This window comes from Hirschia maritima DSM 19733, from assembly GCF_000378345.1.
Taxonomy (GTDB): domain Bacteria; phylum Pseudomonadota; class Alphaproteobacteria; order Caulobacterales; family Hyphomonadaceae; genus Hirschia; species Hirschia maritima.
This window is the reverse complement of sequence record NZ_KB899544.1, coordinates 115,344-230,686: the sequence shown is the minus strand read 5'-3', so window position 1 is coordinate 230,686 and position 115,343 is coordinate 115,344. Positions and strand designations below refer to the sequence as shown.

The window sequence follows — 115,343 nt, the reverse complement described above, 5'->3', positions numbered from 1 at the left end:
AGGAAAACAGAAACAACGTCTGCACCAGCCTCTTTATAAGCGGACAACTTTGAAACATCGAAACCTTTTGGTTTGAAATCTAGGTGATCAATATCACCTTGAAATTCAGCATAAGGGTCTTCGCCATACACCGCGATTACGACATCAGCTGCGATATCGGTATCACCTTCTGGAGAAAAAATAACCTTTCCGCCGGCAGCTTCAACAGCTTCTTTAATTCCATCAAGGATACTGTTTCCGTTTGGAAAATCAGAGTTCTCTGCATCTCCGCCTTGCCATGAAAGTGTCCAACCACCCGCAGCCTTGGAAATACTATCAGCGCCATCACCAACAACAAGCACAGTTTTCCCTGCATCTATTGGTAGAACGCTGTCATTGTTTTTCAGAAGAACAAGAGACTCTCGAACAGCCTGACGCGCAACTTCTCGGTGTTCTGCTTTTCCTAGCTCGTTATTGTCACCAGCATATTTACGTTGGCTAGGAAGAGGTTTTTCAAAAATACCAGAAGCAATCTTCACTCGCAAAATACGGCGAACAGCATCATCCAATCGTTCTTGTGAAACCACTCCCGATTTGACGTGTTCAAGCGTAGATTCATACAAACCTTTCCAACTGTCCGGAGCCATATACATGTCTAGTCCAGCATTCAGCGCTTGAGGACAATCTGTGTTCGTACACCCTTCCACCTGTCCATGACCGTTCCAGTCACCAACGATGAACCCTTGAAAATTCATTTGTTCTTTAAGGACGCCCGTTAACAAGGATTTGTTGCCGTGCATTTTCTTGCCATGCCAACCAGAAAAGGAAGCCATAATAGTCTGCACACCAGACTCCACGGCACCTATGTATCCAGCACCGTCAATATCTCGCAGCTCTTCTTCTGAGATGATGGCATCACCTTGGTCGCGACCTTTTTCCGTTGCACCATCACCCAGGAAGTGCTTGGCGCTAGAGATTACACGGCCATCTTTCATGAAATCTTCGTCACCAAATTTGCCCTGCAAACCTTCTACAATTCTCGCAGAATATGATGATTGAATGTCGCTTTTGCTCGAGAAGCCTTCATAGCTACGCCCCCAACGTACATCACGTGGAACAGCAAGCGTGGGAGCAAATGTCCAATCATGCCCCGAAACGACCAATTCATGTGCTGTAATTTGTGATATTTTCTCTATCAAATCTGGGTTATTTGCTGCACCCAGACCAATATTATGCGGAAACACAATTGCGCCAGTCAGATTGGCGTGACCATGAACAGCATCAATTCCCCAAATAACTGGAATAGCAACTTCAACACCATCCAAATCTAGAGATGCCTGGAAATACTTATCCGCATCCTCCAGCCACAATGATGCATCTGCGTAAGGCTTTTCACCTGGAGCAGAATTTCCACCACTAAGAACGGAACCTAATCGATACTTTTTCACTTCTTCAGGCGTAACAGATTCAGAATCTGCTTGAATAACCTGACCGACTTTTTGTTCCAACGTCATCTTGGACAGCAAGACGTCGATACGCTGTTCAATTTCTGGATCTAGCGGCAATGGCTCAAGGCTCGGCCAAATTTCAGGGTTAGCCTCAGCCGGATGCTTCTCAGCGGCAGCTTTTGACACTTCTACTTCTGCACCATTTTGGGTTTGCACAGAATTATTCCCCTGACACCCTAAAATCGTTGTCCCCATCAACATGGCTACAAATAAACGCTGATATGACATTCCGACTTCCTCTTGAAACACCTGTTTTGACTATAACTGCCCAATATTGATTACGTTGTCAACGACAATCAATGCACATTTGATTCCATCAATAACTCACGCTGCTCTCAATCAAGCAGATATGCTTTGATATAAAAATGCTCCATGCAAATTCACAGACTGACAACGTTGACATTTAGAGTATGTCAGTGAATAAATGCGGCAAAGAATAATGGCTAATAAAGAAGGAGCTTAAATCCCGCTGATCGTGTTCGATTGCTGGATTTAACATTTTTGGTATATGAAACAGACCTTGAAAACATTCGCGTCCATTGCGTTATGCAGCACTTTTCTGACAGGATGTCAGGCTCTTTCAACACAAGTGAACCCGGCTCCAACTGCATTAGTCGATGAGATTCAGAAAACCTCTGACACAACTTCCTCTTTCGAAAAATGCCTCTCCCCACGCGCTATTGAACTTCTTTCAAAAATGACATTGGAAGAGAAGATCGGGCAACTTCATCAAGCAGCAGGTGGGCGCAGTAAAAACTTAAATTCACGCCTGAACGAAGAAGAATTTGATAAAGTACGCCGCGGAGAAATTGGCTCCTATCTGCATGTTGCCGGCGCAGCTGAATTGAAAGAAATTCAACGTGTAGCTTTAGAAGAAAGTACACATGGAATTCCCCTCCTTTTTGCAATGGATGTTGTTCACGGATATCGGACAATTTATCCCGTTCCAATCGCCATGGCAGCATCATGGGACGATGAACTAATGGAAGAAGCTTCTCGCATGGCGGGTCGCGAGTCAGCTTCTTCAGGGCTTCATTGGACATTTGCACCAATGGTGGATATCGCGCGAGACCCTCGCTGGGGGCGCATTGTAGAAGGTGCTGGATCTGACCCTTATTTAGGCTCTAGAATGTCAGAGGCTCAGGTTAAGGGTTTTCAAAACGGGGATCTTTCAGCAGAAGATACTGTTCTCGCCACAACTAAGCACATTGGTGTCTATGGTGCCCCTACTGGCGGCCGAGATTACGGAACTAGCGATGTGTCAGAACGGACTGTAAATGAGGTCTACCTTCCTCCCTTCTATGCAGCCAACCAAGCTGGAAGCGGGTCATACATGACAGCTTTCAATGACATTGCTGGCATTCCAACAACCGCAAATGAAGAACTTGTTGATGGTGTGTTACGTTCTGATTGGGGCTTTTGCGGCATGATTGTTAGTGACTGGAATGCCATCCATGAACTTACCAATCACGGGATCGCCAAAGACCGCGCTGAAGCAGGCTCTCTAGCCCTTCAAGCGGGTGTCGACATGGATATGACAAGTGAAGTCTACAAAAAAGACCTCATAAACGCGATCAAAGAAAACCCTAACCTTGAAAATGACCTTAACCTAGCCGCAGGCCGGATCATCACTGTTAAAGAGCAACTCGGACTGTTTGACAAAGGATTGCAATACCATGACGTTGAACGCGAACGCGCTGAAATTCTCAAAGACGAGAACAGAGCCTTGGCGCGTAAAGCAGCACAAAAAACTGCCGTATTGCTGAAAAATGAAAACAACGCGCTCCCCATAACAGAACCACAAAAAATTGCGGTGATCGGCGGGCTAGCAAAAGACACTATGACTCAGCTTGGGTCTTGGCGTGCTCGGGGTGACAAAAATGAAGTTGTCTCACTTCTTGATGGTCTGACAAACAATGCTCCTGAAGGCATTGAGATCAGCTATGCCAAAGGTACTGAAGTTTATGAATCTTCATTCTCCTATGCTCCAGATAGACAAGTGTCCGTGGAAGACAACATCTACTCTGCTCCTCAAGCTGATCTTGCTAAAGCCATCGAAACAGCTGAAGCGGCTGATCGCGTTGTCTTAGTGATTGGTGAACACTATGACTGGTCAGGAGAAGCTCGTGCGCGAACAGATATTGAACTCCCAGAAAATCAAATGAAACTAGCAGAGGCTATTTTCAAAACAGGCAAGCCAGTAACAGTTGTACTCGTGACCGGCCGTGCAATGGCTATCCCAGAATTAGATGAAAAAGCAGACGCAATTCTTAACTTTTGGATGAGCGGTGTTGAAGCTGGAAACGCATTAGCCGATATCGTTTATGGAGAGGTGTCTCCTGCTGGTCGACTTCCAATCAATTTCCCAAGAAAGACCGGGCAAGTTCCATTTTCATACTCAGAAAACCCAAGTGGTCGCCCAGCCCACTCAAATCTGGCTAAAGACACCAATCGTTCCATAGATGTTGAGACCACTCCACTCTACCCTTTCGGGCATGGCCTGAGTTATTCCAGCTTTGAATACGGTGAGCTAACCGCAGACACCACATCCATATCGTCAGATGGTAGTGTCCAACTTACCACTGACGTAACCAATACTGGAGACATGGTTGCTGAAGAAGTGGTTCAACTTTACATGCGCGACCCATACGCATTCGTAGCTCGTCCTCGCATTGAATTGCGAGGCTATAAACGCATTTCCCTTGAACCTGGCGAAACAGCAAAAATCACATTCACTGTTCAAGCCGAACAATCTGGCATTTATGTCAAACGAAATGAATGGCTCACCCAAGCAGGAGAACTAAAGTTCTTTATTGGGCGCTCTTCATCAGATATAGAAAGTGAAACATCCATCAATGTAACTGATCAAAAAAGGGGTTCAATCCCCGCTGCCGCGATCAAAACAAAAGTTGAAGTTTCAAAATGATAAATCGACGTCAATACGTAACGGGCCTTGGAGCTGCAGCAGTTTTGGCTGCATGTTCCAAGGAAGCTGGAACTTCTCCAAACTCAAACCCTAATCCGGCCTTACATGCGTTTGACCCAAGGTTCTTTGATTACATCGCACCAAACGCAGAGTGGAGTGTATTATCCTCAGGGCATCAATGGCTGGAAGGTCCCGCTTGGGATTCCAAACGCCAAAAACTGTATTTTACTGATGTCCCCCAAAATGTAGCTTATACATGGTCCCAAAAGGATGGAGTATCTGTATTTCTGAAACCTTCCGGCGCAGACTTAAGCGAAAAAGATGGCTTCAGAGAACCTGGTGCAAATGGTCTTTGGTACGAAGCTGACACTGACAGTTTGATAATTTGCAATCATGGACGGCGCTCGGTTCAAAGAATGGATTTGCAAACAAATGAGGCTGTTGATCTAACTCATCAATTTGAAGGCAAGAAGTTCAATAGCCCAAACGATGTTGTCAAAGCCAAGGATGGAACGCTATTTTTTACTGACCCTCCATACGGCTTAAAAGATCTAGACGCCTCGCCTCTCAAAGAAATGGCGCATAATGGAGTGTATAAACTATCTCCCAATGGCGAAGTTACACGTTTGCTGGATGACATGACATTCCCAAATGGCGTAGTCCTCTCTCCAGATGAAGGTCATCTCTATATATCTCAATCAGATCCCGAGGCTGCAATCGTACGCCGCCTCACTTTGAGTAACGAATTTACGCCTACAAATGATGAAATCTGGTTTGATGCCTCGCAATATCAAAATGAAGACATGCCCGGCCTTCCCGACGGCATGACAGTATGTGCAGATGGGTCTGTTTTTGTAACGGGCCCGGGCGGTGTCTTTCTCATATCAGCAGATGGTACGGCTCTTGGACGCATCACGACAGGACGAGCAAATGCTAATTGTGTTTTTGGAGAAGACGGACAGTCACTATTCATAACTGCTGGTCATAGCCTGATAAAGCTACCAACACTATGTAGAGGATTAGCTACCTGACTTGTTAGTTCCAAATCCATCAATTAGCCTGCAAAGATTCGTTGCGCTACTAGCAACGACAAGAGTCCTTAGAGGTTAATCAGCATGCATTCTCGAAACACCTCACTTTCGTGGCGTACCCTTGTTGGCTACGGAATTGGTGATTTCGGGATAAACATATACTGGAATAGCTTATCGCTCATTCTCGTTTTTTGGTATGCGGATATTCTCGGCCTCCCACCCACCATAGCAGGGGGTATCTACTTCATTGGTTTGTTTTGGGATGCAATCTCAGATCCAATAGTTGCCTTTCTAGCCGAGCGTACGAGAACAAAGTTTGGAACTTATCGTCCATTTATATTATATGGGTGCGGCGTATTGGGGTTAGTATTCACTTTCTTGTTCTGGATCCCACCGTTTGAAGGCAATGGATTGATCATCCATCTTGCTGTGACACACATGATATTCCGCACTTGTTATACGTTTGTAGCAGTGCCCTACTCAGCGCTTTCTTCAAGATTATCATTCAATAGCCGAGACAGAACTGTTATCTCTGGCACAAGGATGTTCTTCGCCTTTTCTGGCTTGCTAACTGTTTCATTATTGTGGTTCCCACTTGTGAGGTTTTTCAACAACGGCTCGGAAACTGATGGCCACGGCTTCTTCATGACAGCATTTGTCGGAAGCAGTGTCGCAACGCTTGCTCTCCTCTCTTGTTTTTTCAATACTAGAGAACGCCCCCCTCCGGGTCGCCGTCAGGCACCTACCAATAATTTTCTACTTTTCCTAACAAGCGCTGTCAGCAATAAAGCCCTTACCCTGATGCTTTTAGCTGTTTTCTTTCAGGCCGCCGGAACTGCAAGTTACCTTATTCCTCTGGCGTTTTTTATTGAGATCAATCAATCCACCTTTGCTTCCAAAGAAACGATCTTCACAATTTCCGCAATTGCTTCTCTTATCGGAGCTCCAGTTTGGACATACGTGATTAGCAAACTGAATAAAAAAACGGCGTGGATCTCTGCGACCTTCATCGTATCTATATGTGGTATCAGTTTGGCATTTATGAACCTTCCTCTGATTTCAGGAATCCCACCTGAAACAGCGGGGCTGGGCTTTGGCTGCAGCGCATTTGGTGTGCTTGTTTGGTCCTTCATCCCTGATACTGTAGAATATGGACAATGGAAGACTGGTATTAGAAATGAAGCCGCTGTGTTTGGCTCGGTCACATTAGTTCAAAAAATATCAGGCGGATTAACTGGATTGGGCGTAGGAATAGTTCTGTCCTATTTAGGCTATGACGCCCAAATAGAAGCTCAATCAGACGCTGTAGTAGATGGAATCAGGTTATACATTTCTATAATGCCTGGAGTGCTATTAACTTTATCGGCAGTTGTGATTTATATCTTACCGTTAAGTCGCAGCAGACACGCCCAAATTATTGATGAATTATCTGAATCTGCGGATTCGGTTGAAAAATAGACTATTGAAAACAGGAAAACGCTTATGCCTCAAAGTGCTCCCAAAATGAAGGATGTTGCAAAGTTAGCAGGCGTTTCGATTAAGACTGTTTCGCGTGTTTTAAACAACGAGCCACATGTCAAAGAAGAACTGCGCGACAAAGTAAAATCTGCTGTCGAAGAATTAGGATATGTACCCAGTGCGAATGCACGCAGTCTGCGCAGTAATCGTGGTTACACAATCCACTTCATAATTCATAATAATCGAAGCAATTATGTGAACGCTATCCAGGCCGGAATTATCAAAGCCTGTCAGGACAATGGCTACCAATTGATAGTTTCCATGATTATGGACAGTCAAAATTTAAGCAAAAAACAAATTGAAGAGAAGTTATCTCGCCTCCCAACGCTGGGGGTTCCGGATGGTGCTATTTTGGTTTCCCCGTTGTCAAACGATGAGCGCATCAACACAACCCTCAAGGACATGGGCGTTCCTATCGCGCGTATCGGGCCAAATGACATCGATGACGACCAAATTGAAGTGAAAATCAATGAACGCGAAGCAGCACGTGAAATTACACAATATCTAATTGATTCAGGTCATACACGCATCGGCTTTATCCGAGGGAAAGAAGATCAAAACGCTACAATCGAACGTTATGCAGGATACAAGCAAGCCCTACTTGATTCTCGCATACTTCTGGATGAATCATTAGTCTATTCAGGGAATTTCGAATTTGAAGGCGGATTAAAAGCGGGTGAAAAACTCCTAGATATGGAAAAACCACCACAAGCTGTTTTCGCTGCAAATGATGATATGGCTGCTGGTGTTTTAAGCGCTGCTCACCGCAAAGGAATTAGCGTTCCATCCGAACTTTCAGTCGTTGGATTCGATGACTCAGAAATCGCCGACAAAATGTGGCCTACCCTGACTACAATCAGACAACCATTGCTGGAGCTTGGAGAAACAGCCACAAACCTCCTTATCGCTAGAAGTCAAAAACTGTCAGGCATCGAGCCCCAGAAATACTTGCCGCACAAACTTGTTGTCAGAGAATCTGTTAAACAACCTGCTCACATCGATTGAACTTTTTAGAATACAGTCACCGTGTTCCATTAAAATAAGATAGAACACGGCGACCAATCCAAATCTAACGTCGGCGGCGTTTGATATCCATTTGCAAACCCAACGCCGCAAGAAAACCAAGACATAACAGCACTATAATTGCGATAATTACGTTTTGCCCATCACGCCCCGCCATTCGCAAAAAATCGAACTTGTGAAGTTGAGAGAAACTCCATTGTTCAGGCTTTGCAGAATGGAGTGTTACATCAGCCAATACACCTGTTGTTGTATCTACGAATACTGTCGCATTCACAGGCGCTCCATAGTCAAAGCGCCATACAGGCAATCGCTTATTTCGAAAATCGTATCCCGAACCAAATCGTGTGACTATGCCAGCATCTTCTATCAATTCACGATCATTCTGCGTGAATTTTTCACTCAACTGCAATGCCAACTCTTTGTCACCCTGCTCTACAGGTAATCCTGTGGATGCATCTAAATAAATAGCTGGACCGGTACGCTCCACCCCATCATATCTTGCATTTCGAATTTCTGCGGCTGTGTTCGGACCACCACTGCGAGGTTTTGCAATACCCAAACGATATAAGAGGTTACCGTTTACATCCTCAATGATAGAAACCGTTGATACATTCAGCCCCGCGCTAATCTCTTCCCATTGTTCATGAATTGGAAAATGAGCTTTATTGAGATCGATAGGTTCAGATAATTGTAGATTGCTCACAGGCGGCACCGCAGCAAATGTAAGCAAGTGAAACAGACCACTGGCTGAATAAGACAAGATCGGTAAAGCCAATACATAACCAGCCAATCTATGCCATCCTCGCACACCCGGCGCACGAGCTTTTCTCTTGATCAACAGCAACATTCCAATACCTGTCACTGCAATTGAAAAAAGAGACAGCATAAAGAGTGAAATCAGAACAACACGAGCCCAATCGGCATCCCTTGGAAACCAGCTCCAAGTATGAAGCCAGCGAAATCCTGTTTGCACTGTGTGCTTGAAATTATTGGATAATCCCGCCGATGCATTGGTTTCGGTATACACAAAGATTGAAAGATTATCGGGTCTATCAAAACTGACTTTGTAAACCGGCAAGAGACGATTCACCCAAGGATATTCTGGAGTAAATTCATCTACCCACTCAACTGACCGAATATCTTCTTCTGCCTTTGTATAATAACGCGCCAAATACTCAGCATGCTTTACATCATAGTTGATAAGTTCTGTTCCATTTACCAGCTCAAAATACTGCCTTGGTTGATTGGCTTCAATCGTGACCTGAAGAACATTTTTACCATCAGATGGAACAACACGAACAGCACTTGCCTTTTCTATGCCTGCAGTTGCTAGCGTCTCTGACAAGGGATGAACTCCTTGCAAATTTATCGCCTGCTTAGGAGGAAAGAACACTGCTTGTTGCGGTCCCCACGTCGTCATAATCGGATGCAAAAGGCCTGAAATTCCCCAGATTAGCAAAGCTATTCCAGCAATCAGCCCTAGCATGCGATGATACTTTATCGAGAATACACGCATAACAGTGCTCCCTTCTCAACTTAAATTAAAATGAAGATTTCAAACCGACATACACTGCTCGGCCTGTGCCAGGTGTGAAGATATTCCCGCCTTGTTGAGAGAAGTCTCCAACAGTTGATACATTGGAAATATAGTTTTTATTGCCAATGTTCTCGATAGAACCAAATAGACTCACCGTTTCAGTCAAATCGAAACCAGCATTCAATCCAAAGAGAGTGTATCCCTCAACCATGAATGTGTTTGCATAGTCACCCCAAGGTCCCTCAGGCACATGCCGCATATTTACAGAAGTGTAAAAACCATCCGTTTCATAACGTAGCTCAGTCACATAAATTTGCTCAGGTATCCCAGCCAATTTGTTTCCACTCAAGGATAAATCATTGAGACGTCCAAATGGATCTAATGGCTCACTATCGAATGTGAAATCATTAAATGTATACGCATTTCTCCAAACAAAAGACGCGCCATTTTCATTCATTTCTTCAGATGATAAATCCACATCAAACCCAAGCTCCAATCCTTGGTGAATTGTATCTCCTGCGTTAAATGTTGCCGATACCGCTCCGCGGGATCCTGGGAATGGAAGTTCAACAAACTCATTCTCGATTTCACTGCGATATACAGCGACATCCCAAGAGTAACGCCCTTTCTGTCCACGAGACCCCAGTTCTACCGTCCATGCTTTTTGGGCCTGCAAAGGTGTAAAGTCCAAAGCACCGCCAGCCGTTAAGTCAGACATGTTGGCTGGTTCAAAGGACTTATTGGCATTCATGAATATTTGAACGTCGTCATTTACATCCCAAAGCAAACCAATTTTTGGACTAAACTGAGCTTTTGTAACCTTACCGTTTTCACCTGCCTCGCCATTCATGACATCTTCGGTTTCACGAATGACATTCACATACTGAACACCTGCAATTGCTGTCAGGTTGCTAGTGAGAGACAGGTCAAACTGCCCATATGAGACAATATTTTCAGCTGATTGATCACTTCTTGAACTTTGTTCCCCTCGGCGACCAAAGTCGTTTACATATCTCCGCGCATCATTCTCTGATGAGCTAATCTGGGCTCCAAAAATCCAACCAGCATCCAAGCCAAGTACACTTGTCTGACCATCCAATCGAATAGACGCTCCCACCTCATCCTCTTGCTGAACAATAATACCCGCAAATCGCGTAATCGCGTGATCAAGATCACGATATGCGTACCAAGCACCCACTTCCATATTGAAGCTTTCAAATGGCATCACCGTTTTATTAGCCAAACGATATACGTCGAGGTTTCGATCCCAATCATCCCCTTCAGGGCCTGCATCCAGAACAACAACCGGACCGCCCGGAAAAAATGGACCGATAGACACACCAGGTGGGTTGGCCCGCGGGTTATTCATTGCCTCATCAAAAGTTAGGCTACCAGATAATTCAAAGTTGTCGCTTAACGCTGTAAGATAAAAGCGCGTATCAATTCCGGAATCGAACTTGTATCCTAAATTTGAATGACTATAGACACTGTTCACATCGGAATGATCTCTAAAGCCGTCTGATTTCAATCCTGTCAGACCGGTATAAAAATCCCATTTTTCACCTGCATGGGAAAGGCTTGCGCTTCCTCTAAATGTATTGAAGCTTCCCGTCTCTAAGCGCAATGATGCGGTTTCGTCACGGGTTCGTCCTGTTGGAGTTACAATATTAACCGCCCCTCCTAAAGAAGAAGCACCGTAGCGCAATCCATTTGCACCTTTAAAAACCTCGATATAGTCGATTGTAAGTGGATCCACTTCTTGGAACTCAGTCGCTCCACTCGCACGAGAAATTGGCACACCATCACGCAAAACAGTCAAACCACGACGCTCAAAAGTGGAGTTCAATCCGGATCCTCGAATTGACAAACGACTTTCTCGCTGCGCTGAAACATCAGCAAAGACACCCGGCGTGTATGTCAAAGCATCCCCGATGCTTTGCGCAAAATCATCAAGGAAGACATCAGCTTCAACTAAACCAACGGCTCCAGGTACGCGCTCAAGAATTTCACGAGCTGCGGCTGAATCAATTGCCGTTCCACTCAATTGAGTGCCTGTTAGCACAACTGTATCCATCTGCATGCGCTCTGAACGTTGGCCCACCCCTTGGGCCGAAGCGGTGCCAGAAAAAAAGACAGATGACGCAGAAAGGACCGCAAGACTTGCAGCCGTTTTAAGATAAAAATTCACGAATTTATTCTCCAATAACCTGCGCACTTTTCTTTTAATGAAACGCAGGACAACCAACCAAAAAATCAAATAGATTTAGGCTGGGTATGGAGGCCCTCTGGCGGGTAATTGGTATTGGTTTTGACGCCCTATCGGTGGTCCAGTTGAAGGACGCGGGATCGTGAGGCTAGCCCACACGCTCGTTTGAACGAGATGGTCATATTCGACCGTTTTCTCCACATCCACTGATATTGAAAATGCACATTTATTATAGAGGTCAGCACTGTCTTGAGGATATTCATTTCCATCGAGATCACTCTCATCGGTCTGACCTGTAATTGGATTCCAATTTACCCAATGCCCATCACAAACTTGAATTTTAATGCTGTCCCCGTTTTCACTAGGTGCCAACATCCATCCGGCAGGAACTAAAGCGCGCACAAAGACAATCATTGCAGCAAATGCAATGAAGGATTGTTTCGTACTCATAGTTTGATAGCCGTTCCTCAACATATCGGGCACCTAAAAGGAACATCTCGAATTGTCAATGATACGAACCTAAAGTGGAACAAAACGCCCCACCCGCTTGCTGACCAATAAGCCAACAAAACACTCTGACGTCTACTAAAACCACTTAAAATATCAATTTTCCGCTAATTTTGAAATTGTTATTGACTTTTTTTCCAATAACCTCATCCTTAGAGGCAGCACTTATAGCAACCACGGCAGAATGAATTATGATGGACCTCACCAACCACGTTGCAGTTATCACGGGCGGAAACGGCGGACTCGGCCTCGCAATGGCGAAAGGTCTTGTCAAAGCAAATGCAAAGATTGCGATCTGGGGAAGAAACAGCGAAAAAAATCAATTAGCCCTAAGTGAACTCAAAGAACTTGGGGGCGATGTAGAAAGCTTCACTTGTGACGTTACAAATGAAAAGAATGTCAAAGAAGCAATGGCATCCACTATTTCAAGGTTTGGAAAAATAGACAGCTTTTTCGCAAACGCGGGAGGCGGCGGAGTAACTGGCCCCCTTCACGAATTATCTATGGATGATTGGCGGTTCAATGTTGACCTAAACCTCACCAGTGTAATCCTTACATTTCAGGCAGCTATACGCGAATTCCTAAAGCAACAATCTCCTGGAAAACTAATCGTTACGTCTTCAGCCGCAGCTATTGTAGGCACACCTAGAAATACAACCTATTCCGCAACCAAAGCAGCAGTAAACGGATTAATTCGAGCACTTGCAATTGAACTTGGACCAATGAACATCCAAGCAAATGCTATTCTACCTGGCTATATCGAGACTGAAATGTCCCTAAACGCACCAGCAATATTTCGAGAAACTTGCATGCGCAGAACGGCAAATGGAAAAGGCGGCCAACTAGAAGACATGGAAGGAATCGCTGTTTATCTGGCATCACAAAAAAGCAATTATATGACTGGTCAATCGATCGTTTTAGATGGCGGCCAGTCAGTCAACGTTTTCTAGCTTTATTCTTTTTAAATCTTCAACTTCCGTATGGAATTATCATTATTGACAGCTGACAATGATCCCAAAATCATTGTCACTGTCAGATCTTCTATTTTTTTTAGTTCCATTTCCGAATGCAAAAGATAATTTCCAGCGGCTGCAGGCAATCCAAACGAAATATCCGTTGCTGCGCGCGCAATATCTGGATCCAGTCCGAAATTGCGGACCACTATCTCGGTGAGGTATTCAACAGAAGTCTCTCTACTATAGTCAGTCGGATTGGATATATCAGATAGGCTTGGCTCTGACTGCAAACGCTCAATCAACAAACCACGCTTGGCAATATACGACAGATACTCATGCGTCACGCCCCTGACCAATTCTTCAAAAGTTTCAGCATTCTCCGCAGCTTTTGCTTGATGAAAGCGTTGCTCTTTCAGCTCACGCTCCAAAAGCTCCTTCAAAAGCTCAGTTAAGTTTTCAAAGTAATTATAAACAAGCGATTTACTGACTCCAGCCTCACGCCCAATCGCATCCATCGAAACTTGAGCAACCCCATCACGCGCGACAATAATCGCGGCACTGTCCAATATAAGTGACCTTCGCTTCTCGGGACTGAGCCGTGTTCTGGTTTTTGTCGCTTCTTCAGTCATGTTATATACTTTTACGCAAGAGAGGGCACACAATAAGCCGCTGCACCCTCCAGATTATTCTTGATTCTATAACACTATGCGTAATTTAAAATTGAAGAAAGCCTTTGACATGCCCCTCAATTGTTAAAGCTATTCATCAAGCGCATAGGCGATAACATATCCGCCCTTCCCATCAATAACACTTTGACTATCTGTGTAGTTCCCACTGACTGGATCTCTCGGATATCTCCATCCTGGATTTGGCACTGTTACAATGATGTATTGCTTGCCGGACTTCTCAGACACATAACTCATGGGCGTGGCCTGCCCGTTTCCAGGCAATTCTTGCGACCACTCCACCTTACCTGTTCTTACGTCAAATGCTCGCACCGTTCTGTCCATAGTAGAACTCATAAAAGTCAATCCGCCGCGCGTTGTCATCGTACCTGCTCGCACAGGAGTACCCACACTAAATGGCAATCCAGAACGCCAACCAAATGGACCGGATTCCTTCATGCTTCCCAGCGGGCGTTTCCACATAAGTTCGTTGGTATTCAAATCGATAACAGCAATCTGAGACCAAGGCGGCTCAAAACAAGGAACCTGCGTGCCACCGAGCAAAGGCAACGCAAATCGAGACATAAATGGCATGGTCACTGCATAAAATTTGATACGGCGATGGTCGTAAGGGTCGCTTGCATCAGCTTCCCCCATTTCAGGCATTGGTCCCTCCGGGTCCAAACGAACAGCTGGATGATTTTTACCCAACAACAAAGCAGCTCTAGGACCAGCATCAGCCACTTGCTCAGGTGTTACTTGAAGAATGCGGTTTGCGAGCAACATAGGTGCAGCTACCAATAATCCATTGTCAGCATCAACAGATACACTTCCCCAATTAAACCCTCCGAAATTGGCAGGAAATAGCAAACTGCCTTTCTCTGTAGGCGGTGTAAAATGCCCCTCATATCGCATCATTTTATATTCAACGCGGCACAGTAGCTGATCCAAAGGTGTTAGGCCCCACATATCCTTTTCATGCAAGAATGGACGAAAATGCGGCAACGAAGAGAAAGGTTGCGTCTCAGCAAGATAATCCCCTATCACTGGATCTTGCGGAACTGGGCGATCTTCAATTGGGTGCACCGGACTTCCATCACGGCGATCTAGCAAGAAAATTTCACCACGTTTTGTTGGCACTGCAACAGAAGGTACCTGCTCTCCATCTTTGCGCACATCCAACAATACAGGTTGAGCAGGAACATCATAATCCCACACATCGTGATACACTGTTTGAAACTTCCAAACAGTATTTCCCGTTTCAGCATCTATGGCTACGACTGCAGATGAATATTCATCATCAAATTGCCTGCGTTCCCCCCCATAGTAATCTGGTGATGCATTACCAGTAGGCGCATAAATGAGATCCAATTCGGCATCATAACTCATTATAGACCAAACATTTGGCGTTCCCGGCGTATAGGTCTCACCTTCTTTTGGTTCGCCTTTGTAGTCTGGGTTTCCAACATCCCACGCCCAGCGAAATTCACCAGTAATAGCATCATACGCGCGGACAACACCTGAAGGCAGACCTAAATCTTGAGAGTCCAGGACTAAACCACCAACAACAAACACATCGCCCGCAACAAGAGGTGGTGATGTCACGTAATAATCATCAGGCGCATGAGGACTCATACCCTTGCGCAGGTCGATTGCCCCCTCTTCCCCAAATTCCGTACACAGCTCACCTGTCATAGCATCGACAGTCATCATTCGGGCATCGACAGTACCAGTGACTATGCGCTTTTTACACTCACCCTGATAACTTTCAGGCGCTTCAAAATAGCTAATACCGCGGCATGTTTTTGCGTATTGATGTTGCGCAGTGGGTTCAGACTTTGTGTCATATCGCCAAACCTCTTTGCCTGTCGTATCATCGACAGCGATCAACACATTGTTTGCCCCGCAAAGATACAACAGACCATTCACTTGAAGAGGTGTCATTTTGAAGTCATCTGACACACCAGTACGAAAGCGCCATACTTCTTTTAATTTCGAAACATTCTCAGTGTTGATCTGATCAATTTGAGCAAATCGAGTCCCCCCATCATCATTACCATATTGACGCCAATCTTGAACCGTTTCCGGGCTTTGTGAATCAAATTCAGATCCGGTAGAATTTCGTTCATAGCCTTGAACCGCTGACAATAGCAGGGCAACTCCCCCTACTCCCATTCCGCATTTCAATAGAATTTGCGACGCCGGTAATTTTGGAAATTTTGCAACCGCAAGCCCCCTTACAAATTCACGCCTCCAAGGCAATAAGAAACAACCACCAACGACGATCCAAGCAGCAAGGCGTGGAAGTAAGGCCATAAAATCTAACCCTGCCTCGAAAAGTGACCAAACAATAGTCAATCCGAGCATCAAAGCATAAATACGAACAGCCCATTCATTTTTGCGAATGTAGAGAGTTCCAACTACCAACATTCCTATTCCGGCTACCACATAATATAGGCTGCCTCCCAGGTAGGTTAAAAATCCACCAAGCAAAGTCAGGTATATACCGACCAGCATAAGAAATATTATAAAAGCCCAGTTGAAAATTCTTGCTACCATTACATTTGCCTTAAATCTAAACTCGCTGGCTTAGTGAATTTGTTAAAAGCCTTCGGGAAGGAGTAGATCCTATTTACTCCTTCCCCACAGGCTCACCCGTGCATTCCACTTGGGAGAGGAAAAACACTACATTAGATTGCTCAAAAAATTGTCTGATGAAATTATGGATTCCGGCGACGCTTCTTGTAGCCCAAGTAGATTGCCATCTGGGTCACGAGCAAAAATCACCTCCCCACCATCAAGCATCTCTTTCTCAGAAACAATTGTACCACCGGCTGCAACAACCAAACTGCTAACAGCATCGGCGTCCGTCACATCAAGCATAATCATGTTGTATCCATGCGCCTGGATCGGACGGGTCCCACTCAACTCTTGAGGTGGATGACTATGATATTGGGCCAGCTCTAGTTCCAAATTTCCAATATGAAACCAAGCCATAGTGAGTTTAGAACCTTCCATACCAGCAACCCTATCAATCTTTTTAGAAGAGATATTGTCAAAACGTCTAGGAGCTTTTGCTTCAAGAAGCTTCTGATAAAATAAAGCCAACCTCTCAACATCACCAGTTGCTAGCGCAATATGGCGCATTCGATGGTTATGTTTGGGTGGCTCTTTCAACTTTGCCGCTTTGATGTCGACGTGTTCAATTTCAACAATCGTGTCATCGAGATCTTTTACATAAGCATATTTGACGGGTCGAAGAGGATTTAGCTGAACCATTTCTGGATCACCTATAGTCTTGGCACCATTGTTTAAAAACTTCTGGTAAGCTTGAATCTTTTCGTCCACCTGAAAGCAGACATGCATCATGCCTGGACCATTCACGGGAACAGCATCAACTTCTGTATGATCATTCTCCGCAAACTGCATTAGACGCAATTGAGCATTGCTGCTCCTCAACATAACTGAATCCACAACTAGCCCGTCTTCACCTGCGAGTGAATCCAGTACTGAAGTTTGCTCCAGCACCTTTCTCTCCACAACTTCCAAGCCTTCTATTGAATTTGAATAGAAAGCTTCAGCAGCCGCCAAGTCAGAAACAGATATTCCAATATAGTTGACACCTTTGATTAGTTCCGACTGAGAATAGTGATCGGTGCTTGGCGCTTTGTTACATGCAGATACAAATAACAAAGCCCCCATTCCGATTAGCAGAGCATTTAAGTGTTTAACTCGTTTCCGCATTTCTAAAACACCTTCCTAACAGTCACACCATACGTGGCAGGCTGATTGGTAAACCCAGAAATTGAGCCTGTTTGAAGCAATGTTGGGAATGCACCGGTGATATATTCTTCTTCAAATATATTTCTTCCCCAAACTGAAAATGAGAGATCATTATCAAGCGTGATCCCAGAAGAGGCATTCACAAGATCGTACTCTTGCTCAATGCCAATCAATTGCTGATTAGTTGGGTTATCAAAGTAAGGCGCTCCGCTTTGGTGCCTCCAATCCGCGCGTATATACCAATTAGCTGAACCAATATCACGGTCATAAGATATTGAAGTTGTTGTCGTCAGATCCGGTCTATTCGCAGGTTTAGTACCTGATAAATCCACAACAGTTCCACCCGGCCCTGGTGCGCCTTGGAAATCGTCATAGTTAGCATCCATCCAAGTACCATTTACACCTAGCCTCAGATTATCAGTGATCGCCCAATTTGTTTCAATTTCAACACCTTGCGTTGACTGCTCCCCAGCATTAGCAAAAGCAAATCCGCCTGTTTCACCACCCAAGAATAGAGTAGCTTGGAAGTTTTCAACTTTTTGATCAAACACAGCCAAGTTTACAGAAAAGCGATCCCATTGAGCTTTCATCCCAATTTCAATCACTTCAGTTGTTTCAGGGGCGGCATTTCGTGTTCCTGGAACCAAGTTGGGAACAGCTAATCCAGCGTCTGCAATTGGAGATGAAGGCAGAGGGAAACCTGCTGTAAACAGGTCTGCAGTTGGCTTGCTGTCTCGACCAAGATTCCAAGACGTGGCCTTGAAACCGGTCGCGTATGACCCATAAAGATTGACAGAATCCGTCATGTCATAAGCCAAACGCACCGTATAAGTCGTATCACTGTCATCAGAACGGCCATCTTCAACCGCATTTGGGAAATCAACAAAAGGACGAAGGAATTGGAAACTACGGAAACCCAACAATGGGTTTACTCCAGGGGTTTGAGCTTGAGCAGGCGTTAAACCAAATGCAACGACACCAAGCCCGACGAAATCTAGAGCAGCAAAACTATCTGTATTTACCTGATTCACATACACTTCTTTTTCATCTGCAGTGTAATTCATCCCTACAGTAGCTGTTAATTTATCAGTGATGCGCCAATCTAGAGTTCCAAAAATAGACCATGCTTCATTTTCCTGCCCTCTGTTTTCAAATGCGCCTTGACCATCCTGGAAAAACGCCCCTCCCGGTGGTAGACCCAAAGTAGCCTCAAGCCCATTGACCGCACCTCTGGATGCAATGTCAACAAAACGTCTAAGGTCCGCTCCGAAAGTAAACTGCCCTTCAACATCCAGGTTTTCTTTGAAATAATAACCACCCACCATCCAGTCGAATGAAGAATCACTGGAGTTAGATGTCAGACGGATTTCCTGAGAAAAAGTATCCAATTCAGAATCATTTACACTCAATGCGATGTCAGCAGAAGAACCTCCATCACCATCAGCGAATCGATAGTTTTCTGAAGTACGGTACGAAGTGATTGATGTTAAAGTGAACGGATCAAAATTCTGATCCAACTGCAATGAAACACCTGAATTTGATATCTCAGAGCGAGGCTGGATATCAGTATACGTATCATAGCTGAATGGATCTTCTAGAACTATGTCTCCAAACTGAGAAAAGACAAATCTGGTTGTAGTACCGGCAACTATGTTTGACGTTAAGCAACAACTTTCGTTGATTTCGTCGCGATCGACAATCAGACGAAAGGTGGTGTCTTCAGTTGGCTCATACTGCAATTGACCACGAATTGACCAACGATCCTTATCGTTTAAATCTTGTCCAGTTTGCAGGTTCTGACCATACCCATCCCGCATCTGAAAGTTGCCATCCAGACTAAACGCCAATTTATCTGTCAGAGGGCCTGTCATACCTGCTCGCGAACGCAACAATCCATAGTTTCCTGCCGTAGCCGAAGCATAACCTCCCCACTCAAATTCTGGAGCCTTCGTAACCAATGAAATCACACCGATCGAGGCATTTTTCCCAAATAGAGTTGATTGCGGTCCACGCAACACTTCAACACGTTCGAGGTTAGGCAAATCAGTAATGGATGATGATGCTCTAGAACGATAAACACCATCAACAAATACACCTACAGAAGGCTCAATACCTCCGCCACCGCTGCCGCTAGCAAATCCGCGGATACTGAAGGCTGTGCTGTCTATGGTCGATCCAGTTGTAACTCGCAATGATGGGACAAGAGACTGAATATCAGCGATATCTTGAATTTCAGCTTTCAATATCTCTTCATCAGATACAACTGACACAGCTATAGGTGTATCCTGAAGTGTCGTTGCTCTTTTTGTACTTGTAACTGTTATAGCGTCCAGCACTCTTCTTTCAGCTTCAGTATCAGCCTGCTGCTCTTGAGCATAAGCTGGCAAGCCCAGTATCGCGGCAACCCCAACACTTGCACTCAACCCAAGCTTTGTCCCCTTACCCCAAGCCTGATGAATTAACCCAGTAACCTTCTTTGACATTTGCTTCCTCCACTGCGTCGGACCCGCTTTTTTATCTGCCCGAACATTTTTATTATAATTTTAGTCAATAAAGATTGGCTACAATTAATTTATTGGCAAGAGGAGATTTTTCAAAAATTCGCTTTTTTTTGAAAATCTATGATAATCAACGCGCGAAATCATTTAAGAAAAAATTGAAGTGCTCTTTAGTGGAGCACAAGCAAAACTCTTTTTAAATTATTGTTTTTAACATGTTTTATGAAATTTTTCAAAACACATCAATATCAAGCACGTCAAATCGAGCACTGTTTAAATGTCACACTAACTGTAATAATAACTCCTACCTCGTTCACTCCAGATTTGAGGTTAGTTTTTGAACTAAATCTATCGAATTTGAAAATTGTTCAATAAAATAATACTAGCCACCACTCGCTCTAACATTGCATCTAAAGGCCATTACCGCCCCATGAACCTTACTTTTGTTATCTTGATTAAAAAGCAGCGAGCAAATTTCATTATTTGATTTGTGCTCAATCCATTCAGCACATGGAAATACCAAAAAAAATAAGCTAACTTTAGCAATTGAAGTATTTGGAAAACTTGAGATTTATTTTGAAGAAATCAGTTATAATAACAGGCGCGCAAGGCGGCATCGGAATGGCCCTGTGCCAAGCCTTCAAAGCCGAAGGATGGTTTGTAATTGCGACTGGTCGCTCAACCAACCAAACAACTTCCAGTGATTTTGATGCTTTTATCCCAGCAGATTTAAATGAGATTGCTTCCTCCCCCGAAAAAGCAACTGAATTTACCTCGAAAGTCAGCGAGTATACAGCTCAATCACCATTGAAAGCGCTGATCAATAACGCAGCCATACAAATTTTGGGTAGCACTGAAGATTTAAAACCTGAAGACCTCACTTTAAGCTTCAACGTAAATGTACTTGCACCATTCGTTCTCACTCAACAGTTTCTAGAACAACTCACTGCAAATAAAGGCTCAATCTTAAACATAGGCACTGTGCACGCCCAGGCGACAAAAGCTGAATTTCCCGCTTATGCCACAACAAAAACAGCGATGCACGGACTAACAAGATCGCTTGCAGTGGACCTAGGTAAGAAAATTCGTGTGAACACACTAGCGCCAGCAGCGACTGAAACTCCAATGCTCAAGGCTGGCTTCGAAGGCAAACCCGAAGCCTATCAAGAGCTAGCAGACGCACACCCGATTGGCCGTGTTGCTGATGTATCTGAGATTGCAAAAGCTGCACTCTTTCTTTGTTCAGACAATGCCAGTTTTATCACGGGAGCCACGCTTTATGCGGATGGCGGTGTCCTCTCCCGTTTACACGATCCCTGTTAGTTCCAATTGATCTCCCTGATCTGTGTTCCGTAAATTGGTACTATCTAAACTTGCCCATAATCCTTCTGGTTATGGGCATTTTTTTAGATCAAACTATTAGCTTTGGCGATTTCAATCTCCAATTTAGCAATCTTCACAAATCCCTCAGTTTCATTGTGTTTACGGATGAGGCCATTTAACTGAAAGATTGAAAAGAGCATCGCATACAATGGCCCTAAAAAACCCTTTTCATTGAGCATAGCCAATTGCTCGGAAGTTAGCGATTTGAGCTTATCTTCATTAACAATAGACAGGCCACCGATTTTATTTATTGGGCCATCTGCCAGATGCAGAGATATAACAATCGGTACATGCAGATTTAAACTATCAATCGTTTTGAAAAACTCATCGGTTAGGACTGCATTTTTAGCATTTTCGACCAACTGCGCTTGAATTTGGCTAACCCATAAAGCAGGTTGCCCCGCCCCATCGAACAGAGCCTCCCCCTCTTCGCCCGAAAAGCACGGAGAATTTAATTCGGCTCCTATGACAGGTGACTGGCTCTTATCTTCATTGGGCAATAACTGAAAAGGAAATGTGTGCATTTCCGCAGGCAAGAAACTCGAACCCCAAAGACCACCTGATAAATAGACATTTTTATTGGGTTCAAAACTGGTCAGAGCCGATAGAGAAAAACTACCTGTGCCTTGAATTCGACTAATCAAAACCGGAAAGTCCACAATAGCTCGACTCACTTCCGCGACGTTGAGCGCCATCATGTGTCGCCCCTCCGCATACAACATCGACCTTTGCGAACTGACTTTAATCGTTTTATCCGCAATGTTGCTCAATGGCGTTAAATTACTCATATCCGATCCCTATCAGGCGCTTAGCCAGTGGTTTATATAATTTCGATGCGGGGGTAAGTCCCTCAATAATTGCTGAGTTACCGTTCGATTCTTCTCAATAATGCGATTTGCTTGTTGTTGCTGATCATACAAATAGGATTGCTCAGAAAAGTTTGGCTTAAATCCCATCCCATACAAAACATATTGATAACTCGCTGCCGGAAAAAGCTCTGCAACGCCGTCAAAGTCGGATTTGATTGGACCTCTGTTCTGCCAAATAGCCAAATCTTCTTGGAGCGTTTCCGGAATTGTGTCAGGATTTGTATGCGCCTTCCAATAAGGCTCTTCTCGCTTAGTTAGCATGTAGTGTAATTTCAAAAAGTCTACGATACGCTGCCAACGATAATCCATTTGCTGATTGAAGCGCTTTGATACAACTTCCATTGCGGCCTCATCAGAGAATAAATTCTCTGCCACATAACGCGCAACGACTTCGACAAGCATTATAGCGGTAGCCTCTAATGGTTCCACAAATCCTGTTGCCAAACCAACCGCTACACAATTTTTCTTCCACCCGACTTCTCGATGCCCTGCGGAAAAGCTGATTTTGTTCACATCCAAATCTGCGATCGATCTACCAACATAATTCTGAAGATTATGCATGGCTTCATCTTCGGATAAATAATCGCTAGCGAAAACATGCCCTACACCCCGCCTATTCGTGAGGCCGATATCCCATATCCATCCAGCATTCTGACCCTCTGCGATCGTATGACAAGCAATGGGGTCATTCTCGTTTTCATAGGGAACGCGCAAAGCCAACGCTGTGTCATTAAAGAGAATATCATCTACAGATTTATACTTTACGCCAAGCGCCTTCCCCAACAGGAGTGATCTAAACCCTGTACAATCCACAAACAAATCGGCACACAATTCAAAAGCTTTACCATCATTCTCAAGAGATAAACCAGCAATGCCTCCATCTTCGCCCAGCTGCACATCTCGCACCGTGCCTATAATGTGCTCTACACCTAATTCATCTCGACAATAATTCTTAAGCAAATCACCCAGAGCCCCAGCATCCAGATGATAGGCGTAATTGCAAATACCTTGATATTCGCCTTCTGTTGGAGCTCGCGGAGCCAAACCCGCCTGACAAACAGCCTCTTGGTAATTGGATTCCTTTGCAAAGCTAGCAACATCATCAAGGTAAGGCGCTAAATCTATATTCCCATAACCAAGCGGCACGGTAAAAGGATGATAGTAGAAATCATCATTGCTTGCCCAGTTTACAAATTTTGCCCCCTGCTTGAAGCCTGCAAAACACGTTTTGAAGAGTGTTTTTTCGTCAATTCCGATTGATCGTATTGTATTACGAAGCGTTGGCCATGTTCCCTCACCTACACCAACTGTTGGGACATCAGCGGCTTCAACCAAACTGATTTTCAATTGACCATCAGGCCGATTTTTATGGTGCGCCGCAATGATAGCCGCACTTAACCAACCAGCTGTACCACCGCCAACAATCAAAATCGATTTCTGCATCTTCAGTCTCCCAATAAAAAGGGCCGATAGTCACAATGCTACCGGCCCAAATTGAGCGTTAAGTTAATTTGCTATCTGCAAATTACCAAGTAGCACGAACACCTACAGCGTAACGCGAACCATTGTCTTCAATGTTGTAGATCTGGTTCGGGAAACGACCATACTGTCTTAGCTCTTCTTCAGTAATGTTGATACCTTCAAAGAAGACTGTGTATTGGTCTGTGATGTCGAAGCTAGCACTTACATCCACCTGTCCAAAGGCTTCTGTATTCACTGGCTCACCGTTAAATCCGTTATCGATCTGACGCAGGAATTCATCACGGTAGTTATAAGCGATACGTGCTTGCAATCGATCATTCTCATAGAAACCAACCAGGTTGAATGAGTCACCAATACCCTCAAGCGAGAAGTTCGTTGAAGAAGTTGGGTCGATTGTTACGTCACTGCTTACTAGAGTTGCGTTAGCAGCAATACCAAAACCCATATCAAACACGTGAGTGATAGCGATTTCCACACCTTCTACAGATGCAGATTCACCGTTTCGAGGACGTGTAACAGTGTAAATTTCAGAAGCACCATTTAGCTCTTCTGTGTTTGCTACGATGTCGTTGTTTGGATCCAAAGCCCCATTCACACAAAGCGCATCAGCACAGCGGAAACCGTCTGCAGCAGTACGGTTGGTCAGCGTAAACTCTTCAGTACCCGTCAAGTTAACAATGATGTTGTCAATATCTTTGCGGAAAGCAGCAATCGAGAACACGCTGTCGTCTGAATAGTACCACTCATACGAAATTTCGAAATTCGTAGATAAGAATGGGTTTAGCGCTGGGTTACCACCAGAAGCAGTCAAGTTCTGACGACGCGGCTCACCAAAGTTTGTCGCAGGCGACAATTCAGAAAGAGTTGGACGCGTAAGAGACTCATAAGCTGCGAAACGAAGCTTCATGTCTTCTGTCACATCAAAAGTAACGTTCAAGTTTCCAAGGAAATTGTCGTACTCGCCGCTTTCTGAAAAGTCAGTTGCAGGACCAAACACGTTGGAGAACAATGTTAGGTCAGATGTTGGAATAACATCTGCGATGAAACTTTGAACTGCAGCAACATCTGTTTCAGTGTCTGAGTAACGCATTCCTGCATTGATTTCTACCGGAACAGAACCAGCATCAAATCCGAATGTGAAATCGGCGTATGCACTGATGATGTTCTCTTCAACTGTGTAACGGTTGTTTTGAAGAACAGGAACAATCGGAACACCTTGATCAGCAAGATACTGAACGTATGCATCACCATCGTAAGTGTAGAACGTATCAATCAACCCGCTGAAGAAGTTGTTTGCCGTGAATGGTCTGAAGTTCAAAACATCATTTGGTGCCGGTGTGCCGTATCCACAGAATGCACATTGGTTACCAAAGATTTGGAATTGTGATTTCTCACGAGATTGATTGTAGAAACCAAAACGAACCTCTTCTACACCTTCAACATCTGGTGTGTAAGTAAAGTCAGCTTTGAACTCAGTGATCTCGTCCTCATCCGTAGGACGGTTACCTTTTTCATTGTAGTGCAGGCGACTTAAGCTTGCGTCCGGAAGACTTCCATCCACAAAACCATCATGTGCAACAGTTGGTGTTCCACCCGTACCATCAAATGAGTAGTTGTTGATAATCCCGATCACGTTGAAACGGTCGCGCCCTGCACGGTCATTTTCAGCCGTTGAGTGAGACAGATCAATGTTAGCATTTAGGTTATCTGAAATATCCCAATCAACATTGAAACCGAAACCTAGCGTTTCTGAATCGCGAGAATTTCGTGTGTGAGACACAAAGTCAGTCGCAGGGTTACCAGAACCACCACTCAAACCAATCTCTTGAGTAAATGAAGTTAGAGTACCATTTTCATCAATTGTAGCACTTCCAACACGATCTGGCTCAAACCATGAAGCAAGGTCAGTTACCTCTGAATCCACTTCAAACTTTGAATAAAAACCGTCCAAAGTAAGAGTAATGCTGTCGGATGGTGCATATTGAAGCGCAAGACTGGCGTTTGTACGTGTACGCTCTTGATCATCAACAATTTGGTCCCAGTTCCGAGGAATATAAGCGTTCTCGAAAAGTGTTGTTGTTACGCTATTGTCAGTGGCTGGATCATTATCTGGGTCAACAGTGTTTGAAATTGTCTGACCAGGTCTCCAACCCGCTGTTTCAATGCGGTTGATCTGCACCTTACGCTCTTGGTGGCTCAATGCCGCGAGAACACCAAACTCATCATTTGCACCAAAAGTGTTGCTGATCAAGAAAGAAGCAGCCGGAGAAACTTCTTCTGAAAGGCTCTCATATACACCCTTAACAGAACCAGCCATTTGCAGACCTGGGTTATCAAATGGACGCGCTGTAGTTACGTTGATAGTACCACCGATACCGCCCTCTTGGAGGAAAGCCTGACCACTCTTATATACAGTCGCGCCCGTGATTTGTTCAGCAGCTAATGTGTCAAAATTAAACTCACGACCACCACTATCAGTTGCAACTTGGCGACCATTTAACAGAACTGTGTTGAACTGCGGACCAAGTCCACGCACCGTTACCGCTTGACCTTCACCACCTGAACGGTCGATCGCAATACCTGGTACACGTTGTAGCGACTCAGCAACATTCAGGTCAGGAAACTTACCTAGATCTTCAGAAGCGATAGAATCTGTCACACCTTTTGCAGCACGCTTTACATCCATTGCTTGCTGCAAACTCTTCCGAATTCCAGTTACAACAATAACGTCCTGATATGCTTTTTCTTCGGCTGCAGGTTCTTCAACACTCTCTTGAGCGATTGCGATTGGAGCCATTGCAAGCATCGCTGTACAACAACTTGCTCCAAGCAGGATATCTTTAAAACTCTTCATTCAGTCCTCCCGGTTTTTAGTATCTTATGCTTGCATATTATGACACTAAACCTGATGAACCATGGTTGATATGGAGTTCGCTTGTGCTTTTTGGTATTCTATATCGTGTTACCTTTAGCCCAAATCACACCAACAACGCCCATTTTACGGTGTAATACAGCATTCAAAGCGAGTATATCAAAAATAATGGTATATTTTGATACATTTTCACTCATACAAAAATGCAAGCGTCTCATGCATTTCTCCATGTGACAGTGACCAAAATGTAACGGTTTTGCGTAGTCTATCGAACCACTTCCCTAGCGGAATTTAATCAAAGCTCATCATAATGATCATTAGGAAATAACAATTTAAGCAAGATTCAGCTTGGCGGGAACGGAAGGACAACCGTCGAAGTCAGTCTCTAAAATAAATAGATTTCCCGCCTGTTTATCGAGTGATGCACCATTATCATCTTGAGGTAATCCATCAGAAGCTGATGTCACGAACAGTAAATTTAGTTTGGGCCCGCCCAAAGCCAGACAAGTGATCTGAGGCGTTGGCAATTCAATATCGAAAACACGTTTTCCTTGTTCGGAAATGACCGCTACACAGCTTCCATTCCACAAAGCAGACAGATAATTCCCAGCTCTATCTGTGATAGCGCCGTCTGGGTTCACACCATCAAATTTATAGACATCTTCAAAAACGCCAATCTGACAAGAATTCAAATCATAAGATGCTCGCTGAACCACTCCCGTTGGGCTGTCGGCAAAATACACATATTTTCCATCTGCTGACCAACACAACCCGTTTGAGATATGAATCCCACTACGTCCCACAATTGTTTTGTCTTTTCCTATCAGTCGATACAACTGACCAGAAGGAGCTTCACCGCTTTCCAATGGGCGCTCAACCATTGATCCGACCCAGAAATTGCCATTTGGGTCCGTACGCCCGTCATTCATGCGAACACCACACCCTTGCTCATAGGTTTTTGCAATCCAAATAACTTGCTCAGAGCTAGGAAGAAAGTATGCAAACCCCGTCTCAAAAGCGACGAGCAGTTTATCATCAGCCCCCTCAACAAAAGCAAATGCACAAACTCGTTCTGGAGTAGGATAAGAATTCAAGACTAAACTAGGCCAAGCAAGACAATAGAGTTTTGAAGATTGGATATCTGTCCACCAAACAGTGGAATCACTCTCTCGAAAAAGCACACCTTCACCGAGAGTATTCCCAACGTCTATAGTTTCAATGAGTTGTGCTTGCATAGATAGGCCTCGTGACTATTTCTTGGATCTAAAAGCGTTGATAACAGATACTAGCTCTTCAGCTTTCGCTTTCACTATTTCAGCCGTGTCCCCAGCTTTGTATATTCCTGAACCTATACCCACCCCATCAGCTTTATTTTCAAACCATACATGGGCGTTTTCAGCGTTAGCTCCTCCCACAGCACAAACACGGACTTCTTTTGGTAAAACTGATTTAAGGTCTTTGATAAATGTTGGACCATTGGCTCCAGCTGGGAATATTTTGATATTCTTGGCCCCCGCTCTAACAACTGCAAATGCTTCGGTTGGCGTTAGCACCCCTGGGAAAGACGCCATGTTATTGGCAACAGTTTCTTTCACCACATCAACATCTGCATTGGGGGATACAATCAATTGCCCACCTACTTCTTTGACTGCACGCACATCATCAGGTGACAAAACTGTTCCAGCACCGACCCAAGCTTGATCTCCCAGTTTCTCTACCAAGAGACGAATACTATCCAAAGGTTCTGGAGAATTAAGAGGAACTTCGATGACATGAACACCGGCCTCTACCAAAACTTGGCCAATCTCTAGCACTTCGCTAGGCTTTATTCCTCTAAGAATTGCAATCAATGGCATTGCATCCAATTGAGTATCTATGGTGTTAAATTTCATTTTTTATCTACCATCAATTTATAGTTTCATTGATTGAATTATTTGCGAAAACCCAAGAGATGAAGCTTTCAGGGTCACCATAGGCGTGGCGCGCTTTCCGCACGCTCGGATGGTGAGACAATAACGGTCCACAAGGCTATCATTTCCGATCACCACTATGTTTTGATCTAGATCATCCAATCGCATCAACGCACCAGCGACATCATTCGCGATTATAAGGCCAGACAAACGTTCTGCGGCCTGCGCTGCGGTTTCTCCCTTTAGAAGCTGGCCGGTTCTCGCGCTAAATAACTGATGCACAAATGCCTTTTGCGTCGCTAAAGCAGACTTCACGCCTTTTTCAAAATACGCGCTTGGTTCCACTGGCAATTGTGAATTGGATGGTATCAACACACCATTTTGTTTAAGGCCAGCAAATAACTCTCCAGCAACAGATGTTGAAAATGATTGAATCTGACCATCGAGCAATTTTACCCATTTGGCGTGCGTCCCAGGAACACACAAAACCTGCTCACCAATACTTAGTTCAGGGAATTCAGCTAACGCCCCCGCAATCTCTACTTCTTCACCACGCATGACATCAAATTCACCATCACTGGACTGATATTTAAGCCCCTTCACGATTTGAATTTCACGCCCCTGCTCCTGAAAACAGACTGTCTCAAGGAATTTGGACTTCTCGCAAATGGCGACGTCTAAGTAATCAATTTCTTTCCAGCCAATAGTCGAACCAACCATGCCAGCTAGAAAAATAGGATTGCCATCACTTCTGTCGAGCCAATCTGCGGCGACCTCGAAAAGCACATTACCAAACTGATCCTGCTGTACTTTCTTAGCACCAGGTCCTTCTCGGTCTTCTAGGACTTTGACATCCTCATCACAAACTTCGATGAGCATGAGTTTGAGGCTCGTTGTGCCCCAATTGCCAACAATGTATTTAGAATTCGACATATCTTGATCACTCAAACCAAAGAGTTTTTTCTACCATTCGGCAACTGAGCCATCCTTGTGACGCCAAACCGGGTTTTTCCAGTTGTGTCCTGTCTCTGCCATTTTCTTTACAAACTCTTCGTCCACATCGACACCAAGCCCTGGTCCTTGTGGTAATTTCATCATGCCGTCTTCAACATCGAACACTTCTTTGTTTGTGATGTAATCTAAAAGATCCGCACCAGCATTATAGTGGATCCCGACGCTCTGCTCTTGAATGAAGGCATTGTAGCTGACAGCATCAACATGAAGACATGCGGCCAACGCAATTGGACCAAGCGGACAATGAGGCGCTAATGCTATGTCATACGCTTCCGCCATCGATGCAATCTTACGACACTCTGTAATACCACCAGCGTGAGACAAATCTGGTTGAATGATATCGACATAACCTGACGCGAGAATGTTTTTAAAATCCCATCTAGAATACAGTCGTTCACCCAAAGCAATTGGTGTGTGCGTATTGGACGCGATGTCCCGAATTGCTTCAAAGTTCTCAGATAGAACTGGCTCTTCGATAAACATCAGATTGAAAGGCTCTAGCGCTTTTACCAATGTCTTCACCATTGGTTTGTGAACACGCCCGTGGAAGTCCACACCAATATTCACATCAGGAGCCGCATCACGAACGGTACTGATTGTTTCAACAATTTCATCTATCTTTTTGTGACTATCAACAATCTGAAGTTCTTGGGCACCATTCAATTTTACAGAGTCAAAGCCCTGCGCAATTCGTTCACGCACAGCATTGGCAACATCGGCTGGGCGGTCACCACCAACCCAGCTATAGGTTTTCATGCTTGTTCGGCAAGCACCACCAAGAAGGGCATGAATGGGTTGCCCCATCACTTTTCCTTTTATATCCCACAAAGCTTGATCTATGCCCGCTATCGCACTCATCAAAATTGGGCCGCCGCGGTAAAAACCGCCGCGATACATAACGTTCCAATGGTCTTCGATAAAAGCTGGATCTTTTCCGATTAAATAGTCCGATAATTCATCAACCGCCGTAGCAACTGTTGCAGCTTTTCCTTCAATGACAGGCTCACCCCACCCCACAACACCTTCATCAGTTTCTATCTTCAAGAAACACCAACGAGGCGGTACGATAAAAGTCTTTATAGATGTAATCTTCACGTGAATAACTCTGTCTTTTTCTTGTTTGAAGGCGTCAATCGCCTGAAATTTCTTTTGTCAATTGAGCGTGGTATCTCACCGATTTCACGGCAACATCCCAGCCAGCTAATTGCTGATCTCTTGTTGTCTTATCTAGTTTGGGCGGGAAGGTCTGAGTTGTCCCAAGACAAGATCTGAGATCCTCTTGATCTTTCCAAAATCCAACTTGCAATCCCGCAAGCATCGCCACACCAAGAGCGGTAGATTCAATTGTTGAGGAACGCTCAACAGGCATTTGAAGAACGTCGCTCAAGAATTGCATCAGCCAATTGTTTTGAGACATACCGCCATCAACGCGCAAAGCGCTTAATTCAAAACCATCTGCTTGAAGTGCTGAAACCAAATCATGCGTCTGGTAAGCCACCGATTCCAATCCCGCGCGGACCATAGTACGTTTTCCAGTTTCTCGTCTCAAACCAAAAACTGCCCCACGCGCTTCGCTATCCCAATGAGGAGCACCTAGCCCGGTGAAAGCTGGTACAAGGTACACACCACGATTGCTTTCAAGTGCCGCCGCAAGCTCCTCTGTATCCCCACTCGCCTCGACAAGCTGCATGCGCTCTTTCATCCACTGCACCACCGCACCTGCAATGAAAATTGATCCTTCCACTGCATATTGAACATCGCCGCCAGCACGGCAGGCAATCGTGGTGAGCAATTTATGTGAGGAGGTCACTGGCGTATTTCCAGTATTCACCAATACAAAACAACCTGTTCCATATGTTGCTTTGGACATACCTGCCTCAAAACAGCCCTGTCCGAATGATGCGGCCTGTTGGTCACCTGCCACACCACAAATAGGTAGACTTACGCCAAGAGTCTCAATGTCTGCCTTGCCAAAATCAGCCATACTCGGAAGCACATTAGGCAGCAGCGAAGCTGGCACGTTGAAAATCTCCAACATACGTTCATCCCAATTGCCCTCATGAATATTATAGAGGCTTGTGCGAGATGCATTAGTTTCATCAGTGAGATGTTTCTCGCCACCCGTCAGCTGCCATATAATGTAGGAATCAACCGTTCCACAGGCCAACTCACCTTTTTCAGCGCGCTCTCGTGCACCAGGCACTTTATCTAAAATCCATGCAATTTTGGACGCAGAAAAATACGGATCCAACAACAAACCTGTTGCACCCTGCACCTCTTCAGTCAGCCCTTCTTCAGAGAGCTTATTACAAAAATCTGCTGTTCTACGGTCTTGCCAGACAAGAGCTTTATGTATCGGCGTTCCTGTTTCACGGTCCCAAACAATAACTGTTTCACGTTGATTTGTTATACCAATAGCTATGGGTGTTTGGTGAATATCCTTACACGTTTGAATCGCACCACGGATTGTTTTCAGCGTGTTTAGCCATATTTCAACGGCGTCGTGCTCAACCCACCCATCTTCAGGAAAGTGCTGCGTTAACGGGAGTTGTTCAGTCGCTAAAATCTGACCATTATGATCGAATGCCAAAGTACGACAAGATGTAGTTCCACTATCAACCGCCAAGATGACCTGACCAGATTTCATTTTACAACTCCCCTTTGATTACGCTGTGACTTGATCGAGATCTTTGGCTTTTGCCGTACTGTCAAACCAGTCATTGATTTCTTGAACTTCTTTTTCACTCAAGTGCAGTGCAAGTTTTGAACGCCTATAAAGAATGTCGTCCGCGCTGGTGACAAATTCCTTCTCGACAAGATATTCCAGCTCTCGTTCTGAAAGTCCGGCTCCATACACACGCCCTAAATCTTCCATAGACGAGGCGTCGTCGAATATTTCATTCACTCTAGTGCCATAGGCGCGGGCTAGACGCTTCAAATTAGTCTTATCAAACCACGGATAATTAGATTCAAGCTGCATCAAGAAAGCATCAAAATCAGCTTCAGCGATATCCCCTCCCGGAAGGCTTGCATCTTTCGTCCATTGTCCATTCATATTTGGAAAAACGGTATGTAAGTCCTTTAAAACCGCTTCTGCTAAGGTGCGGTATGTCGTGATTTTACCGCCGAAAACAGACAAGATAGGTGCACCATCTCTATCATTGTAAGCCAACACATAGTCACGCGTTACCTTGGAGACATTTTCTGTTTGATCGTCATATAACGGTCGAACACCTGAATAAGTTGATGTTATATCTTCTCGCGCAATCGGGTTCTCCAGATACTCATTTGCGCACGAGATAAGGTAATCAACTTCACCATCTGAAATCTCAACCGCATCCTTATCCCCCTCATACAACTCATCAGTCGTTCCTATGAGAGTCATTCTTCCTTCTTCGTAGGGAATAGCAAACATTATCCGGCCGTCACCATTCTGAAAGAAATAGCTATGCTCACCTTCAAAGCGCTTTGCCGTGATAATGTGGGAACCTTTTACCAGTCGGACCTTAGCTACATTGCTTCCGCCTACAGCTAAATTGCTTAACTCTTCCACCCACGGACCAGCTGCGTTGACTATGACTTTGGCTTTTATTTTTTCAATGTTGCCGTCTGGTGTCTTCAGCTCTGCTTCCCAAAAATCTGTGTGACGGTGCAAACCTATACATTGCGTGCGTGTACGAATGTCTGCTCCTTGTTCACGCGCTGCCATTGCATTTAGAATAACAAGACGGGCGTCATCTACCCAACAATCTGAGAATTCAAATGCAAACTTGAACTCTTCTTTTAACGGGGCAAACTTATTTGAAGATTTGCGACGTAACACCTTAGTGCCCGGAAGCAATTTTCGGCCACCCAAATTGTCGTATAGAAACAATCCCAAGCGAACCAACCAAGCCGGCCTCTGCCCTTTTTGATGCGGTAACACAAATCGCATAGGCCAGATAATGTGAGGCGCAGCACGTAATAGGACTTCGCGCTCTGCCAACGCTTTGGCAACCAACCCAAAATCATAGTGTTCCAAATATCTCAAACCACCATGAATAAGCTTAGTACTCGAAGAAGATGTGTGTTGAGCTAGGTCATCTTTCTCAACCAATGTCACATTCATACCGCGACCCGCAGCGTCTCGTGCAATACCAACACCGTTGATTCCACCACCGATAACTAAAAGGTCTTTGACTTCACTCACGTCTGTCATATCCAGCTCTTTATTCAGATTTAACTTTAAAAATCAGACACATGTCTGGAAAAGTTTCAGGCAATTGCAAACCATGTTTCATGAGGGCTTCCCCAGAGAACACACTCCCTTTGCCCATTAAATCTGCACGTTCAACAATTGATGGCCCAGTTCGACTAATTTCACCACCTGGCCAAATCAATTGCACACGATATTTCATCTCAGGCTTCAACCCCGCAAAACGGACACGTTCGGGCAAAGAAGTTGCATAAGAATCTAATTTCGCACACGACATTAGAGCTTCAGATTGATCTGGTGCGACTACATTTATCACATTCAGATAATCTGGACTTTCAACACGATGCAACTCACCAGCGTGAAGCAATTCTCTGTGAGACTTATAAATCTCAATTGCCTTCTTGATAACTTCGAGCTCATCAACTTCCTCACTCAGAAGATTTAATTCAAGCCCCATATGTCCGAAAATCGCAGTCGCAGCACGATATTCTATAGAAAAGACCCGTCCAGTTATGTGACAATGTTTAGGGCCAATGTGGGCACCCATTATATCAAGCGGGAAGAAATAGCTCGCACCTTTTTGGATACGTTGGCGATCCAACGCATCATTGCTATCTGATGTCCAAATTCTGTCAGTATGACGAAGCACGCCGTAATCAGTACGTCCACCACCAGACGCACAGCTTTCTATCTCAAGCTGAGGGTGGGCATCGCGCAAGCGACGCATCAAAGCATACACCGCTTTTGTCTGCTCGTGCACGGAGCCTCGCCCAGCACTTCCAGGGTGATGCAATTCTCTATTCATATCCCACTTAACATAGGCAACATTGAGTGCATCTACTGTATGACTCATTTTATCAAAGAGATAATCACTAACCTCGGGTATGGTCAGATTAAGTACATATTGGTCTCTAAAAGGAACTTGCTCAACACCCGGAGCCTCTAAAACCCAATCAGGGTGTTTTCTGTAAAGATCACTATCCGGATTCACCATTTCAGGTTCGAACCAGATACCAAATTCCATTCCAAGATTACGCACTTTGTCCGCTAATGGTTGCAGGCCTCGCTCATAGACATCGAGTGACACATCCCAATCACCGAGACCAGATTTATCACTACGACGAGATCCAAACCAACCATCATCCAGCACAAATCTCTCAACCCCGATTTCAGATGCTTTTTGCGCTAAAGTCATCAGCTTTTCTTCAGAGTGATCGAAATATACAGCTTCCCAAGTGTTGTAATGTACTGGTCGTACCCGATCACGAATACGGCCATCCAACACGCTATTGCGTACATGCTTGTGGAATTGTTGGGATACACCATTCAAGCCATTTTCAGACCACGCCGCATACAAAACAGGTGTTTTGTAGCACTCATTTGCAGCAAGCTTCATTTCGCCAGGGAAAAACATCTCCCCCATCTGAACAAAGCTACATTGGTCGGCATTTTTATCTGCGCGAACACGATTATTCCCACTCCAACCAAGGTGGAACCCCGCGGCAATCCCTTGCTCTTCTCCAGTGAATTTTGATTTAACTAGCAGTCCTGGAAAATTGTCATGGCTCGTACGCCCATTTTTATTTTCGCGAACATAACTTCCCCTGAACAACTCAACATCTTCTTGAGAAAATTCAAAAGCCCACCGCCCCGTGAACCCAACAATTCGATCCAATCGTTGATCAAGAGGCATACAGATAGAAGCACACCAATCTAATTCTAATTCACGGTCAGAGCAGTTTGTGATCTCTGTTGAAGCCTCTAACACATCACTGAAAGGATCGATTGATAAGTCGTAATCAACCTTCAGCTTTAGGTTTTGATCTTCACACTTGATCCGCACACGCCCTTCGGAAGTTTGTTCTACAGCAACAACTTTAAAAACCGCCGCCCAATCCAAACCATTTCTATGGGCTAAAAAGCCGGACGCTCCGGCTTTGCCTGCCCCAAGCTCATTTGAAAGTGAAGAGTGTATATCTACCCCAGCACCACCATGCACCCACTGACGTTGATGAAGCAGTTTCAGCTCTTCGGCCTCTGCTGTTTTCAGCACACTTCCCCAATAGAGAATTCTTGGGCGCGCACCAATTTTCACATCAAGTACTAGCTGAGTATTGGCCGACGCAATTGAAATAAATTCGGTAGGCATGCAATCAAACTTCCACAATACAGGTTAAAGAATGTCATGGAAGAGAAGTCATACAGTAGATATATCACCTCAAGCATTCAAACCAGAATGCAGACCATGTTCACCCAACAACCATTATTTACAATATGGACAAAATATAGCGGCAATAACAGCTCTATTCCATGGCTCCATTGGCGTCCGCATGTGTTTTTTGGTATTGAAAATTACTTTGCACTAGAAGTTATAAAAGCGCTTTCGATAATCACGGGGCGTCCACCCTATCGTGCGCTTAAACTGCTTACTGAAGTGATACTCATCACAAAACCCAAGCTCCTCAGCGACGCTTTTTACTGTAACGTCACTTCCCTCCAGCATATGACAGGCCTTATCCATAATAAGCGAGTTTCTAAATTTCCCCGGCGACATGCCAACCATTTTTTTGAAACGCTTTCGAAACACTTCATAATTAACACCCAATACTTGAGCCGCTGCCTTTCCATCCGGCTGATCAACCAGTGCTTTCTTCGCGTCATCCAACCATGCGAGTTCATCAACAGCATAGGCTTGAGAAGTCGCTTGAATATCATTTAAGAGCGCTTGAATATCATTTAAGAGCGCTTGGATTCTCAAACACTCTGAAAGCATTTTTGCTGGATTTCCATTATTTGATTCCCCGATAGTTTCAAGGAACCTACTTTTCCAATAACTAATTGGTTCTAAACGGAAAACAGCCTCACTCCAATCCATCTTGGTTTCATCAAACCACAGATCAAAAACAGGTCCTTCAAATTCAAAGAAAATCTCACTCCAAACCGTCCCCCAATCGGGACGATAGTGATGCTCTTCATTTGGCCTCACAAGAATAGCATCGCCAGGATTCACCGCAAAACGACCTGTCGTTTTACCGTAATAATAGCCCTTACCCGAAACAACATAAGCGATTGAATATCTCTGAAACACACGCGAAGCTTCTGCCATTCCAGACGCTGCTTCGAGAATTCCGGCAATGCGCAACCCTCCCAAAGGAGAAATCGCCGTGTTGCGAATTACAACTCGATTTAACTCGCTATCTTCCCAGTTTACGTCTTCTACAGAGATACCTTCCTGCATTTTTAATGCGAGCTCCTTCTCCCCATTCATGCATGCTTTCGGTCAGCAAAATCTTTACTTATCTGGCAATCTTAATTTTACTATACAATATGTTTTATAACTAAACTTTCTTTAGTTGCGCGACAACCTCAGCAGGACCAAAGTTTTCTGACCCAAAAGCCACATCTTTTTCTTTCAAAAGAGTACCAAACTGTTCCGGCAAGGCTTCAGGCCCATAGTTCATATGATAAGTGCATCCTCCCTTAATTCGGGAGCGTACATCATTACCTAAAGGATGGAATTCAATCTCTGCCTCAAAAAGCAACTCTGCGAATATATCTCCTAAGAATCGCTTATCCGGCACGGTACATAGGAGCCTATAACGCCCCTCACCAAAATAAACTCCTTCTCCGGTTTTCCTCTGAGCCAACGCCGGTAGATCTGTCTCAACATAGTCTAACCATTGCAGTCCTTCATACTCTTTGCCTTTGAAAGAAACAGCTTCGTTTACTATCGGCGACAAACTTTCCGACTGAATTATTTTAACTGGGACAAGCTCTTGAATTGGCCCAGGTGCAAGATTTTCAGGTATCTGCAAATTTGCTGTTTTAGATCCCGTTCGAGGGCCAAACAAAACAACAGCGTCGGTCCGCTTCAACGCTTCCATCGTTTTAGGGTCAACGTGAGGAAGTGAAGGCACTACGACAAGCTTGTATGCGGTCAAGTCATCACCTGGTGCAACTATATCAATATTTAGCCCCAGTTGTCGTAATTGAGAATACCAACGAAAACACAAATCAGAATAAGACCAACTTGCTCCCTGCGGATGTGCTTCAAACAACCAAAGTGCATCATAGCTAAATACAAGTGCCACATCAGCATTTTCTGTTTTCAGATCTGGCAGGTTCGCACATTCAGAAACAACCTGACGCGCCTCTTCAAACGCGGGCGAAGGCTCATTATCAGGTCTCAATAAGCCAGCATGCATTTGCTCTTGGGCATATCTGGCTTGATCCCAGCGAAAATAGGTTACAAATTCTGCTCCATGCGCAATCGCTTCATGTGTCCACAATCTGATCATTCCAGGAAGAGGAACTGAGTTATGATGCGCCCAGTTTACGGGACCAGGCTGCTGTTCAATGACAGCCCACCGCCCATTCCCGCAACGCCTGTATAAATCATGATGGAATGCAGCAATATCAGGATGCCCTTGACGATAATAACGCTTCTTTTCTTCATCAGAAAAAGAAAACATTTCAAGGAAACCTGTTGGGTAACTATCCCACGCAGCAATGTCTAAGTCAGCTCCCACTTTGAAGTGATCGAACTCGTGATAAAAACCCATAAAATTATGAATAATATCACGGCCGGGTGATAATTCCCGCAGGATATCAACTTGTTGTTTGTTGTACGACACCACCTGATCAGAAGAATACCGATAAAAATCCAACACATGCGAAGGATTTGGCTCTGTTACCGTAAGATTCGGGAGGTCTATTTGCTCAAAACTCGAATACAATTGACTCCAAAAAACAGTTCCCCACGCTTCGTTGAGCACTGAAATGTTGCCATACTTTTCAGCAAGCCAATTCCTGAAGCCAAGCTTTGCATCCTGCGAATAACTTCGCGTTGTATCATGACAACCATATTCATTGTCAGTTTGCCACGCTGTCACATATTTATTCTGTCCATAGCGTTCAGCAAAAGCGCGAACGATGCCTTGCATTTTTTCTCTATAGATAACGGAAGAAAAACAATAATGGCGTCGCGATCCAAATTTTCTAGGCCGCCCCTGCTCATCTATCGCCAATATTTCAGGATGCTTATCGATCAACCATTTAGGGGGAGTTGCAGTTGGCGTACATAAAATAACCTCAAGCCCAGCCGCACTCGTATTGCCCCTCTTCAGGTTCAATTAATGACCAACAAAATTCAGCAATACGTACTTTTTTAAGCCCAAGATCAACCATACGATCAATATCGTTTTGCCACTCACTTTCCGATCGCTGCTCTGGAAAATAGCATACGCCAAGGCTGGGAGTATTAGTCATCATATTATCCAAACAAGCTACTGAGCTGGGTCGGTTTGGGCATCTTTTTTCTCAAAAAATACCAATTGTGCTCGACGCCCAAAAACAACCAAATTTACAAGAAGAGCAGACAATACACTCACGACCAAAGTAATCGCCATTGCGTGAATATAGTGAACTGGCGTCCACACGAAACTCATGAATGCGTAGAAAGCGACCCCAATAATAACTGCTGCAATAGCTGCCCAAGCCTCAACATTTTTGAACGCCAAGCCAACAATAAATGCTGACAAAATTGGCATCGAAAGAAGTCCATACAACTGTTGAACTGTGTTGATTATGCTTTCTTGAGAAGCGAAAACTGGAACCAATGCGATTGCCAAGATAGTCATGACGATAGAAGCGATAGCACTTACACGTGGAATACGTTTGATCTTTCCAATGTAAGGCTCGTGAAGATCACAAACATAAAGTGCAGCTGAAGAATTCAGAATAGAATTAAATGTCGTCAAAACGGCAGCAGCAATACCTGCTGCGAACGCACCAGATAACCAAGCGGGAAGCACATCACCGACAATACGGCCATAAGCCGCATCATTTATGTCACCATACAATTTAAACGCTACGATACCAGGAATGACGACAATCGAAGGAATGATGAGGAACCTAATGAGAGCTGCAACCAGCACACCTTTTTGCCCCTCTTTTAAGGACGGTGAAGCCATTGCGCGCTGGGTAATCGTTTGATTGGTACTCCAATAAAACACCTGAATGAATATCATACCTGTAAACAGAGTATGCCAAGGAATGGGGGAATCATTCCCACCAAACAAGGTCAACCGCTCAGCCGGTATTCCACTAAAGTCAAAATCGATGGCCTTCATTGCAAGAACCGCAACGAGCACCGCCAATGATAAAATCAAAAAACCGCTAAAGGTATCAGAAACCGCAACGGCGCGAAGACCGCCCAAAATTGCGTAACAAGCTCCAGCAACCGCAAATGCTATTGATATAGCCAGCAGCGGTACTTCAATTCCTGTCATGGATTTAAGGAACAGTGCTCCCCCATACAAAATTGCCGGCAAGAATATGAACAAATTACCCAACAAAAACAACAATGAAATCAAAGCACGAATATGTTTATTGCCATATTTTTTCTGCAACAGCTCAGTCGTTGTTGTGCAATCATTTCGGTAGTAAATCGGAAGAAAAACATAGGTCAGAACGAACAACCCAAAGACAGCTGCCAATTCCCACCAGACAATCAAGAGCATCTGATTGCCATTCATCCCAACTAATTGGTCGGTTGATAGGTTCGTCAGGGTGATAGAACCAGCCACAAAATACCAATTCAATCCACCGTTCGCGAGGAAATAGTCATGGCCCGAACTTTTATCGCCGCCGACTGCTTTACGACATTGCCACCACGTCGCTAATCCAATTAACGCTGTGATCAGGACAAAAATTGCCAACTGAATTGGTTGCATCCTCAAACCCCTCGAAATGTTTTATTCTTTTCTCAACAAGAAAACCGAATTAAAAACTGACCACTAGACCATATTTTCATATGATATTCTTTAGGCGAAGTTTGACCGCAACAGGCTGAATAGATCAACTTGATCTACAATCCATTCAACATTCAACTGTTGAACAAACCCATTCTCGCTCCGAATTTAATTTTCTCGTCTTGGTATTATGGCATAAAGAGTACACACATAACGCCCCTTCCCAATAGGCCGATTGGTTATAGCATGTGTTTTTTGGCATCCCCCATAAAGAGCATCCCATACCGATATGCAATCAATACTAATCTAAAACAAAAAAATCCAGCACGACAGATTACCCATAAAATAGCAAAGCAATCAGTGTGTACTGGATTTTGAAAAAGCTAATAAAAGCAATTATAAAGGCTAGTAAGTCGCGCGACCGCCCGTCATATCAAACACAGCAGCCGTTGAATAAGAACAGTCTTCTGAAGCTAGAAAAAGCGCCATCTTTGCGACCTCTTCTACAGTTCCCATTCTGCCCATTGGTATTTTGGCCAACATGTATGAAATCTGCTGTTCCGTTACATCTTTAAGCATCTCGGTTTTGATAACAGCTGGCGTTATTGCATTGACACAAATGCCTGTTGTCGCAAGCTCTTTACCCAAGCTTTTTGTGAGGCTTAAAACACCCGCTTTAGAAGCTGAGTAAGCAGACGCGTTTGGATTACCTTCTTTACCTGCAACAGACGCTACGTTGACGATACGGCCATAGTTTTTCTCGCGCATATAAGGAACAACAGAACGACAGCAATTGAAAACACCGCCAAGGTTTACTGCCATAACGCGGTGCCACCATTCAGCTGGAAATTCTTCAACGAGAGCATTTGGTCCTGCAATACCAGCACTTGTCACCAGAATGTCGACACCACCAAGCTTTTCAGCCGTATCTTTTGCAGCCGCTTCAACATTTTCAAGGTTGCTAACATCAACCTTCAGGCCAAGCACATTACCCTTAGAAGATAATTTATCCAGAGCTGAATTTAGACCATCTTGATCAAAATCCCAAAGGCTCACAGAACCGCCCTCTTCCAGAATCTGGTTTGCAATTTCAAAGCCCATACCACGAGCCGCACCAGTGATAACGGCAGATTTGCTTTGAAATCTACTCATCACGCGTCACCTAGATTGATAACTGTCTGTTTTTGCGTACCAAGACCATCAATTCCAAGTTCAACTTTATCACCAACATTCAACCATTGCTGAGGGTTCATTCCTGCGCCGACACCTGGAGGAGTACCTGTACAGATTAGGTCACCTGGCTCCAACTGACAAAACTCACTCATGTAAGATACAATTGTAGCAACATCGAAGATCATTTTATCAGTGTTACCTGTCTGGCAACGCTTCCCATTCACATCAAGCCACATGTTAAGATTGTTGTGATCTTCAATATCATCAAGTGTTCTTATAACTGGACCAGTTGGACAGAAATTCGGGAAGCTTTTCCCCTTCACCCACTGACCGCTGCGTTCCATCTGCCAAGCACGTTCAGACACATCATTTACGAGCACTAGCCCCAGAACATGATCCAAAGCTTCTTCTTTTGTGATGTTCAAAGTTTTCTTGCCAACCACGATCCCAAGCTCAACTTCCCAGTCCAGCTTCGTCATTTTAGGAGAGAACAGGATTGGATCGTTCGGACCACAATAAGTCGCAGAAGATTTGTTAAACAAAATTGGCTCCTCAGGAATTGGCAAACCGGCTTCAGCAGCATGATCTGAGAAGTTCAAACCTACACACCAAATGTTTCTTGGTTGAGCGGATGGCGGCGCAAGACGCTTTCCAGCGGCATCAAATTTTGGGAGAGCAGACAAATCAGCTGCTGCCACTTTATCCTTTAAGCCAGCTTCGATTGTTTCGGGATTTACATCCTCAACAATAGAAGAAATGTCTATGTACTTACCATCAGCATCAACAACACATGGTGTCTTTTTGCCGTAACGATCTCCAAAACGTATGAATTGCATTGTCGTGTCTCCTACCTATTGTTTTTTCCACCAAGTGTTTTTCAACGGCTCTCCACCTACGAAAGCACCAATTTCTTTTTCTTCCTGAAGGCGAATACACTCATTCCATTTCGCCATGCGCTCTGAGCGCGTGAATGATCCCACTTTTAGCTGACCAGCCCCCAAACCAACTGAAAGATGTGTAATCGACACATCTTCAGTTTCTCCCGAACGGGCAGACACAACAGAACGGAAGCCTGCTTCATTAGCCGCTTCAAATGTGTCGATTGCTTCAGATACAGTCCCTGCTTGATTCACCTTCACAAGCACCGCGTTACAGGCTTTATCTTTGGCAGCTTCACGAACTAGATCAGCATTGGTTACCAGGTAATCATCACCAATGATCTGAACTTTGTCGCCGAACGCTTTGGTGAAAGCTTTGATCCCGTCTACATCATCCTCAGCAAGAGGGTCTTCGATAGATGCGATTGGATATTTCTCAATCCATTTGCCAAGGATCTCAATCATACCGTCTGTATCAATAGCGCGATCTTCAAGAGCGAGTTTATAGCCGTCTTTGTTTCCGAACTCAGAAGCTGCGATATCGAGCGAAATAATCACACGTTCACCCGGAACTTCGCCAGCATCTTCGATCGCTTGTGTCAGTGTTTCCAATGCTTCTTCATTGTTTGAGAAGACTGGCCACCATCCACCTTCATCAGCAACACCTGCAAGGTTACCACGCGCTTCCATAATTTTACCCGCCGCGCGGTAAACATTGGATGTAATCTCCATGGCTTCATCAAATGACGACGCACCTGGCACCATCACCATGAAATCCTGCACATCCACGCGACGACCAGCATGTGCGCCACCACCAAAAATCTGAATTTCCGGCAATGGGATAGTCGGCTTGCGGTCATAAGCATTAGCAACATGCGCCCACAAAGGCTTTTCATTGAAAGCAGCTGCAGCGTGAAGTGTCGCCAATGATGTTGCGATCATAGCATTGCCACCGATCGCTGATTTTAGTTTTGTGCCGTCAATCTCGATCAATTGCGTATCAATCGCTTTTTGATCCAAAACATCCATACCAATCAATGAAGGTGCTAGCTTTTCATTTACATTACGAACAGCCCCCATCACGTCCATACCGCCTAGATGCTCGCCACCATCACGAAGATCGACAGCTTCGCGTGTCCCGCGAGATGCACCTGCAGGCGCTATTGCGCGCCCCATCGAACCATTTGCGAGATAAATATCTGTTTCAACAGTTGGATTACCGCGAGAATCCCACACGCGACGTGCAAAAACTTTGCTGATTATCGAAGAGCTCATACTAGACCTTTTTTCACTTCCAAAAGGAATTCTGAAATTGTAGATTTTGGATTTTGAATAAGGGAAATTGACAACGCCCGAACTTGTGCTTGAGCTTTGGGTTTTAGATATTCTACAGGCGATTTCCCATCGACACGTGCCAACATCAAAATCGGCAAAAGTGCACAAATGCGTTTCTCCAACGCTTGCTCATCTTCCCAATCGATACAGGAAGAATACTCGCCCCAGAACACATCGACTAGTCCCAACATTTCATCGGTATGGTCTGGCAAATACGCTGCCTTTAAAATTAGATGATTCATGCAGAAAGCAGGGTCAAAACTCGCATCCCCTAAAGTCGCGCACTCTGCATCAAGCAATATCGGCTGACCGTTTTTGAACATGATGTTTTTAGGACTGACATCTCCATGCACCAGCACTTTTGAACTTTCATAGAGTGTCGTTTCTATTTCTGTAATAAGTGCCTTTAGATCGAGGTGTTTAGAAACAAGAAATGTCAAATAAGGCTCAAGACGCAGGGCACGAAAATCATCCTGATTTTCAAACTTCGAGCGGTCAAAGTCGGCTGCGGTCGATGCTGACTGTATCTGCCCCAAACAACGCGCGACACTGACCGCATCTGCTGGGGTTGCTATTCCATCAAGCAAGTGATCTTTCCAGAGATATACATTTTCTCCGGATACAAATTCCATAGCAAAGCCATTTAATGCTTCTGATTGACCAAAGAGCGCAACAGCCCCCTCCTCACATACCGAGGAAGCAAACTTCAACCACGCATATTCTGCCGCATTGCGATGAAGCGGGGCAAACCAATCTTCAGCCACTTGCAACTTTTCACGCGCAAACTTCATGCAATACTTGGTCTCGCCTATCTCTACCAAGGCGATATCAGAGGCAACTCCACCTGTAAGCGGACGGATTTCCTGAATGTCTGATGGTTGACCAAGTTTCAGCTCAACAACTAGCTCTTCGCACAAGGATTTAAGATCTCTACTCAAGCTAGGCTCCAGTCGAATTATAAATGTTCACGTGAACATAAGATAAAATTTTCGACTTGTGTCAAGGCTTTTCTCGACTTATTTTGATGAACAAGCTGAAGGAATGTCCGTCTTGCCCGTAAAAGTAACTATCAAAACAATTGCAGCGGATCTGGGCGTTTCGCACATGACTGTATCTCGCGTCTTGAGTGGAAAGCAGAATGTGAAACCCGAGCTAAGAGACCGCATTCTCAACCGCGCAAAAGAATTAGGCTACGTCAAAAATACTGCCGCTTTAACCATGCGGGGAGAAAAACCGGCGATCGTGGGCCTTCTAGTTCCCAATATCCGCAATGAATTTTATGCTCATTTTGCAGATGCACTTACAAATGCCTGTAATGAAAAAGAAATTAATCTGCTGATCCATCTAACGCATGACGATATCACTAAGGAAGAACGCGCCCTCACACTCCTAAAAGAAGCCCAAGCCCACAGCGTAATAATGGTGCCAAGCCCAACACCAACGAACTATCAACCCAATCATTCAGGCCTCAATATTGTACAGTTTATTAGGACAAGAAATACTCAGCCTGAGACTTGCCACCTTTTGATAAACGAAGAGCCGGCAATTGACGCTGCAATAAGTCGCCTCGTAAACCTTGGGCATGAAAAGTTTGCCTATATTGGTGCAGATAATCGCTTGGCCTCAGGTCAACGCAGACAGGAATTTTTCCAAAACTCCATCAAAAAGCACGGCGTCCCCTCAGAACAGGTCAATACCTTCACTGGACTACCAAACTTCGATTACGGATACACAACGGCACTGGACATCGTGCAGAACACCCCAGAGACCACCGCAATACTGTGTGGAGGTTTCAACATCTCACTGGGTGCACTCAACGCATTACTTCAATCTGACGGCTATTCTTTTAAAGAGCGCGCCTTTATCGGATATGGCGATTCTACATTTTACAGATGGCTTGGTGGAGGCATATCCACAATCTCACTTCCACTCGATCAACTTGCAAAGTCGGCTGTTGAACTTTTATCTGGCTTTCAAAAAGACGAAATAGTCGGACCTCAATCATATATACATCCAGCTTCATTGACCGTGAGATAGATCAAAGCCCAAGCGATACATTTATTTTTTCAGCAGCGACTTCAACAGCGCTTAAGAGCGCCTCTTTCTCAACGTCTTTGATCAAAGCAGAAGATAAAGCTGACACAGCCACCGCCGCCACTAATCCAGATTCAGTTTTACCAACAAAAGAAGCACAATCGGTAACGCCCAAAGTCAATTCGCTTTCGCAAAGCAGTTTCTTTGTGCTTTTGACATTCTCCAGCTGGCTCAGCATGTTTTCGTGATCAGCCGCCTCCAATCCAGTGACTTTAACGATGTGCTTTAACTGCTCCTTATGCGACAGTTGAGAGAGGATTACGCGACCAGAAACTGTCGACAGCAATGGAAAGAGCGTCCCTTCAGCAATAGAGAGAGACACTGGTGTCGGACTTTTCACCTGACTAACAACCAATAACTGTCCATCATATAAAACACTTAAATGGCAAGCGTGGCCAACTTGCTGCGCCAACTCTAGCATCGGTATTTGTGCAGCAAACCGCAATTGTTCAACAGGAGAATGCGTGCGGGACAATGTGAAGAGCTTTAAAGAAAGACTATATTTACCCGAAACATCATCACGAATGATGTACCCTCTGTTTTCTAGAGACACCAACATTCTGTATATTTCATTCGATGATCGGCTGACGCCATTCGCGATCTCAGATTGAGATAAAGGTGAGTTTTCTGCTGACAAAAACTCCAAAATTTCGAGCCCTTTTTCCAGTGCAGGCGCAGAATATTTCACTGACTTATTCATTTAGAACCTCAATCTCCCATTGAAGAACAACTCCCCAATAAAGGCAGACGAATTAAATTAACATTTGACTATTGTCTACAATATACATTATTTATATAGAAAGATAACATTCATATTTAAATGAAAGCAATCTAATGATCGAACTTAAAGGTATCACCTGGGGACATACTCGCGGCTACACCCCTATGACGGCAACAGCTCAACGCTTTGAGGAGCTAAATCCTGATGTTCGTATCAGCTGGAACAAGCGCTCTCTTCAGGCATTTGCCGACGAACCAATCGATCAGCTCGCAGAGAAATACGACCTTCTTGTCATCGATCACCCATGGGCTGGATTTGCAGCTAAAACGGGCGTTATTGAACCTCTAAACGACTGGCTCAGCCCTGAATTTCTTCAAGATCAAGCTGATAACTCAGTGGGACATTCCCACGAGAGTTATGGTTACGATGGAAAACAATGGGCTCTGGCGATAGATGCTGCAACACCTGTTGCTTCTTCCCGTATGGATCTTCTTGAGGAAATGGGACTTGGTATTCCTCAAACTTGGAGCGACCTACTATCGCTAGCCAAACATGGCAAAGTAGCAGTGCCATCTATTCCACAAGACACATTGATGAATTTCTACATGCTGTGTTCAACAATGGGTGAAGATCCATGTGTAAACAACACACATATTGTAAGCGAAGACATCGGTATCAAAGCCCTTAATATGCTTCGCGAGCTGTCGGTTGAACTGAATAAAAATTGTTTCGACTGGAATCCAATTCAAGTCTACGAAGCCATGACACTGACGGACGAGTTTGCCTACTGCCCGTTTGCCTATGGCTATTCAAATTACGCCAAACCAAACTACGCACGTAAATTGCTCAAATTCTCAGACATGGTTTCTCTTGAAGGTACAGACAGATGTCGTTCTACACTTGGAGGAACGGGACTGGCTATTTCGGCGCGCTCAAAACATAAAGAGATTGCAGCAAAGTATGCTGAGTATGTCGGCAATCCAGACATGCAAAAAAGTTTCTTTATCGAATTTGGTGGTCAGCCCGGTCATAGAGTCGCTTGGGAAGCTGCTGAGGGCAATGCGCAAACTGACAATTACTTCACTGATACTCGGCCTGCTCTAGAGCGCGCCTTTTTACGACCACGCTATCACGGTCACATGTATTTCCAAGACAATGCAGGTGCCCCCATCAGGGACTACTTGATGAATGGCGGGAATGAAACCAGCCTACTAAACAAACTCAACGATATTTATGTTCAATCAAAAAAGATCACACTATGAGGTTACCTCTTGAAGGCATAACCGTTCTTGAATTTAGTCAATATCTTGCGGGCCCGTATGCGGGCCTACGTTTGGCTGACCTGGGAGCGCGCGTAATTAAAATTGAACGCCCCAAAGGGGGGGATGCCTGTCGTCAGCTGGCTACAAAAAATCTTCGTGCAGACGGTGATAGTGTTCTTTTTCATACGATAAACAGGAATAAAGAAAGCTTCGCTGCAGACCTAAAATGCTCTCATGATGTAGATATTGTCAAAAAACTCATCGCAAAAGCTGATGTAATCACGCACAATTTTCGACCGGGGATTATGGAGCGCTTAGGGCTAGACTTTGCTTCAATCAAAGAGATTAAACCCGACATTGTTTACGGTGAAGTGAGTGGATACGGCTCTGAGGGCCCATGGAAAAACAAACCCGGCCAAGACCTTCTGGCTCAATCCCTTTCAGGACTTACTTGGGTAAGCAATGACAGTGATAAAGCGCCTACCCCGTTTGGAGTGGCAGTTGCCGACATGCTCTGTGGAACACACCTCGCGCAAGGTCTCTTAGCAGCACTTGTCAAACGCAAACGTCACGGTGTTGGAAGCAAGGTTAATGTCAGCCTGATGGAGTCCATTTCGGACTTTCAGTTTGAAGGCCTGACAACATTCCTCAACACCGGCGAAAAACTTCCCCAGCGTTCCAATGTTTCAAATGCTCACCCCTATATCGGCGCACCTTATGGTATATATGAAACAGCCGACAATCACATTGCGATTTCAATGACTAACCTGACCTCACTAGGAGAAGTTATTGGCTGCAAAGGATTGGACACTTATAGATCTCCGCAAGAGCAATTTAATGCGCGCGACGAAATAAAAATCACCCTTGCCAATCACCTAAAAACGCGCACCACACGTGAATGGCTTGATTTAATGGAAGCAAAAGACTTCTGGTGTTCTCCTGTGCTGGATTATGATCAGCTCACTCAGGAAGACACTTATAAAATTCTTGAAATTGAACAAACCGTCACTCGTGATAATGGAGTGTCCGTCAAAACGACAAGATGCCCAATTCGATTAAACGGCAAGAAACTGAAATCTAATAAAGCCTCCCCAAGACTTGGTAGCGCGAATGCTTATTTGCTAGAGGAGCTGGGAATATGATCAAACCTCTAGAAGGACTAACTGTTCTAGACTTCTCTCAGTTTTTATCAGGCCCTTCCGCCACTTTGCGGCTTGCTGACTTGGGCGCGCGTATCATTAAAATTGAGCATTTCGAAAAAGGCGATATTACACGAAACATTTACGCACCTCACCTAAATATCGGAGACAATTCAGCTTTTTTTCAAGCAATAAATCGCGGCAAAGAAAGCCTATGCGCTGATCTTAAAAATGCAAATGACATAGAGCTGATCAAGAAGATTGCAGCTAAAGTTGATATTGTCGTCAGCAATTTCCGTCCGGGAGTCATGGACCGTCTTGGTCTAAACTTCGAAAACTTTAAAGCCATCAATCCGAAAGTCATTTATGCCGAGATCAATGGATATGGCTCAGAAGGCCCTTGGAGAGACAAACCCGGTCAAGACCTCCTCCTGCAGGCAGTATCAGGTGCCACTTATCTAACTGGCGGCAATAGCGATGGCCCAACGCCGATGGGGTTAGCTATCGCTGACAATCTGGCAGGTGCTCAACTGGTTCAAGGCATACTGGCAGCACTCATGGCAGATGAAGCCATGCATGTCGAAGTCAGCATGCTGGAAGCAATGCTTGATTTCCAATTCGAGCCACTCACTCTTTACTATCAAGATGGCGAAGCAATTGATCGCGGCGATCAAAACGCAGCCCATGCATTGGTGGCAGCCCCTTATGGTTTGTACAAAACACAAGATGGTTATATCGCATTAGCTATGGGTGCGATCCCAATTCTTGGAAAATTGTTAGATTGTGACCCACTCCTCTCATATGAAGACCCTGCAAGCTGGTTTGCAAAACGAGATGAAATCAAGCTGATAATTGCAAGTCACCTAAGCACTCAAACTTCTAGACATTGGCTATCTATTCTTGAACCGGCAGATATCTGGTGTGCAGAAGTTTTAGATTGGAAACGCCTAATTGCTCATGAAGGCTTTAAGGCACTTAATATGCTTCAAACTGTCTCCAGCTCCGATGGAGACACTTACCAGACAACGCGCTGCCCTATTCGTTTTGACGACCAATTACTGACATCCATTAAAGGTGCCCCCAAACTTGGAGAGCACACCCCATTTATCACAGAAGAATTTCAATAAAGGCAACAAGATGAGCGAAGAGATTATTTTATATTCGACGAAAGATCGCGTTGCCTACATTACGTTCAATCGCCCGCCAGCGAATGCATATAATCTAGATTTCATGCAAGCATTTTGCGCTGCAATTGAAAAAGCAAACTCTGATAAAAATGTTGGCGCGGTTATTATTAACTCGTCTTCGGAAAAGTTTTTCTGCGCCGGTGCTGACATTAAGGAATTTCAGGAAAACGACACCGCTGCCAATCAGGTGTTGGTCAAGCAAGCCCGCGCTAATCTGGCAGCAATTGAAGCCAGCGGCAAAATATTCATCGCTGAAATTTCAGGTCACACACTTGGTGGCGGCTTAGAAATCGTCATGGCGTGTGATGTACGTTACGCAAGTGAAGGCAATTACAAGCTTGGTCTACCTGAAATCAAACTGGGCCTTATACCTGGTAATGGTGGTTCTCAACGCCTTGTACGCCTACTTGGCGTAAGCCGAGCCTTGGAACTTCTCGCAACAGGTGATGCATTCACTGCTGGACAAGCGTGCGAATGGGGATTGGTCAATGCGCTCTTACCTAAGGAAGAGCTATCCGAGCACTGTTTCAAATATGCTCAATCTGTAGCAAATGGCCCTGCTCTTGCGGTTGCCGCAACAAAAGAAGCTGTCAGACAAGGCATCGAACTCTCCCTGTCCGATGGCCTACAATTAGAGCAAGACCTTTGTGATCCGCTTTACGATACGCATGACGCTAATGAAGGCTTTCAAGCATTTCTAGAAAAAAGATCGCCAAATTTTAAGGGCGAATAATACTGATGAATTGGAGGAAGAGATGAGCAATACGACGGTACAACACTATCCCTGCTTTATAGATGGGGAATGGGTAAACGCCTCCGATGGAGCAAGTTTCAATGTTGAAAACCCTGCCGATGAAGAAGTTTGGGCAACAGTTCCTGATTGCACAACCGAGGACGCAGAAGCTGCACTTCAATCTTCACTAGCCGCCCAAAAAACCTGGCAAGATCTTCCTGCTATCCAACGTGCCCGTTACATCATGGAAATCGTTGAAGCGCTGAAACCCAAACGCGACCATTTCGCAAAATTGCTTGTCATGGAACAAGGTAAAACACTCCCAGAAGCTTATGGGGAGTTTGACGACACACTTAACTATTTAACCTATTCAGCCGAAGCTGCACGCCGTATTGAAGGCAAAATTTTTCCTTCCGAAAACCCAAATGAACAATTGTGGATCAACAAAGTTCCATTCGGTGTGACTATAGGCATGTGTGCCTACAATTATCCGCTTGCCCTTATTGGGCGCAAAGTTGGCCCAGCGCTCGTAACTGGAAACACGATCATCCTTAAAGCACATGAGGCAACACCGGTAACGGCTTCAGAATTCTGTAAAGTAGTAGAAGAAGTTGGCTTACCCAAAGGTGTCATCAACATGGTGAGCGGAAAAGGCATTGATGTCAGCTCTCACCTTGTGACCAGCCCGATCACACGTTTGATTTCTTTAACTGGCTCAACGCGCGCGGGTCAGGCTATCTACAAATCGGCCGCTGATAATGTGGCTGGATTGGTCCTGGAGCTAGGAGGAAAAGCATCTTTCACAGTCCTGAAAGATGCGGACCTAGAACAAGCAGCTGACGCAGCGGTCATCTCCCGCTATGCGAACTGCGGTCAGGTTTGTATCTGCAATGAAATGATCCTCGTCGAAGAAGAAGTGGCAGACAAATTCACTGAAATGGTACTTGAACGCGTGAAGAAACTCACTGTGGGTGACCCAATGGGTGACTTCAACATGGGGCCAAGCGTAACGGGTGTCGGTATTACACGAGTCGACCAACTTGTTCAGCAAAGTATTGGAATGGGTGCCAAACTTGAAATTGGCGGTGACCGTCCCAAAGGTGCTGAATTTGAAAGAGGTCACTGGTATTCACCAACAGTTCTAACGAATGTAACCCGCGACATGCCTGTTGCAAAAGAAGAAATCTTCGGTCCAGTTCTACCAATCATCCGAGTTAAAAATTACGAAGAAGCTGTTTCAATCGCAAATGACCGTGATGAAGCCCTCTCCTGCTATATCTTCACTCAAGACATCAAGAAGATCATGCATGCCATCAATGACCTGGAGGTTGGAACTGTCTTCGTCAACAAGATGATTACAGGTTACATCCAGGGCTATCACTCTGGTCACAAACACAGTGGGATTGGTGGTGAAGATGGAGTCTATGGAATAGAAAACTATCTTCAAAAGAAAGTTGTCTATTTCAACTATAACTAATAACCCAACAAAAAGGCTGACCATGAAAAATGATCAGCCTTTTTTCGTTGAACTAACAATAATCAAAACTATCTATTCTTCATCCCAATATCTATCCATTCGCTCCATAGCCATACCTTCATATTCGCGTTTCAACATCCAAGTTGGACGCTCCAATGTAAGCTCCCACTCAAATAATTTCTTATAAAGACGCTTAACCAATTCTGGGTTTTTAGACGCAAGATCATTCATTTCAGTTTCATCTTCCGCAATATTGAACAATTGCGCTGGACGGTCTGGGAAACGGATCAATTTCCAATCACCTTCCCGAATGGCTGCGCGGTTTTCCTTCTTCCAGTACAATGCGTCATGCAGCGATTGCTTCGCTTTACCTTCCAGGATTGGCAAGAGGCTTTTGCCATCCACCCCATCAAGATTAGCAACACTTCCTCCACCCGCATGGTAGAAGGTTGGCAATAAATCCAGCAAACTAATGGGTTCAGAAAATTTTGAATTCTGAGCGACAAAGCCCGGCCAACGTACCAAGAATGGCACCCGAATACCGCCTTCTAGATGATTTGCTTTTGTGCCGCTCAAAGGCTTATTGGAAGATACATTTGTGTCAGATGGGCCGCCATTATCATTGCTAAAAACCACAATAGTATTGTCAGCTATGCCTTGATCTTCCAATGATTTTAAGACTCGCCCAATCGCGCGATCCATCGACAAATTCATCGCAGCATATGTCTGACGTTTTCCCTCTAGATCAGGAAATTGGGCCAGATCTTCTGGTTCAGCTTCCATTGGCGTGTGAACCGCTGTGAACGAAAGCATCAAGAATAAAGGCTTATCTTTATTCTCTTCAATGATTTTAATCGCATCATCCGCCATCACATCCGTGAGGTATTTTTCTGGTTCTTTAAAATTACCAAAACCATATTCCCAACGATCCTCTGGACGCGCATTAAAATGAGCCTCATCGTAGGCATAATAACTACGAGCTCCACCTCTAAATCCGGCAAAGATATCAAATCCGCGTTTTAGAGGGTGATATTCATCAGCATTTCCTTGATGCCATTTACCGACAAGAGCCGTCGTATACCCAAGCTTTTTCAGGTAATCTCCCATTGTCACCTGATCATGTGGCAGTCCCATATCGTGGCTCACTAAACGTGAAGATGCACTCATATATCCAGGGACATTATTCTCTTCGTATCCAAATCGCTGCTGATACCTCCCCGTCAACAAACCAGCCCGTGACGGACCACAGACTGCTGCACTCACATAAGCTTGTTCAAAAAGCATGGATTGCTTTGCGAATGCATCAAGATTGGGGGTTTTCATAACTGTGCTGCCGTGAAACCCAAAATCGGCATACCCAGCATCATCAGCAAAAATGAAAATGATGTTTGGTTGCTCGTTTTCTGCTTCAGATCCACTAACGGAAATACAACTTCCAACCATTATCATGCATAGGCACAGAACCGACCTAAATAATTTAACTGCCATGTCCAACCTTTCAAAGCTAAGCAAAGTCTTTAATAGAGCCCAATTGTAAACAATCAACAATATATTACATAATTTTAATGAAATTGAAATAACGACGACGATTTTTATCCCGATGTAAGCACAAGTGAGGTTGATCATTGAGGAGATACACTCCCCCTCCCAGCAGACATAAATACCGACAAAGTGTCATTTGTCTTTTGGCTATCTACAAGATTCATTTGCTTTTCTTGATAAGAATTCTTTTTAGATATGAGTCAAAGAGTTTTACTCAATTGCCTCCCTCATCACGAAAAAGCATACCCAACACAATAAGGTATGCATTTATACGCAAAAACCATTGCAAAAATGCATCTTTTCACTTCGTTTTCACTTTTGTCGATAGAATATTGTTGACAATCTGCATTTTTATGGCGGAAATTAGACAGTAAGTTACGGGAAGCCGTTTCTTGGTTATGGGATAAATCAAAAATTCGACTGAAAACGATAAGAATCGAGCAGACGAGTCTTTAAAGGGAGGACAAATTATAATGTCCAAGATTACGAGGAAGAGCCTTCTTTCGGCTGCTTCTGCATTCACAATTGCCGCTTTTTCAGCACCGATTGCACACGCTCAAGATGCTGAAACTACACAAACAGAATCTACCTCTGATGAAACCAAAACGCTTGATACAATTGTTGTAACAGGTATCCGTGCCAGTCTTGCGCAATCAGTTTTAGATAAACGAAATGCGGATCAAATCGTCGACACAATCAATGCCGAAGACATTGGTAAATCCACAGACCAAAACATTGCTGAAGCTTTGAACCGCATCTCTGGTGTTAGTATTAACACAGAAGATGGAGAAGGCTCTACAATATCTATCCGTGGTGCCAACGCGAACCAAACTGTTGTTACGTTGAATGGTGCAACATTAGGTTCTACTGATTTCTCTCAAGGTGTTGATCTATCTGCGTATTCAGCTGACATTCTTTCAAAAGTAGAGGTCATCAAAACGCCTTCTGCTGATGATGAAGAAGGTTCCCTTGCCGGTCTAGTCAACCTTTCAACTCGCAAACCACTTGATCTAGACGAAAACGTACGCACAGTTACAGTTCAGGGTCGTTACAATGATCTATCTGACGACACTAACTACAAGTTTTCTGGAACTGCATCTCATAAATTCTTCAACGACAAACTAGGTGTAATCGCAACAATATACGATGAGACAAACACTGTACGTCGTGATGAAATTTTCTTTGAAGACTACAACGCCTTCGGATCCAATGCCTACACTGACCAAAACGGTAATGTATTTGTAGCCCAGCCAGCAATTGACGCAGAAGCTGCCCAGGCTGCTGAAAATGGACGTGAAAGCGTTTTTGCCGGTGCCACAGGTGTTGATGCTGCAGGCGCATATTCCAACATCATCACCGGCCTTGCACCAACAACCTCAGGCTATGAACTGCACAAGAACGAACGTAGCCGGACAGGTATTGATTTGGTCACTCAATGGCAGATGACAGACAAAACTGACCTGACGTTCAACTTGACTTACAACAAGCAAAAGTTCGACAACGAAATGGACGGTATTTCAGTTGGAACTTCTGCACTTTCTGGTCACATAGATGGCGTAGCTCACCCGAACCTGTTCTTACCTCCTTCCTTCACAGATCGCACGACCCAATATGATTCAAATATTACGGATTTAGGTGGTACGGTTGCAAACCCAGGTGACCCGGTCACAAATCCGACAGCTAATGATGGTTTGCTTTGGACTGACCCTGTTCAAGACTGGCGAGTATACAACACAGACACACGCACTTGGGACACTCACCTGAGCCGTCACGCCCTAGGAAGCACACGTGCATCTGTAAACAACTATGAAACAGAAAACTACCTCGTTGGTGCTGAGTTGAACCACGAATTCACTGACGCATTCCGCGTGAAAGCCGGTGTTTCACAAGCCAAATCAGAACAAACTCCTGATCAAAACATATTCATTATTGCAAACCGAAGCAGAACTATTGGTCTATGGAATTTGCACCACGTTCCCGCAGACTTAATTCAACCATCTGGTTATGACTGTTCTGGTGGAAGCTGTAACCTAGTGGGTGGTACTGCAACTCCTTTCCTTGGAAATGTTGTTGAGTTCGAAGCAAGCCTAAACGATTTGTGGGACAACATAGGCAGAACGGGTTTCAACCCGGATGACCTTCCATCCCACACCCTCAGCTACTTGCAATCAACAGTAACTGAAGTTTCTGATGAAAGAACAGTTGCATTTGCAGACTTTGATTGGGATGTCGATTTTGGTGGAATCACAAGCTTTGAATTTGGTGGTAAATATACAAAACAAGAAAAGTTTGTTGATGACCAACAAGGAACACCCCGTGCCAGCGCTGATCTAGTTCAATCTATCAGTCCATTCACTGGCGAAACAATTTTTGTTGACCCTTCAAACATTAACTTGATTTCTGCGGCTATTTTTGCAGACGGACAGGTGAATGCTCCGGGTTTCTTAGAAGGTCTTGATGTTGCCACTGATAATCTAACTGACGGCTGGATTACTTTTGACCCAGCATTGGCTTTAAGCACAATCACGACTGATGATCGCGATTTCAATTTGGACAATACTCGCACACGTGGCGCAGAATTTGAAAATTTCGCGGCATACTTGAAAACCAATTTCTCCTACATGGACGACCGCATCCGTGGTGATATTGGTGTTCGCTATGTTAAATCCGAAGTTTCGACAAATGGATTTGCAGGTGCAAGTTTCGCATTCGACAATGAAGGCCGTCGCCGGATTATTGACCCGATTTACCTTCACAATTTAAGGAACTCAGATCAAGCAAACCAATGTGCTGCTCTACCTGAGGCACCGGACCCAAGAGACTTCGGAACTGGCTCACAGTACTGGGCTCCACAAACTGGCGTTGATGGAGTTGATCCAACTGATACAACCAATTTACGTAACTATGACATAGGCTCATACGTAGAGCGTAATACTTTGGCGCGTGTAGATGGCCTTTGCTACGATCCTCTTCTAGAGGCTGGGCAAATTCCAGGAACTTTGATGGAACGCTATCTAGTTCGCTATTCTGATCTATCAACAGAACAACGAGACACGGTTGGAACTCTAGGAATATTGGATAGAAACCTTGCTTCAGTAGCAGCTTCAGACTCTCATGAATATGAGGTATTCCTACCAAATCTCAACGTTAGCTTTGCAGCGACAGATAACCTAATCGCCCGCTTCTCAGCTTATAAAACAATGTCGCGTCCACCAATTGACGACCTTCGCGCAGGTTTCTCAATGACTGAAGGGAGCGTCAACAATCCAAACTACGGTACAACAAATTTCCGTACAGACTCGAACATTGAATTGTTCGGTGCTGGCATTGATCCACTCGAAGCTAACAACTTCGACCTGTCAGTCGAATGGTATTTCGATAAGGATGCACTTCTTTCTGTAAACCTATTCAGAAAAGATATTAGCAACCTTATTGAAACCCAAGATGCTCGCTGGTTTATCGGTGATCTCCGTCGTATAGCTGCTGATCCAGACAATGCATCTGTAGATGGTCTAACATTCACTAACTCGGATGGAGTTACGACTGATCTATTGTTGACAAATTCTGCTGACTTAGCTGCACAGCCAGACATCAATAATTGTATGCCTCGCCGCCTCCAAGGGGAAGGCACACTATCTGATGCTCAAAGCTGGCTCTACAGTGGTGATGGTCGCGCATTATGTAACGAGTACAATGTTAGAACTCGTGAAAATGCAAATGACGCAACGGTTGATGGTGTAGAGTTCCAGTACACACAGAACTACACTTTCTTACCAGGATTACTTTCAGGATTAGGTCTAACAGCAAACTACACCTACCAAGATGGTAAGTTTGAGCAATCTGGTCTTCCTGTTCCAGGAACACCTAAAGATTCATACAACGCAACACTATACTGGCAAGAAGGTGGACACCAATTGAGATTGGCATACGCCGGTTCAAGTGACCAGCTGGTTACATCATCATTTGAAGGTGGTGCTGAATGGAGAGAAGGCCGTGATACTTTAGACTTCTCAGCCGCTTATCAATTGAGTGACAATCTTTCACTGTCATTCCAAGCGTCAAACCTGACAGATGCGCCTGTGCGTACTTATTGGACAAGCCGCCTAGTTCGCTTGCCTGACGCAAATGGTAATCTGGTTACATTTGATGAAGGTTCAGCATTTGACAATGCGCCAACATCAAGAACTCTACGTGAATACAATACAGGCCGCATCTTCCGCCTGGGTCTTCGTGCCGAGTTCTAATTTTTAAAGTCTCCCGGAAGGTCCAGACTTCCAATTTGACTTGGCGCTACGACTTCTTTCGTCGTAGCGCCATTTTTGTTTCCGACATGACATTGTGCGGCTATATTTCACTTAATCCGCTGGATTACGAACGAGGTAGAATAATGAAGCATAAGTTTCTAATTGTAGGCGGTGGAACTGCAGGTTGGATGACCGCGACTTTATTCCAGCGTGCGTTTCCAGCAGCGTCTATTTCACTTATTGAATCGGATACAGTAGCAACGATTGGTGTAGGCGAAGGTTCGACCCCCTCCCTCAAATCATTTATGGATGCAATCGGTGCGGCTGAACATGAATGGATGCCGCGATGCCAAGCAACTTACAAATCGGGTATTTCGTTTCAGAACTGGTCCATAACACCTGGATACACAGAATATTTCCATCCTTTTTTCAGCCATTTCGATAGAGACCATATAAAAGCTCTTGAGTTCAATTCCGCTTTGAAACGCAATGGTAAAGACGTTCACTCACACCCCAATGCTTTTTGTTACTCACACTATTTGGCTAATAAAAAACTCTGCCCAATCCCTCCTTATTCATTCCCATTCGAAGTTCAATATGGGTATCACTTTGATGCCGGATTACTTGGACAATATCTAAAAGAGCTAGCTATTTTTCGAGGTGTAGAATGGCAAAACGCACACATCAAAGATGTCGTTCTGAATGAAAATGGAGAAGTATCTCACCTTAAAAGCGATGATGGTGCAGAATTTAGAGCTGATTTTTTTATTGATTGCTCTGGTTTTGCATCAATAATCACAAAACAAGCATTGAAAACCCCATCAGTTTCATATGCAGACGCCCTCTTTAACGACGCTGCCGTTACAATACTCACAGATCAGGAAGAAGAAGCCTCCACGCAAACAATTTCATCTGCACTTCCAAATGGTTGGGCTTGGACAATACCACTAAAAAACCGCGTCGGTAACGGATACGTATATAGTTCGAAATACTCATCTGCTAAAAATGCCGAAAAAGAACTCAGAACTCATTTAGGTAAAATATCTGAAGGAAAAGAAGCACGACATCTCAAAATGCAAGTCGGCAGATCCAAGACAATGTGGAATAAGAACTGTCTGGCAGTTGGACTTTCTCAGGGGTTTCTCGAGCCTCTTGAAGCAACAGCACTGGCTCTTGTGCAAATGACGCTTACTCGATTTGTAAAATACTACACTGCAGGTAATTATACGAACCAATACGCCGATCAATTAAACCACGATATTGCTTCCGCTTTTGATGGTGTAAAAGACTATATTCACACTCATTTTCTAACTTCAAATCGCATAGACACCCCATATTGGCAGGACTGTCGTCAAAACTCTCAAGCTATGTCTGACCGTCTGAAACAGGTGATTCAAGTTTGGTTTCAAAACGGCAATCTTGCAGAAGTGCTTCACAAAACAGGATTAGATCAACACTACAAGATTAATTCTTGGATCTATATTTTGAGTGGAATGGGCATCTTCCCACCGGCTGACAAACTGTCTCCCCCTTCTCAAGACGAACTTGCTAAAGTCCCTATCGCAAGCATCGAAGACTTCTTCAAAAGGTGCACTCGAAATCACAAAACGCAAGAAGAAGCATTTTCTCTTCACTTGAAAGGGCAGCCTGTTGAAGCCGCCTCTTCTGAAACTAAGAATGCATTAGAACAACTAATTGGATTAGGGTTTGCTACCTCGTCCTAAAACCTAATCTCTCAGACTTTCTATCATTGATTTATGCGAATTTTGGATTTTACCAACCTCAGCCTGAACAGCACCAGCGACATTTTGTAGAAAACCAATATGTTGCTGTGCTTGAGCCGGCTGCACGGAAAACTTCTGATAATCAAAGTTAAAGCCCTGCCCCACCAAAACTTCAAACCAGCTATCATGCCCAAATAATGCTTGATCAGATAGGCTCAACCATCCCATTGAATGCAGTTCAGAAAGATACCTTTTGAGACCTGCCGTTTGTTCGCAAGTCTGCATTTTTTTCCAAAACGGTTCGTCCCGCTGATTAACTACATAATGCGCCATCAAAAAATCGCGAATTTCTTCAGTTTCACGCCGCCATTCCATATTAAATTCATCAGAAGTTTCGTGAGTCAGCTCTCCTTTTCCAAGAGCCTCTCCCAACAAATTCGCATATTTACAAATCAAATGAATGCTTGTGGATTCCAAAGGCTCGAGGAAACCAGCAGAAAGTCCAATGGCAACGCAGTTTTTTTGCCACGGATTATTCAGGCGCCCTGTTTTGAAAGGAATTTTCCGAGGTTCATTTATGAGCTTTCCCTCAACTTCAGACAATAGCTTTGAAGTTGCTTGATCTTCACTCATAAAATCGGAACAATAAACAATACCATTCCCTGTGCGGTTTTGGAGTTGTATTTCCCACCTCCAACCCGCTTCATGCGCTATAGAACGCGTGTAAAGGCGCGGCGTCTTTGTCAGTTCTGTTTGCACTGCAATAGCAGTATCGCAAGGCAAAAAAGACTGCCAGTTCTCAAAATCGCTTGCCAGCTCTTGGCGTGATAAAACACCTCTCATTCCCGAGCAATCGACAAAAACATCTGCCTCTATCAACTCACCATCATCCGTTTTTAGGGCCGATATTCCAGTTTCATCAGAAATGACATCAACCACATGTTTCGAAAGGTGGGACGCCCCATTTTCAAGAGATTTTCGTTTTAACAGACGCGCCAACAAAGCCGCATCAAAATGAAGTGCATAGCTAATCTCACACATTGGATAATACTGATGCGGCTCTGCATTATCAGGACGCACAGCAACACGCGCAAAACGGTCAGCGTATGCAGCAACAGCGGACGGCATAAAAGGTGTTAAATCTCGACTTGAGAAGTATTGCGCAGAACTCAACCAAATCTTGAAAAACTCAATCCCCTTAAGGTTGTGCCCCATATTGCCGAAACTATGCATATAGCTTTCACCGACCTTGGACCAATTTTCAAATTGAATTCCGTATTTAAAAGTCGCCTCAGCTTCTTTTATCAAATCAGCATCAGAGAGACCGACGTTTCTGAGCAGTTCATAGATTGTAGGAATACTTGCTTCACCTACACCAATGGTGGGAATTTCAGCAGTATCAACGACAGTGACTGAATTTCCTGTCTCTGCAAGGCCTTTAGATAGTATAGCCGCACTCACCCAGCCAGCTGTACCTCCGCCCAGTATCACAATTTTCAACGGTTTAGAGTCCGACATCAAGTTTCTCACAAATACGCATTAACAACACAGTTTCTAATCGAATTTCCCCACCGATATAAGCTGATTCAATTGGGCATCATCCAGCTCTATCTCTTCTCCAGTTCTCCAACGAATATTCACTGAATTAATCTTTTCATCATCACCTAAACCAAAATGCACAATGTTTAACTGGCTCTGCGAGTGCACTGCCCCAGCTGATCCAATTCGCTTAAACAAGGTTTTATTGGGCGTTTTGATAGTGATTTCAGCAGCATAAGGGTCTACACCCGCTGTGGAATACCCAATGCGAAACAATGCATAATTGCTACCTTCGAACTCTGTTTCGTTCTTGTAAAGGTGCCACCTGCCGTCATCGTCATCTCCCGATAGCAGATCAACTCGACCATCAAAATCATAATCAAATGCCGCTCCCATATCTCCATGACCACCCTGGTCTAGAACATTAGCGCCATGCACTAGGTTACTCAAAAATGACATATCACCTTGATTTACCATCAATGCGTCTTGCACACGTTTTCGCAACTCTCCAAAACGAAAAACAAAGAAATCAGACAAGCCATCATTGTTGAAGTCACCGTTTGTAACTCCCCAGTTATTCCCTCTACTTTCCACCGGTAAATTCTGAGAAATATCAATAAATTGACCCCCATCATTTTTGAGAAGCAAATCAGGAACATCGAGCTTTTGAGGCTGCCAGTCGGCTCGAACGCGGCTTACCCCCTGAATGGAGGCACGAATATCCCATGCTAAATTGGCATCTAAGTGCCACTCCATTCGCCATTGACCATTTCCTATATAGCCAAGATACCAGCCGTTCTCTTTAAACGTTTCAGGAAAGCCTAATGCAGCTTCAGCAGGAACCATAACTGGTGAAGAAGGCACACCTTCAATGACTTTTCCACTATCTCGACGATATCCATCGGGCAAAGGTGGAACATCAAGCACAGTTTTATCTGCACCCAGATAGACAGGAAACGTCATATTAGTTCCGCGCGCCCAGTGAGAAAAATCAGATAAAGTTATTTCTTCGCCAGCTAAAAAACCTATACCGTCATGACCTTTATTGCCTTCATCGCGTATATCCAATCGACCGGATACGCGGTCAAAATGGTAAGAATTGTTGGCAATTTCATAATATGTTTTGCCCCGTGCAATGTAGAGATCTAAATCTCCATCATTGTCGATATCCGCGTCAGCGACTGCCATAACGTGTTCCGCAGAACGAACATTTTCTGGAAGAATTGCTTCCGTTACTTCTTCAAAACCAAACCCAGTTTGGCCTTGCCAGATTGATAACGGAGAAAACAAAATCAAATCTGTAATGTGATCATTATTAAAATCAGTAAGTAATACTCGTTCAGCTTCGATATTTTCAAATTCTCCACCTTCACGGTATTTGAAACTTCCGTCCCCAAGGTTCTCAAAGAGGATGTTTCGCGGCATGTCTTCACCAACAACTTGCCGAGCATTGATTTGTAGAAAATCTAGGTCACCATCTAGATCCATATCCACCCAGCGCACCGATCGACCTCTAGCGCCTAAGTGTGCAATCCCAACCTCATCAGTGACATCAACGAATTTTCCGTCATCATTGCGCAATAATCTAGGAGGTTGCGGTTTTGATCCATTCCCCCCTCCAAGAGATACCAAAACATCATTGTCACCATCGCCATCATAATCACCAGGCGCTATTCCATGAACGTCAAACTTTGCGATGGGGACATTATGCTCCCGGATGTTTCCATCTTTTTGTCCCCAAAAAAGCTGCGCAGGCTCTATATGGTGATTGGTCAATAGAAATTCATAATGACCATCATGATTCAAATCCGCAATTGCCGGGCCGCCATACTTCCATGTTGGAACCGACTTCAATCCAATTTCATCAGTGATTTCAACAAACTCAATCCCTTTAGATTCGTGTTCAGTTATCTCATTACCCTGACAACCAGAAAGCAATATCATGATTGCAGTGGCGGTTTTGCTCGTTAATCGCACTGATTCCTCCCAATGTATTTTTTGTTTATTGTATGCAATATTTACTGATATCACTTAAATTGGCAAGGCTAGCGATTAATTCATAAAATGGCCTGCCTCACCCTGCTTGTCTCGCTCGTATAACGTCCTGCCTATTGCTTTCTCCTTCAAAATAGGTAGTTTATGCAAAATAGTATATTGTTGACAATAAACCGGGAGGCATTGATGATCAAAAATAGAATTTGTTCACTACTGGCGGGAATATCTGCAATCACATTTACATATGCTTGTTCTACCGTAGAGACTGATCAATCCAACAAAATTAATGCCTTAGAAAATGTAGAAAGTGCCCCAAAACAAAGCGAAGTATTGCTTTGGGACTTTGAAGACGGAAGCATTCCACCTGAGATAAATGGCGGCAATGCAACGTTAGTTATTGAGGAAATTGACGGAAACAATGTCCTAGCCGCGGAACTTCATGGAAAAGAAAATACATACTCTGGAATTGCTGTAAGAGCCCCTCAAAGCTGGGATTGGAGTGGACACGAAAGCTTGGGAATTGCCTTCGACATTGGAAATCCAGGGGATCACTCTACTCAACTATTTTTCAATGCCGCCGACGCGAATGGCAATTCATTCACCCGGAGCGTTGTTATTCCCAAAGGAGACGCAAAAACATATTTTGTCGATCTCAAGAGTGCAGATATAGATTTAGATTCAGGATTGAGAGACAATCCATCAGCCTTAGCATCTGACGCAACTAAATTCATCTGGATGTGGGGAACTGAACAACTGGACCTCAGCAAAATCACGCAATTCGGTGTAAATACAGATTCTCTTTTACATGACCGCAATATCACGATCGACAACATTCGTTTGATTGCAAATGCAGAAACCGATCCCCTCTACTTGTCCAACATAGTCGATAAATACGGCCAGAGTGCTAAAACAGAGTACTCCTTCAAAATCCATAGTGACGAAGAACTTGTCGACAAGATGGAAGAAGAGCTAGCTTCTCTCAAAGACGGCAAGATGAAGGACCGCTCTAAGTATGGCGGTTGGCTCAACGGCCCCAAACTCGACGGTACAGGGTATTTCCGCACAGAAAAGGTCGATGGAAAATGGGCTCTTGTAGACCCTGAGGGTTATCTATTCTTCTCAACGGGTATCGCAAATATTCGCATGTCCAATACCTCAACTATGACAGGTATGGACTTCCCGCAGGAATTACTCGTTCAACCAGACAAAGATGATGTAACACCGGAAGATTCCAAAGGCCTAAACCGCGCTCCGAATAGCGCAGTTCCAGGCCGTTTTACGGCATCTGAGCTTCGCTCGAATATGTTCACTTGGCTTCCTGATTATGAAGATGAGCTATCGGATCATTATGGATATAGACGCGGTGCTCATACAGGCCCACTGAAACAAGGCGAAACATTTAGCTTCTACCGCGCCAACCTAGAACGAAAATATGGTGAAGCTACTCCTGAATCTTATATGGATAACTGGAGACAAGTTACGATCGACCGTATGTTGGATTGGGGCTTTACATCTTTTGGAAATTGGGTTGATCCATCATTCTATCAAAACAATCGTTATCCGTACTTTGCGAATGGATGGATTATTGGAGACTTTAAAACAGTCAGTAGTGGAGATGATTTTTGGTCTCCCCTTCCAGACCCGTTTGATCCAGAATTCGTCAAGCGCGCTAACATAACAGCCGAAGTTATTGCTGAAGAAGTCAAAGGCAATGAATGGTGTATCGGTGTTTTCATAGACAATGAAAAAAGTTGGGGCCGTATGGGATCACCAGAGGGCCAATACGGCATTGTGATCAACACACTTTCACGCCAAGATAGTGAAAGCCCTACTAAAGCTGAATTTACTCGCCTGCTTAAAGAAAAGTACTCCAGTATCGCCGCCTTCAATGAAGCATGGTCTTTGGAACTTGCCTCTTGGGATGATTTATCCGCTGGAATTGAATTGAAATCCCACAGCATTGAACGTCAATCAGACTACGCCGTACTGTTGGAAGCTTACGCATCTGAATACTTCCGCGTTGTTGATGCAGCAATCAACGACGTCATGCCTAATCACATGTATATGGGAGCAAGATTTGCAAGCTGGGGCCGCACACCTGAAGTGGTCAAGGCAGCAATGAAATATTCTGATGTCATGAGCTACAATGAGTACAAAGAAGCTCCGCATAAAACCAATTGGGAGTTTCTAAAAGACGTCGACATGCCAAGCATTATTGGTGAATTCCACATGGGATCGCTTGATACAGGCTTGTACCACCCAGGCCTAGTGATGGCGACAAACCAAAAAGATCGCGGCCGCATGTTCAAAGAATACATGGAAACAGTGATCGATAATCCATACTTTATTGGTGCGCACTGGTTCCAGTATATAGACTCTCCAATTACGGGGCGCGCTTATGACGGTGAAAATTACAATGTCGGCTTCGTGTCAGTAACAGATACGCCATATGAGGAGATGGTAAAAGCCGCTCAAGATCTCAACACCAACCTGTACACACGTCGGTATGGTGACCTCACAACTGAATAGAAATTCTTCCTTACATTTTGTTTCACGTCCCGAAACAGAATAACTGAGGCGATTCATATGTAATGAATCGCCTCCTTTTTTTATAGAACTTCAAATTTCTCAACGACAGGCCAGCCGTCAAACTGGTTTCCATGGGCCGGATCAGCATTCCATGGCCAACACTCGAGCGTATGCTCTCTTGTTTGATGATCGATTCTGATCAAACCATACCCCTCACTCTTAAGCTCTCTATCTGCTAGAAATTTACCCCAACTTTCATTTCCAGCTTCAAAATTCGCATGAGTTAATTGGGGATTGGCAACAGCCATAACACGCATTTTATTCCCGAATGTATCGACAAAATTTCCAGTATTCTTTCCATCTTTATACTTGTTTTCTAGCTCACCATTGCCTTCAAACCATCTCTGCCAAAAAGCTGCAGCTGCCGGCCCTGCAAAAAACAATGCGCCATCATCAAAACTATCAAGACCTTGATGAGCAACCATCCCCAAATGCTGATCTCCGGCCAACACCAACGCCTTGGCCTCTGCAACTAATTTTACGGCACGTGTACGACCATCGGGTGGATACCCATTTGCATCATAATCCAGCAATGGTGCCAAATCTTCACCAGTTTGAGGTGAGCCCCAAATAGATGCAGTGATAACAACTTTTGGGAGACCTTTATCCTGATCTTTCCAAGAAGCTAAAAATGCCTCCTGCCTTTGCCCAAGCAATTCACCGCGCGTTTCCAGTGGAGGCGTTTCATAATCGGGTGGCGTTTTAAACTTACGATCTTCTATGATCGCAAAACTCGTCCCACCATAAACAAAGCTTCCATAAGTAACAGGAATATCCCCGGTGATGGGTGTCGGGTCATAGGCATCTGGATTATGACCATGCTCGATGCGATATACCATCCGAACTAGGTCCTTATCTTCTTTAAAGCCTCCGTCTTCTTCACGGCTTTCACGTGTCCCTACACCTTCATTCCCCCATAAATTTCCTTGAAGCACGTCATGGTCATCAGCCAAAATAATCGAAGGGCGGCTTCGAACAGATTCGCGATAAGTCCAATACCACAAATACCATCTATAGAGTGTATCCAATTTTACATCAGGCGCGCCTCTGGAGATACGAGTAGGAAAGGTTTCATAAAACTGATCTCCACAAAAAACATAAAGATCAGGGTCATGTGCATCACAGTTTGATACCAACTCCGAATGTGGAAAAAAGATATTGTCTGGCGTGTATCGCCCTAATTCTCTTTCCGCGGCCATACGCTTTGGATGACGTGAATTATCAATCGCGCGTGCTGTAGGAATAATACACGAATATAGAGCTATCTTGAGAGGTCGACTGCTTTGAGGATCTTTAACAACCTGCCCTTCAAACAAAGATACTCCTTGTTCTGGATAGACTATTCGATAATCAAAATCTTTGGTGAAATCCCAATCACTCAATCGATAAAGCGCAACGAACCCATCTTCAATGGGCTTCACAGGCCCCTCTGTCCATTCGCTTTCTGTAGCCAATTTATAATCCAGTCGAGCGACTGCATTCTGAGATAAATCAATAGGCATAAACTGTGCGCTTAGTTTCAAGACGTTCCTATTGAGAGAGTGAAGACACCCCATCACCGGACCCAGCCCTCTCGTGTCATCCGCATGAATTTTTGTCCCCCCCGTTTTAAGGTCAGTAAAACTCCAACGAGCGCCAGCTTCACCAATTTCTGGCGAGGACAGTAACATTATTCCACCTGTGACATCAGCTGCATCTACTGCCGTACGAACTATAAATCCGATTTCTGAGTTAGTGGCTGCGTCGAGCAATAAAAGACGAACATCAAATTTTCCGTCTGAGGTAGGATCAATATGACAATCTAGAATAATTTCCTGTCCAATTCGCAAAGGGGATGAAGCATTTACACTCTCATCCAGTGCGTATTTTTCATATAACAGAGGCGTGTCTGAGGCTGAAAAATCTCTAAAACTAAGCTCTCCATTAACGTCTACAACAGCCATGAACCCACCGCCAACACCAGCGGACCTCTGGGCGAGCGCAGATGCACGATAGTCCAAATTTCCTGAGCCTACTCCAATGAGAAATCCTGCAAATCCATTCCCTTGCCCACTCAACCTTACTTTTGATTGAATGCGCGCGGGTTTATGATCTGCTAATAATTCTCGAGTGAGTAATGAAACTGTCCTTACCTCAAAATCTTGTTTTCCATTGAGGCACTCAATCCAACCATTTTTGTATTGCCAATCCTGAAGGCGATTGCCCCAATAGGCAGTGCCCAACCAGTTCCTTTTTTCTTGGACAACTGTCTCATCCAACGGAGTCAATTGAACCAAATTTTCGCGTTGGGAAGCATTTCTACCGGCGCAGGTCGCAGCCATAGCCGCTCCTGCACTCGCGATGCTACCCTTAATGAATGTACGACGCTTCATTTCATCCTCCCAGATCAATCGAATCGCCTTGATTTACTCACAGCGACCCAACATTAATATTGTTTATTGTATACAAAATAACAAAATGGGAGATTTCGCAAGCAACAATCTCGGTAGATGAAGCCTCATATTACAAAATAGCAATGTATTACCGCTCGGATAAAGCAAGAAAGCCTTACGTAAACCTTGTGCGAAGAGAAGACAGCAACTAACTTGTTATATTGGAAACATTATACAATTCAGCATTCAGACAACAGATCAACTGGAAGCTAGAAAGGGAGCGCAGCCCCATGCTCAATAAAACACAAGTTATTCCTATTCGCGAGCAAATAGCTAATCAAATCCGCACTGATATTATTGGCGGCGAAATGGAACCGGGCCAACGATTGCGAGAAGAAAAACTAGCTGAACGTTTTGGAGTTTCACGCGGCCCAATACGAGATGTTCTTCTTCAGCTTACTAAAGAAGGGATTCTAGTTTCCAAACGAAACTGTGGTGTCACTGTAAACGATGTCCCTTCTGCATCTATTCAAAACCTCATGATCTCGCTCCGCAAGAACATTGAAATGTTTGCCTTCGAACTTTTGGACGGAAAACTAGATCAAACTGACTTTGATCAACTTCAAGAACTACTTGATGGAATGGACGCCGCCTTAAAAACTGAAAACTTCACTGAAGCTGCAGAGATTGATCTTGAATTCCATCGCTATCTGTTAGCAAAAGCAGGCGGAGATGAGTTGGTAAACTTGTGGACGCCTGTCGTTTTGCGGACTCGCATGAATTATCAACGCATATGTTCTCCAGAGCAAAGTATGCAAGAGCACTGGGATATTCTAAATGCGCTCAAACAAGGCGACATGAAACTAGCGATAAAGTTGTTAGAAACTCACGTGAAATAAAAAAAAGCTGTAGCGGGATTGAACCAGCTACAGCTTTAAGTCAGGACATCACAAGGATCTTCCATTAAGGAACTCATGTTTCGTTGAGATAGACAGTCTTTTTCTCCAGATATTGTTCCAAGCCAAACTTCCCATCTTCACCACCCATTCCTGACTGTTTCCAGCCATTGTGGAAGCCTTGATGCTGCTCCCCCATCGGGCGGTTGATGTAGAGCTCTCCAGCTTCCATCTCATTGATAAATTTTTGTATATTTTTGTGTGACGCAGAATAGAAATAGGCAGCCAGACCATAAATGCTATCGCTAGCCTTCTCTATTGCTTCATCAAGTGTTTTAAACGTAACTACCGGAAGAATTGGACCAAACGTCTCTTCTTCCACTGCAATATTTTTGTGCGGTGTGGCTAACACTGTTGGCTCATACCAGAAACCACCTTCATAACCGTCTACAATTGCACGCTTTCCGCCTGTAAGGATTTCACCGCCCTGTTTGACACTTTCCTGCACAATATGATCGATATTTTCGATCTCTTTCGCATTCACTTTAGGACTCAGTGTTGTAGTAGGATCAAGTGGATCACCAATTTTCAAAGCTGCAACCTTCGGCAAGAAGATTTCCATAAACTTGTCTTTGATATCTTCGTGCAGATAAACACGCTCAGCACATGTACATACCTGTCCGCAATTGGTGAAACGTGCACCAACAAGAATATCAGCAGCCTGCTCTAAGTCTGCATCGTCCATCACGACAAATGGCGCTTTACCACCCAACTCAAGCATAACCGGGATCATGTATTTACCCGCAGCCTGATAAATTTGCTTACCGGCAAAAGTAGACCCTGTCATTGTGATCATCGCAGTATGTGAACTCTCACAGAGGTAAGATCCAATTTTAGAACCCGATCCATTGATGATATTCAAAACACCAGGTGGCACTCCAGCTTCGTTTGCAATCTCACCAAGCTCTAAGGATGACAAAGGTGTTTCCTGTGTCGGCTTCAACACCAAGGTATTTCCCGTGATCAATGCAGGACCGATTTTCCGTCCCGCCAAGGCCATTGGAAAATTCCACGCCGTGATAGCAACAACAACACCACGCGGTACTTTGTGAATATAAATTTTCTCATCTGGATTATCAGAAGGCAGAATATCACCCTCAATAGTCAGCGCATTATCACAAGCATACTCAATGAAGCTCGCAGTTGCATCGACATCAATATATGCAAGCTCGAGAACTTTACCCTGCTCAAGCGTGACCATCTTAGCCAGCTCATCACGACGCGCACGAATACCTGCCGCAAACTTACGTAAAATGGCCTGGCGTTGGCGCGCAGGCGTTGCAGCCCATCCTTTTTGGGCTTCTTTAGCCGCCAACAAAGCCTTTTCAGCCTCGGAGACAGGTGAAGCTGGAATTGAACCCAAAACGCCACCAGTTGCAGGGTTTAGTACTTCGATTATCTCATCTGTCGGAGCAGCAATATACTCACCATTGATAAAATTTAGATTGTTCTTGAATTCCATGGGTTATCTTCCCATCCATCCGCCATCGACGAGCAATGTTGCTCCACTGACATAATTTGCAGCTTCTGATGCAAGAAACACCGTCGGCCCCTTAAAGTCGTTTGGTTCACCCCAACGCCCAGCCGGAATACGCGCCAAGATAGACTCTGCACGTGCAGGATCATTTCTTAGCGCTTCTGTATTATCTGTAGAGATATAGCCCGGCGCAATTGCATTCACATTTACACCCTTTGACGCCCACTCATTTGCAAACGCCATAACCAGTTGCTGCACACCACCCTTAGAAGCAGCATATCCCGGAACCGTAATTCCACCTTGGTATGACAATAGAGATGCAGTGAAAATCACTTTACCTGAGCCGCGCGCAACCATTTCCTTACCGATTTCACGCGTAAGAACAAACTGAGCGTTCAAGTTCACTTCAATGACTTTATCCCACAGCTCATCACCGTGCTCAGCAGCCGGTGCACGCAAAATAGTACCCGCATTATTCACAAGAATATCGATTTGAGAGTTCTCAGCCTTAACTTTCTCGATGAAAGCATAAAGAGCTGTACGGTCACCAAAATCACACTGATATGAAGAGAACTTACGACCAAGTGCAGTTACCTGCTTTTCAACTTCTGAACCTTCAGCTTCAAGACTAGCAGACACACCGATAATGTCCGCGCCAGCTTCAGCCAGAGCAACAGCCATGCCCAAGCCAATACCGCGCTTACAGCCTGTTACTAAAGCTGTTTTTCCTTCAAGAGAAAAGCTAGAAAGAACGTTCGTCATATTAGGCACCACACTTAATAACAGTTTTCATTCCAACCGGATTGGTTGCCAGTGTGTGGAATGCTTCATCAATTTTTGTAAGATCAAATTCGCTGGTGATAAACTTGTCGATGTTCACCTTGCCAGAAGACACAAGGTCAATAGCTTTTTCAAAATCAGCGTGCTCATAAACACGCGCACCAACCATCTCAAGCTCACGCCAGAAGAATTTAAACAAATCAACCTTAGGCGCGTTTGAGTGAATAGCCACAACACAAATACGGCCACGTACAGCTGCAACTTCTGTCATCACATCAATAGCTGGCTGAACACCCGACACTTCAAACACAACGTCAGCACCTTTTGACCCTGTCCACTCATTCACATAAGCAACTAAATCTTGCGACATTGGATCAACTGTTTTCATCCCAGCGTCTTCACCGAATTTACGACGATCTGGGTTAATCTCAGAAACGAGAACTTCTGCACCCTCAGCCTTTGCGACCGCAGCTACAAGCTGACCAATTGGACCACCACCAAGCACCACAACATGCTCACCAGCTTTCACTCGAGCCATGGCAACATCGTGACAGGCAACAGCTAGAGGCTCAATCAATGCCCCCTGTCTTAGGTCCACTTTTTCCGGCAATTTGTGAAGCGTGCGGCTTTTAACAGTCCATGAGTTTTGAAATGCACCAACACTATCAATACCCATGAATTTCAAATTGTGACAAATGTGGCTGTGACCAGCGTCACAAGCAGGACAGTCACCACAATAATCAAGCGGTCGCACGACAACTCTGTCGCCCACCTTAACATCTGTTACGTCGGGACCAACTTCGCGTACAATACCGGATGCTTCGTGACCAGTTGTCTCTTTAGGAGCCACTCGTTGATCCATAGCACCGTGGTAGATGTGCATATCTGTTCCACAGATTCCAACATAACCAATGTCTAAACGGACTTCGCCGGCTTTAGGCGCGACAGGCACGGACTCGGCTATACCGAATTTTGAATCACCAAGATATTGTGCAGCGATCATTTTGAAACCTTTTACTAAGACTGCATCTTCAAATGAGGACTCAATTTTGCCTCATCAAAAATGACACCCACACCGTTATGATCCGGCGCAAATGCCTGACCATCCCGAATTTTCAATGGGCTAATTGTGTATTGATCTATGGGGAAGGAATGCACTTCAAGCATTCCCGAATGTGGTAGCGCAGCTAACAAAGACACATGAAGCTCATGCATCCCATGACTACAAATCTTAAGTCCCGCTTTGTCAGCCAACTCAGCGACTTTCAAAAATCCCGTTATTCCTCCAATGTTGGAACAATCGGGCTGCAGGTATGCCAGATCAGAATACTTTATGGCGCGCTCAAACTCTTCAACAAGGTGAAGGTTTTCTCCCATCGCCAACGGAATGTCTGTCGCCTCCGCTATCGCAGCGTAATCTTCAAATTCGTCTGGAGATACAGGCTCTTCAAACCAACTAATATTATACTTACTGACGGAGTTACTAAATTCTATGGCGCGTTCTTTTGTGTAGGACCAATTCGCATCAACCATCAATGCATTGTCGTCACCAAGCACTTCGCGAATTGCGGCAACACGCTCTACATCTTCAGCGATGTTTTCCCGTCCCACTTTGGTTTTCACCGCAGTTTGACCCATTGCCATATGCTTTTTCACAAGTTGCTGAAGTTCATCGCCGCCTAAATGCAGATCAATAAACCCCGCGTAACACGCAGTCGCATTGGATGGAGCGTTTAACACTTGCCATAAAGGTAAATTCAAGGACTTACATCTGATATCCCACAAGGCGATATCTATTGCAGATATCGCAAAACTAAGGATACCTCCGCGCCCGACGTAATGCAGATCCTTTTGCATAGACTGCCAAACGTCCTCAATATCCGCGCCGTTTTTACCGAGAATTCGCGGTTTCAAATCGTCAGCAATAACCGAATAAATGGCGTGCCCACCGGACCCTCCAGTATAGGTATACCCCACACCTTCAACTCCGTTTTCACCAGTGATGCGACATACAATTAGCTCAAAAAAGGTATGAGTTCCGTGACTTGCATCAACCAATGGTTCAGCTAATGGAACCTGGTAATACTCGACTGCCATCGACTTTATACCAAATGCTTCCAGAGCTTCTATTTCACTCGATCTTGCATCCAAAAACTTCAAAACATTACCTCATTAATTTCCAATAAATTCGCTTCACAACCAATTACGAAGCAAACCGTCATTATTGGAAATAGCGCTTATCTAATTCTGCCTCTTATTTCTTCATTCCACAGAAACAAATGATGACAAAAATTTAGCGCTGTTATTTTGTATACAATATACAAACAACAACAAGGTTGTAAAGAACAAATACGACTTTCTGTCGATCAAAATCGTCAAATTGAGACTTTAAACTACCAGTTCGTGAAACTACCATCAGGTTTGTAACGGCGAGGAATCTCCCAGAACTTAAAAGTCTGGTCTTTGATTAAGTCTTCTCGCACATCAACACCTAGCCCAACGGCGTCACTCACCTCGTAATACCCTGCCTTTTCAATCGGCCGATTGATAAAGAGACGGTCATGGTCTGTTTTATCTGCGCTATAGGGCGCAATTTCAGTCCACGATAAATTCGGGATAGCGGCACACATATGATTGGTTGCTGCAGAACAAATCGGCCCTAGCGGATCATGCGGCATCACATCAATGTAGTGAGCCTCAGCAATAGCCGCCACCTTCATTGCTTCAGTTAGGCCGCCAACATTACAAACATCGATCCGCGCAAAATTAGTGAGATCTTGCTCGAGATAAGGTAGGAACTCCCATTTGCTGGACCATTCTTCACCGATAGCAAACGGTATATTCGTCATGGAACGGAGAGCTTTATAGGCACCGGGGGTTTGCTGCCGAATGGGTTCCTCAAGAAAATCAATCGTTCCCTCAGGCATTTTTTGACAAAAGGCAGCCGCCTCCGCAACACTCAATCTATGGTGCATATCAATGCCCAATACGACCTCATGCCCCACTTCTTCCCGTAATTGCACTAGCGCTTCAGTTGTCTTGGCAATTTCTTTGCGAACATCCCACTCAGCGCTATCGCCAGCACCACCATCACCAACAGTAGCACGCACAACAGTCCACCCCTCACTAATGAGAGATTTCACATCTTCAATCAACGTTTCATCATGATCAGCCGTTGATGTCGCAAAACAAGGAATCTTATTGCGTTGGGCACCACCCAACAACTGATAAACCGGCACATCATGACGCTTTCCAGCGATATCCCAAAGTGCAATATCAATCGCCGATATAGCGCCAGACAAAACGCGGCCACCCTCAAAATATTGACCACGATACATCTCCTGCCAAAGCGCGCCGATATTTCTGGAATCCTGTCCAATAAGAAAACTTCTAAAATGCTCCACAGCGCCAGCGACGGCTAATTCCCGCCCCGAAACTCCAGATTCCCCCCAACCATAAAGGCCATCTTCTGTTTCGACCTTCACCAAACATAAATTACGGTGACCTACCCAAACAGGATATGCAATGACATTAGAAATTTTCATAAATGACCTCCTTAAACCAGGTCGTCAGTGCGAACGAGCTGCGCTGCAACACCTTGGTCCGCCACGACATCCGTCCCAGTAATTGCATTGGACATTTCAGAAATCAGGAATGTTGCAACGTTTGCAATATCCTCAACGCTTGAAACCTGCCCGGTAGCATGCATGTCATTAAATGGTTTCACCAAGTGCGGCTTTTCAACAGCCACCTGTTGCACGGCCTCAGTCATAGTCAAACCTGGAGACAATGTATTTACGCGGATGTTATGCTTCCCAAGGCTCCAAGCCATGGCTTTCGTCATCGAAGAAATACCGCCTTTTGTCGCTGCATACATCTCATACCCAGCAACACTTGCCACGGAATGGTTAGATGACACATTCACAATGTGACCTCCGCCCTGCTCTTTCATGTGACGCGCAACAGCCTGACTCATCAAGAAAACAGACCGTTGGTTGGTGGCCCAAAGCATATCCAATTTCTCGAGCGACATTTCAAAAAAATCACACTCGATCGTAATCCCCGCATTGTTCACTAACGCATCGATGCGACCGTATTTAGAGTGCACGTTCGCTACGAAATTCACTATGCTTTCTGGATCTGAGACATCCGCACGCATAAACTCTGCATTATATCCTTGAGAAACAAGGTCCGCGATACGATCCGCCCCATTCTCGCTCCTTTGACAGGCAATAACCGTAGCACCGGATTTTACGCAACGCTGTGTAATACCCCACCCAATTCCAGAGCAACCACCTGTTACGATGACAATTTTATCTTTGAGAAGTAGATCCATAATACTCAAATCCAGTTTGTACTAAAAATTCATGCGCCCTTAAAAGTGGCTTCAATCTGTTCGATTGTTTTGTTCTTGGTTTCTGGCACTAAGAAATAAATTAGCGCCAAGCCTACAGTGATAATTCCACCAAACATCAGGAACACTATAGCTGCGCCTGAGCCAGACAGCAGAACAGGGAATACCATTGCAGCACCCGCACTCACTAAACTAGTAACCAGCGCACATGCTGAAATTGCAATACCACGCACTCGTGTTGGGAAAATTTCTGAAAATAGAACCCACATAATCGGCCCTATTGAAATGTTGAATGCAGCAACAAACCCAAGAATACAGGCAATAACCAACCCGGCATTTAGGTTTTGCACCCCTACCTTGATCAACGCCCCTTCAAATTTTCGTGCATCATCAAAACCAAGAACTTCAACTAGCGCATTTTTAAAAGCGACATCATTTGGGTACTCAACACCTACAATGGCTTGAAGTGATTCTGTTGGCACAGAGCTAGCGAGAACGACCAAATCATCCGCTTGCAAACCGTAACTAGCTTGAGAGAATGTCCATCCAGCCACTAGCATACAAAGAGCTGCCATCGACAAACCGCCAATCAGCAAAGGACGCCGACCTACCTTATCAATTATAAGAATTGCAACGCCAGTAAAGACCATTGCAAGAACACCTAAACCAACAGAAGAGATGAAGGCCGCATTTGTACCGGCACCAGCTTGCTCAAAAACAATCGGTGCATAATACAAAAGATTATTGATACCCGTTAGCGGCTGCAGAACAGCGACTAACAAACCGACAAGTAGAGCCTTGTTCAGATGAGTTGAAACCAATTCTTTGACACTTTGCCAATTGTCAATTGTCTCTTCACCCAATGCGCTCTGCTCTAAAGCCTTTAACTCTTCATCAGCACGCTCATCAGGCATCATTAAAGACAATACCTCACGTGCTTCCTCTTGACGCCCAACGCCGTATAACCAACGAGGGCTTTTAGGAATCCCAAACAAAAGTATCAACCAAAGTATTGCAGGGATAATTTCTACCCCAAGCATCCAACGCCACATACCTGTTTCAATCCCCAAGATTGATACAGTCGTTTCTCCAGGCAAGGCCATTGATGCAATCGCGAGGTTAAGTAAAAATGCGACAGTTAAACCAATTCCAATGTTCAACTGATTGATTGAAACCATTTTTCCGCGAACGTTCGCCGGGGCCACCTCACCTATATACATTGCGGCGACTGATAATGATGTGAATGCCATACCGCCGAGCGCTCTAGCCCATGCTAACATGACCCAATTGCTTGCGAAGACAGACCCAACAGCTGACACAATATACATCGCTGCAATGACAATAAGTGTATTTTTGCGTCCTATCTTATTGGTCAGTGGTCCCACCACAAACAAAACAGGAAGAACACCCCAACCAGCGGCTGACACAACAAGTCCAACTTGCGCATCATTCAACAAAAATTCAGACCGAAAAGCTGATATCCCACCTGAAATCAGCACGATATCTAGCCCAAATATAAAACCACCAAAGGCGACCACCAAGGCACTGAAAACGGCTTTATTCTGCAAAAAACTCATATGCTTCCACCCGCTATTTTTCTCTTGAGCATGCAGGCAGATGTACGTTTTGCACAAGCACTACTGTTCAGGTTTTAAACACCCACACGATCTCTATTATTCTGTTTTTCAACTTTCTCCACAAATTATCCAAATTGTCAACAATTGACATTTATTTCATAACATTACAAAAGTGACTGAAAACATCAATGAATAGCAGATAATGGGGAGGCTGAATGGTGAGGAATAGATTTCATTCCAGACTTTCGTTTCAAATCCAACCAGAGACGAAAGTAAAATTGTGAATTTTTCAAAACATCAATTCAAGATCGTCAGTCTTCTTTTTCTTACTGTCGTAATCAACTACATCGACAGAACAAATGTCTCGATAGCTGCGTCTGGCCTCCAAAAAGACCTTAACATTAGCCCAACACAAATGGGGTTAGTTTTTTCCGCATTCTTTTGGACTTATGCACTATGTCAAATTCCAGGAGGATATGTAGCAGACAAATTTCTTCCTAGAATTTTGTATCCATTTTTGTTGATAGCGTGGTCAATCGCAACAATCCTACAAGGGTTTGTAAACTCGATGGCTCTCTTGTTGGTCGGACGCTCTGTTGTCGCAGCATTTGAAGCTCCCACTTACCCAATTAACAACAAGGTTGTCACAAGCTGGTTCCCTGAAAACAAACGTGCTTCCGCGATAGCAATATATACATCGGGGCAATATGTCGGGATGGCAGCTCTAGCGCCAGTACTATTCCTCATCCAAAAGCATTATGGCTGGCAAGGATTGTTTATTATTACGGGCCTTGCAGGCGTGATCTGGGCATTTATATGGTACGGATTGTATCGTGATCCCACCCAACAACAACTTCGTGAAATCCATAAAGAAGAAGAGAATTCAGCAGTCGAAGTAGATGAAGAAGCGAAGCCTCAATCTCAAAACATCGGTCTTGCATTCACACACCCCAAATTATGGGGCCTATATTTAGGACAATTCTGCCTAGGCACCACCACTATATTCTTCTTAACTTGGTTTCCATCCTACTTAATGGATGAAAGAGGAATTGAAATTTCAAAATCAGGTTTGCTAGCTTCATTACCTTTCGCAGCAGCCTTTTGCGGCATTCTTCTATCTGGCTTTTTGTCTGATTTTTTAGATCGAAAAGGCTATTCTAAAACAATCAGTCGTAAACTCCCTGTTCTGGTAGGGATGCTGATTTCTACTTGCACATTTGGTGTTATTTTCACTGAGAATAACGCACTAATTATCGCACTTTTATCTCTTGCTTTCTTCGGAAATGGTGTCGCTTCTATCGCATGGGTTTTCGTATCCATTATGGCCCCTAAAGATCGAATTGGGCTTGTGGGAGGTGTCTTTAATTTTGCAGGAGCAGCTTCTGCTTTTGTTACGCCACTTGTCATTGGATTTCTAATAGAAAGATCGAGTTTTTCAGCCGCTCTGATTTACATAGCCAGCGTCGCTTTATTGGGTGTGTTCATCTATTTATTTTTAGTTGGAAAAGTAGAACGTGTAAAAATCATATCTTCTGATAAAACAGATGAATTCACAGGAGAAATTTCATGATGAACCGTCGCCAGATAATTCTGACTGCTACCTCGTTAGGTGCCCTATCCGCATGTTCGCAATCAACAAAAGAAGAACCTAAAATGTCGACTTCCGACCACGGCCAAACTGATAAATCTATTCCGGACAATTTCGGCCAAATCATCGCCTTAGACGACAGTTTCAGTAATTTGGTGGACCCAAATGCGAAACTACAAGTTATCGGTTCAGGTTTTGGTTGGACCGAAGGCCCTGTATGGGACTTCAAAAGAAACTGCCTCTATTTCACAGATATATTAGGTAATAAATTACACCGCTGGAGCAAATCCAACGGCGTCGACGCACTTTTAGATCCAGCCGGTCAAGATCATGGTTTTGATTCCAGCTCAATGACACCGGGTACAAATGGAAACTGGGTCAATGCAGATGATACTATTCTTATCTGTAATCAAAATGCGCGTTCAGTTGATCGTCTAAATCTAGCAACCAATGAACGAGAAATGCTTGTTCGAGACTTTGAAGGAAAAGCACTCAACAGCCCCAATGATGTCGTGCAAACCAAAAACGGAAGCATCTTTTTCACAGATCCCCCATACGGCCACAAAGACTCATTTACATCAGCTGCACGAGAGTTAGACTTTCAAGGTGTTTACCGCATTTCTCTTGATGGAAAACTCGAGCTAATTTCCAAAGAGATGACTGCCCCTAACGGATTAGCATTCAGCCCGAATGAAGAATATCTTTATGTTTCTCAATCTGATCCAGACGCATCCATTATTCGTCGGTTCAAAGTTGAAGATGATGGCAGTTTAACGGATGAAGGCGTTTGGATAGACTTGTCTCAATTTGCTGATGATAGCCATCCAGGGCTGCCTGATGGCATGGCTCTGGACACTAATGGAAACATATTCGCAACAAGCGCTGGTGGCGTAACGATTATATCTCCAGAAGGAAAACTTCTTGGTCGAATAGTTACAGGAAAAGCCACTTCAAATTGTTGTTTTGGGGAAGACGGTTCCACCCTCTTCATCACCAGTCACGATCTTACACTACGCATAGAAACAAAAGCAAAAGCCCTCCACTGGCTATAATTAATTGGCGAGGAAACATCATGTTGAAAAGCAAACTTCTAATGTCTGCAGTCATATCAACTGCACTACTAGCGGGATGTCAGGATGAGGAAGAGACATCTTCTTCCAATATCACTGCTTCATCTCAGGAAGTAGTCGAAACATTGTTTGCTTTCGACAATGATGTTGTCCCCGATGCAAGCAATGTAGAAACCAACCTCATTGGGAATAAAAACAAAGCTCTCGCCGTAAAATTTATACCTGCGGATGCCAATTCCGAGCTAACATTTTCAGCTGATGACGAATGGAACTTCAGCAATAATGGTGATGTCGAACTTGCAATAGATTTCGAAAACCCAACTGATATCAGCACAAATGTTTTCTTTGAAGTTTTCGATGCAGCCGGCAAAAAACACACGCGTAATGCTCACGTGCCTGCTAATTTTAAAGGTACTTTCTACGCGCCTTTAACAGGCCCAGAAGTCACCGTAGATGCAGGTATTCGCTCAAACCCAGAGCCATATGATACTCAAGACACGCTTATGATTTGGCGTTTTGGAAATCGTGACGCCGACATCGGCAAAATTTCTTCCATTTCGATCAGTACCAAAGGGAATATACACGCACGCGAATTAATCCTCGATAATCTTGTTGTCCGCAAAAGTCCGCCTCTTAAAGATGGTTATTTTGAAAACCTTGTTGATAAATACGGACAAAGTGCGACCAAAGACTTTGCAAGAAAAATCAAATCCGACGAACAACTAAAAGAAGTTGCTGAAAAAGAATTAAAGCAACTCGCATCCTCAGACGGAATTGCAGATCGAAGCCGATTTGGGGGATGGAAAGATGGCCCTAAGCTTGAAGCAACAGGCTTCTTCCGTGCAGAAAAAGTAGACGGCAAATGGTGGATGGTTGATCCCGATGGTTATCTATTCTTTTCAAATGGTATTGCCAATATCCGCATGGCAAACACCACGACCGTCACAGGTGTAGACTACAAAGACGATAGCATCCGTTATATCGACCCGAACGATGTGACACCACAGGACTCCACCGACCTAAAACCAGCTCCGCGTGATGTGATGGAAACTGCTTATGTATCATCAGACCTTCGTCGCAACATGTTTGAATGGTTGCCAAGCTATGATGACGACTTGGCCGCGCATTATCACTATAGAAAATCAATATTTATGGGACCGATGGAGCATGGCGAAACCTTCAGTTTTTACCAAGCCAATATTGAACGCAAATATGGAGAAGAAACTCCACAATCTTATAAACAAAAGTGGTTTGATGTAACGTTAGACCGCATGAAAGATTGGGGTTTCACCTCATTTGGAAATTGGGTCGCAGACGAATTATACACAAATGAAAAAGTGCCCTATTTCGCCAATGGATGGATTATTGGTGACTACAAAACTCTTTCATCTGGAAATGACTATTGGGGACCAATGCCCGATGTGTTTGATCCCGAATTTGAAGCTCGTACAAAAGCTACAATTGATGTCATTGCTGAAGAAGTAAAAGGAACACCTTGGTGTATCGGGATATTCCTCGACAACGAAAAAAGTTGGGGTACGAAAGGCACACCTGAAGGTGAATACGGAATTATTCTGGATGCGTTCTCAAAAAACATTGAAGAAAGTCCTGCGAAAGCGAAATTCTCCGAGCTCTTAAAAGAGAGACATGGTTCAATCGAAGCACTCAATACTGCTTGGGGAACAGATCTTGCCGATTGGGATAGTTTTGACGTCGGTTACAAAATTACAAAAGTAAGTGATGGCATGCTGCCAGACTTATCTTTCTTGTTTGAAACTTTCTCTGAAAAATACTTCAAAACAGTACACGACACCTTAGAAGAAGCATTACCTAATCATCTTTATATGGGCGTGCGTATGGCAAGCTGGAGTATGCCAAAAGACGCTGTTAAAGCAGCGATCAAGTACACCGACGTGATGAGCTTCAACGTATATAAAGAAGGTCTGCTTGAAGACACTTGGGGGTTCCTGTCAGATTTAGACAAGCCGACACTTATAGGTGAATTCCACATGGGCTCTCAGGATGGCAATGGCCTCCTTCACCCAGGCCTGTTAAACTCCACTACTCAAGAAGATCGTGGACGCATGTATAAGGATTATCTGAAAACAGTTCTGGATAACCCATATCTAGTAGGTGCTCATTGGTTCCAATACATTGACTCGCCGCTTGCTGGTCGCGCATATGACGGGGAAAATTATAATGTTGGATTTGTATCTGTTACAGACCAACCTTACCCTGAATTGGTAGCGGCAGCCAAAGAGATAAACACAACACTCTACCCCTATCGTTTTGGGAAAACTGAAGACCCCAAATAGTTATTAAAAATTATGAGTATCATGACAAAACCAATAAAAGACATTTTTGGAAATGTACCGATTATTGCAATTCTACGCGGCGTAACTCCCGATGAGGTGTGCGCCGTCGCAGAGCAAATTCTAGATGCGGGTGTACCTGTTCTAGAAGTGACGATGAATTCTCCATCGCCACTAGAATCAATCAAGATACTCTCTGAAAAGTATGGACAGTCAGCCCTCATCGGGGCTGGCACGGTCACAACAACTGAACAAGTCCAACAAGTTCATGACGCAGGTGGACGTATCATCGTATCACCCAATACCAATGTAGCCGTAATCGAAGAAACCAAGCGCCTTACCATGTATTCTGCACCAGGCTGTTTTACGCCATCTGAGGCATTTGAAGCATATTATGCAGGAGCCGATGTCTTAAAAATGTTTCCAACAGATATCATTGGATCAGTCGGCATCAAAGCAATGCGCGCCACCCTTCCCAAGGATTCGTTAGTCGCAGCAGTTGGTGGCGTTAATGCAGCTAATATGGATGAGTTTGTAAAAGTCGGAACAAACGGTTTTGGCATAGGGTCTGCAATCTATGCTCCAGGAAAAAGCCTTGAAGATATAAAATCAGGCGCAGAAGAGTTAGTTGCTTCTGTTCGCGCGGCTTTAGCGTAAATCTAACTTATCAGGACATAAAAAGTGGCACGCATAATTTGTTTTGGGGAAATGCTTTTAAGACTTAGCTCCCCCGCTCGTGAACGTTTGTTTCAAGCTGGAAGTCTCGACACCAATTTCGTTGGTGCGGAGGCTAATGTTGGAGTTACACTTTCCCGCATGGGAAATGATGTTTCAATGATAACGGTCCTTCCAGACAATGCAGTTGGAAACGCATGCTGTGATACTCTTCACGAACAAAACATTGATACTTCAAACATAATTCGCCAAGGCGAAAGAATGGCGATTTATTTCCTCGAAACAGGTGCGATGATCCGCCCTTCGGCCATTACGTATGATCGCAAATATTCTGCATTTGCCCAAGCGTCAGAAAAAGATTTCGATTGGAAAACCCTCCTTTCAGGCGCTGGCTGGTTACACCTGTCAGGTATTACACTAGCAGTTTCCGAAGGCGCACAAAAAGCCAGCCTTGAAGCAGCCAAGATCGCTAGAAAAATGGGAGTCAAAATCTCTTTTGATTGCAATTACCGCCCTTCACTATGGACAGGTCGTGAAGATGAAGGTGTAAAAATTATCAAAGACGTTGCCGCTCACGCAGACTTAATATTCGGTGGTGACAAAGATGTGCAACTGCTATTTGGCATCACGCGAAACGCAGACAATCCTGCCGAAAGCTTTCAACGCGCCGCTCAAGAGTTCTTCGAGCAATGTCCTCATCTTGAGACCGTTTGTAGCACCAATCGCACTGTTCTCAGCGCGGACTCAAACAAATTAGCTGGATTTATCGCCACAAAAGATAGTTTTGCTCAAACAAAAGCATGGGACCTCTTCAACATTGTCGATCGTATTGGCGGCGGCGATGCATTTGCTGGTGGAGCCCTCCACAAAATAGCAGCCGGTGCGCCTCCACAAGAAATCATCGATTTTGCTGTCGCAACGTCGGCGATCAAGCACACAATACCAGGCGATTTCAACATTACTTCTGAAGCAGAAGTCAATGCATTGCTTTCAAGCTCTGGTGGGGATGTAAAACGCTAATATATGTGATTAGGAGAGTCCAAAATGCACGGAAGAAACACAGGAAATCAAATTCATCTCTCTGTTGCCTTCATCGCTTTTGGGCTCCTTTTAACTAATTGCAACGAGTTAGCCTCTCGCAACCCAAACAATGCTGAAAGCTCCGAGAAAGTGCTAGAACAAATCCAAATTAGAAACGAAAACCTTGTTCTAAAGCTAATCCCAGAAAAAGGCGGTTCCATACACTCTCTTTCTTGGAACGGAATCGATATTCTACGTCCAATGCCTGAGGATGCCGATGATATTGTGGATGTTGCAAGTTTTCCACTCGTTCCAATCGTCAATCGAATTCCCGATGGCGAATTTGAATTTGAAAGCAAAAAGGTTGACTTGGACGGAAACTTCATGGGGCTTCCCGATTTTATTCACGGACATGGGTGGAAATCCAGCTGGCAAGTTATCTCCCAATCCAATGATAAAATTATTCTACAATTTGATCATTCATCTGGAAAATGGCCATGGTCGTATACCGGTCAACAAACATTTGAACTGTCAGACAATTCTCTATCAATGGAATTAAGTGTCACCAACACAAGTTCAACCAACATGCCAGCCGACATTGGTTTTCATCCCTATTTCCCAACAACCTCCAACACCAAATTACAATTCCAATATGATGGATATTGGAGCACCAATGATAAGGGACATGCTTTAGAGAAAATTCCCGGTTCCTATCGTCAAGATTTTACAAAAGGTGCTGATTTGATTGATCCAATTATGACGGATCAGACGCATTACGGTTATGAAGGTAGAGCTGTTCTCAGCGAGTCCGGTCGCCCAGATACAGTGATTACATCTTCAGAAAATATCACAAACTTACATGTGTTCTTCCCACCAAATGGGAACTATGCAGCCATAGAACCCACATTGGGAAGGGGCAATCCTTTTGGAACTGAAGAAAGAGAAATCAATACCTTAGCACCAAATGAAACACTGTCCGCATGGATGAAAATCTCGGTAGAACCATAACCCCAAATACTATATGCGACATGCTAAAACAGGAAAATGAAGCTTAACTTCTTTTGGCAACCAGTGCCTCAAAGAAGGTTTGGGCGGCATCAACCGCTTTATCTTCCCAATTATTGACGTCGCCCAATAATGGATAAACATGATGACGCAGACTTACAAAGCCATGTGTTATCGACCAAATCTCAATTGCAATTTCTCTATTCTGCTGATCGGTATTGTTTGGAAAGAGTTTAGTGACATGCTTCACAAGGATTGAAAAAGCACTGATCGCAACGTCTTTTGCTTCATTGGACGGCTGATACTCAGCTGAGTGATCTCCAAATATGAGCTTGTAATACGCCTCGTTTTCAATTGCATTCTTCAAATACCGACGCACCAAAACAGCAACAGTTTCACTTGATAAGTCATACTCTTCTTCAAGTGTCATCGCCTCTGCTACAAGTTCAAACCCGCGAATATACAAGGCATCTAAAATGCCCTGTTTCCCATCAAAATGACTATATATTCCGATAGTTGAAACGCCGGCTTGTTTTGAGATTGCTCTGACGCTCAACGCTTGGGTGCCTCCCTCAAAAAATAACTTTGAAGCAGCTTCCAATATCTTCAATTTTGCATCGGCCATATGCAAGTCCTTGACAAAACATAACAGTGTTATAGCGTCGCAACCATAACACCGTTATACTGATGGGTATTTGTAACCCGAAATGTAACCCCAAAAGCAATACCTTGGAGGAAGAAAATGTCGAGAAATCATTTGGAAACGGACTATCTTATAGTCGGTGCTGGTGCTGTGGGGATGGCATTTACAGATGTAATTCTCAAAGAGACTGATGCAAATATTATACTTGTTGATCAGCATCACAAACCTGGTGGCCATTGGAACGATGCGTACCCTTTTGTGACTCTTCATCAACCTTCAGCTTATTATGGTGTTAGTTCTGTAGAGCTTAGCCGCGGCCAAAAAGACCTTACCGGATGGAACAAAGGATTGGGTGATCTAGCATCCGGTGCAGAAGTAAGCGCCTACTTCGACAATGTTATGAAACAACATTTTCTGCCATCTGGTCGCGTTCAATTTCATTCCATGTGTCGCTATGACGGAGATAAGAAATTTACCAATATTTTGAGCGGCGAAGAATTTGATGTTTCAGTTCGCCGTAAAACCATCGATGCGACGTTTCTAAAGACCACCGTACCTTCCACCCACACACCAAATTTTTCGATCTCCCCTGATGTTCAATTTATGCCATTGAACAATCTTCCCAAGGTTAGAAAGACACCAGCGGGTTATGTTGTCATCGGCGCAGGAAAAACAGGAATCGATGCTTGCCTATGGTTATTGGAACAAGGGGCAAGCCCTGACAGCATTCAATGGATCATGCCACGTGATGCATGGTTGTTAGATCGCAAAAACACGCAAGCAACCGAAGAATTTTTCTTTGATGCAATTGGTTCACAAGCGGGTCATCTTGAAGCTATTGCGACCTCTGAATCTATCCATGATATGTTCGATAAACTCGAAGCATGTGGTTGGTTTTTACGCATTGATGAAAATGTACGTCCTTCAATGTTCCACGGTGCAACCGTTTCCCAAATGGAATTAGAGCAACTGCGCCGAATAAAGAACATTATTCGATTGGGCCGCGTACAATCTATTGAACACGATAAAATAATACTAGACCAAGGCGAGATACCAACCTCCCCCGATCACTTGCACATTGACTGTTCAGCACGGGCTATCTCAAACGAAGAAATCAAACCAATCTTTCAAGGCGATTTGATTACACCGCAAATGGTGCGCTCTTATCAGCCGGTATTTAGCGCAGCTTTCATCGCACACACCGAAGCGGCTTATGGCACTGATGAAGAAAAGAACAATTTCTGCGGTGTTGTACCTCTCCCCAACCACGATACGGATTTCATCAAATTCACTGCCGCTTTTCTGATGAACCAATACAAATGGGGACAAACACCAGAAATCAGAAAATGGCTTTTTGAAAACCGATTAGACGGCTTCAGCAAACTATTGGCGAGTGTAAAACCAGAAGACACCGAAAAATCCGCTTTATTAGACAAATTGCGTGCAAATGCGCCATTGGCGGCAACCAAACTCTTTCAATTCATGAATGAAATAAACTGAGGGAAACACCATGTTGGAATTTCAGGTAACAAGATCAAACCTCCATCAATTTCGTTTAATCGAAACAGACGCCCTTAGCCCCATTCAAAATGGTGAAGTTCTTGTTCGCATTGAGCGATTTTCGTTTACTGCCAACAATATCACCTATGGAGTTGCAGGTGATCAACTTGGATATTGGCACTTCTTCCCTCCACATGGAGAAGACACATCTGAGCAAGGCATATTACCGGTTTGGGGATTTGCCGAAGTTATAGAAAGCAAATCCGATGAGCTCCCCATAGGTGACCGTTTATATGGATACTTTCCACCAGCCGAAAAACTAAAAATGCGTCCAACAAATGTATCCAAAGGACAATTCATCGACGGTTCTGAACATAGATCAAAGCTCCCTCCCGGATATAATGTGTATCGCCGAGTAGAAGCTGAGCCTGGTTATAATCGCGCAATAGATAACCATCGTGCGCTCTTATTCCCCTTGCACGTTACTTCTTTCTGTTTATGGGACAGCCTACAAAACAAAGACTGGCACAATGCTGAGCAAGTGCTTGTTCTAAGCGCTTCGAGCAAGACAAGTTTAGGGCTAGGGTTTGCGCTTAAAGAAGATACCAATGCTCCTCATTCAATCGGTCTCACATCGGCGAGAAACGCAGGTTTTGTAGAGAGCACCAACTATTTTGATCAAACTCTCACTTATGATCAGCTTGAGAAAATTGATAAATCCAAGCCAACCGTAATCGTTGATATGTCCGGTAATGGAGACCTTTTAGGAAAACTTCATAAGGCTCTTGGTGACAATCTTATGCACTGCATCAACGTTGGAATGACCCATTGGGACGAAGGTGTTCAAAACAAAGATATCAATGCTGAAAAGTCTGAATTTTTCTTCGCGCCCGGCCATATCCAAAAGCGTTTAAAAGACTGGGGTCCACAAGGCTTCGCTGAAAAATCCGGCTCTTTCCTCATGAAATCAGCGCAAGCAAGCGCAACATGGTTAAAAGTGAAGGAAGTTGAAGGACTAGCGGAGCTGGAAACGTATTATCCCCAAATTCTTGATGGTAAATTTGCACCGGAAGAAGGATTGATAATCAAGCTGTAGCGATAGTGTATCTCTTCAGGGAGGATATCTTTTTTCTTCCCTGATCGGGACTTGTATTGTCCTACCTCTTTCATGCTAAACCATTCGCACTAAACGTTGAATGATTGCAGCAGGAAAGTATCTGTCATGGAAGAAATCGTAGTAATTGGCGGTGGTCAGGCGGGTGCTCAAGCAATTATTTCTCTTAGACAATTGGGCTTTGAGGGAAAGGTCACACTCATATGTGGTGAAAAGCAACTTCCTTATCAGCGCCCCCCTCTTTCAAAAGCTTTTCTAAAAGGAGAGCTAGCGGAAGAACGTTTGTATTTTCGACCATCTGATTTCTACGACAAACAAAATGTACGTGTACTCACCGGCGTTCTCGCAAAAAAAATAGATCGTGAAGTCCAAGCAATTGAACTCAGCAATGGTGAAACAGTTTCTTATACTAAGTTATTACTCGCGACCGGTGCACCACCTCGGAAATTGCCCTTCGAACACGATAATCTCACCAATGTGCATTATCTGCGTACTTTAGAAGATTCAGAAAACCTCTCTCCAGCTTTATCTTCTGAAGGTCGAGTTATCGTAATTGGTGCCGGTTATATCGGTCTTGAGGTCGCTGCAGTAGCATGCGCTGCGGGAAGAGAGGTCACTGTATTGGAGCTTGCAGATCGTGTACTCGCACGTGTTGCTAGTGAACCAGTTTCCCACTTCTATCAAGACCTCCACAAAGATGCAGGCGTAGATCTACGTTTAGATTCTGCAGTTGAAAGTTTTGATATTGATGACAATCAGATCAAGTCAGTCAAACTCACCAACGGAACTGTTTTGGAATGTGCTACGGTTCTGGTCGGAATTGGCGCGACACCTGAAACAAAATTAGCTGAAGAAGCAGGATTAGAGATCGACAACGGCATAGTCGTCGATGAACACACTCAAACATCAGTTCCTAATATCTGGGCTGCCGGTGATTGTTCCAATTTTCCTTACCCGCGGTATGGGCGACGGGTGAGATTAGAGTCAGTCCCCAATGCAATTGAACAGGCCAAAGTCACCGCCGCAAACATGCTGGGCGACAAAAAAGTTCACAACGCACTGCCTTGGTTTTGGTCAGATCAGTATGACGTCAAATTGCAAACGGTTGGCCTGATGCAAGGATTTGACGACCTCATCCTTCGCGGAAAACCGGAGAATAAATCATTTTCGGTCTGGTATTTCAAAGAAGGCAAATTACTCGCAGTAGACGCCCTTAATGATGCACCGTCATTCATGGTCGCTAAAAAATTGCTCTCCACCGAAACAAACATCACACCAGAGCAAGCCAAAGACACTGAATTCAACCTAAAATTACTCTTTTAAAGACGACTATTTACATCTTACCAAAGTTTATCATGTCTCAAGCTTTGATTCAGGTTTTGGAATCCCACGAGTGCTGATATGAAAACAGAATCGAACAACACATCTAAGTCTTAGCTCAAAATTAGAACGGAATTTTCAGATGAAATTCTTCGTAGATACCGCAAATGTGGATGACATCCGCGAACTTGAATCATACGGGCTCATTGATGGGGTTACAACAAACCCATCGCTTATTAAAAAATCTGGCCGTGATTTTGTAGAAGTCATCACTGAAATCTGTTCAGTCACAGATGGCCCTGTTTCAGCAGAAGTTATCGCCCTTGATACAGAAGGCATGCTTGCAGAAGGTCGCAAACTCGCGAAAATCGCAGACAATATTGTGGTCAAATTGCCACTTACACTCGATGGACTGGCTGCAGCTCAAACTTTTTCGAAAGAAGGCATCAAAACCAACGTCACACTTTGTTTTTCAGCAAACCAAGCTCTTTTGGCAGCTAAAGCTGGTGCAACATACATTTCTCCATTTATTGGCCGTTTAGACGACATCCACATTGATGGTATGGATTTGATCCAAGAAATTCGCGCAATCTATGACAATTACGGTTTCGACACTGAAATTCTTGCTGCTTCCATCCGCAGTCCAATGCATGTGAAAGAATGTGCAATTGTTGGTGCTGATGTTGGAACAGCGCCTCCTGCAGTTATCAAAGCATTGGTGAAGCACCCACTCACAGACAAAGGTCTTGAGCAATTCATCAAAGATGCTGAAGAAGCTGGAATTAAGGTTTAACCCCCTAATTCAATTAAATACTCAAAGGCCAGAGGTTTCCTCTGGCCTTTTTTTGTCCAAATCACGCATGCCAATTCCAACCTATTTTCTGCTATTCAAACTCATAGAGAGAATTAGTTTTGGTAGAATGCAAATGAAAAAACTTGGATGGGGAATTCTTAGCACTGGAGCAATGAGCAACTGGTTTTGCTCTGATTTTCATGCAGTTCACAATGGCGATCTAGTCGCGGTGTGTTCTCGTTCCCAAGAACGCGCTGACGCTTTTGCAAGCCAATACGATATTCCAGAAACATATAACAAATACCAATCCATGTTGGCTGATCCCAATGTTGATATCGTTTATATCAGTTCACCACGCACAGCTCACAAGCAAAACATATTAGATGCACTCGCAGCTGGAAAACACGTTTTGTGCGAAAAGCCAATTGTAACGTCTTTATCTGATATGGAAGAAGTGGTTGAGGCAGCTAACAACTCCGGAAAATTCCTAGCTGAAGCGCTCTGGACATGGCACTTACCCGTCCTCCGCAAAGCTAAAGAGTGGATAGATACCGGCTCAATAGGTGAACGTCTTCACGTCAAAGTCGATTTTGGATTTCCAATTCCTTATTCACCCAAGCAACACCAATATGATTTAGATGATGCAGGCGGCGTAGTTAGAGAAATGGGGATCTATCCAGTTGCTATTGCCAAATATTTCATCGGCAGTGATCCCGATACAATCCATGTGATCCATCAAAATGCCCCTAATGGAGTTGAGGATGACGTCATCGCTATTCTCAATCATGGAAATGTAACGGCCACGCTATCTAGCTCTATGAAATGCCACCTCAATAATGACGCCCACATCATAGGAACCAAAGGCCATATTGTTATCCCTCAAGCTCTTAAATGCCGTGAAGCAATGTTGTATCAAATGGACGACATCATAGAGCACTATAAAGCCGACAGAACTGAATTAGGATATCATTATCAGGCAATCCAAGCCGGTGAAGATATTGCCAATGGGCTAACTCAGTCCAGTGTTGTGTCTTTATCGGATAGTCGCACTTTCCAACACCACATGGAGCTCATTCTTAACGAGATTAGAAAAAATGACAAAAAGTCTATTCAAACTTCACCATTATCCCTCGATTAGGTGCCACCTTATTATCGAGCATATCTCTCCAAATATCAGCGGTTTGATCCGCCTGCGTTATTTGCTCAACTAGTAAATCGCCCTTAATAGCGTCCGACAGTCCAGCAGCCGCTATCATTGCCTTTTGAATCACGACACCTGGGCCCCACTCTTTGTTACGTTTTGTAATTTGTGCTGGCGCAAAAAAGAAAGTTGGACGAGCACCTGGCAATTGCTGGTCGACTTGTCTTCTCTCCTCCCAATGTGTAGCCCCCACTAAACAGGAATTGACCAATCTATCACCAAATTGGTTGTGCAATTTTTCAGTCAATTGAGCATTGCCTGACATGTCGACATAAGCAGCATTTTGGTTGCGATCGATTTTATCTTCATCGCCATAAACAACGACTTGATCACAACAACCTAGCTTTTCCACAAACTCTACATTTCGAGATGATGTCATGCCAACGACTTTGACATCTGCCTCTTTGTCATTGTGGATTAATTTTGCCAAACCAAATCCCGTTTTGGAAGAAACAGACCCAATAAGCACTTGTTTCGCACCAAAGAAGTCATTGTCTTTCAAGAAATCATAAATCAGGAATGAAGTCATAAAGAGCGGGAATAAGAGACTACGCTCATCATCATAATTCTGAAGAAATTCTGGTTCGCCTTGAGTGCGTCGATATTGGTTGTAAAGAATAGGCAATTCTTGGCGGTAAGGCGTCGCATCCATAAAGTTATCATCAAACACCTTGCCGACAGTTAGCACTGTCTGATTTGCCATAGGTAAGAATCCCCAAATTCTCTCCCCCACTTTAATATGATCACTTTGAGATTCTATGACAGACGCAAAACCCCACACGGGAACTTTTCCATAAGGTGCTTCGGCTGGATAATAATTCCAATAACCAATCATATCACCAGAAACAGCATAGCTGACATTATTGGATGTTAGCGCGAATTTATCGATCTGAACTCTGATTTGGTTCTCGTTCAGTGGCGCACTTTGCAGCTCCACTATCCGCGTTTCATGGTAATTCTCACGATTTACTTGAAGTTCCACAACATTACTCATGCATCTGTTCCTTCTTCAAAACCAACAAAGTTCAGAAATGTGTCGACATCAGCGCGTGTTGATTTCACTGAATTGGCTGGAAAATCATAATCTGGATACCCAAGCGCCACGCAGGTCATGATGGCATGGTTTTCCGGAATTCCAGCATGTTTATGAACCACTTCAGACTGCATGATACCTTGTCCATTGATCACAGCCCCAATTCCACGTTCCCACGCAGCCAATACAAGCGCATGGGTGAAAGCACCTAAATCAAAGTGACTTATCGCGGCCGGCTCAAGATAAGTGTCATATGCAATAGCCAGAGACACAGGAGCATCAAATTGGCGAAACCCTCTCATCACCCAATCTTGACGTTTCTCTTTATCGTGTCGTTCAATGCCCATGGCTTCAAAAAGCTGAACGGCGACATCAATCTGTCTCTGTCTGTGTTCACCTTCATAAGCTTCCTTAATTGGAAAATCGCGTTTGGGCGGAACACCAGCTAACATCTGAGAACAATTTCCTTCCCGGATCTTGTCCAAGGTTTCTCCACCTATGGCATATATAATCCAAGGCTGAGTGTTCATGGATGATGGAGCAAACCTTGCCACTTCCATGATCTCAGAAATGACTTCCTTCGAAATCGGTGTCTTCTTAAATCCACGAATACTACGTCGCGAACGAATAAGTTCATCAAAATTCATAGGACCACTCATTTTTGTTTAGCTTTAAGACAAGTCTAACCTCCTTCCGTTGGGAAAGAAGCAATACCCAAAACCTCTAGATTGGCTTATTTTTTAACATTTGTACCAAAATACTTCAATCTATGTCTATTCTATGATTAGTTAGGCTTGATCTCACGTAAGGAAAGTCGACTATAACGTCGTTATACACACATGACTTTCTATTCCTTTTGAGAATAAAGTTGGCTTAAACAAGAAATTCGGGAGTGATTACAATGGCAGCCTATTCAGTAACTACAGAAAATGGGATTACCCATATCACTTTCACGCGCCCTGAAGTTTCCAATGCTATGGGACAAGAATTTTGGAGCACGTTTGCAACAACCATCCGAGATCTAAACGAAGCCGGAAAAACGCGTGTATGCGTTGTATCTGCTGAAGGTAAAAACTTCTGCTCGGGCATGGAATTGAGCGCATTTTCTTCCGGAATATCAAAAACAGATACGCCTGAAGAACGTGAAGCATTTGCATACATGGTTGATCACCTACAAGACACGCTGACATCACTCGAAAAATCTCGCTTTCCAGTTATCGCGGCTGTTCAGGGTGCATGTGTGGGCGCAGGATTGGACTTTGTGTCTGCATGTGACCTCATTGTTGCCAGCGAAGAAGCTTACTTCCGTATAGAAGAAATAAACATCGGCATGATGGCTGATGTAGGAAGCCTTCAACGTCTTCCTAAATTGATGCCAGAACACATTGTCCGTGAACTGGCTTACCTAGGTTCCACACTCACCGCGAGCGACGCTAAGCAATACGGGTTTGTAAATGATGTGTGCGCCGACAAGGAAGCCACTCTCTCTCGCGCTTTAGAAATGGCCACCATTATTTCTAAGAAAGCTCCTATAGCCATAGCAGGCAGTAAGCGCGCTATTACATATGCTCGTGACCACTCCACTGATGATGCTTTGCGTTGGGCGAGTGTCGCTCAAGCAGGCTATTGGAAACCTTCTGACATCATGCAAGCTGTACAAAGTCGAATGACCAAGACTGATCCAAACTTTGAAGATCCAGCTCCGATTAACACCACAATGTTACGTCCGCAAAAATAGCGCCCTTTATCTCAACCGCAGCGACCAGCACTCCCCTGCGGCAAAAGAAAGATCGATCAAATGACTAGCACTCCATATCCAAAACTATTTGAACCACTCGACCTTGGATTCACGACTCTCAAAAACCGCATGATAATGGGATCTATGCACACCGGACTCGAAGAAGCACCAAACGGTATAGAACGTCAGGCTGCTTTCTTCGCAGAACGTGCACGTGGTGGAGTATCTCTTATTGTGACAGGTGGTTTTGGCCCCAACGCAGAAGGTGCAGCAATTCCAACGGACAAATTCCTGCATAGTGACGAAGACGCTCAGCATCACAAACCAATCACAGACGCAGTCCACGCAGAAGGCGGAAAAATCTGTCTCCAGATCCTCCACACAGGCCGGTATGCATACAACGCAGCTTCTGTTGCGCCTTCTCCGATTAAAGCCCCCATCAACCCATTCGTTCCAAATGAATTGGACGAAGACGGCATTCAAAAACAAATCGACGATATTGTTACAACGGCCAAATATGCGCAGGTTGCAGGCTATGACGGTGTTGAGATCATGGGGTCAGAAGGATATTTTCTGAACCAGTTTTTGGCTGCTCGTACCAATCAACGTGATGATGCATGGGGCGGCACGTATGAAAACCGCATGAAGCTTGCCGTTGAAACTGTTCGCCGCACACGCGAGACAGTTGGCGAAAACTTTATCATCATCTACCGTCTATCTATGCTTGATCTTGTGGAAGGTGGAAGCTCTTTTGAAGAGGCTGTTCAATTAGGGCAAGCTATTGAGAAAGCTGGTGCCACCATCATCAATACCGGTATTGGTTGGCATGAAGCGCGTATCCCTACCATTGCTACAAAAGTACCTCGTGCAGCATTCACATGGGTAACGGCGCGCTTTCAGGACCATATCGACATACCTCTCATCACCTCTAACCGTATCAACACGCCCGAAGTTGCTGAAGAAGTGTTGGAAAGCGGCGATGCTGACATGATCTCCATGGCGCGTCCTTTCTTGGCTGATGCATTCTTTATGCAAAAAGCAGCTGAAGGCAGAAGCGATGAGATCAATACTTGTATTGGGTGTAACCAAGCCTGTTTGGATCACACATTCCAGATGAAAATCTCATCCTGTTTGGTGAATCCCCGCGCCTGCTATGAAACCGAGATTGTCATCGAACCAACTGACAAACCTAAGAAAATTGGTGTGGTGGGCGCTGGGCCAGCCGGACTAGGGTTTGCAGTCACAGCCGCTGAACGTGGACACCAAGTCACGATATTTGATAGCGCCAGTGAAATTGGTGGGCAATTCAACATCGCCAAACAAATCCCCGGCAAAGAAGAATTTTATGAAACAATCCGCTATTTCGGCAAGCAAATAGAACTCAAAGGCATTGACCTAAAACTCAACACACGGATGACGACTGAAGACCTTGATGCCGCAGGTTTTGACGAAGTTATCCTTGCCACAGGTATTATTCCTCGTACGCCTGCTATTGATGGTATCGACCATCCAAGTGTTCTTTCCTATATCGATGTATTGAGAGACAAGAAACCTGTCGGTAAAAAGGTTGCCGTTATCGGAGCTGGTGGTATCGGCTTTGATGTCTCCGAATACCTCACCCATGGCGAAACCTCTACAAGCACCAACATCCCAGCCTTCATGAAGGAATGGGGCGTAGACATGTCACTAGAGGCTCGCGGCGGTATCGAAGGGGTTGCAGCCCAACCTGAAGCCTCCCCTCGTGAAGTCTATCTACTCCAACGCAAGACGACGTCTGTTGGTAAAGGCCTTGGAAAAACGACAGGCTGGATTCACCGTGCCGGGCTAAATGCCAAAGGTGTAAAAATGATACCGGGATGTTCGTATGACAAAATTGATGATGCTGGATTGCACATATCAATTGAAGGCGAAACGCAGATTCTCGATGTTGATAACATCATCTTATGTGCTGGTCAGCTCTCTCAAGCCGAAATCGCCGAGGGCATGAAAACGTCTCATCATCTTATTGGTGGAGCAGATGTTGCCGCGGAGCTGGATGCAAAGCGAGCCATTGATCAAGGCGTTCGCCTCGCAGCCAAAATTTAGGAGCAGAAAATGTCCCAATCAACAAACATGTCGCGATGGATGGAATGGTTGGAAAACGACCATTCCGCCGAAGGTTTAAGCGTGCAACTCCATGATGACGCAGTTATGATCAGCCCCGTGGTTCATACACCTCAAAAAGGTAAAATGATCACAATGGCTTATCTTATGGCGGCGGGTCAGACGATAGGAAATGAAACTTTCAAATACACGCGCACATTTGATTGCGATGACCGCGCTGTTCTTGAATTTGAAACTGAAATGAACGGCATTCATATAAATGGCATCGACATGATAGAATGGGATGAAAATGGCCTCATCACTGAATTCAAAGTGATGATCCGCCCCCTAAAGGCAGTGAATATGGTTCACGCAGAAATGGGAAAAATGCTTGAAGCCATGAAAGGCTCTCAACCAAGTTGAGGGCCTATAAAGGCAACAATGGACCATAAAGGAGAGCCCGAGGAAAACGCATCTATTACTATCTGGAGCGCCGCCTTTTAATCCACAAATACCAACCACTTCCGCAAAGAAGCATGGTCACCAATCCCGATATGAAGACCAAAATCCGACCAGGCAATCCGAAAGCTTTTCCAGAATGTAGTGGATATTGCCATGCAAAAAATGTGTCTCCGGCAGTGGACCCATTATCATGGCGCTGATCAATGTAATCACCGCTAGAAATTCTATAATAATTCCACATACGTCCTTGGTCATCTAAATCACGTTCATGGAAAGTACGAATTGCAATCGCGTCCGTGTAGGGGAAATATCTGATGCTATGGATATCTTTTGCAACAATACCTGCCCCCTCAACAATTTCACGCGTACGTGAATGAGTAAGCTCTGCGGCCGGATCTTCCCATTTGTAATGGAGACGTCCAGTTGGCTCTGAGAAAATCTCTACAACATGGTGGCTAATCGTTGGAATAGATAGCACCGTTCCAGTGAGTGCCACTGTAAAAGTAACGGGTATCATCCACATTCCAACAGCGCGATGCATGTCAAACCAATTTCGCAAACTTCCCCATCGACCAGAAACGAGAAAAGATGCACGCCATTTTTTAAGCTTCGGCAAAGAGAGATAGATAGAGATAAGATGATCTATACACCATGCTAGTCCCATAAACCCGAAGACTGTTGTCATCCACGGGCCTAGTAAAAAATCGATATGTAAGCCATAGAAAAAATTGATAAAATTTCGTCGACTAAGACTTAGTCGACCTGACTCCCGCCAACCCAAAATTTCTCCGGTATAAGGGTGAGAAAAAATCTCAGCAGAAAAAAACCTGCCCTCTTTTTCTACCTTTGCAATGGACCAGAACATATTATGTTCTTTGGAAGGATAATTGGTAAGCTTCATATGAAGCTCATCAAACTCGTTTTGGGCAGAAACCAGTACAGATTCAATATCAGCTAACTCTGCGTTTTTTATACGTTCAGCACGTAAATCATAATTTAGAGCAGCATCAATTTCACCATACCAGGTGATGACGCACCCGCTCAATGCGAGCAGAAATAGCCATCCCCCGATAATGATGCCGAACCATTTATGCCAAGCACGAGCAATGGTTCGGCCCTTAGGAAGACCTTTTCTTCCGTGTTTCATTAGAAATTAAACGCTACTGACAAGCGCACATCACGACCCGGTTCTGGTACACCCGCTACGATACCCCAGCCTGGAATGTCAGAATAATCAGCAACACTTGCATGAGCTAGGTAATCCTCATCAAACAAGTTGTACACGGCAGCAGACAATTCAAAATCACCTACTTCCCAAGTGGCAAATAAATCAACAATTGAGTAGCCGGGTTTGTCGACAAATTGTGTCTCATCGATCCACCCAATATCGACGGCACGGAAAAGCGTTTCGATATCGTTCAAATCTTCATATGTTGTAACACTTGCTTGAAGGGTTACCCCTTCCATCGGAATGTAACCGGCTGAAAGGTTCCAGTTATCTCCAACGGATGTTCCCAAACCATTTTCTTCATAACCTTCAATAGCTCGGCCGTTTAACTCAGAATCATTGATGTTATAAAACCCAGAAATAAAATAATTTTCTGCCGCGTATTCAGCGCGCAATTCATAGCCCGTTGAGGTATAGTTTCCAACATTTTCGTAGAAAGTAGAATCTTGTCTGATATCTACATATTCAGAACCATCTGCAAAGCTACCTGAACCTATTTGATCAAAGATAACATTGCTAATCTCTTGATCGTAATACGCGATAGAACCTGTGAACCCACCAGCTTTGTATTCAAATCCAGTTTCAAAGTTTTCTACGGTTTCAGGTTTTAAAGCTGGATGGATGCGCAGACGATCGGGCCCTCTTCCTAAATTGAACCCGTCACCGATTTCTTTACCTCGGAAAGCTTCAGCATATCCGATGTTGAAGTTAAGAGCTTCTGTAATTTCATAATCTAAACCCGCGTTGAAACTTATACCATCACTTTCAGTTTCTTCGCCATATGTAATGAGTTCAAGGTCATAAGAATCAAACCGTGCTCCAGCTGACACCAGCAACTTGTCGTTTACTTGCCATTTATCTTGGATATAAGCACCGAAAAGAGTGCCCTCTTCCTCAAAGTATCCTACGTTTGGATCCCATGCCCAAACGCTCCATGTCTCGAAGTCTGCCAAGTATTCACTAGAAACGGTATCTTGGTGTCCTTCGAAACCGGCAATAAAGTCATGACGTCCGAGGTTCCAAATAGTGCGAAGATCAAAACCGATTGTTTCTATTTCAGACCCATAAGCTCCCCAGCGGTTTGTGCGCCCCTGATAAAACTCTGTATTCGTCCAAAAACCTGTTAGTTCAACACCGTTTCCAGTCTCTGTTGTATATCCATAGTTTGCAATGGCAGTGTTTCGAGTTGCTTCGGTAGTAAACAACAAACTATCTTCTAAAACTGGCCAGTTTGGACGTTCACCAGCATCTGCAGTTTCTTCGCGGCTTTCATAGCTCACTGAAAACGCATGGCCATTGTCAAACTCGCCGCCAATTTTCACAAAACCTAGGGATTGTTCAGCATTGGTTCCGTAAACTTCATCTCCATTTCCATCGACATAGTTTTCTTTGTTGGAGTACACGTATGATCCAATTATCCCAATGTTTTCACTCACACGACCATAAACGCTGGCTGATCCTTTATAGCCATCATTTGAAAAGTAAGTCGCGTCGACTTTACCTCCGATGAATTGTCCATCTTCTAAAAGATCAACAGCATTTTTCGTACGGAAACGAATGGCACCACCAATTGCACCAAACCCTGATGTCGCTTCACCGGCTCCGGTTTGAACTTCGACTTCATCCAATAATTCTGGTGAAATATTGACGCGACCTACATGGTGAAACAGAGTGCCGCCTTGAGGCGCTCCATCGATTGTCACATTAATCATCGTGTCTTCGAGTCCACGAATATAGATTTTCTGTGCAAGGCCAACTCCGCCTCCCACTGTAACAGATGGGACTGTGCGGAAAATATCAGACAGATCATTTGCTTGAAAAAGATCAAGTTCATCCGAGTTTATCGCGGTATCTGTCAGAGACCCTACTACCACAACAGTGTCTAAAACATCTTCTTTCGTAGTTGTTTCTTGTGCCACTGCGTTCGCTTGAATAAATGCAATTACACTTAAAGAGGCACATGCGCCCAATTTTCTAATACTCATAATACGGAGCCCTCAAACTTTTAATGTCGGCACCGCTACCGCAATTGAGATTCATTTGCAACTAAATATGAGAACAATTATCATTCTCACCTCAAATTCACTCAACAGTGTTGCGCAATTGCAAGTTTGAAACCCAAGTTATCAAAGTTACTGGAAAATCCGTTTTGTCGCCCCCTCTTCAATAAAAAAAAGCGGCAGCTACTCCCAATAATAGCTGCCGCAGATATGGCCAAATTACAGAGTTATTCGGCCACACCGAATTTGCCCTAACGGGGTGTTAGGCAACTTCAAACAAGCCGGCAGCTCCCATGCCGCCACCCACACACATTGTGCAGACGACATATTTCGCGCCGCGTTTCTTACCTTCAATCAATGCGTGACCTGTCATACGTGCACCTGACATACCGTATGGGTGACCAATAGAGATCGCCCCACCATTCACGTTGAGGAGCTCATCAGGAATGCCAAGCTTGTCGCGGCAATAAATCACCTGACATGCAAACGCTTCATTCAATTCCCAAAGACCAATGTCATCCATGGTCAAACCGTTGGCTTTCAGAAGTTTAGGGATAGCATATACTGGTCCGATACCCATTTCGTCTGGCTCGAGACCAGCCACAGCCATTCCGCGATAAATACCCAATGGAGACAAGCCACGCTTTTCAGCCAATTTTGCTTCCATGATCACAGAAGCTGACGCACCATCAGAAAGCTGAGAGGCGTTACCAGCCGTGATATAAGCATCTGGTCCAACAACAGGCTTTAGACTGTTTAGGCCTTCAAGGTTTGTTTCTGGACGGTTGCCTTCGTCTTTCTCTAGCTTCACTTCTTTTGAAGAAATCTCACCTGTTGCCTTGTCTTTCACAAGCATGGTGGAAGCCAGTGGAACGATCTCATCATCAAATGCACCAGCGGCTTGGGCAGCTGCTGTACGTTGTTGGGATTGCAATGCGTATTCGTCTTGTACGTCACGAGAAATTCCATAACGCTCTGACACGATTTCAGCTGTCTCGATCATAGAAATGTAAGCTTTTGGGTGCATCGCCAACAGCTCTTTATCTGGCTGCATGCGTAGCTCTGGTGTTTGCACCATTGAGATAGATTCAACACCGCCACCAATGGCTACGTCCATTCCATCCATCACAACTTGCTTTGCAGCTGTTGCGATCGCCATCATGCCCGATGCACATTGGCGATCGAGACTTTGACCAGAAACCGTTACAGGCAATCCAGAACGCAAAGTCGCATTACGCGCGATGTTACCGCCCTGCACGCCTTGCTGCAAAGCTGCACCGAAGACAACATCTTCCACTTCAGCGCCATCAATACCTGCACGTTCAACAGCGTTTTTGATCGCGTGACCCGCTAGAGTTGGTGAAGGTGTATTATTGAATGCACCTCTATAAGCGCGTCCAATTGGTGTTCTAGCTGTGGAAACAATGACTGCTTCTCTCATGGTTTCTCTCCCGAAAATTTATATTGTTATGATTTCAGAGCAGCCTGAGCTTGCCCCATAAAGTTTGCGATTGGGCCATTTGTGTCCTCAAAATACTGAAGATCACTTTTGTCACAAATCGCATCAAATTGAGCGGCAACATTTTCTGGTGTTTGCTCACCCGGTTTCAAATAGATACCTTTAGTTTCAGCAACATAAGCGCGCGAGAACCCACCACCAGCAGCGGAAAGAATACATTTACTTGGGCTATCTTCACTTACCAAATATACAACACCGGCTGTGATAGATGCTGGTGTCATCTGTTCCATAATAGGCTCTGGGATACCAAGGTCGAGCGTCATACGTGTTGCGGCAGTTGGCGCAAGCGCATTTACACGAATGTCGTACTTGCGACCTTCAAGCGTTAGAGCATTCATAAGCCCAACAACACCAGCTTTTGCCGCTGAATAGTTGGCTTGACCAAATATACCGTAGAGACCAGATGGCGAAGACGTCATCATGATACGACCGTATTTTTGTTCCTTCATGATTTCCCAAACCGCCTTAGAACAGTTTGCGCTACCGATCAGGTGCACATCAACAACAAGGCGATAGTCTTCCATAGTCATTTTAGAGAAGCTTTTATCGCGCAAAATACCTGCATTGTTGATGAGAATGTCTACGCGTCCCCATTTGTCCATGGCACTGGCGACCATGGCTTCAACTTCGTCCATTTTGGTCACGTTTGCACCGTTGGCAATTGCTTCACCACCAGCTGCTTCAATCTCTTTTACGACTTCTTCTGCCGCAGACAAAGAACCACCTGTTCCATCTCTTGCACCACCAAGGTCATTCACAACAACTTTGGCACCACGACTAGCAAGCTCAAGTGCATGGCTCTTACCAAGACCATTACCCGCGCCTGTAATGATTGCGACTTTTCCAGTAAAATCCAGATTACTCATAATACGATTGTCCCGTTAAAATTCTTTATTTCAAAAATTGCATTGAGAGCATTTCAACAACCATTGCCGGTTTCTCAACGCCTTCAATTTCAACTGTTCCTTCGGCTTTCACCAACACTTGTTGAGGGCTTTTCACGTCAACACTTAGAAGTTTGAAATGCGCGCGAATGCGACTGCCAGACGGCACGGGGTGAAGGAAACGAACTTTATCAGAACCATAATTCACAACCATAGCCGCACCATCTAGCGCTGGAATGGCTGCTTCACTCATTTTACTCATAAGAGATAACGTCAAAAAACCATGTGCAATGGTTCCACCAAAAGGTGTTTTAGCCGCTGCTTCCGCATCCAAATGAATGAATTGGTGATCTTCTGTTACATCAGCAAATTTGTTGATGCGGTCCTGACTAATTTCAATCCAGTCAGACGTACCAAGTTGATCGCCAACTTTTGCTTCAAGTTCTGCTATAGTTGTCATGTTCGTTTCCTCCCCACCTATTACATCAGGCTTTCATATCTTTTTCTGTGATGATCTGTGTTGCCAAAGAGAACTTCGAGCATTGTGCCGTGCATGAAGTAGTGACCAATGGCCATTTCTTCTGTCATGCCCATTCCACCATGGAGCTGAATTGCCTCTTCACCACAATATTTCACACTTTTACCAAGCTGGACTTTTACAGCAGACAAAACCTTTTTGCGTTCGACTTCATGCTCATCGAGTTTTAGCGCACCAAGATATGCCATAGATGTCATTTCTTCAGCATGTATCAGCATGTCGACCATACGGTGTTGCAACACTTGAAACTTGGCAATTGGTGTTCCGAACTGCTTGCGTTCTCGACAATATTGTGTCGTCAAATCAACCATTGTGCGACAAAGCCCCATAGCTTCGGATGCTATTGCCGAAATGCCTTGGTCAGTTACTTTTTCAATGACTGAAAGCGCTTTACCTTCTTCACCAAGTAGTTCTGCTTTTACATCTTCAAGCACAACATCCCCAGCGCGATGGCCATCGATTGTCGGATAATCTTCAATGGTTAGCCCTTTTGCGTTTGCATCCACAAGGAATAAGCTGATGCCATCAGCATCACGTGTTGAGCCACTGGTGCGCGCAACAAGGATAAGTTTATCGGCAATTGACGCTGCTAAAACGACGGATTTACGTCCATTTAGAACATATGCCTCGCCATCTTTTTTCGCGCTTGCTTCAACATGGTTTAGATCAAAACGGCTTCTTGGTTCTGCAAAACCAAACCCCATGATCAACTCACCTGTTGCGATTTGCGGGATCAATGCCTTTGCATGCTCTCCCCCTACAGCAGCAAGAACACCGCCTGAAAGAACAACAGTCGGCAGGAATGGTTCGACAACATTCCCCTTCCCTAATTCTTCCATGATGACCATTACATCAACAGCACCGCCACCAAGGCCATCATACTCTTCAGCGAAAGGAACAGATAATAGCCCCATCTCAGCAAAATCAGACCAAACTTCTTTGCTCCATCCTGCTTCAGAACTGATTATCTTCTGGCGCGCTTCAAAATCATATTTTTCTCGGACATAGCGGGAGATAGACTCGCGGAACATGTCCTGTTCTTCTGTGAACAAAAAATCCATAATCTTTTCCTAAACCTATGCCTTACAGACCCAATATCGCTTTAGCGATAATGTTGCGTTGGATTTCGTTAGACCCACCGTAAATAGACGTCTTACGTTTATTGAAATAACCCGCCGCTGCGTGAACAGTGTGTTCAGGTCCGGATGGTGTTTCATTCCCAGTCAATTCACGTTGGAATGGCATGGCGTAATAACCAGCAACTTCAACAGCGAGATGCGAAATACGCTGCTGAATCTCAGTACCACGAATTTTCAAAATGGAACTTTCAGCTCCTGGCCCTTTACCGGCTTCTTCACCAGCAAGTGCACGCAATTCAGTATACTCAAGCGCCATAAGGTCCATTTCGATCTCGGATACTTTACGGCGGAATTCCGCATCATCCATAAGGATTGGCGCATCACCATATAGGCTCTTGTCGCTGGCTACTTCGCGCAAACGAGACAGTGCTTTCTTACAAACGTGCGTGCCGGCAATTCCAGAACGTTCATGCATCAACAAGAATTTTGCGTAGGTCCAACCTTTGTTTTCCTGACCAATCAGGTTTTCAGCTGGTACTTTCACATCTTCAAGGAACACTTCGTTCACTTCATGATCGCCACCCATAGTGATGATTGGACGCACAGTGATACCTGGTGTTTTCATGTCGATGAGCAAGAATGAAATACCCTCTTGCGCCTTGGCTTCAGTATCAGTCTTTACCAGACAGAAAATCCAATCTGCATGCTGAGCCAAAGTCGTCCAAGTCTTGGAACCATTCACAATATAATGATCCCCTTCACGAACAGCCTTAGTGCGCAGAGAAGCAAGATCAGAACCAGAACCAGGCTCGGAATATCCCTGACACCACCAAATGTCACAATTCAGTGTTGGAGGTAAAAAGCGTTTCTTTTGCTCTTCATTTCCGAACGTGTAGATAACCGGCCCAACCATTCCAATATTGAACGGCAAAACATTAAATGTCTCGGCCTTAGCCATTTCTTCGGCAAAAATGTATTTCTGGGTTGGTGTCCAACCAGGGCCACCATATTCCTTCGGCCATGAAGGAGCTACCCAACCTTTATCAGCCAATTTTTTATGCCACGTTATGTACTCATCACGACCAAATTCGGTCACTTCGCCTGAACGCTTTTCTTCTGGCCAGTTTTCATCAAGAAAATCTCTAATTTCCTGACGGAATTGTTCATTTTCTTCAGTGAATGCTAGATCCATATCACTGCTTCCTTCCTCTATTTGCCAAATTGGGATGACGGACGCTTAAACAAGCGCCCGCCTTGGCTCACAAATTACCTATTTGTGTATCTCTTCAATTCATCACGTGCGATCACCATGCGGTGCACGGCATCAGGACCATCCGCATAACGTAGAGTTCTTACGCCTGAATACATTTCAGCCAGCGGTGTATCTTGAGAAACACCTAATCCACCATGCATCTGCATTGCTTCATCGATGACTTTCAATGCCATGCGCGGAGCTTCAACTTTGATCTGACTGATATAGATACTTGCCGCTTTCATATCGCCTTGATCCATCATCCATGCTGCTTTCAGACAAAGAAGACGCGCTTGTTCAATCGAGATACGGCATTCAGCAATGATGTCGTAGTTTGCACCTAGTTTGTGCAATGGACGTCCGAAAGCTTCACGCGAAGTTGCACGCTTACATAGCAACTCAAGTGCACGTTCAGCCTGACCGATAGAACGCATGCAATGGTGGATACGACCAGGCCCCAAACGCCCTTGGCTCACTTCAAATCCACGACCACGACCAAGCAACAATGCATCTTTTGGTACGCGAACATTTGTAAAGCGGATATGCATGTGACCGTGTGGTGCATCATCGTTACCGAACACCATCATTGGGCGCAGGATCTCAATGCCCTCATGTTCAGCTGAGATTGCAAACATTGAGTGACGTGAGTGACGAGCAGCGTCATCACCTTCTGTTTTGGCCATCAAGATGTATACTTTACAGCGAGGGTCACCAGCACCTGATGACCAGTGCTTCTCACCATTCAACACCCACTCATCGCCATCAAGTTCGGCCTTGAACGCCAATGCAGTTGCATCAGATGATGCTACATCTGGTTCAGTCATAAGGTATGCTGAGCGGATCTTGCCTTCAAGCAACTCACCCAACCACTGTTCTTTGTGAGCATCAGAACCATAACGTTCCAATACTTCCATGTTTCCCGTGTCAGGCGCAGAACAATTGAATGTTTCAGCACCTAATTGAGGAGACCACCCCATCTCTTCTGCAAGATAAGCATATTCTACAGTTGAAAGGCCGTAGCCACGATCAGAGTCTGTAAGCCAAAAGTTCCAAAGCCCTTTTTCTTTAGCCATGCCTTTTAGTTCAGCGAGGATATCTTTTTGACGTTGCGTGAATGCAAAACGACCACCTTCAGCTTTACCAACTTCGGACAAATATTCATGTTCTAAAGGAAGAACTTTTTCGCGAACAATTTCACGTACAGCGGCAATAAGTGGTTTAACTTTTTCGCTCTGTCCTAAATCCATACTAGTCATTTACGTTTCCTTCTAATTCTATTTATCGCAATCTGGGCGTGATCCCGATTGCTTATTTATGTCTGTTTCCGGATCAATTTCCGGACATAATTTCCTAAATTCTTTGCCCCTGGACCAAAGAGAGCGTATCTCTTGTTTGTTGTTTGTTTGTGGTAATATCTATAGTAAATTTGTTGGGCGATACCCGCGAGGCGAAACTGCCCATAAACGTAATAAAACAAATAGTTATCTATTTTACGACCTGATTTTTTTGCGTAATAATCAACAATTTCATCTCGCGTCATCATTCCTTCCACGTCAGAAGGCTGACGTTTCAAAACCTGAAGCTCCGGAGGGTCGTCAGCTTGAATCCAATAAGCCAGGCTAGCTCCCAAATCCATGAGAGGATCGCCTAGCGCGGAAATCTCCCAGTCCAGCACCGCACGAATTTCGTGAGGCTCTTTTTCATCTAGGATCATGTTGTCGATACGAAAATCACCATGAAGAATAGCACTACCAGATTCAGTTGACGGACGATTGTCCTCTAACCATTGGCGCACGTCTTCAAATGGGTCTGCATCAGGTGTTAGTGCCCGTTCATATCGGCTATTCCAGCCGAGAATTTGACGTTCAACATAACCTTGTGATTTTCCAAAATTCTCCAACCCGACGCTCTTAGGATCAACCGAATGAAGCTCGATCAGTTTATCCCAAAAACGTTCGCAGAAGCTTCTGACTTCTTCAGCTCCCCATCCCCATTCTTTGGGAAAGGCATCCAACACCAAGCGGCCAGGCACTTTTTCCATCACATAGAACTCAGCACCGATCACCGAGTCTTCATGTGAAGCGTAATAAAACACCTCTGGCACTTTAGGATATTTAGGTTGAAGCGCTTTCATCACGCTATATTCGCGGATCATAGAGTGACCCGACTTTGGCTTCGCACCACTGGGAGGACGCCGCAGCACCAAATCCCGGTCAGGATAGCGCAGCATAAATGTTAAATTGGAAGCACCGCTTGAAAATTGTCGAACCTCGGGTTGCCCCTCAAGACCAACAATCTCCTTTTTTAACTCAGCATCCACTAAGGCAACATCAAATGCATCCTCAGCACGCACATCAGATCCTATATTTTCTGCCTCTTGGCTCATAGAGCGCCTCGCTGCGTAAGTCCGCCGTCAACAACTAGTGTATGACCTGTAACGTATGACGATGCGTCAGATGCAAGGTACAAAATGGCCTCTGCCATGTCTTGAGGCTGCCCAACACGTTTTAAAGAGAAATTACGTTCAACCATGCTCTTCGTGGCCTCTTCATTCGCCATTAAAGCAGATGCGATTTTTGTTTGGGTCAATCCTGGAGCAAGCGCATTTACACGAATATTCTGATCCCCCAATTCCTGCGCAAAAACCTGCGTCATGCTTATCAATGCGGCTTTAGTCATGGAATAAACGCCCTGCCCAAACCCAGGTTGAATACCGTTGACAGATGCTACATTTACGACAGATCCGCCGCCAGATTTCTTCATCAATGGCGCTGCTTTTACCGTGAGATAATAAGGCCCCCTCAAATTCACTTCGACGGTTTTATCCCAAGCTTCAACTGGCGTTTCAGTAGCTGGCCCAAAGTGAGGGTTTGTTGCTCCATTGTTGACGAGTATATCTAAACGACCTTCTTCTTGCTCAATCGAAGAGATCACTTCTTCATGATCAGAAAGCTCTCCTAAGTGAAGCTTCATAGCGCGCGCTTTGCCACCTGCAGCGACAATTTTTTCAGCTACTTCAGCACAAGCCTCAAGCTTACGGCTTGTGACGATTACCGTCGCCCCTTGCTCTGCAAAGGCCATCGCTGTTTCTTCTCCGATACCACGGCTTGCACCAGCAATCAGCGCAACTTTTCCAGTCAAATCCAAACGTGCCATGACACTTCTCCCTATTATATTATTGTTTTAAAGCGGACGCCCATTTTTCTCGACTAATCCACGCCGTAGTTTGCGCATCCCGCCCAACCAACGATCGGGTTCTGCCGCTTTTCCTTGAATGTAATCTGCAACTTCTTCATGTGGGAATACGAAGAATTTACCTTCGTCTAGCGACTTCAATGTGAGTTGAGCTACGGTTTCAGGCTCCACCACCCCGCCAACAGCCAATAGACTATCTTTAGCACCTTCAATCATGCGTGTATTAACGGCTTGAGGACATGCACATGCGACTTTGATGCCTTCGTCACCATGCGCGACCGCGAGACTTTCAGCAAAAGCTACAGCCGCGTGTTTAGTAACCGTGTATGGTGCGCACCCTAGTTGAGCGAGAAGTCCCGCAGCAGATGCAACGATAACAAAACTACCACCGCCGCGACTAACCATTCCCGGAATAACATGACGAGCAGCATAGACTGATCCCATCACATTGACTTGCCACGAATCTTCCCAGGCCGTGTTTGGTGCAGAAGCAGCTCCAAATAGTGGGCCGTCAGACGACCCAATTCCCGCATTCGAAACGTAGATATCAACTGGCCCCAGTCGCTTTTCAGTTTCTGTAATGAATGCAGCTACTTGTCCCTCATTGGAAACATCAACTCTAGCTCCAAACCCACCACAAGCTTCGCCGACTGCATTTGCTTGGTCTCTATCCAAGTCTGCAACAGCAACTTTAGCTCCGGCAGCATGAAGAGCTTCAGCATAGGCCTTCCCAATTCCACGACTACCGCCCGTGACAATTGCGACTTTTTGGCTCCAGTCCATAACCACTCTCCCATCTGATATCCAACAAACACACATATGTTTGCCTAGAATATTCTATCGGGAAAATGATAAAGTCAAACGTTTTTTAACAATCGTACCAATTCGAAATTGTTAAATTAAATATTTCCCTCGGGACATCGCTTCTAGGTCTTGGCAGAACTCATGACGCACCCTCCCAAGGTCAGATGTCCTGACGCCGGTCGCCAAAATACGAAGCTTCTTCCCAATGAATAATCCATAAATTAGATACGCATCCAACGATCGCGAACCATCTCCAATTTTCTTCAACAACCGATCCCAAGCACGGTGTTGATCTAAACTGACATCCCGCATGACTGGTTCAAGCGCGGGGTTTCTTTGAAAGTCCATATAAACGGAAAATTCAGCCATATTGACGCCCTTAAACTCGGTGACTTCACGCATAAATACTGCGCTGGTCAAATCGGCCAACTGGTCCACATTCAGTGCATCATAATCAATACCAGCCATCACAGAACGGTACCGCTCCTTAGCTCGCGCAAAGATTTGAACCTGTGTCGCTTGCAGTAAGCTACCCAGAGTTTTGTAATAATAAACTGGCGCAGTAGGTGCCAATCCCGCCTTAGCAGCAATAGCTCTGTGGGTCACATTTGCCACCCCACCTTCTTCAATAAGAGAAATCGCTGCATCTATAATTTTTGCTCGAGTTGCCTGAGCCTTCTTACCGCTCTTTTTGTCCGGAATATCAAGCAAATTACTGTTATTACTTCCTATTTTATCAATTCTATCGACAATATCTTGTCCATAATCAAGTAATTTGAAAACATCCTCGGAAGAAAAACCAAATTGCTGCGCGAGAAAAATCTGGCCAGCCGCACAATCCAAAGCCGACCGAATTGAAGCCTCATCAACATCTTCAGACAACCCTTCAGCAACCTCAAGCCATATTTTCTCCAACCCATCAAACCACTGAACAGCAACAGATCGCAGGCTTTCATCGCGCGCAGCCGCAATCATGATTTCCTGCCACGCAACTGTTTGAACTCTAAGGTTTTGTGATAAACTTGCTGCAATAGAGCGCACACAGAAGTCTCGGAAATTTGTTACAAAAGCCGGGTCGTTTCTGCGACGCCGAGATAAAGAATTTATGTTTTCCAGATGTGTTTTTGCCAACACAAATGAAGCATCCTTGATCATATCGATCTTAGTTTCATAGTAATAAGTTGTTGATGCTAAAGAAACATTTGCCCGCTTTGCAACACTTCTATGAGTGGTGCGAGATATTCCAAACTCAGCGATATCCTCGATCACTGCTTCCCGTAATTTCTGACGCATCTTGGCTGATCTAGAGACCGTCTCTTTATTATCGTTATCTTTTAACACACACGACCTCCGTCAAAATAATTTGATCAACCTCCCCAACAAAACACATATTGAACATATGTACAAATTGTGTCAGCCTCCCCTCCAGACACGGAGAGCAGCTACATTTCTTCATACAAACCTAGAAATACTCTGCCTCAACTAACCTTGGGATAACATAGCTTGATACATGAATGCGTGCAATTATAACGCTAAACATAAGCAAAACGCAGACTAAACGGGACAAAAGAGGAAACATCCATGAGAGCGCTAGTTTCAAAAACGCCGGGCGGACCAGATACGCTAGAACTAACCGAATTGCCAACTCCGGAACTCACCAAAGATGGCCTTCTCATCAATATTCACGCATGCGGTGTCAATTTTCCAGACTCACTCATTATCCAAGATCGGTATCAGTTTAAACCACCTCGTCCATTTGCTCCGGGCGCTGAAATTTCAGGTGTTGTAGCTGAAGTTGGGTCAGAAGTTTCTGGCTGGACTGTCGGCGACCACGTTGTGGCAACTATTCCTCATGGCGGATATGCAGAACAAATTGTCGTTCCAGCTGAAGCAGCATTTCCTGTCCCCAAAGATAGAGATCTCGACCAAGCAGCGGGCCTTCTGCTGGTATACGCAACTACTTATCACGCCCTTGCCGATCGCGGTGATTTAAAAGAAGGCGAAACTTTACTTGTACTAGGTGCCGCAGGTGGTGTTGGCCTTGCTGCTGTTGAGTTAGGTAAAGCAATGGGTGCACGCGTTGTCGCCGCTGTTTCTAGTGAAGAAAAAGCACAAGCAGCCAAAAATGCTGGAGCTGATGAAACACTCATTTACGGAAGACAACCGTTTGACAAAGATCAATCCAAGCAACTTGCAAAACAATTTAAGCAAGCAGTTGGCCCCAATGGCGCCGACGTGATCTATGACCCTGTTGGCGGCGACTATTGTGAACCAGCCCTTCGCGCTTGTGCTTGGGAAGGACGTTATCTAGTTGTAGGTTTTCCTGCCGGCATCCCTACCCCCCCACTAAATCTTACACTTCTCAAAGGGTGTGACATTCGCGGTGTCTTTTGGGGAGCACATGCCGCTCGTGATCCAAAAGCAAACCGCGAAAGTATCGACAAGCTGATGACCATGTGGTCAGACGGAAAAATCAATCCACTTGTCAGCAAAACTTGGCCTCTTGAGCAAGGTGGTGAAGCCATTCAATGGCTCATTGACCGCAAAGCGATTGGTAAAGTCGTCGTCACAACAAAATAATATAGAAGCTAAAAAACTCGAGGCTCATCATGACAACTATTCATGCCAAGACTTGCCATATATGCGAAGCTAATTGCGGTATATTAGTGGAGATGGATGAGCGTCGAGTTGTATCTATTAAAGGCAATCCTGATCATGTCCTTAGTGAAGGTTATATTTGCCCCAAAGCCACTGCTATTCCAGATATTCAGGATGATCCGGATCGCCTACGCAAACCACAAAAGAAAACAAAAAATGGTTGGCAAGAAATTGATTGGGACACAGCTTTTTCTGAAATTGGTCAACGTTTTGCCGACGTCGTGTTCGGCCCCAAAGTGCCCGCATTATACCTAGGGAACCCAGGCACGCACGACTATTCCAAGACGACGCAGGTTCGAAATTTCATAAAAGCGACTGGCGTGGAAGGCATTTATTCTGCTTCTACCCTTGATCAACTCCCTCACATGATTACCCAGAAATGGGTTTACGGCCACAACGCTATGTTTCCTGTAGCGGATATTGATCGAAGCCAATACATGCTGATCGTAGGCGGAAACCCACTGGCCTCAAACGGCAGCTTGTGGACTGTTCCCAATGTCCGAAATCGCATCAAGCGCATGCAAGAACGCGGAGGGAAACTAGTCGTAGTTGATCCTCGCAAAACTGAAACCGCCAAAATTGCTGACCAGCATCATTTCATTCGTCCAGGAAGCGACACCGCCTTCTTCTTGGGATTACTCATTTCACTTAAAAACGCTGACTTAGTATCCCCCAAACACCTGTCTGGAATGCTCGATGATGGCTGGGCAGAGGCTTGGAATGCAATTGAAAAGTTCGACATTGAGACACTTAGCAATCATTGCGGCGTATCGATTGAATCCATGCATGAAATTGCTTTGGAAATCGGTAGCGGCAAGCCTGCGATTGTTTATGGCCGCATGGGTGTTTCCGTACAGACATTTGGCACAGTAAATCAGTGGCTGATCCAACTACTCAATATTGCTACTGGAAATCTTGATCGCGAAGGCGGCGTATTATTTGGTAAACCCGCCATTGATCCAGTAGCCAATGCTGGCACGGGTTCATATGGACGCTACTCCACCAGATTGAAAAACAGCCCGGAAGTTCTTGGGGAACTGCCTACCGTCGAACTAGCCGATGAAATACTTACCGAAGGCGAAGGTCAGATCGGTGCCCTTATAACCGTAGCTGGAAATCCAGTAATTTCTGCTCCGGCCGGACAACAAATTGATACAGCCCTTGAATCGTTGGACCTTCTAGTCAGTATCGATATGTATGTTACTGAAACATCTCGTCACGCAGATTATATCCTGCCCCCTTGCGGCCCTTTAGAAAATGATCACTACCCTCTTTTGCTGGCGCCGATGGCTGTGCGCAACTTCGCAGCTTACTCCCCCGCCTTGCTTGAGAGAGCTGAAGATGAGAGAAAGGATTGGGAAATTATTGCTGGCCTAACAGCAGCTATCAACCATGCAATGGGCAAAGACACACCAGAGCCAGTGCATCCCCAAGTCGCTCTAGATGCCATGTTGAAAGCATCCTCATACGATCTTTCTCTCAAGCAGCTCAAAGAGAGCCCAAATGGTATAGATCTCGGCCCTCTATTTCCTCAACTTCCAGAACGTCTATGCACACCTGATAAGAAAATTCACTGTGCACCGGAAGAGTGCATGAAAGATTTAGAACGCTTTGCTACAGACCTCGCAAATACCCAAATTCCCGAAATCACTTTGATTGGCCGCAGGCATGTGAGGTCCAACAATAGTTGGCTCCACAATAGCCGCCGCCTCGTCAAAGGCCCCGACCGTTGTACTCTGATGCTTCATCCTGATGATGCGAAAAACTATAACATCCAATCAGATGACATGGTAAGAGTAAGCAACCATATTGGACAGGTGGAAATAGTCGCTGAAGTAACCGATGATGTCATGAAAGGTGTCGTCTCTATTCCACATGGCTACGGACACGCTCGAAAAGGCACCAAACTTTCCATCGCCGCTGAAAGGCCTGGAGTTTCCATCAACGATCTTACAGACCCAGCCGAAAAAGATCCTCTTTCCGGAAATGCTGTCCTTAATGGAATCCCTGTTCAAATATCTAAATTAGAAATCGTTGAAACGGCTTAAACCGACTAAAGATCAATAGAAGCTCGTACCTTGTTACCGCAGCCCAGATATTCAATGTCTGGGAAAGCTAATTGCTTGGCGAGAGCAATACCGCGCCCTCGATATGTTGTTTCTGAAGGCGTCTCTTGATCCAACGCAGCATAATCAAAGCCCGCCCCTTCATCTTCAATGGTAAAAGTTATGCGCTTTGATGAGCGTGCATATCTGATGACGACTTCTCGATTGACGTATTGAGGCATTTCAAGACGACGATCAATTTCTGCTTTCCAGCTGCCCGACATTATGAGCTTTTGTTTTTGTTCAGATGTTATTTCTAAATTACCATGCTCAACAGCATTTACCATCAACTCCCGTAGCCCTATTGCAACAAGGTCAGCATTGGGACATGCTATAGCGAGCATGGTTGAAAGGTTTCGCGCTTCAATCAATGTTTTGAAAGAAAATTCGCCATTATTAATCGTTCCAATAGCCGACTTGCGAAGCGATACTTCTTGACGAAGGTTCTGGGATTGTTGACTAATCTCACGACACGCACGACAGACTGTTTTCAACATTTCGATATCTGCGGTTTCAGGTAAGACGAAGTCTGCGATATCTTGGTTCACTGCACTTGATGCGATGACTATAGAACTCAGAAACTCGGTTGAATTTTCTTTTGCTATCTGCAGCTTATCAAGATTTGCTTCATCGGTGATAACAAAATCCACCTGACTGCCTGGAGGCAATTCTTCACCGAGGTGAAGTGAAGCGCCATATTCTCCATAAAGATACTCTATCAGCTCTTCTGAAATCGTATCGCATTGGGGGGAAGCGATCCAAA

The 115,343-nt window shown here is 44.5% G+C and carries 86 protein-coding genes and 1 pseudogene (2 of these 87 cut by a window edge); 32 read left to right on the top strand and 55 right to left on the bottom strand.

Features of this window, described 5'->3' with window-relative positions; all coding sequences use genetic code 11:
* A protein-coding gene (locus tag F551_RS0100905; protein WP_018995587.1) for a glycoside hydrolase family 3 protein crosses the window boundary here: on the bottom strand, positions 1-1,715 show its 5' portion. Its footprint begins 796 nt before the window's first position; the window shows 1,715 of its 2,511 coding nt (coding positions 1-1,715); it begins with the start codon at positions 1,713-1,715; its stop codon lies off the left edge, out of view.
* Between the two features lie 292 nt (positions 1,716-2,007).
* On the opposite strand from F551_RS0100905, the gene F551_RS0100900 reads away from it, so the two are divergent.
* The 4 genes from F551_RS0100900 to F551_RS0100885 all read left to right on the top strand — a co-directional run bounded on the left by F551_RS0100900 (position 2,008) and on the right by F551_RS0100885 (position 7,967).
* Complete coding sequence (locus F551_RS0100900) at positions 2,008-4,413, top strand: glycoside hydrolase family 3 N-terminal domain-containing protein (protein ID WP_018995586.1); 2,406 nt, start codon at positions 2,008-2,010, stop codon at positions 4,411-4,413.
* Entirely contained in the window at positions 4,410-5,444 is a 1,035-nt protein-coding gene (locus tag F551_RS0100895; RefSeq protein ID WP_018995585.1) for an SMP-30/gluconolactonase/LRE family protein, read from the top strand. The genes F551_RS0100900 and F551_RS0100895 overlap by 4 nt, the downstream gene beginning before the upstream one ends.
* A gap of 84 nt (positions 5,445-5,528) precedes the next feature.
* A complete protein-coding gene (locus F551_RS0100890) occupies positions 5,529-6,902 on the top strand; it encodes an MFS transporter (RefSeq protein ID WP_018995584.1) in 1,374 nt (457 codons plus the stop codon).
* A 24-nt stretch (positions 6,903-6,926) separates the two neighbouring features.
* Positions 6,927-7,967 carry a LacI family DNA-binding transcriptional regulator gene (locus tag F551_RS0100885; protein ID WP_018995583.1) on the top strand — a complete coding sequence of 347 codons (1,041 nt, stop codon included), beginning with the start codon at positions 6,927-6,929 and terminating at the stop codon, positions 7,965-7,967.
* A 64-nt stretch (positions 7,968-8,031) separates the two neighbouring features.
* On the opposite strand, the gene F551_RS0100880 is transcribed toward F551_RS0100885, so the two are convergent.
* From F551_RS0100880 to F551_RS0100870, 3 genes are all read right to left on the bottom strand, one after another.
* Entirely contained in the window at positions 8,032-9,501 is a 1,470-nt protein-coding gene (locus F551_RS0100880; RefSeq protein WP_026296575.1) for a PepSY domain-containing protein, read from the bottom strand.
* A 25-nt stretch (positions 9,502-9,526) separates the two neighbouring features.
* On the bottom strand, positions 9,527-11,710 hold the full coding sequence (locus F551_RS0100875) for a TonB-dependent receptor family protein (protein ID WP_018995581.1): 2,184 nt from the start codon (positions 11,708-11,710) through the stop codon (positions 9,527-9,529).
* A gap of 75 nt (positions 11,711-11,785) precedes the next feature.
* Positions 11,786-12,178, bottom strand: coding sequence for a hypothetical protein (locus F551_RS0100870; RefSeq protein WP_018995580.1), 393 nt, complete (start codon positions 12,176-12,178; stop codon positions 11,786-11,788).
* Between the two features lie 248 nt (positions 12,179-12,426).
* Between F551_RS0100870 and F551_RS0100865 the strand changes: the two genes are divergently transcribed.
* The gene (locus tag F551_RS0100865; RefSeq protein ID WP_018995579.1) at positions 12,427-13,185 is read left to right on the top strand and encodes an SDR family NAD(P)-dependent oxidoreductase; all 759 of its coding nucleotides are present in this window, start codon (positions 12,427-12,429) and stop codon (positions 13,183-13,185) included.
* A gap of 11 nt (positions 13,186-13,196) precedes the next feature.
* Here F551_RS0100865 and F551_RS0100860 read toward each other — a convergent pair whose 3' ends face one another.
* The 4 genes from F551_RS0100860 to F551_RS0100845 form a co-directional block, all read right to left on the bottom strand.
* The gene (locus F551_RS0100860) at positions 13,197-13,820 is read right to left on the bottom strand and encodes a TetR/AcrR family transcriptional regulator (RefSeq protein ID WP_018995578.1); all 624 of its coding nucleotides are present in this window, start codon (positions 13,818-13,820) and stop codon (positions 13,197-13,199) included.
* Between the two features lie 129 nt (positions 13,821-13,949).
* On the bottom strand, positions 13,950-16,415 hold the full coding sequence (locus tag F551_RS0100855) for an outer membrane protein assembly factor BamB family protein (RefSeq protein ID WP_018995577.1): 2,466 nt from the start codon (positions 16,413-16,415) through the stop codon (positions 13,950-13,952).
* A gap of 126 nt (positions 16,416-16,541) precedes the next feature.
* The gene (locus tag F551_RS0100850) at positions 16,542-17,600 is read right to left on the bottom strand and encodes a VOC family protein (protein ID WP_018995576.1); all 1,059 of its coding nucleotides are present in this window, start codon (positions 17,598-17,600) and stop codon (positions 16,542-16,544) included.
* Positions 17,601-17,602: 2 nt separating this feature from the next.
* Positions 17,603-20,122: a TonB-dependent receptor gene (locus tag F551_RS0100845; protein ID WP_018995575.1), complete on the bottom strand. Its 2,520-nt coding sequence runs from the start codon at positions 20,120-20,122 to the stop codon at positions 17,603-17,605.
* A 591-nt stretch (positions 20,123-20,713) separates the two neighbouring features.
* Here F551_RS0100845 and F551_RS0100840 point away from each other — a divergent pair.
* Positions 20,714-21,460, top strand: a complete 747-nt coding sequence (locus F551_RS0100840; RefSeq protein WP_233355185.1) for an SDR family NAD(P)-dependent oxidoreductase — start codon at positions 20,714-20,716, stop codon at positions 21,458-21,460.
* A gap of 83 nt (positions 21,461-21,543) precedes the next feature.
* Here the strand turns inward: F551_RS0100840 and F551_RS0100835 are convergent, their stop codons facing one another.
* The 19 genes and pseudogenes from F551_RS0100835 to F551_RS16000 form a co-directional block, all read right to left on the bottom strand.
* Positions 21,544-22,308, bottom strand: coding sequence for a SapC family protein (locus F551_RS0100835; RefSeq protein ID WP_026296573.1), 765 nt, complete (start codon positions 22,306-22,308; stop codon positions 21,544-21,546).
* Positions 22,309-22,320: 12 nt separating this feature from the next.
* The gene (locus F551_RS0100830) at positions 22,321-23,832 is read right to left on the bottom strand and encodes a tryptophan halogenase family protein (RefSeq protein WP_018995572.1); all 1,512 of its coding nucleotides are present in this window, start codon (positions 23,830-23,832) and stop codon (positions 22,321-22,323) included.
* 82 nt (positions 23,833-23,914) lie between these two features.
* Positions 23,915-26,725, bottom strand: a complete 2,811-nt coding sequence (locus F551_RS0100825; RefSeq protein WP_033404357.1) for a TonB-dependent receptor — start codon at positions 26,723-26,725, stop codon at positions 23,915-23,917.
* Between the two features lie 98 nt (positions 26,726-26,823).
* Entirely contained in the window at positions 26,824-26,961 is a 138-nt protein-coding gene (locus tag F551_RS17345) for a hypothetical protein (protein ID WP_018995570.1), read from the bottom strand.
* Positions 26,962-27,075: 114 nt separating this feature from the next.
* Positions 27,076-27,978 carry an SMP-30/gluconolactonase/LRE family protein gene (locus F551_RS16020; protein ID WP_018995569.1) on the bottom strand — a complete coding sequence of 301 codons (903 nt, stop codon included), beginning with the start codon at positions 27,976-27,978 and terminating at the stop codon, positions 27,076-27,078.
* A gap of 15 nt (positions 27,979-27,993) precedes the next feature.
* The gene (locus F551_RS0100810) at positions 27,994-28,635 is read right to left on the bottom strand and encodes a 2-dehydro-3-deoxy-6-phosphogalactonate aldolase (RefSeq protein ID WP_018995568.1); all 642 of its coding nucleotides are present in this window, start codon (positions 28,633-28,635) and stop codon (positions 27,994-27,996) included.
* Between the two features lie 18 nt (positions 28,636-28,653).
* A complete protein-coding gene (locus tag F551_RS0100805) occupies positions 28,654-29,586 on the bottom strand; it encodes a 2-dehydro-3-deoxygalactonokinase (protein WP_033404356.1) in 933 nt (310 codons plus the stop codon).
* A 30-nt stretch (positions 29,587-29,616) separates the two neighbouring features.
* Complete coding sequence (gene dgoD, locus F551_RS0100800) at positions 29,617-30,762, bottom strand: galactonate dehydratase (protein WP_018995566.1); 1,146 nt, start codon at positions 30,760-30,762, stop codon at positions 29,617-29,619.
* A 34-nt stretch (positions 30,763-30,796) separates the two neighbouring features.
* Positions 30,797-32,314 (bottom strand): glycerol kinase GlpK, encoded by a 1,518-nt coding sequence (gene glpK / locus F551_RS0100795; RefSeq protein WP_018995565.1) that lies wholly within the window; start codon positions 32,312-32,314, stop codon positions 30,797-30,799.
* A gap of 18 nt (positions 32,315-32,332) precedes the next feature.
* Positions 32,333-33,865: a glycerol-3-phosphate dehydrogenase gene (locus F551_RS0100790; RefSeq protein WP_018995564.1), complete on the bottom strand. Its 1,533-nt coding sequence runs from the start codon at positions 33,863-33,865 to the stop codon at positions 32,333-32,335.
* Positions 33,866-33,875: 10 nt separating this feature from the next.
* Positions 33,876-36,011: an alpha-galactosidase gene (locus F551_RS0100785; RefSeq protein WP_018995563.1), complete on the bottom strand. Its 2,136-nt coding sequence runs from the start codon at positions 36,009-36,011 to the stop codon at positions 33,876-33,878.
* 213 nt (positions 36,012-36,224) lie between these two features.
* Positions 36,225-37,100 (bottom strand): helix-turn-helix domain-containing protein, encoded by an 876-nt coding sequence (locus F551_RS0100780; protein ID WP_018995562.1) that lies wholly within the window; start codon positions 37,098-37,100, stop codon positions 36,225-36,227.
* 100 nt (positions 37,101-37,200) lie between these two features.
* Positions 37,201-38,067 (bottom strand): beta-galactosidase, encoded by an 867-nt coding sequence (locus F551_RS17615; protein ID WP_407636361.1) that lies wholly within the window; start codon positions 38,065-38,067, stop codon positions 37,201-37,203.
* Positions 38,047-39,049: pseudogene (locus F551_RS17610) on the bottom strand (beta-galactosidase); the annotation flags it as partial. The gene F551_RS17615 and the pseudogene F551_RS17610, both read right to left, overlap by 21 nt.
* Before the next feature lie 98 nt (positions 39,050-39,147).
* The gene (locus tag F551_RS16010; protein WP_018995559.1) at positions 39,148-40,596 is read right to left on the bottom strand and encodes an SLC5 family protein; all 1,449 of its coding nucleotides are present in this window, start codon (positions 40,594-40,596) and stop codon (positions 39,148-39,150) included.
* 423 nt (positions 40,597-41,019) lie between these two features.
* Positions 41,020-41,766 carry an SDR family NAD(P)-dependent oxidoreductase gene (locus tag F551_RS0100765; protein WP_018995558.1) on the bottom strand — a complete coding sequence of 249 codons (747 nt, stop codon included), beginning with the start codon at positions 41,764-41,766 and terminating at the stop codon, positions 41,020-41,022.
* Positions 41,766-42,623: a fumarylacetoacetate hydrolase family protein gene (locus F551_RS0100760; RefSeq protein ID WP_018995557.1), complete on the bottom strand. Its 858-nt coding sequence runs from the start codon at positions 42,621-42,623 to the stop codon at positions 41,766-41,768. Before F551_RS0100760 ends, F551_RS0100765 begins: the two co-directional genes overlap by 1 nt.
* 15 nt (positions 42,624-42,638) lie before the next feature.
* Positions 42,639-43,940 (bottom strand): phosphopyruvate hydratase, encoded by a 1,302-nt coding sequence (gene eno / locus F551_RS16005; protein WP_018995556.1) that lies wholly within the window; start codon positions 43,938-43,940, stop codon positions 42,639-42,641.
* The gene (locus tag F551_RS16000; RefSeq protein ID WP_169334113.1) at positions 43,937-44,938 is read right to left on the bottom strand and encodes a phosphotransferase family protein; all 1,002 of its coding nucleotides are present in this window, start codon (positions 44,936-44,938) and stop codon (positions 43,937-43,939) included. Before F551_RS16000 ends, eno begins: the two co-directional genes overlap by 4 nt.
* 112 nt (positions 44,939-45,050) lie before the next feature.
* Between F551_RS16000 and F551_RS0100745 the strand changes: the two genes are divergently transcribed.
* Positions 45,051-46,037, top strand: coding sequence for a LacI family DNA-binding transcriptional regulator (locus F551_RS0100745; RefSeq protein WP_169334112.1), 987 nt, complete (start codon positions 45,051-45,053; stop codon positions 46,035-46,037).
* A 1-nt stretch (position 46,038) separates the two neighbouring features.
* Here the strand turns inward: F551_RS0100745 and F551_RS0100740 are convergent, their stop codons facing one another.
* On the bottom strand, positions 46,039-46,794 hold the full coding sequence (locus F551_RS0100740; protein WP_018995553.1) for an IclR family transcriptional regulator: 756 nt from the start codon (positions 46,792-46,794) through the stop codon (positions 46,039-46,041).
* Between the two features lie 134 nt (positions 46,795-46,928).
* Between F551_RS0100740 and F551_RS0100735 the strand changes: the two genes are divergently transcribed.
* Genes F551_RS0100735 through F551_RS0100715 form a run of 5 tightly spaced genes read left to right on the top strand, consistent with a single transcriptional unit; the run spans position 46,929 to position 52,613 of the window.
* Positions 46,929-48,077 carry an extracellular solute-binding protein gene (locus F551_RS0100735; RefSeq protein WP_018995552.1) on the top strand — a complete coding sequence of 383 codons (1,149 nt, stop codon included), beginning with the start codon at positions 46,929-46,931 and terminating at the stop codon, positions 48,075-48,077.
* On the top strand, positions 48,074-49,219 hold the full coding sequence (locus F551_RS0100730; protein WP_018995551.1) for a CaiB/BaiF CoA transferase family protein: 1,146 nt from the start codon (positions 48,074-48,076) through the stop codon (positions 49,217-49,219). Before F551_RS0100735 ends, F551_RS0100730 begins: the two co-directional genes overlap by 4 nt.
* Positions 49,216-50,343 (top strand): CaiB/BaiF CoA transferase family protein, encoded by a 1,128-nt coding sequence (locus F551_RS0100725; RefSeq protein ID WP_018995550.1) that lies wholly within the window; start codon positions 49,216-49,218, stop codon positions 50,341-50,343. The genes F551_RS0100730 and F551_RS0100725 overlap by 4 nt, the downstream gene beginning before the upstream one ends.
* 10 nt (positions 50,344-50,353) lie before the next feature.
* Positions 50,354-51,136, top strand: a complete 783-nt coding sequence (locus F551_RS0100720) for an enoyl-CoA hydratase/isomerase family protein (protein WP_018995549.1) — start codon at positions 50,354-50,356, stop codon at positions 51,134-51,136.
* A gap of 22 nt (positions 51,137-51,158) precedes the next feature.
* Positions 51,159-52,613 carry an aldehyde dehydrogenase family protein gene (locus tag F551_RS0100715; RefSeq protein ID WP_018995548.1) on the top strand — a complete coding sequence of 485 codons (1,455 nt, stop codon included), beginning with the start codon at positions 51,159-51,161 and terminating at the stop codon, positions 52,611-52,613.
* A gap of 72 nt (positions 52,614-52,685) precedes the next feature.
* Here F551_RS0100715 and F551_RS0100710 read toward each other — a convergent pair whose 3' ends face one another.
* The gene (locus tag F551_RS0100710; RefSeq protein ID WP_018995547.1) at positions 52,686-54,056 is read right to left on the bottom strand and encodes a sulfatase; all 1,371 of its coding nucleotides are present in this window, start codon (positions 54,054-54,056) and stop codon (positions 52,686-52,688) included.
* Between the two features lie 572 nt (positions 54,057-54,628).
* Between F551_RS0100710 and F551_RS15995 the strand changes: the two genes are divergently transcribed.
* Together F551_RS15995 and F551_RS0100700 are read left to right on the top strand one after the other, a co-directional pair.
* Positions 54,629-58,399 carry a TonB-dependent receptor gene (locus tag F551_RS15995; RefSeq protein ID WP_018995546.1) on the top strand — a complete coding sequence of 1,257 codons (3,771 nt, stop codon included), beginning with the start codon at positions 54,629-54,631 and terminating at the stop codon, positions 58,397-58,399.
* A gap of 143 nt (positions 58,400-58,542) precedes the next feature.
* Complete coding sequence (locus F551_RS0100700) at positions 58,543-60,123, top strand: tryptophan halogenase family protein (RefSeq protein ID WP_018995545.1); 1,581 nt, start codon at positions 58,543-58,545, stop codon at positions 60,121-60,123.
* A 3-nt stretch (positions 60,124-60,126) separates the two neighbouring features.
* Here F551_RS0100700 and F551_RS0100695 read toward each other — a convergent pair whose 3' ends face one another.
* Positions 60,127-61,641 (bottom strand): tryptophan halogenase family protein, encoded by a 1,515-nt coding sequence (locus F551_RS0100695; protein ID WP_018995544.1) that lies wholly within the window; start codon positions 61,639-61,641, stop codon positions 60,127-60,129.
* Between the two features lie 36 nt (positions 61,642-61,677).
* Positions 61,678-63,639, bottom strand: coding sequence for a CRTAC1 family protein (locus F551_RS0100690; RefSeq protein ID WP_018995543.1), 1,962 nt, complete (start codon positions 63,637-63,639; stop codon positions 61,678-61,680).
* 204 nt (positions 63,640-63,843) lie between these two features.
* Here F551_RS0100690 and F551_RS0100685 point away from each other — a divergent pair, with 204 nt between their 5' ends.
* Positions 63,844-66,186, top strand: a complete 2,343-nt coding sequence (locus tag F551_RS0100685) for a beta-galactosidase (protein WP_033404426.1) — start codon at positions 63,844-63,846, stop codon at positions 66,184-66,186.
* Between the two features lie 80 nt (positions 66,187-66,266).
* Here the strand turns inward: F551_RS0100685 and F551_RS0100680 are convergent, their stop codons facing one another.
* Complete coding sequence (locus tag F551_RS0100680; RefSeq protein WP_018995541.1) at positions 66,267-68,618, bottom strand: alkaline phosphatase D family protein; 2,352 nt, start codon at positions 68,616-68,618, stop codon at positions 66,267-66,269.
* Between the two features lie 290 nt (positions 68,619-68,908).
* Between F551_RS0100680 and F551_RS0100675 the strand changes: the two genes are divergently transcribed.
* Positions 68,909-69,517 carry a GntR family transcriptional regulator gene (locus F551_RS0100675; RefSeq protein WP_018995540.1) on the top strand — a complete coding sequence of 203 codons (609 nt, stop codon included), beginning with the start codon at positions 68,909-68,911 and terminating at the stop codon, positions 69,515-69,517.
* Between the two features lie 73 nt (positions 69,518-69,590).
* On the opposite strand, the gene F551_RS0100670 is transcribed toward F551_RS0100675, so the two are convergent.
* From F551_RS0100670 to F551_RS0100640, 7 genes are all read right to left on the bottom strand, one after another.
* Positions 69,591-71,036, bottom strand: coding sequence for an aldehyde dehydrogenase (locus F551_RS0100670; RefSeq protein ID WP_018995539.1), 1,446 nt, complete (start codon positions 71,034-71,036; stop codon positions 69,591-69,593).
* Between the two features lie 3 nt (positions 71,037-71,039).
* Positions 71,040-71,813 (bottom strand): SDR family oxidoreductase, encoded by a 774-nt coding sequence (locus F551_RS0100665; RefSeq protein ID WP_018995538.1) that lies wholly within the window; start codon positions 71,811-71,813, stop codon positions 71,040-71,042.
* A gap of 1 nt (position 71,814) precedes the next feature.
* The gene (locus F551_RS0100660) at positions 71,815-72,834 is read right to left on the bottom strand and encodes a zinc-dependent alcohol dehydrogenase (protein ID WP_018995537.1); all 1,020 of its coding nucleotides are present in this window, start codon (positions 72,832-72,834) and stop codon (positions 71,815-71,817) included.
* A 14-nt stretch (positions 72,835-72,848) separates the two neighbouring features.
* The gene (locus F551_RS0100655) at positions 72,849-73,991 is read right to left on the bottom strand and encodes a mandelate racemase/muconate lactonizing enzyme family protein (RefSeq protein WP_018995536.1); all 1,143 of its coding nucleotides are present in this window, start codon (positions 73,989-73,991) and stop codon (positions 72,849-72,851) included.
* A 233-nt stretch (positions 73,992-74,224) separates the two neighbouring features.
* The gene (locus tag F551_RS0100650; RefSeq protein WP_018995535.1) at positions 74,225-75,376 is read right to left on the bottom strand and encodes a mandelate racemase/muconate lactonizing enzyme family protein; all 1,152 of its coding nucleotides are present in this window, start codon (positions 75,374-75,376) and stop codon (positions 74,225-74,227) included.
* An 11-nt stretch (positions 75,377-75,387) separates the two neighbouring features.
* Complete coding sequence (locus F551_RS0100645) at positions 75,388-76,167, bottom strand: SDR family NAD(P)-dependent oxidoreductase (protein WP_018995534.1); 780 nt, start codon at positions 76,165-76,167, stop codon at positions 75,388-75,390.
* Between the two features lie 29 nt (positions 76,168-76,196).
* Entirely contained in the window at positions 76,197-77,762 is a 1,566-nt protein-coding gene (locus F551_RS0100640; RefSeq protein WP_018995533.1) for an MFS transporter, read from the bottom strand.
* Positions 77,763-78,042: 280 nt separating this feature from the next.
* On the opposite strand from F551_RS0100640, the gene F551_RS0100635 reads away from it, so the two are divergent.
* The 6 genes from F551_RS0100635 to F551_RS0100610 are packed head-to-tail and all read left to right on the top strand — an operon-like array spanning position 78,043 to position 85,435.
* Positions 78,043-79,332: an MFS transporter gene (locus tag F551_RS0100635; protein ID WP_018995532.1), complete on the top strand. Its 1,290-nt coding sequence runs from the start codon at positions 78,043-78,045 to the stop codon at positions 79,330-79,332.
* Entirely contained in the window at positions 79,329-80,402 is a 1,074-nt protein-coding gene (locus tag F551_RS15990; protein ID WP_018995531.1) for an SMP-30/gluconolactonase/LRE family protein, read from the top strand. The genes F551_RS0100635 and F551_RS15990 overlap by 4 nt, the downstream gene beginning before the upstream one ends.
* 20 nt (positions 80,403-80,422) lie before the next feature.
* Complete coding sequence (locus tag F551_RS0100625; RefSeq protein WP_033404353.1) at positions 80,423-82,735, top strand: beta-galactosidase; 2,313 nt, start codon at positions 80,423-80,425, stop codon at positions 82,733-82,735.
* Positions 82,736-82,756: 21 nt separating this feature from the next.
* Entirely contained in the window at positions 82,757-83,389 is a 633-nt protein-coding gene (locus F551_RS0100620; protein WP_155825681.1) for a 2-dehydro-3-deoxy-6-phosphogalactonate aldolase, read from the top strand.
* 24 nt (positions 83,390-83,413) lie between these two features.
* A complete protein-coding gene (locus tag F551_RS0100615) occupies positions 83,414-84,427 on the top strand; it encodes a sugar kinase (RefSeq protein WP_026296566.1) in 1,014 nt (337 codons plus the stop codon).
* A 24-nt stretch (positions 84,428-84,451) separates the two neighbouring features.
* Positions 84,452-85,435 carry an aldose 1-epimerase gene (locus tag F551_RS0100610; protein ID WP_018995527.1) on the top strand — a complete coding sequence of 328 codons (984 nt, stop codon included), beginning with the start codon at positions 84,452-84,454 and terminating at the stop codon, positions 85,433-85,435.
* A 43-nt stretch (positions 85,436-85,478) separates the two neighbouring features.
* Here the strand turns inward: F551_RS0100610 and F551_RS0100605 are convergent, their stop codons facing one another.
* The gene (locus tag F551_RS0100605) at positions 85,479-86,057 is read right to left on the bottom strand and encodes a TetR/AcrR family transcriptional regulator (RefSeq protein ID WP_018995526.1); all 579 of its coding nucleotides are present in this window, start codon (positions 86,055-86,057) and stop codon (positions 85,479-85,481) included.
* 117 nt (positions 86,058-86,174) lie between these two features.
* Here F551_RS0100605 and F551_RS0100600 point away from each other — a divergent pair, with 117 nt between their 5' ends.
* The 5 genes from F551_RS0100600 to F551_RS15985 all read left to right on the top strand — a co-directional run bounded on the left by F551_RS0100600 (position 86,175) and on the right by F551_RS15985 (position 91,940).
* A complete protein-coding gene (locus tag F551_RS0100600; RefSeq protein ID WP_018995525.1) occupies positions 86,175-87,575 on the top strand; it encodes an NAD(P)/FAD-dependent oxidoreductase in 1,401 nt (466 codons plus the stop codon).
* A 10-nt stretch (positions 87,576-87,585) separates the two neighbouring features.
* On the top strand, positions 87,586-88,671 hold the full coding sequence (locus tag F551_RS0100595) for a DUF2855 family protein (protein ID WP_018995524.1): 1,086 nt from the start codon (positions 87,586-87,588) through the stop codon (positions 88,669-88,671).
* 126 nt (positions 88,672-88,797) lie between these two features.
* Positions 88,798-90,012, top strand: coding sequence for an NAD(P)/FAD-dependent oxidoreductase (locus F551_RS0100590; RefSeq protein ID WP_018995523.1), 1,215 nt, complete (start codon positions 88,798-88,800; stop codon positions 90,010-90,012).
* A gap of 139 nt (positions 90,013-90,151) precedes the next feature.
* Positions 90,152-90,802 carry a fructose-6-phosphate aldolase gene (gene fsa, locus F551_RS0100585; RefSeq protein WP_018995522.1) on the top strand — a complete coding sequence of 217 codons (651 nt, stop codon included), beginning with the start codon at positions 90,152-90,154 and terminating at the stop codon, positions 90,800-90,802.
* A 133-nt stretch (positions 90,803-90,935) separates the two neighbouring features.
* Positions 90,936-91,940, top strand: coding sequence for a Gfo/Idh/MocA family protein (locus F551_RS15985; protein ID WP_169334111.1), 1,005 nt, complete (start codon positions 90,936-90,938; stop codon positions 91,938-91,940).
* Here the strand turns inward: F551_RS15985 and F551_RS0100575 are convergent.
* Positions 91,909-92,997: a DUF2855 family protein gene (locus tag F551_RS0100575; protein WP_018995520.1), complete on the bottom strand. Its 1,089-nt coding sequence runs from the start codon at positions 92,995-92,997 to the stop codon at positions 91,909-91,911. The genes F551_RS15985 and F551_RS0100575 overlap by 32 nt on opposite strands.
* Positions 92,994-93,683 (bottom strand): nitroreductase, encoded by a 690-nt coding sequence (locus F551_RS0100570; RefSeq protein ID WP_026296565.1) that lies wholly within the window; start codon positions 93,681-93,683, stop codon positions 92,994-92,996. Before F551_RS0100570 ends, F551_RS0100575 begins: the two co-directional genes overlap by 4 nt.
* Positions 93,684-93,937: 254 nt before the next feature.
* On the opposite strand from F551_RS0100570, the gene F551_RS0100565 reads away from it, so the two are divergent.
* Genes F551_RS0100565 through F551_RS0100555 form a run of 3 tightly spaced genes read left to right on the top strand, consistent with a single transcriptional unit; the run spans position 93,938 to position 97,279 of the window.
* Positions 93,938-94,774, top strand: a complete 837-nt coding sequence (locus tag F551_RS0100565; protein WP_018995518.1) for an enoyl-CoA hydratase-related protein — start codon at positions 93,938-93,940, stop codon at positions 94,772-94,774.
* A gap of 60 nt (positions 94,775-94,834) precedes the next feature.
* On the top strand, positions 94,835-96,859 hold the full coding sequence (locus F551_RS0100560) for an NADPH-dependent 2,4-dienoyl-CoA reductase (RefSeq protein ID WP_018995517.1): 2,025 nt from the start codon (positions 94,835-94,837) through the stop codon (positions 96,857-96,859).
* Positions 96,860-96,868: 9 nt separating this feature from the next.
* Entirely contained in the window at positions 96,869-97,279 is a 411-nt protein-coding gene (locus tag F551_RS0100555; RefSeq protein ID WP_018995516.1) for a nuclear transport factor 2 family protein, read from the top strand.
* A 58-nt stretch (positions 97,280-97,337) separates the two neighbouring features.
* On the opposite strand, the gene F551_RS0100550 is transcribed toward F551_RS0100555, so the two are convergent.
* From F551_RS0100550 to F551_RS0100495, 12 genes are all read right to left on the bottom strand, one after another.
* Positions 97,338-98,465 carry a PepSY-associated TM helix domain-containing protein gene (locus F551_RS0100550; RefSeq protein ID WP_018995515.1) on the bottom strand — a complete coding sequence of 376 codons (1,128 nt, stop codon included), beginning with the start codon at positions 98,463-98,465 and terminating at the stop codon, positions 97,338-97,340.
* The gene (locus tag F551_RS0100545) at positions 98,465-100,531 is read right to left on the bottom strand and encodes a TonB-dependent receptor domain-containing protein (protein WP_018995514.1); all 2,067 of its coding nucleotides are present in this window, start codon (positions 100,529-100,531) and stop codon (positions 98,465-98,467) included. Before F551_RS0100545 ends, F551_RS0100550 begins: the two co-directional genes overlap by 1 nt.
* Positions 100,532-100,808: 277 nt before the next feature.
* Positions 100,809-101,987: an acetyl-CoA C-acyltransferase gene (locus F551_RS0100540; RefSeq protein WP_018995513.1), complete on the bottom strand. Its 1,179-nt coding sequence runs from the start codon at positions 101,985-101,987 to the stop codon at positions 100,809-100,811.
* A 26-nt stretch (positions 101,988-102,013) separates the two neighbouring features.
* Entirely contained in the window at positions 102,014-102,931 is a 918-nt protein-coding gene (locus F551_RS0100535; RefSeq protein ID WP_018995512.1) for an SDR family NAD(P)-dependent oxidoreductase, read from the bottom strand.
* Positions 102,932-102,956: 25 nt separating this feature from the next.
* Positions 102,957-103,409, bottom strand: a complete 453-nt coding sequence (locus tag F551_RS0100530) for a MaoC family dehydratase (RefSeq protein ID WP_018995511.1) — start codon at positions 103,407-103,409, stop codon at positions 102,957-102,959.
* A 20-nt stretch (positions 103,410-103,429) separates the two neighbouring features.
* Positions 103,430-104,548: an acyl-CoA dehydrogenase family protein gene (locus F551_RS0100525; RefSeq protein WP_018995510.1), complete on the bottom strand. Its 1,119-nt coding sequence runs from the start codon at positions 104,546-104,548 to the stop codon at positions 103,430-103,432.
* Positions 104,549-104,570: 22 nt separating this feature from the next.
* Positions 104,571-105,758 (bottom strand): acyl-CoA dehydrogenase family protein, encoded by a 1,188-nt coding sequence (locus F551_RS0100520; RefSeq protein WP_018995509.1) that lies wholly within the window; start codon positions 105,756-105,758, stop codon positions 104,571-104,573.
* 74 nt (positions 105,759-105,832) lie between these two features.
* Complete coding sequence (locus F551_RS0100515) at positions 105,833-107,074, bottom strand: acyl-CoA dehydrogenase family protein (RefSeq protein ID WP_026296564.1); 1,242 nt, start codon at positions 107,072-107,074, stop codon at positions 105,833-105,835.
* Between the two features lie 56 nt (positions 107,075-107,130).
* Positions 107,131-108,204: a phosphotransferase family protein gene (locus F551_RS0100510; RefSeq protein ID WP_018995507.1), complete on the bottom strand. Its 1,074-nt coding sequence runs from the start codon at positions 108,202-108,204 to the stop codon at positions 107,131-107,133.
* Positions 108,201-108,974, bottom strand: coding sequence for a glucose 1-dehydrogenase (locus F551_RS0100505; RefSeq protein ID WP_018995506.1), 774 nt, complete (start codon positions 108,972-108,974; stop codon positions 108,201-108,203). Before F551_RS0100505 ends, F551_RS0100510 begins: the two co-directional genes overlap by 4 nt.
* A gap of 27 nt (positions 108,975-109,001) precedes the next feature.
* Entirely contained in the window at positions 109,002-109,796 is a 795-nt protein-coding gene (locus F551_RS0100500; RefSeq protein WP_018995505.1) for an SDR family NAD(P)-dependent oxidoreductase, read from the bottom strand.
* 111 nt (positions 109,797-109,907) lie between these two features.
* The gene (locus F551_RS0100495; RefSeq protein ID WP_018995504.1) at positions 109,908-111,158 is read right to left on the bottom strand and encodes a TetR/AcrR family transcriptional regulator; all 1,251 of its coding nucleotides are present in this window, start codon (positions 111,156-111,158) and stop codon (positions 109,908-109,910) included.
* A gap of 240 nt (positions 111,159-111,398) precedes the next feature.
* On the opposite strand from F551_RS0100495, the gene F551_RS0100490 reads away from it, so the two are divergent.
* Positions 111,399-112,397, top strand: a complete 999-nt coding sequence (locus tag F551_RS0100490) for an NADPH:quinone oxidoreductase family protein (RefSeq protein ID WP_018995503.1) — start codon at positions 111,399-111,401, stop codon at positions 112,395-112,397.
* A 29-nt stretch (positions 112,398-112,426) separates the two neighbouring features.
* Positions 112,427-114,523, top strand: a complete 2,097-nt coding sequence (locus tag F551_RS0100485; RefSeq protein ID WP_026296563.1) for a molybdopterin oxidoreductase family protein — start codon at positions 112,427-112,429, stop codon at positions 114,521-114,523.
* Positions 114,524-114,528: 5 nt separating this feature from the next.
* Here F551_RS0100485 and F551_RS0100480 read toward each other — a convergent pair whose 3' ends face one another.
* Positions 114,529-115,343, bottom strand: the 3' portion of a protein-coding gene (locus tag F551_RS0100480; RefSeq protein WP_018995501.1) for an ATP-binding SpoIIE family protein phosphatase. Its footprint extends 1,264 nt past the window's final position; 815 of the gene's 2,079 nt are visible here — the last part of the coding sequence; its start codon lies beyond the right edge, outside the window; the stop codon is at positions 114,529-114,531.

What these genes read in the sequence shown, in the direction of transcription:
- F551_RS0100895 (WP_018995585.1), top strand. Translation starts at nt 4,410, where the DNA reads ATGATAAATCGACGTCAATACGTAACGGGCCTTGGAGCTGCAGCAGTT.
- F551_RS0100890 (WP_018995584.1), top strand. Translation starts at nt 5,529, where the DNA reads ATGCATTCTCGAAACACCTCACTTTCGTGGCGTACCCTTGTTGGCTAC.
- F551_RS0100885 (WP_018995583.1), top strand. Translation starts at nt 6,927, where the DNA reads ATGCCTCAAAGTGCTCCCAAAATGAAGGATGTTGCAAAGTTAGCAGGC.
- F551_RS0100880 (WP_026296575.1), bottom strand. Translation starts at nt 9,501, where the DNA reads ATGCGTGTATTCTCGATAAAGTATCATCGCATGCTAGGGCTGATTGCT.
- F551_RS0100870 (WP_018995580.1), bottom strand. Translation starts at nt 12,178, where the DNA reads ATGAGTACGAAACAATCCTTCATTGCATTTGCTGCAATGATTGTCTTT.
- F551_RS0100865 (WP_018995579.1), top strand. Translation starts at nt 12,427, where the DNA reads ATGATGGACCTCACCAACCACGTTGCAGTTATCACGGGCGGAAACGGC.
- F551_RS0100860 (WP_018995578.1), bottom strand. Translation starts at nt 13,820, where the DNA reads ATGACTGAAGAAGCGACAAAAACCAGAACACGGCTCAGTCCCGAGAAG.
- F551_RS0100855 (WP_018995577.1), bottom strand. Translation starts at nt 16,415, where the DNA reads ATGGTAGCAAGAATTTTCAACTGGGCTTTTATAATATTTCTTATGCTG.
- F551_RS0100850 (WP_018995576.1), bottom strand. Translation starts at nt 17,600, where the DNA reads ATGCGGAAACGAGTTAAACACTTAAATGCTCTGCTAATCGGAATGGGG.
- F551_RS0100845 (WP_018995575.1), bottom strand. Translation starts at nt 20,122, where the DNA reads ATGTCAAAGAAGGTTACTGGGTTAATTCATCAGGCTTGGGGTAAGGGG.
- F551_RS0100835 (WP_026296573.1), bottom strand. Translation starts at nt 22,308, where the DNA reads ATGAGTAATTTAACGCCATTGAGCAACATTGCGGATAAAACGATTAAA.
- F551_RS0100830 (WP_018995572.1), bottom strand. Translation starts at nt 23,832, where the DNA reads ATGCAGAAATCGATTTTGATTGTTGGCGGTGGTACAGCTGGTTGGTTA.
- F551_RS0100825 (WP_033404357.1), bottom strand. Translation starts at nt 26,725, where the DNA reads ATGAAGAGTTTTAAAGATATCCTGCTTGGAGCAAGTTGTTGTACAGCG.
- F551_RS17345 (WP_018995570.1), bottom strand. Translation starts at nt 26,961, where the DNA reads ATGAGACGCTTGCATTTTTGTATGAGTGAAAATGTATCAAAATATACC.
- F551_RS16020 (WP_018995569.1), bottom strand. Translation starts at nt 27,978, where the DNA reads ATGCAAGCACAACTCATTGAAACTATAGACGTTGGGAATACTCTCGGT.
- F551_RS0100810 (WP_018995568.1), bottom strand. Translation starts at nt 28,635, where the DNA reads ATGAAATTTAACACCATAGATACTCAATTGGATGCAATGCCATTGATT.
- F551_RS0100805 (WP_033404356.1), bottom strand. Translation starts at nt 29,586, where the DNA reads ATGTCGAATTCTAAATACATTGTTGGCAATTGGGGCACAACGAGCCTC.
- glpK (WP_018995565.1), bottom strand. Translation starts at nt 32,314, where the DNA reads ATGAAATCTGGTCAGGTCATCTTGGCGGTTGATAGTGGAACTACATCT.
- F551_RS0100790 (WP_018995564.1), bottom strand. Translation starts at nt 33,865, where the DNA reads ATGACAGACGTGAGTGAAGTCAAAGACCTTTTAGTTATCGGTGGTGGA.
- F551_RS0100785 (WP_018995563.1), bottom strand. Translation starts at nt 36,011, where the DNA reads ATGCCTACCGAATTTATTTCAATTGCGTCGGCCAATACTCAGCTAGTA.
- F551_RS0100780 (WP_018995562.1), bottom strand. Translation starts at nt 37,100, where the DNA reads ATGCAGGAAGGTATCTCTGTAGAAGACGTAAACTGGGAAGATAGCGAG.
- F551_RS17615 (WP_407636361.1), bottom strand. Translation starts at nt 38,067, where the DNA reads ATGCATGCTGGCTTATTGAGACCTGATAATGAGCCTTCGCCCGCGTTT.
- F551_RS16010 (WP_018995559.1), bottom strand. Translation starts at nt 40,596, where the DNA reads ATGCAACCAATTCAGTTGGCAATTTTTGTCCTGATCACAGCGTTAATT.
- F551_RS0100765 (WP_018995558.1), bottom strand. Translation starts at nt 41,766, where the DNA reads ATGAGTAGATTTCAAAGCAAATCTGCCGTTATCACTGGTGCGGCTCGT.
- F551_RS0100760 (WP_018995557.1), bottom strand. Translation starts at nt 42,623, where the DNA reads ATGCAATTCATACGTTTTGGAGATCGTTACGGCAAAAAGACACCATGT.
- eno (WP_018995556.1), bottom strand. Translation starts at nt 43,940, where the DNA reads ATGAGCTCTTCGATAATCAGCAAAGTTTTTGCACGTCGCGTGTGGGAT.
- F551_RS0100740 (WP_018995553.1), bottom strand. Translation starts at nt 46,794, where the DNA reads ATGAATAAGTCAGTGAAATATTCTGCGCCTGCACTGGAAAAAGGGCTC.
- F551_RS0100735 (WP_018995552.1), top strand. Translation starts at nt 46,929, where the DNA reads ATGATCGAACTTAAAGGTATCACCTGGGGACATACTCGCGGCTACACC.
- F551_RS0100730 (WP_018995551.1), top strand. Translation starts at nt 48,074, where the DNA reads ATGAGGTTACCTCTTGAAGGCATAACCGTTCTTGAATTTAGTCAATAT.
- F551_RS0100725 (WP_018995550.1), top strand. Translation starts at nt 49,216, where the DNA reads ATGATCAAACCTCTAGAAGGACTAACTGTTCTAGACTTCTCTCAGTTT.
- F551_RS0100720 (WP_018995549.1), top strand. Translation starts at nt 50,354, where the DNA reads ATGAGCGAAGAGATTATTTTATATTCGACGAAAGATCGCGTTGCCTAC.
- F551_RS0100715 (WP_018995548.1), top strand. Translation starts at nt 51,159, where the DNA reads ATGAGCAATACGACGGTACAACACTATCCCTGCTTTATAGATGGGGAA.
- F551_RS0100710 (WP_018995547.1), bottom strand. Translation starts at nt 54,056, where the DNA reads ATGGTTGGAAGTTGTATTTCCGTTAGTGGATCTGAAGCAGAAAACGAG.
- F551_RS15995 (WP_018995546.1), top strand. Translation starts at nt 54,629, where the DNA reads ATGTCCAAGATTACGAGGAAGAGCCTTCTTTCGGCTGCTTCTGCATTC.
- F551_RS0100700 (WP_018995545.1), top strand. Translation starts at nt 58,543, where the DNA reads ATGAAGCATAAGTTTCTAATTGTAGGCGGTGGAACTGCAGGTTGGATG.
- F551_RS0100695 (WP_018995544.1), bottom strand. Translation starts at nt 61,641, where the DNA reads ATGTCGGACTCTAAACCGTTGAAAATTGTGATACTGGGCGGAGGTACA.
- F551_RS0100685 (WP_033404426.1), top strand. Translation starts at nt 63,844, where the DNA reads ATGATCAAAAATAGAATTTGTTCACTACTGGCGGGAATATCTGCAATC.
- F551_RS0100680 (WP_018995541.1), bottom strand. Translation starts at nt 68,618, where the DNA reads ATGAAGCGTCGTACATTCATTAAGGGTAGCATCGCGAGTGCAGGAGCG.
- F551_RS0100675 (WP_018995540.1), top strand. Translation starts at nt 68,909, where the DNA reads ATGCTCAATAAAACACAAGTTATTCCTATTCGCGAGCAAATAGCTAAT.
- F551_RS0100670 (WP_018995539.1), bottom strand. Translation starts at nt 71,036, where the DNA reads ATGGAATTCAAGAACAATCTAAATTTTATCAATGGTGAGTATATTGCT.
- F551_RS0100665 (WP_018995538.1), bottom strand. Translation starts at nt 71,813, where the DNA reads ATGACGAACGTTCTTTCTAGCTTTTCTCTTGAAGGAAAAACAGCTTTA.
- F551_RS0100660 (WP_018995537.1), bottom strand. Translation starts at nt 72,834, where the DNA reads ATGATCGCTGCACAATATCTTGGTGATTCAAAATTCGGTATAGCCGAG.
- F551_RS0100650 (WP_018995535.1), bottom strand. Translation starts at nt 75,376, where the DNA reads ATGAAAATTTCTAATGTCATTGCATATCCTGTTTGGGTAGGTCACCGT.
- F551_RS0100645 (WP_018995534.1), bottom strand. Translation starts at nt 76,167, where the DNA reads ATGGATCTACTTCTCAAAGATAAAATTGTCATCGTAACAGGTGGTTGC.
- F551_RS0100640 (WP_018995533.1), bottom strand. Translation starts at nt 77,762, where the DNA reads ATGAGTTTTTTGCAGAATAAAGCCGTTTTCAGTGCCTTGGTGGTCGCC.
- F551_RS15990 (WP_018995531.1), top strand. Translation starts at nt 79,329, where the DNA reads ATGATGAACCGTCGCCAGATAATTCTGACTGCTACCTCGTTAGGTGCC.
- F551_RS0100625 (WP_033404353.1), top strand. Translation starts at nt 80,423, where the DNA reads ATGTTGAAAAGCAAACTTCTAATGTCTGCAGTCATATCAACTGCACTA.
- F551_RS0100620 (WP_155825681.1), top strand. Translation starts at nt 82,757, where the DNA reads ATGACAAAACCAATAAAAGACATTTTTGGAAATGTACCGATTATTGCA.
- F551_RS0100610 (WP_018995527.1), top strand. Translation starts at nt 84,452, where the DNA reads ATGCACGGAAGAAACACAGGAAATCAAATTCATCTCTCTGTTGCCTTC.
- F551_RS0100605 (WP_018995526.1), bottom strand. Translation starts at nt 86,057, where the DNA reads ATGGCCGATGCAAAATTGAAGATATTGGAAGCTGCTTCAAAGTTATTT.
- F551_RS0100600 (WP_018995525.1), top strand. Translation starts at nt 86,175, where the DNA reads ATGTCGAGAAATCATTTGGAAACGGACTATCTTATAGTCGGTGCTGGT.
- F551_RS0100595 (WP_018995524.1), top strand. Translation starts at nt 87,586, where the DNA reads ATGTTGGAATTTCAGGTAACAAGATCAAACCTCCATCAATTTCGTTTA.
- F551_RS0100590 (WP_018995523.1), top strand. Translation starts at nt 88,798, where the DNA reads ATGGAAGAAATCGTAGTAATTGGCGGTGGTCAGGCGGGTGCTCAAGCA.
- fsa (WP_018995522.1), top strand. Translation starts at nt 90,152, where the DNA reads ATGAAATTCTTCGTAGATACCGCAAATGTGGATGACATCCGCGAACTT.
- F551_RS15985 (WP_169334111.1), top strand. Translation starts at nt 90,936, where the DNA reads ATGAAAAAACTTGGATGGGGAATTCTTAGCACTGGAGCAATGAGCAAC.
- F551_RS0100575 (WP_018995520.1), bottom strand. Translation starts at nt 92,997, where the DNA reads ATGAGTAATGTTGTGGAACTTCAAGTAAATCGTGAGAATTACCATGAA.
- F551_RS0100570 (WP_026296565.1), bottom strand. Translation starts at nt 93,683, where the DNA reads ATGAATTTTGATGAACTTATTCGTTCGCGACGTAGTATTCGTGGATTT.
- F551_RS0100565 (WP_018995518.1), top strand. Translation starts at nt 93,938, where the DNA reads ATGGCAGCCTATTCAGTAACTACAGAAAATGGGATTACCCATATCACT.
- F551_RS0100560 (WP_018995517.1), top strand. Translation starts at nt 94,835, where the DNA reads ATGACTAGCACTCCATATCCAAAACTATTTGAACCACTCGACCTTGGA.
- F551_RS0100555 (WP_018995516.1), top strand. Translation starts at nt 96,869, where the DNA reads ATGTCCCAATCAACAAACATGTCGCGATGGATGGAATGGTTGGAAAAC.
- F551_RS0100550 (WP_018995515.1), bottom strand. Translation starts at nt 98,465, where the DNA reads ATGAAACACGGAAGAAAAGGTCTTCCTAAGGGCCGAACCATTGCTCGT.
- F551_RS0100545 (WP_018995514.1), bottom strand. Translation starts at nt 100,531, where the DNA reads ATGAGTATTAGAAAATTGGGCGCATGTGCCTCTTTAAGTGTAATTGCA.
- F551_RS0100540 (WP_018995513.1), bottom strand. Translation starts at nt 101,987, where the DNA reads ATGAGAGAAGCAGTCATTGTTTCCACAGCTAGAACACCAATTGGACGC.
- F551_RS0100535 (WP_018995512.1), bottom strand. Translation starts at nt 102,931, where the DNA reads ATGAGTAATCTGGATTTTACTGGAAAAGTCGCAATCATTACAGGCGCG.
- F551_RS0100530 (WP_018995511.1), bottom strand. Translation starts at nt 103,409, where the DNA reads ATGACAACTATAGCAGAACTTGAAGCAAAAGTTGGCGATCAACTTGGT.
- F551_RS0100525 (WP_018995510.1), bottom strand. Translation starts at nt 104,548, where the DNA reads ATGGATTTTTTGTTCACAGAAGAACAGGACATGTTCCGCGAGTCTATC.
- F551_RS0100520 (WP_018995509.1), bottom strand. Translation starts at nt 105,758, where the DNA reads ATGGATCTAGCATTCACTGAAGAAAATGAACAATTCCGTCAGGAAATT.
- F551_RS0100515 (WP_026296564.1), bottom strand. Translation starts at nt 107,074, where the DNA reads ATGACTAGTATGGATTTAGGACAGAGCGAAAAAGTTAAACCACTTATT.
- F551_RS0100510 (WP_018995507.1), bottom strand. Translation starts at nt 108,204, where the DNA reads ATGAGCCAAGAGGCAGAAAATATAGGATCTGATGTGCGTGCTGAGGAT.
- F551_RS0100505 (WP_018995506.1), bottom strand. Translation starts at nt 108,974, where the DNA reads ATGGCACGTTTGGATTTGACTGGAAAAGTTGCGCTGATTGCTGGTGCA.
- F551_RS0100500 (WP_018995505.1), bottom strand. Translation starts at nt 109,796, where the DNA reads ATGGACTGGAGCCAAAAAGTCGCAATTGTCACGGGCGGTAGTCGTGGA.
- F551_RS0100490 (WP_018995503.1), top strand. Translation starts at nt 111,399, where the DNA reads ATGAGAGCGCTAGTTTCAAAAACGCCGGGCGGACCAGATACGCTAGAA.
- F551_RS0100485 (WP_026296563.1), top strand. Translation starts at nt 112,427, where the DNA reads ATGACAACTATTCATGCCAAGACTTGCCATATATGCGAAGCTAATTGC.